The sequence below is a fragment of the Arthrobacter sp. MDT2-34-1 genome (assembly GCF_059091365.1).
This window is the reverse complement of record NZ_JBNHGO010000001.1, coordinates 171,754-283,001: the sequence shown is the minus strand read 5'-3', so window position 1 is coordinate 283,001 and position 111,248 is coordinate 171,754. Positions and strand designations below refer to the sequence as shown.

Below are 111,248 nucleotides of genomic sequence, written 5' to 3'. Positions count from 1 at the left end.
GACGGCGTCGGGGCGGCGCGCGACGTCATCCAGAACCACCTGCTGCAGTTGCTCGCCCTGACCGCCATGGAGGAACCCATTTCCTTCAACGCCGAGGACCTGCGGACGGAAAAGGAAAAGGTGCTGGCCGCCGTCAAGCTCCCCGAGGACCTGTCGGCCCATTCGGCCCGCGGCCAGTACACCGGCGGGTGGCAGGGCGGTGAGAGGGTGGCCGGCTACCTGGAGGAAGAAGGTTTCAACCCGGATTCGGTCACCGAGACCTATGCCGCGCTGCGGCTGGACATCCACACCCGGCGCTGGGCCGGTGTGCCGTTCTACCTGCGTGCCGGCAAGCGCCTTGGCCGCCGGGTCACGGAGATTGCGGTGGTGTTCAAACGCGCGCCGAATCTGCTGTTCCCCAACCACCACGAGGACGACTTCGGCCAGAACGCGGTGGTGATCCGTGTCCAGCCCGATGAAGGAGTCACCATGCGCTTCGGGTCCAAGGTGCCCGGCACGCAAATGGAGGTCCGGGACGTCACCATGGACTTCGGCTACGGGCACGCGTTCACCGAGTCCAGTCCCGAGGCCTACGAACGGCTGATCCTGGACGTACTGCTCGGCGAGCCGCCGCTGTTCCCCCGCCACCAGGAGGTCGAGCTGTCCTGGAAGATCCTGGACCCGTTCGAGGAGTACTGGGCCAACAGCCGTACCCGGCCGGAACCCTACTCCCCTGGCAGCTGGGGACCGGCGTCGGCCGATGAGCTGCTGGCCCGCGACGGACGCACTTGGAGAAGGCCGTGATCAAAGAGCTCAAGGACACCACCACATCGAAGGTCTCCAAGGAAATCGTGGCCATGCGGGAACAAGGCGGCGTTGTGGCCCTGGGGCGCGTGCTGACCCTGGTGGTCGTGACCTCGCTCGGGTACGAAGAAGAGGCCATCTTCGCCGCCAACGCCGCGAGCCGGGAACATCCCTGCCGGATCATCGCCCTGGTCGACGCCGGGTCGGAGGCGGAGACCAAGCTGGATGCCCAGATCCGGGTCGGCGGCGACGCCGGAGCGGCCGAGGTGGTGGTGCTGTACGGCTACGGCCAGCTGGCAGCCGAGAGCGAGTCCCTCGTGGCCGCGCTGCTGCTGCCCGACGCCCCGATCGTCGCCTGGTGGCCGCACGGCATGCCGAAGGATGCTTCGCGCACGTCGATTGGCCGGATTGCGCACCGCCGCATCACGGATTCAGACAAGGAGCCGGACCCGCAGCAGGCGCTGTTCAGCCTGCGCGAGACTTATACCGCCGGCGACACGGACCTGGCCTGGACGCGGCTGACCAGTTGGCGCGTGCAGCTGGCCGCCGTCTTTGACCAGCTGGAACCTGCCCCGGTCACCTCGGTTGCCGTGGAGGGCGCCTCGGACTCCCCCAGCACCGTCCTCTTGGCGGCGTGGCTGACGCTGGCACTGAACGCGCCGGTGACCATCGTGGAGGACACGGCGGGGACCGGCATCAGGGGCGTGCGCATTTCACGGACGACCGGCGACATCCGGATCCTGCGTCCCGGCCCGTCCGTGGCCGAACTGATCATGCCCGGCCTGCCGGTGCAGCGTATTACGCTGCCGCGCCGCCCGCTGGAGGAATGCCTGGCCGAGGAACTGCGCCGGCTGGACCCGGACGAAGTGTTCGGCGAGGTGCTGATACACGGATTGCCCCGAACCAATTTGAGGAGCGTGCGCCGCAGTGACCGCTGAACCACACGTCATCGTCCACCCCGACACCGCCGCCGTCGCCGGCTCGGTGGCCCGGAGGCTGGTGGAGCGCCTGGCGGCGGCCCAAGCCGCCCGCGGCGACGCCACGGTGGTGCTCACCGGCGGCAGCCTGGGCATCAACACCTTGAAGGCGGTAGCCGCCGTCGATACCCCCGCCGGCTTCGATTGGTCCAAGGTGAACATCTGGTGGGGCGACGAGCGGTTCGTCCCCAAGGACAGCCGCGACCGCAACGAACGGCAGGCACGCGAAGCGCTGCTGGACGCGCTCCCCCTGGACCCGGCCCGGGTGCACCCCTTCGGGGCCGCCGGAGAACACGCCGACCCCCACGCGGCCGCCGTGGCCTATTCCGCGGCGCTGCGCCAGGCCGCGGCCGAGGAGGGCACCAGCGGCCCGGTGCCGAGGTTCGACGTGCTGCTGCTGGGCGTCGGGCCGGATGCGCACATCGCCTCGTTGTTCCCCGAGATGGGCGGCATCCGCGAGGAAGAGCGGTCCGTGATCGGCGAGACCGATGCGCCGAAACCACCTCCGGAGCGCGTGTCCCTGACGCTCCCGACGATCAACTCCGCGGACGAGGTCTGGCTGGTGGTGGGCGGCCAGGACAAGGCCGGCGCCGTGGGACTCGCCCTCGCCGGCGCCAACCCGGTGCAGGTTCCCGCCGCCGGTGCCCGCGGGCGCAAACGCACCGCGTGGCTGCTGGACCGGGACGCCGCGTCCAAGCTGCCCGACGCACTGCTGTCCGCGGCCGAGAGAGGCGACGGCTGACAGCAGTTGCTCCGGGCGGCGGCCGGGCCGGCGGGTTCGACCGCTAGCGCGCCTCCCGACGCCGGCGCCGCAACTTCTCGAGCGCCTGTTCCACCACGGCCTCCGCCTCGTCAGGGCTGCGCCGTTCCTTCGCGTATTCCAGATGGCTCTTGTAGGGCTCGTCGCTGCTGCGGGCGTCGGTGACGTACGCGCCCGGTTCCCTGGCCGCCGTCTGGCCGCAGTGCGGGCAGTCCCAGGACGGCGGGATGTCGGCTTCGCTCAGATTGGCGAAGACCGGAGTGGTCTCGTGTCCCTTCGGACACCAATACGTGACGGGAACCTTGGTCACCGGAACTACCGTCCGCCCGGTCACGGCCTGCCAGCCTGCGAGCCCGGCACCCGATTCGGAGCCCACCCGGACCGCGCGGAAAGAATTCGACGGATCAACCATGTTTGCTCCCCCGCTGAGAAGAATCGATGCCCCCTGCATCGGGCACCAGTCTACGGGTCGAACAGCGAAGGGTTAAGGGGTTGGGCCAAGTCGTCGGCCCGCCGGTCCCGGACAGCGGAGCCGGGCCCCGGAAGCGTCGGTCAGGATTCCGCGCTGAAACGCATCATGAGGCCCAGGGCCACGATGACCGTGCCCCAGACCAGCCCCAGGACCACCGTGAACCGGTTGAGGTTGCGCTCCGCGACGCCGGACGATCCCAGGCTGGTGGTCATGCCGCCGCCGAACATGTCGGACATGCCGCCGCCGCGCCCCTTGTGGAGCAGGATGAGCAGGGTCAGCAGCAGGCTCGTGATGCCGAGCAGGATTTGCAGCGTGATCTTCAGAGCTTCCACAGTGGCCTTTCGTCAGCTGTCGGGATATCCCAGTGGCGGGCAGACATCACTTTGTCAGCAGGTGTTGTTCGAACCTGACAATATTAGCAAATTCGCCTGCATCCAGGCTGGCGCCACCGACCAACACGCCGTCCACGTCGCGCTCGTTCAGGATCGCGGCCGCGTTCGCCGCCTTCACGGAGCCGCCGTAGAGCAACCGCACCCCCGCCGCCACGCTGTCATCGAAGAGGACGGCCATCTCCGCGCGGATGGCGGCGCACATCTCCTGGGCGTCCTCCGGACCGGCCACTTCCCCGGTGCCGATCGCCCACACCGGTTCGTAGGCGATGACCAACCGGGCGGCCTGACCGGCGTCCAGGCCTGCCACATCCGCCCGCAACTGACCCAGCGTGTGCTCCACATGGTTCCCGGCCTGGCGCACCGCGAGGCCTTCCCCGACGCACAGCACCGGGGTCAGCTTGTGCCGGTAGGCCGCCTTCAGCTTCCCGTTCAGCAACGTGTCGTCCTCGCCGTGGATCTCGCGCCGCTCGGAATGCCCGACCAGCACGTACCGGCAGCCCAGCTTGGCCAGGAACTGCCCGGAGATGTCACCGGTGTAGGCGCCGGCATCGTGCGGCGAGAGGTCCTGGGCGCCGTAAACCAGCTTCAGGTCGTCGCCATTGACCAGCGTCTGCACGCCGCGCAGATCGGTGAACGGCGGGAACACGGCGACCTCGACCCGGGCATAGTCGTGCCGGGCATCGCTGAGCGTCCACGCCAGTTTCTGCAAGAGGGTGATGCCCTGGACATGGTCCATGTTCATCTTCCAGTTGCCGGCGATCAGCGGGGTGCGGTCGAACTTTCCGTTGGTCGAGCTGGTCACTGAGGTCTCCATCTGTCGGGGGCGCCGCGGTGGACGCCGTGCTGAGCGGTGTGGCGGGGCAATCCGGAGGCGCCGCGCGCGCCGCGGGCCTGGGCGATGCCGGCATCTCCTGCCGCCGGGGGCAGGAGATGCCGCTCGATCAGTTCTCCAGTGCCGCCAGGCCGGGCAGGGTCTTGCCCTCGAGGTATTCGAGGCTGGCGCCGCCGCCGGTGGAAATGTGTCCGAAGGCGCCGTCGTCGAAGCCGAGGGCACGCACAGCGGCGGCGGAATCGCCTCCGCCGACGACGGTGAAGCCGTCGCTGCCGGTGAGGGCCTTGGCGACCGTGCGGGTGCCGTTGGCGAAGGCGGCGAACTCGAACACGCCCATCGGTCCGTTCCAGAAAACGGTGTTCGCCGAGTGGATCTGGTGGGCGAAGGCCTCGGCCGACTCCGGGCCGATGTCCAGGCCGATGCCGGCGGAGCCAAAGGATGCCGACTCGATGCTGTCCGCTGGAACTACTTCCCAGGCCGCATCGGCGGCAAACTTCTCGGCGACCACGATGTCGGTCGGCAGGATGAACGTGCAACCCAGTTCCTTGGCGCGTGCCAGATAGCCGCGCACGGTGTCCAGTTGGTCCTGCTCCAGCAGGCTGGAGCCGACCTTGTAGCCCTGGGCCGCCAGGAAGGTGAAGACCATGCCGCCGCCGACCAGCAGGTAGTCGGCCTTGCCCAACAGATTCTCGATCACGGCCAGCTTGTCCGAGACCTTGGAACCGCCCAGGACCACCACATACGGCCGCTGCGGCGCCTCGGTGAGCTTGTTCAGGACCTGGAGCTCCGTCCGCACGAGGTCGCCCTGGTAGGCCGGAAGCCGGCGGGCAATGTCGAAGACCGAAGCATGCTTGCGGTGGACGGCACCGAAGGCGTCGTCCACGTAGGCTCCGTCGGCGCCGGTCAGGGCGGCGAGTTCGGCGGCGAAGGCCTCCCGGTCGGCGTCGTCCTTGCTGGTTTCCCGGGGGTCGAACCTCACGTTCTCCACCACCAGCACTTCCCCGTCCTGCAGCCCCGCGGCCGCCTCCCGGGCGGCCGGGCCCACCGTGTCCGCGGCGAACTTGACCGTGACCGGTGCCAGTTCCTTCAGCCGGGCGACGGCGGGGCGCAGCGAGAACTTCTCTTCGGGTGCGCCCTTGGGGCGGCCTAGATGGGCCGTCACGACCACCCGCGCCCCGGCTTCCGCGAGCTTGACAATGACCGGCAGGGACGCCCGGATCCGCCCGTCGTCGGAGACCGCCAGGTCCGGGAGTTCGCCCTCCAGGGGGACATTCAGGTCTGAGCGGACCAACACGTGGCGTCCGCGGACCCCGGCGGCCAGCAGGGCATCAAGAGAATGTGCAGTCATTTCTTCCTTCGTGCGGAGGACGGGACGGGCGGGACCTAGGCCAGCTTTGAAGCAATCAGAGCCGTCAGGTCCACCAGGCGGTTGGAGTAGCCCCACTCGTTGTCGTACCAGCCAACAACTTTCACCTGATTACCCATTACCTTAGTCAGTCCCGAGTCGAAGATCGAAGACGCCGGGTCTGTGACGATATCGGAGGACACGATGGGGTCCTCCGTATACGTGATGATCCCGGCCCAGTGCGGGTCGCCGGCGGCCTCCTTGAACGCAGCGTTGACCTCTTCCACGTCGGTTTCGCGGGACACGGTGACGGTCAGGTCGGTCATCGAGCCCGTCGGCACCGGCACACGGACCGCGAAACCGTCCAACTTGCCCTGCAGTTCCGGCAGGACCTGCCCGATGGCCTTCGCCGCGCCGGTCGATGTCGGCACCAGGTTGATGGCCGCCGCCCGGGCGCGCCGCAAGTCCCGGTGCGGCCCGTCCTGCAGGTTCTGGTCGGCGGTGTAGGCGTGGATGGTGGTCATGAGGCCGTGCTCGATGCCGAACTTCTCGTGCAGCACCTTCGCCATGGGCGCGAGGCAGTTCGTGGTGCAGGAGGCGTTCGAAATCAGGTGGTGGGAACCGGCGTCGTACTCGCCGTCGTTGACGCCCATCACGATGGTGATGTCCTCGTCCTTGGCCGGAGCCGAGATCAGGACTTTCTTCGCCCCGGCGTCGAGGTGCTTCCGGGCGCCGCCGCCCTTGTTGAACCGGCCGGTGGATTCGATCACGATGTCGACGCCTAGGTCGCTCCACGGCAGCGCGGCGGGTTCCTTTTCGGACAGGACGCTGACCTTCCGGCCGCCGACGATCAGGTTGCCGGCATCCACCTCGACCGTTTCTGCCAACACGCCGAGCACGCTGTCGTATTTGAGCAGGTGGGCCAGGGTATGCGCATCGGTCAGGTCGTTAACCGCCACGACCTCCAGATTTGTGTCTTGCGCCAGGACGGCGCGGAAGTAGCTGCGGCCGATCCGGCCAAATCCGTTGATTCCAACTCGAGTAGTCATGAGCCTCTACCTCGTGGATGGGCCGTGACCGGAAGGGCTCCCCCGGTCCGTGCCCTTGTTGTCGGCCTGCTGGCCGGGTGGTCAGCGCGGAAGCGCCGGTGCGGGCGGCGGCGAAGCGGGCGGCGACGTCGGCCCGGTGGACGGTACCGGCGCGGTGTCCGCCGCCCCGGCCCCGTGGCTGGCATGCATGAAGTCGTTCAGTTCCATGATCCTCGCCCGGACGCGCCGTTCCAAGGCCGCGCAACCGTGGCCGGGGTGCAGTTCGTGCGTGCCCATGGTTCCCTCCAAACTGACGTGCCGTGCCTAGTCGTCCAGCATCTCCGGCGTCACGTTGGCTTCGGTCCCCGGGATGCGCAGCTCCAGCGCCCGCTTGTCCGCCATGGCCAGCAGGCGGCGGATCCGGCCGGCGATGGCGTCCTTGGTCATCGGCGGGTCCGCCAAGCGCCCGAGCTCGTCCAGGGAGGCCTGCTTGTGCGCCACCCGGAGTTCACCGGCGTAACGCAGGTGCTCCGGCACCTCGTCGTCGAGGATCTCGAGGGCACGCTCCACGCGCGCGCCCGCCGCGACGGCGGCCTGGGCCGAGCGCCGCAGGTTGGCGTCGTCGAAATTGGCCAGCCGGTTCGCGGTAGCGCGTACTTCCTTGCGCATCCGGCGTTCTTCCCACACCATCAGCGCATCATGGGCACCCATCCGGGTCAAGAGCGCCGCGATGCTGTCGCCGTCGCGGATGACAACCCGATCCACGCCGCGCACCTCCCGGGCCTTGGCCGCGATCCCGAGCCGGCGGGCCGCGCCCACCAGCGCCAGCGCCGCTTCCGGGCCGGGACAGGTGACCTCCAGTGCGGAAGAGCGGCCGGGTTCGGTCAGCGAACCGTGCGCCAGGAAGGCTCCGCGCCAGACCGCCTCGGCATCGGCCGCCGAACCGTTGACGACCACGGAGGGCAGGCCGCGGACCGGCCGGCCGCGGCCGTCCAGCAGGCCGGTCTGCCGGGCGAGGGACTCCCCGTCCTTCACCACGCGCACGACGTAGCGGTTCCCGCGGCGCAGCGCACCGCCGGAGACCACGATGATGTCGCCGCTGTGGCCGTACACTTCCGAGATGGCGGTGCGCAGCCGCCGGGCGGTCGCAGCCAGATCAACTTCGGCCTCGATGACGATGCGGCCGGAAATGATGTGGAGTCCGCCGGCGAAACGGAGCGTCGACGAGACCTCCGCCTTCCGGACCTGGGACTTCTTGATGTCAAGGCGAGCGAGCTCATCCTTGACTGCTGCGGTCAGCGCCATGCACCTTGTCCTTACCTAATCCTTGTGGCCTTCGAAAATGTCGTGGTAGGCACTCGCCAGTCTCAACGGATCGTGTACGGGGCGTCCGCCTGAACTTCCTACTCTACCGAAGACCACGCGTGCTCCCAGCGCGGCCGCGGCATCCTCGAAACGCCCCTTGTCGTCAATCACGGCCGGATCGGCCAAGACCACGTCGAAACGCATCCCGGGGGCGCAGCGCCTCACCGCGGCCAGGTGGTCCGAGGCCGTCATCCCGGACGTTTCCTTGGTGTCCACCGACAGGTTCATGGTCAGGCAGCGGCGCGCCGGGGTGTCGCAGAGCGCCTCGCGCATCTCCTTCAGCATCAGGTGCGGCAACACCGAGGTGTACCAGGAGCCGGGCCCGAGGATCACCCAGTCGGCATATTCGACGGCGTTCAGTGCCTCGACGCAGGCCGGGGCGTCGTCGGGCAGCAGGCGCACGTCGTGGACGTGGCTGTTGCGTCCGGCCGCCGCCAGCCGGGACTGGCCGGAGATCAGCGCGGTGCGCAGCCGCCCGTCCTCGCCCTCCACCAGCACGTCGCCCTCGATGGTCAGCGGCACGGTGGCCATCGGCAGCACCTCCCCGCGGGCCCCCAACAGGGCGCCGGCCCACTTCAGGCCGGCAACGGGGTCGCCCAGCAGCTCCCACAGGGTCACAATCAGCAGGTTTCCGAGGGCATGGTTGTCCAGCGACGGCTCGGCGCCCGGGGATGACTTGAAGCGATGCTGCATCACATCGCGCCAGGTCCGCCCCCAGTCGGTGTCATCGCACAGCGCCGCGAGGGCCATCCGCAGATCTCCCGGCGGGAGGACGCCGAACTCCTTGCGCAGGCGGCCGGAGGATCCGCCGTCGTCGGCCACCGTGACGATGGCCGTCAGTTCCGTGGTGAGCAGCCGCAGCGCGCCCAGCGAGGCAGAGAGCCCGTGCCCGCCGCCCAAAGCCACCACGGAGGGAGGCGCACCGCTCTTCCCGGTCCGGCTGCGGGAGGTCCCCGGGGCGGGAACCAGCGGCATCGGTCCGGTCAGGATCGCCACTATTCGCGCCCCAGGTCCCGGTGCTGGACGGTGACTTTGACGCTCGGCAGCTGGGCCAGCCGCTTCCCGATTTCCTCGGCGACCGCCACGGAACGGTGCTTGCCGCCGGTACACCCGATGGCGATGGTGCCGTAGTGCTTGTTCTCGCGGCGGTAGCCCTCCAGCACCGGCTCCAGCGCGTCCACATAGCGGTTGACGAATTCATCGGCCCCGGAGTCCACCAGCACGTAGTCGCGGACCTTCTCGTCCAGCCCTGTGTGCGGGCGCAGCGCGGGGACCCAGTGCGGGTTGGGAATGAAGCGGGCGTCGGCGACGAAGTTGGCGTCCACCGGCAGCCCGTATTTGAAGCCGAAGCTGACCACGTTGATGCGCAGCACGATCGGACCGGATTCGGTGAAGAGTTCCGTGATGGCAGTGGCCAGGGCGTGGACGTTCATCTCGGTGGTATCCACCACCAGGTCGGCCGAGTCCTTGAGGCTGCTCAACAGTTCCCGTTCGGCGGTGATGCCGTCGGATATGCGGCCGTCACCCTGCAGCGGGTGCGGCCGGCGGCCCTGTTCGAAGCGGCGGACCAGGACGTCCCCGGAGGCGTCCAGGAACAGCACCCGGTAGTGGATGCCGCTGGCCGCCAGGGCATGCAGCGCCTCACGGATGTCGCGGAAGAGGCTCTGGCTGCGCACGTCCACGACCACGGCAAGCTTGGGCAGCGACTGCGGCATCCGCGAAACCAGTTCGGCCAGCGTGCCCAGCATCTGCGGCGGCAGGTTGTCCACCACGTACCAGCCGTGGTCTTCGAGGGCATGCGCCGCCGTGGTCCGGCCGGCCCCGGACATCCCCGTGACCACCAGGAGTTCGGATTCCACCGGCTTTTCCGGCGTCAAGTCCTCATCCACCGTCATCGTCATTCCATCCATCCCGACCCCCGCTCCTCGATTCAAGCTCTAGCCTAACTAAGATTCGATGATTTCGCCGGTCGCCATATTTACCGCCGGCGCGGGCTCCTCCGCGGCACCGGCAGCCAGCTGGCGCTTCAAGGAAGCCGCCAGCGCCGGGCCGATGCCCGGAACCTGCTGCAGCTCTTCGGCGCTGGCCGCCTTGAGTTTCTTGGCCGAGCCGAAATGTTTCAGCAGCGCCTTGCGTTTCGCCGGCCCGAGGCCCTGGATGCCGTCCAGCACCGAGACGGTCATGGCCTTGCCGCGCTTCTGCCGGTGGTAGGCAATCGCGAAACGGTGGGCCTCGTCGCGGATCCGCTGCAGCAGGAACAGGCCCTCGGACGAACGCGGCAGGATCACGGGGAAATCGTCGTCGGGCAGCCAAACTTCCTCCAGCCGCTTGGCCAGGCCGACCACGAACACGTCGGTAATACCCAGGTCCGACAGCGCGCGGGAAGCGGCGGCCACCTGGGGCGGCCCGCCGTCCACCACCACCAGGTTGGGCGGATAGGCGAACTTGGTTTTGGGCGCCGGCGTGAGCGTCTCTTCAAGCACGACGGCGGTGTCCGCGCCGTCCCCGGCAGGGGTTTCGCCTGCATCGGCGGCCGCCGGGATGCCCTGGTGGCCTTGTTCCGCCAGATAGTTCCGGAAGCGCCGGCTGATCACGTCATACATCGCCGAGGTGTCGTCCCGGGCGGCCTCGCCGGTGATCGCGAAGCGGCGGTAGTCGGACTTCTTGGGCAGCCCGTCTTCCACCACCACCATGGAGGCCACCACGTTGGTGCCCTGTACGTGGGAGATGTCGTAGCATTCGATCCGCAGCAGCGCCACGGGCAGATCCAGTGCCTCCTGCAACTGCTGGAGGCCGGCCGAGCGCGTGGTAATGTCGCCGGCGCGCCGGCTCTTGTGCAGGGCCAGGGCCTGCTCGGCGTTCTCCCTCACGGTGGCCAGCAGGGCAGCCTTGTCACCGCGTTTCGGCACGTGGATCTGCACCCTGCTGCCGCGGAGTGCGCTGAGCCAGGCCTGCAGTTCGGCGGCATTCTCCGGTTCCTGCGGCAGCATGACCTGGCGCGGGATCCGGTCCGGCCCGTCGGCGTCCCCGTAAACCTGCTGCAACAGGTGTTCGGCCAGGTCGGCGTCGCTCTGGTCCTCGACCTTTTCCACCACCCAGCCGCGCTGGCCGCGGATCCTGCCGCCGCGGACGTGGAACACCTGGACGGCCGCCTCCAGTTCGTCCTGGGCCAGGGCGAACACGTCGGCGTCGGTGTCTTCAGTGAGCACCACGGCATTGCGTTCGAAGACCCGGCGCAGCGCGGCGATGTCGTCCCGGTGACGCGCCGCCGTCTCGTAGTCGAGTTCGGCCACCGCCGCGGCCATCTTCTTTTCGAGGTCCCGGATAAACCGGTCGGCTTCCCCGCCCATGAACGCGCAAAACTCGGCGGCCAGGGCCTTGTGGTCCTCGGGCGAAATCCGTCCCACACAAGGCGCCGAGCACTTGTCGATGTAGCCCAGCAGGCACGGCCGGCCGGTGCGCTGGGCCCGGTTGAAGACGCCGGTGCTGCAGGTGCGGACCGGGAAAACCCGCAGCAGGGTGTCCACGGTCTCGCGGATCGCTTTGGCCGGGTAGTACGGACCGAAGTACTTCACGCCCTTGCGCCGCTCGCCGCGCATCACCTGCACGCGCGGGAACTTCTCCCCCATGGTCACGGCCAGGTAGGGATAGGACTTGTCGTCCCGGAACATGATGTTGAAGCGCGGTGTGAACTCTTTGATCCACGTGTACTCGAGCTGGATGGCCTCCAGTTCGCTGCCCACGATCGTCCACTCCACCGAAGCCGCCGTGTGCACCATCGCATGGGTCTTGGGCGGCAGGTTCTTGGGGCTGGCGAAGTAACTGTTGAGCCGGGACCGCAGGTTCTTCGCCTTGCCGACGTAGATCACCCGCCGGTGCTCGTCCCGGAAGCGGTAGACGCCGGGATTGGTCGGGATCTCCCCCGTCCGCGGACGGTAGGAAGCAGGATTAGCCATGGCCGGTCACTCCCTTCCTCGCCTGGGCCCTGGGTGCCGTCCGGCCGGTCAAGCCGACGGCGTCTTGTTGTAGCTGTTCGAGCGTTCCTGGCCGGTCAGGTCGGCGATCGCGTCCATGATCTGGTCGGTGGCCGACCGGCGCGCCGGCAACGAGTGCTCCGGCCCGGTCCGCTTGAAGTACAGCGGCTTGCCGATCCGGACCGTGAAATGGCTCGGCCGGATCATCATCCTCCCGGCGGGCTGCAGCTGTTCGGTGCCGATCAGCCCGACCGGCAGCACCGGCGCCCCGGTCGTGAGGGCCAGCCACCCCACGCCGGTGCGGCCCCGGTAGAGCTTGCCGTCACGGGACCGTGTTCCTTCAGGATAAATCCCGAAAGCCTCGTTGCGGTCCAGTACGTCCAGGGCGCTCTGCAGCGCGGCCACGCTGGCGGCCTGTTCGCCCCGCTCCACCGGTATCGAGCCGACGCTGTGAAAAAACCACCGCATCGCAGCACCCTTGGGACCGCGGGTGGTGAAGTATTCGGCTTTGGCGAAAAAGGCCACCTTCCGCGGCATCATCGCCTGGATGATGACGCTGTCGAGGAAGGACAGGTGGTTCGGTGCCACAATCACCGGGCCGGTCGCGGGAAAGTTCGCGATGCCTTCAATCGTCGGCCGGCAGCTGAGCCGCAACCCGGCCCGGAACGAGGCGCGGGTCGCTTCGAACGTCCTCATGCGGCCGGTCCGGGGCGTCCGGCCAGGGCGCCCTCGGGCTCGGCGGCGGTCAGCCGCCCAATAGCGGCCTCAAGTTCTTCGGCGGTATCCACGACGACGACGGCGCCGGCGGCTTCCAGCTCCCCGGGGGCTGCGAAGCCCCAGCCGACCCCGACGGCGGGGATGCCGAGCCGGAGCGCAGCGGCCGCGTCGTAGAGCCGGTCGCCCACCATGACCACCGGGCCGCACGCGTCGCTGAAAGCGTCCAGCGCGGCCTGCAGGATCGGCACCTTGCCCAGCCCGGGTTCCGCCGGGGCGGGATCGTCACCCTCGGCTCCGTAAATTCCCGCAAAGTACTGCTCCAGGCCCTGCAGCCGCAGCAGCTCCCGCGCCAACCCGGTCGGCTTCTGCGTGGCGACGGCGAGGATAGCGCCGGTGGAGAGGAGCCGCTCCAGCAGGCCGGTGATGCCCGGGTACACGCGGCTGGCCGCCATGCCGGACCGGCGGTAGCCCGCCCTGTACAAGGCGATCACCTCGCCGAGCCGGTGCTCCGGGACGCCGGCGCCGCGCAGAGATTCACCCAGCGGCGGCCCGACCAGGGATTCGAGTTCTTCCTGCGGCGGGACCGGCAGGCCGGCCGCCGCGAGGGCGCCGGCTATTCCGGTGGTGATGGCACCTGCGGGGTCAACCAGGGTTCCGTCGAGGTCGAAAAGTACCAGCGCAGGCAATTGAGTCACCCGGGCATTTTCCCACAGATCCGCGGATCCGCCGGAATCCATTCCTGCTCGGGAATACCTTCTTCCCTCCGGCAGGCTCACTGCTGGCCGAGCGCCTCCGCCAGGAAGCGCCCGGTGTGGCTGCCCTCGACTGCCGCCACCTGCTCGGGAGTGCCGCTGGCGATGATCTGGCCGCCGCCGGAACCGCCCTCGGGCCCCATGTCCACAACCCAGTCGGCGCTCTTGATCACGTCGAGGTTGTGCTCGATGGTGATCACCGTGTTGCCCTTGTCCACCAGCCCCTGCAGCACCTGCAGGAGCTTGCGGATGTCTTCAAAGTGCAGGCCGGTGGTCGGCTCATCCAGCACGTAGATGCTTCGCCCGTTCGAGCGGCGCTGCAGTTCGCTGGCGAGCTTGACGCGCTGGGCTTCCCCGCCCGACAGCGTGGTGGCGGGCTGTCCGAGCCGGACGTACCCCAGCCCGACGTCCACCAGGGTCCGCAAGTGGCGGGCGATCGGGGTGAACGCGGCAAAGAATTCCGCTGCTTCCTCGATCGGCATGTCCAGGACTTCGGCAATCGTCTTGCCCTTGTAGTGGACTTCCAGCGTCTCGCGGTTGTACCGCGCGCCGTGGCAGACCTCGCACGGAACGTAGACGTCCGGCAGGAAGTTCATCTCGATCTTCAGCGTGCCGTCGCCGGAGCAGGCCTCGCAGCGCCCGCCCTTGACGTTGAACGAGAACCGGCCGGGCAGGTAGCCCCGGAGCTTCGCCTCGTTGGTCTCGGCGAACAGTTTGCGGATGTTGTCGAAGACTCCGGTGTAGGTGGCGGGGTTGGAGCGTGGCGTGCGGCCGATCGGGCTCTGGTCGACGTGGATGACCTTGTCCAGCTGGTCCACGCCTTCCACCCTGGTGTGCCGGCCGGCGACATGCTTGGCTCCGTTGAGCTTGTTCGCCAGCACCTTGTAGAGAATGTCGTTGACCAGGGTCGATTTTCCGGAGCCGCTGACGCCGGTGACCGCGGTGAAGATTCCCAGCGGGAACGAGGCATCGATGCCGCGGAGATTGTTTTCCCGGGCACCCACCACCTTGATCTGGCGCTTCTTGTCCATCTTCCGGCGCTTGGCCGGCAGTTCGATGCGGCGCCGGCCGGACAGGTAGTCACCGGTGATGGAACGCGTGTTGTCCAGCAGTTCCTGCAGCGAGCCGGAGTGCACCACTTCGCCGCCGTGCTCGCCGGCGCCCGGTCCGATGTCCACTATCCAGTCGGCCTCGGCGATGGTGTCCTCGTCGTGTTCCACCACTATCAGGGTGTTGCCGAGGTCGCGCAGCCGTGTGAGGGTCTCGATCAAACGGCGGTTGTCCCGCTGGTGCAGGCCGATGGAGGGCTCGTCGAGCACGTAGAGCACGCCGACCAGGCCGGAGCCGATCTGCGTGGCCAGCCGGATGCGCTGGGCCTCCCCGCCGGACAACGTGCCGGCGGCGCGCTCCAGGTTCAGGTATTCCAGGCCCACGTCCAGGAGGAACCGCAGCCGCGCCTGGATCTCGATGAGTACCTGGTGGGCGATCTGGGTTTCGCGGGCCGAGAGCTCCAGGCCCGCGAGGAACGAACTCGCCTCGCGCAGCGGCAGGGCAGACACATCCGCGATGGACTTGCCGTTGATCAGCACGGACAGCGACGCGGGGTTCAGCCGCGCGCCGTTGCACTCCGGGCACGGGACCTCGCGCATGTACTCCTTGTAACGGTCCCTCGCCCACTCGGACTCGGTTTCCTCGTGCTTTCGGTGGATGTACTGGAACGCGCCCTCGAATCCGGTGCTGTATTTCCGTTCCCGGCCGAAGCGGTTGCGGTACTGCACCACGACCTTGAAGTCCTTGCCGTGCAGTACGGCCTCCCGGACCTTCTTCGGCAGGTTCTTCCATGGCTCGTCCATGGAGAACCCCAGCTCATGCGAGAGCCCTTCGAGCAACCGCGTCCAGTACTCCTGGGTGGCTTTGCCCAAGGACCACGGGGCAATGGCGCCCTCGGACAGGCTCCGGTCGGGATCCGGGACCACCAGGTCCACATCTACTTCGAGCTTGCTGCCGATACCGGTACAGGCCGGACAGGCGCCGAACGGATTGTTGAACGAGAACGAGCGCGGCTCGATCTCGTCGATGGCGAGCGGGTGTTCGTTCGGGCAGGCCAGGTGCTCGGAGAAGCTACGCGTACGGCCCGGGTCGTCCTCGTCAATGTCGACGAAATCGGCCAGCACGCGGCCCTCCGCGAGGGCCAGGGCGGTTTCCACCGAGTCGGTCAGGCGCTGGTGGATGCCTTCCTTGGCCACCAGCCGGTCCACCACCACCTCAATGGTGTGCTTGTACTGCTTCCCCAGCTTCGGCGGTTCGCTTAGCTGCACCTGCTTGCCGTCCACCTTTGCGCGGGAAAAGCCCTTGGTGCTCAGTTCCTTGAACAGGTCGACGAACTCGCCCTTGCGCCCGCGCACTACCGGGGCCAGGATCTGGAACCGGGTCCCTTCGGGAAGCTCTTGCAGCTGGTCCACGATTTGCTGCGGGGTCTGCTTTTCCACCGGTTCACCGCACTGCGGGCAAAAGGGGCGGCCGACGCGGGCCCACAGCAGGCGCAGGTAGTCGTAGATCTCGGTGATTGTTCCCACGGTGGAGCGCGGGTTGCGGCTGGTCGATTTCTGGTCGATCGAGACCGCCGGCGACAGGCCCTCGATGAAGTCCACATCCGGCTTGTCCACCTGCCCCAAGAACATCCGCGCATAGGAAGAGAGCGATTCCACGTACCGGCGCTGGCCCTCGGCGAAGATCGTATCGAAGGCCAACGACGACTTGCCCGAGCCGGACAGGCCCGTGAAGACGATCATGGCGTCGCGGGGCAGGTCCACGCTGACGTTCTGCAGATTATGCTCGCGGGCGCCCTTGACGACCAGCCGGGACATATCCGCGGAGCGGGAAACGGAGGTGGCAGACTCGGAATCGGTCGCCGGGACGGACGCTTCGCTTGCTTTTAGCACGGTATCTACTCTAATCGAAAATTCGTTCGAACTTGTATTACATCGGTCACGGCGGACGGCACCTGCGGACAGAGAGCGTCCGCAATCGTCGGCTCCCCGGCCGGCGCCAGACGACGCCTGATGCCGCCTACTTGATGCCGTGGCGCTCCAACGCGGCCTTGGCGGCGGCGAGTGCTTCCTTGCCGCCGATCCCTTGGCCGTGAACGGCGCGGGCGAATGCTTCGGCGGCATCGCCCAGTTGTTGCCGGGCCTTGCCGGCTCCGGCGCTGACCACGGTGCCGGCCCGGCCGTGGGTTTCCACCCGCCCGGCAGTTTCAAGCTCCCGGTAGGCGCGTGCCACGGTATTCGGGACCACACCCAGATGGTCGGCCAACCGCCTGACGGGCGGCAGCTTCGTGCCTACCGGGAGTTCGCCGGCATCGGCCGCTTCGATGATCCGCAGCCTCAACTGCTCGAAGAGCGGCACGGCGCTGTCGCGGTTCATCCGCCAGTCAAACTCGCTCGCTTCCATCGTCTGCGCCCGCTCCTCGTCGTGTCCCCAGCATCGCGCTGCCTGTCCGCTGCTACAACCAGAATGACATCCTGAGCCGTCCGGGTCGACTGTCGGTAGGCTGGGAAGCATGTTGCTTCACGAAGATCCTGCAGTCACCATCCGCGGTATTTCCGTTTCCGAGATGGACAACAACGTCTATCTGCTGACGGCCAAGGCTTCCGGCACCCAGGTGTTGATCGACGCCGCCGATGACTTTCCGGCCATCCAGCAACTGCTGCGCGAGGGCGCCGCGGATGCCGGGCGGCCGGCCGAGGTTGCCCTGATCGTGACCACGCACAGCCACTGGGACCATGTCCGGGCCCTGCCGGAGGCGGTGGCCGCTACCGGCGCCAAAACGGCGGCCGGGGTGGAGGATATTCCGCAGATCGAGGTGCGGACCGATGTTGCGCTCGAGCATCAGGACGTCGGCCGCTTCGACGGATTCTCGTTGGAAGCCATCAAGCTGCGCGGGCACACGCCGGGTTCCGTGGCGCTGCTCTACCGCGCACCCGAGGGTCCGCCGCACCTGTTCACCGGAGATTCCCTGTTTCCGGGCGGGCTGGGCAACACGCAGCAGGACCCGGAACGGTTTTCAACCCTCTTCAACGATGTGGCCGAACGGGTGTTCAACTACCTGCCCGACGACACGGTGGTCCATCCGGGCCATGGCGCCGGCACCACCCTCGGGGCAGAACGGCCTCATCTGGACGAGTGGAAATCGCGCGGCTGGTAGGGCGCATTCAACCCCGACAGACGTGGACGTTGGGGGGAATCCCGCCTGCCGGGGCTCTCTAATTCTAGCGCCGCGGGCTGCTTTCGCTCCCTTGCCACCCGAGGAAGGATGGCAGGCTGCCCCTGTCAGGCCAGGAAGGACGGCAGGCTGCGTTCCGCCGCGGAGTACGTGGCGGCGTCCGGGATCTGTCCCGCCATAAAGCGGTCCACGAGCCGCGGATCCACGTACGACTTGCGGGCGACGGCGGGCGTATTGCCCAGCCGCTCCGAGACGGCGTGCATGGCTGCGACCACGGCCTTGCGCCGTCCGGTGAGATTCGGCTTGCCGGTGTAGCCGGCCAGTGCCACGGCGGCCGTTACCGTTCCCTGCCACGTCCGGAAATCCTTGGCACTGAACTCCGGCCCGCAGAGTTCGTGGATAAACTCGTTCAACTCCGACGCGGCGAGCCCCGACCAGTCTCCGGTGCCGTTGCGGTAACCGATGGCCGGATCGTCGGCCTTCAGGGTCCGCACCGCCGCCAGCTGGACGGCGATATCCGGATCCTTCAGTTCCACGTCCCACTGCAGTCCGCTCTTCCCGGGAAAATGCAGCCGGACGGTATCTTCCCGCACCTGCACGTGGCGAACCAACAACGTCGTAACCCCGTAGGATCCGTTGTCTTCGGCGTAGACTTCCGAACCGATCCGCAACGACGCGCTGTCCAGCAGGCGGAAGGCAACGGCACAGGCCACCGGGCGGGTTCGTTCGCCGGACCTCAGCAGCCTCGTCACCTTGCGGCGCGCGGTGGTCAGGGTGGCTCCGAACGCCAGGGAGCGGTCAAACTTTTCGCGATCCCTCAGTTCCCGCCAACGGGCATGGTAGATGTATTGCCGCCGCCCGGCATCGTCGGTTCCCGCGGCCTGGATGTGCCCGTTGGGTGCCGGGCAGATCCACACATCCGACCACGCCGGCGGGACCGCCAACGCCTTGATCCTTCGGAGCTCGTCCCCGGCAGGCCTCGAACCGTCGGGGTTGCGGTAGGAGAACCCCGTCCCGTGGCGCCGGCGGGTGATGCCGGGTGCACGGACGTTGCTGCGCCTTAGCCTCAGACGGGCACCTCCATCTTAAATCCGCAGCTGCAGCGAAGGATTTCGACGTCGACCCGCACGGTAGGTAGCGGCCCGGTTTCCGGGGAGCCTGCATCCACGGGATCAACGATGGAGTGGTCGATGCGTTCCACCGGCTGCATGGGCTCCCCGCAGTGCATGTAGCCCTCGGCGCCGAAATCGATACCGACGCTCTCGGATTCCGTGGCCGGCACCTTGAAGGTTTCGTGCCCGTAGTAAGCGTCGCAGCGGCTGCACCAATAGCTGACGTCCCATCGCGGCAGTGCGGGCGCCCCGGCCTGCGGCGGCAGCAGCGTTACGGCATCGAAGACCAGGTACTCGTCGGTGCTGCAGGCAGAGCACGAGGGATCGGGCAACGCGCTTCCCGGTTCCCGGTCCTGGCCGGCATGGGCACTTGAACTGTCATTGGCAATCATGATCTTCTGCCCTTCCAATCTGCAATCCAACTAATGATAAGTATACTGTTTGTAACCCATCATACTGAGGTTGGAAAAGCAGCATAGGCGCCGCGGCGGCGCCCCCGAAAGGGTGTACGGCCGCCCGCGGCACGGGCCGCTTGGATCAGCCGCCACGAAAGCAGCCCCGGGCGGACCTAGCTGGTGCCGTCATACAGCGAGTCCGGCGGTTCGCCCCCTGGTTTGCCGTACAGGCCACGGACCCGCCGCTTGCTGGCCTGCAGCGCGTCCCTGCTGTCGCGCCGGTCCAGTTCAACGCGCAGTTCCTCCAAGCGAAACTCGGTCTCGGGGTCGGCCGCGCCGAACTGGATGCTTTCCCGCTCGAGCTGGCGCATGGCCCTGCCGTACAGTGCCAGCAGTTCGGGGTCCCCGAGGGGGGCCAGATCCATGGGAAATTCGTCGGCGGGTGACAGATGGCGGTGCCGCATCAGTCCCGCCCCAAACCGATGAAACCCCCTGCATACCGACCGGCATCGGACCTGTCCATGCGCAGCCTCCAGATAGCCCGGGAGCCGATTCGGCTCCAACTGCTGCGAGCTTACAAGCGCTTCCCCCCTCCGGCAACGAATGACTGTATTATCGCGCCGGCGCGGTTAATTTTACGCCTTGGTCTTGACAGGCGGCAGCCCGGGATGCCGTGGGCATCCCGGGCACCCGTCCGCCGGGGACGGCGGGATGATCATTCGTCGTAGCGTTCTTCCCGGATGGTTCCGAACGGGACCTCCTCGGCCGCCATGGCTTGCACTTCGTTGGGGAGGAAGCGGACCAGCACGCCGCGATCGCCTTCGGCGGCCGATTGCTTCAGCACCGGCAGGATCGCGTCGGCCTGGGTCGGCTCACATCCGGCCAGGTACCTGGCATACGCCTCCGGCAACTGCTCCGACATCATGGCCGCCGGGATCAGTAGGAGATGAACTCGACCAGTTCACCCACCCGGTCCTCCGGATAGTTGCGGGCGACGTCAGCCTGGCTGAGTATTCCGACCAGGTCGTGTCCATCGATGACCGGCAGCCGGCGCACCTGATGGTCCTGCATGGTTCTGATGGCCTCTTCGATGCTGTCGTCCGCGCCGATGGTCACCGGCTTGCCTTGGCCCAGTTCGCCCGCTTTCACCTCGCGCGGGTCCCGCCCGTCGGCCAGGCACTTGACCACAATGTCGCGGTCGGTGACCATGCCCTTGAGCCTGTTGTCCTCACCGCAAATGGGCAACGACCCCACGTCGAGGTCCCGCATTTTTTGCGCGGCCAGCTCCAGCGTCTCGTTCTCGCCAATGCATTCAACACCACCGGTCATGATTTCCCTTGCGGTTGTCACGGATATCAGTCCCTTCAGGTAGTTCGAGCCGCTTCGCGCACCGTCCGGCCAGCGGGGACGAGCACGCCAAGCTGATTTATAAGGTTACTTACAATTACCACAGGGCGCGGGGGAATTGAAGGGCGGCCCGCGCCTTAAGCCACGGAGCCCCCGTGAACCAGCGGCTCACGGGGGCTCAGTGACAAAGGAACCGGATCAGCGCCTGGCGCCGCCTTCGGTGTCGTCGGCAACACGGTCGGCGTCCTCGTTCAGGTGGGCCTTGGCGTCGGCGATCTTGTCCTTGGCCTCGCCCTCGACCTGCTGGCCCTTGCCCTTCAGCTGCTGGGACTTGTCATCCCTCGCCTCGCCGACGGCTTCGTTGACCTTGCCGGTCACCTTGTCCTTCGCAGCATCGAACTTGTCGCCCATACCCATATCAGCACCTCTTTCGGTTCAGGTTTTCCTACAGGTTTAGCCAGAGTATCGCGCCGCGGGCCAAGTAGAAAGCTTGCTGACCTTCGGGCCGGTTCGCCCGGGGCCGACCCTTCGCGCTTCCGGATCCTTACGGGAGGGCAGGCCGCTACCCGGCTGTACGACCCGATGCACGACAGCGTAGGGTGGCATCACGATCAGCATACTGACCATACCGGCCGCTCCCCGGCCACGCCTTCCACTCCAGTGGAGCACCAACGGTGCCGGCGGAGCCTTCGCAGCGGCCGTTAGAAGGGAGCCAGACATGACGGATCAGTACACCTTCCAGAATCCGGTAGACCGTTTTCCCAGCATCTCGCCGCCCAAACAGAGCCAGCCGGAGCCCGGGCTGGACAAAGAGCTGGAGCCCGAGACCGACCGCGGCGAAGAGTCGTACCGCGGCACCGGCCGGCTGACCGGCCGCAAGGCCCTGATCACGGGAGCTGACTCCGGCATCGGCGCCGCCGTCGCCATCGGGTTCGCCCGCGAGGGAGCCGACGTCGCCCTCTCCTACCTTCCGGCGGAGGAATCCGATGCCCGGCACGTCGCTTCGGTCATCGAGCAGGATGGCCGGAAGGCGGTGCTGCTTCCGGGCGATATTTCCGATGCCGAGGCGTCCCGCGAGCTGGTCGCCAAGGCGGTGGAACAGTTGGGCGGGCTGGACATCCTGGTCAACAACGCAGGGCGCCAAATCGCCGTCGAGAAAATCGAAGACATCAGCGACGAACAGTTCGAGGACACGTTCCGCACAAATGTTTTTGCCATGTTTTGGATCACCAAGGCCGCCGTGCCGCACATGCCGCCGGGCTCGACGATCATCAACACGACCTCGGTCCAGGCCTACAATCCCTCGCCGGTCCTGCTGGACTACGCCTCCACCAAGGCGGCCATCAACAACTTCACCAAGGGTCTTGCGCAGCAGCTGGCAAGCCGCGGGATCCGGGTCAACGCCGTGGCCCCCGGCCCCTTCTGGACCCCGTTGCAGGTCAGCGCGGGACAGCCGAAGGAAAAGCTGCCGGAGTTTGGCAAAAACGTTCCCCTCGGCCGTGCCGGGCAGCCCACCGAACTGGCGCCGGCCTACGTCTATCTGGCCTCGCCGGAGTCGAGCTACGTTTCCGGCGAGACGCTGAACGTCAACGGCGGAACGCCCACGCCGTAGAAGCGAAACGCCCGGCCTTCGAGGACCGCCCCTGCGCCGCACACCGGGTCGCGGGGCGGTCGTCCGGAGGAAAGCGGAGAACAGAAGACTCAGCCGAGCTTGCGCCCCACCGCGAAGATCCGGCGGAATCCGAACACGGTTCCGTGCTCGCCGGCCGGGTAGGCGTCGCGCAGCAGCGTGGCGTACTCTGATTCGAACTTGGCCGCTTCTGCCGCCGGCAGGGCGGCCAGGACGGGGCGCAAGCCGGTCCCCCTGACCCACTCCAGCACCGGATCCGGCCCCTGGAGCAACTGCTGGTAGGTCGTTTCCCAGACGTCGGCGTCACAGCCTTCGTCCCGTAGCAGCATGAGGTAGTCCTCGGGTTCGGAGACCGCGTCCTCGTGGCGAAGCACCCCGTCCAGCCGGCGATGCCACCGCGGCGAGCCGGCGAGCGCCCGCATGAGCGCGTGCGACGGCGCGGCGAAGTTGCCGGGTACCTGCACGGCGAGCCAACTGCCGGGCTTCATGGCGCGCAGCCAGGAACGCATGAGGTCCTGGTGCCCGGGCACCCACTGCAGCGCGGCGTTGGACACCAGCACGTCCAGCTCCGCCGGAGGGGTCCAGGTCCGGATATCCCCGGCCGCGAACGATAACCTGGCCGAGGTGTGCCGCTGCTGCGCCTGCCGGATCATCTCGGGCGAGGAATCCACTCCGGTGATGCTGGCGGCGGGCCAGCGGTCGGCGAGCGCCGCCGTCAGGCCGCCCGGGCCGCAGCCCAGATCCACCACCACTGCGGGGTCGTCGGCGGCGATCCTTCCGGTCAGGTCAAAAAACGGCCGGTCGCGGTGGCCGGCGAATTCCACATACTTCTGCGGGTCCCAGTGCATGGGCAGTACGTTACGCCACGCCCCCGCCGGGGCGGCGCACCGCCGGGTGCCCGCATGGCGCGGCGCGACCACCGCATAAGCTGGAAACAACATGAATCTTCTCCAGCTCCTGCCGGGTACCGGCACTGCCTCAGATCCCGACGACGTCTACACCTGGTTCACCGAGTGGGTCGAATCCCGTGGAATGTCGCTCTACCCTGCCCAGGACGAGGCCGTCATGGAGCTGGTCACCGGCAACAACGTCATCCTGGCTACCCCCACCGGGTCGGGGAAGTCGTTGGTCGCGATCGCGGCCCACTTCCACGCCATGTCCGCCGGGACCGTCAGCTATTACACGGCACCCATCAAGGCGCTCGTGTCGGAGAAGTTCTTCGCCCTGTGCGACATCTTCGGCCCGGAGAACGTCGGCATGGTCACCGGCGACTCGTCGGTCAACCAGGACGCCCCGATCATCTGCTGCACCGCCGAGATACTGGCCAACATCGCGTTGCGTGAGGGCTCCGCCGCGGACCTTGGCACGGTGGTCATGGACGAGTTCCACTACTACTCCGACCCGCAGCGCGGCTGGGCCTGGCAGGTGCCGCTGCTGGAACTGCCGCAGGCGCAGTTCCTGCTGATGTCCGCGACGCTGGGCGACGTGACCCGATTCGAGAAGGAACTCACCGACCTCACCGGCAGGGCGACGGTCACCGTCAGTTCGGCCGAACGCCCCATTCCGCTGCATTACTACTATGTGCAGACCAGCGTGCAGGAGTCGCTGGAGGAACTGCTCTCCACCAGGCAGGTACCCGTCTACGTGGTGCACTTCAGCCAGCTGGAAGCCATTGAGCGCGCACAGAACCTCATGAGCATCAACGTCTGCACCCGGGAGGAGAAGGACCGCATCGCGGAACTGATCTCCGGTTTCCGGTTCGCGGCCGGCTTCGGCAAGACCCTCAACCGCCTGGTCCGGCACGGCATTGGCGTCCATCACGCGGGCATGCTGCCCAAGTACCGCCGGCTCGTGGAGCAGTTGGCGCAGGCCGGGCTGCTGAAGGTCATCTGCGGCACCGACACCCTGGGGGTGGGCATCAACGTGCCCATCCGCACCGTGCTGCTGACCGCCTTGAGCAAGTACGACGGCGTGCGCACCCGCCTGCTCAACGCGCGCGAATTCCATCAGATCGCCGGGCGGGCGGGCCGGGCCGGCTATGACACGGCGGGCACCGTCGTCGTGCAGGCCCCGGAACACGTGGTGGAGAACACCAAGGCGATGGCCAAGGCGGTGGCCAAGTTCGGCGACGACCAGAAAAAACTTCGCCAGGTGGTGAAGAAGAAGCCGCCGACCGGCTTCGTGAGCTGGGGCGAACCGACCTTCCACAAGCTGGTGGAGAGCGACCCCGAACCGCTGACGTCCAGCTTTTCCATCAGCCACGCGATGCTGCTGAACATTCTCGAGCGCCCCGGGGACCCGTTCGCCGCCGCCAAACGGCTGCTGACACGCAACCACGAAACACGCGCGTCCCAGCTGAAGCTGATCAAGAAGGCACTGGGCATTTACCGGGAGCTGGTGGTTTCCGGCCTGGTGGAACGCCTCGACGCGCCGGACGAGCACGGGCACCTCGTCCGGCTGAAGGTGGAGCTGCAGCCGAATTTCGCGCTGAACCAACCGCTTTCCCCGTTCGCCGTGGCCAGCCTGGACCTGCTGGACCCCGAGGACGGCGGCTATGCACTGGACGTGGTCTCCATCATCGAGGCCACGCTGGAGAAGCCCCGCCAGATCCTGTCCGCGCAGGAGAAGAAGGCACGCGGCGAAGCCGTGGCTGCGATGAAGGCCGACGGCATCGAATACGACCAGCGGATGGCCCTGCTGGACGAGGTCACCTACCCGCAGCCGCTGGCCGAGCTGCTCGAGGCCGCCTTCGAGACCTACCGCCACGGTGCGCCCTGGCTGGGCGATTTTGAACTGGCGCCGAAGTCGGTGATCCGTGACATGTACGAACGGGCGATGAATTTCGGCGAGTTCGTGCAGTTCTACGGGCTGGCCCGCAGCGAGGGCATAGTGCTCCGCTACCTGACCGACGGCTACAAGGCACTGCGGCAGACCGTGCCGGCCGAGGCCCTGCGCGAGGACCTGGCCGACATCATCGCCTGGCTGGGCGAGCTGGTGCGGCAGGTCGACTCCAGCCTGCTGGACGAGTGGGAAGAACTCGCCGCGGGCAAGGGCGCCGCAGATCTGGCGGCCGAGCACGCCGCCGAGTCGGTGTTCACGCAGGAGCCGCCGAAGCTGACGGATAACATCCGGGCCTTCCGCGTGATGGTGCGCAACGAGTTGTTCCGCCGGGTGGAACTGTTCGCCAAGGAGCAGGAAGAGGAGCTCGGTGCCCTGGATGCCGATGCGGGCTGGGACGCCGACCGCTGGGCGGACGCGATGGACGCCTACTACGAGGAGTACGACGACCTCGGCATCGGGCCGGATGCGCGCGGACCGGCGCTGCTGATCATCGAGGAGCAGCCGGCCGTCTGGAAGGTGCGGCAGATCTTTGATGACCCGGCCGGCAACCGGGACTGGGGCATCAGCGCCGAGGTGGACCTTGCCGCCAGCAACGAGACGGGAGCGGCCGCGATCCGGATTCTCGACGTCGGACCGGCCGGCGGCTGAGGTCGGCGGGTCGGCCCGGGCCGGCCGGCGGCTTCCGCTTGCAGGCGGTTGGCGGCGACCCTAGGGTGGTAAGCACACTTACCTTCCGGGGGGCGCGGCCTGCGCTCCCCCGGGCGGCGCGACAGGGGGACAAGCGTGAAAGCACTGACCTGGCAAGGCAAACGGAAGCTGAGCGTCGAGCAGGTTCCGGACCCGGTGCTGCGGGAACCCACGGACGCCATCATCAGGGTGACCTCCACCGCCATCTGCGGATCCGATCTGCACCTCTACGAGCTGTTTGGCCCGTTCCTGTCGCCCGGCGACGTCCTGGGCCATGAACCCATGGGGATCGTCGAGGAGACCGGAAGCGCCGTGCCGGGGCTCAAGCCCGGCGACCGGGTGGTGGTTCCCTTCAACATCGCGTGCGGGCGCTGCCACATGTGCAGCCGGGGGTTGCAGTCGCAGTGCGAAACCACGCAGGTCAAGGACAAGGGTTCAGGTGCCGCACTGTTCGGCTACACCGAGCTCTACGGCTCGGTTCCGGGCGGGCAGGCCGAGTTCCTGCGCGTCCCGCACGCGGACTACGGCCCCATCAAGATCGAGGACAGCCAGGCGCCGGACGAGCAATACCTGTTCCTCTCCGACATCCTCCCGACCGCGTGGCAGGCGGTGGCCTACGCCCAGGTTCCCGACGGCGGCACGCTGGCGGTTTTCGGGCTCGGGCCGGTCGGCCAGTTCGCCGCCCGCATCGGCCGCCATCTGGGCCACCGCGTGATCGGGATCGACCTTGTTCCGGAGCGGCTGGAAATGGCCCGCAGGCACGGCATCGAGACCCTGATGTGGGGACCAAAGATCGCCGACGAACTGCGCGACGCGACCCGGGGCCGCGGTCCGGAGTCGGTGGTCGACGCCGTCGGCATGGAGGCGCACGGCGCGACCGCGGCGGCCACCGCGCAATTCGCCGTCGGACTCCTCCCCGACCCCGTGGCCAGGAAGCTGATGTCGACGGCAGGGCTGGACCGCCTCTCCGTCCTGCACGCCGCGATCGACGCCGTGGCCCGCGGCGGCACCATCTCGCTGTCCGGCGTCTACGCCGGCCAGGCCGACCCCATGCCGATGCTGACGCTCTTCGACAAGCAGGTCACGCTGCGGATGGGCCAGTGCAACGTCCGGCGCTGGATCGACGATGTGCTGCCGCTGGCGGCTGATCCGGCGGATCCGCTCGGCGTCGGCGACCTGGTCACGCACACGGCCCCGCTGGCTCAGGCCCCGGAAATGTACGAGAAATTCCAGAAGAAGGACGACGGCTGCATCAAGGTGGTGCTCAAGCCGTAGCGCCCGCTCCGGGACGCTAGGCTTTTGTCATGTCTGTGATCCGCCCGGCCGACGAAGCCGATGTCCCCGTTATCCTCGACCTGATCCGCGACCTGGCCGTGTACGAGAAGGAACCGGACGCGGTCAAAACCACGCCCGAACAGCTGCGGCACGCCCTGTTTTCGGCCCGGCCGTCGGTCTTCGCGCACGTGGCGGAAGACGACGGCGGTGTGCAGGGTTTCGCCCTCTGGTTCCGGAACTTTTCCACGTGGGAGGGTGTGCACGGCATCTATTTGGAGGACCTGTATGTACGGCCCGAGGCCCGCGGACGCGGCTACGGCAAGGCCCTGCTGCAGACGTTGGCCAGCCACGCGGTGGCGTCGGGGTACGCCCGGGTGGAGTGGGCGGTACTGAACTGGAACCGCCCGTCCATCGACTTCTACCGCAGCCTCGGCGCCCGGATGCAGGAGGAATGGTCGACGTTCCGGCTGGCCGGCGACGCCCTCGCCTCGTTCGGCTCGGGCGCCGGCCGGGTGCACCCGTGACCGGACACCGAGTGACCGGAACGCACCGCATCCGCGGCATGCGGACGGCCGGGTATTTCTTTGACGTGCCGCTCGACCATGCGGATCCGGACGGCGAAACCCTCGAGATCTTCGCCCGCGAGTATTCATCCCTGGAACACGACGACGGCGCCGCGGCGCGTCTGCCGTGGCTGCTGTTCCTGCAGGGCGGGCCCGGCGGCCGAGGCAACCGGGTGACGTCGTTGTCCGGCTGGATGAAGGAGGCGGCCAAGACCTTCCGCATCCTCATGCTGGACCAGCGCGGCACCGGCCTCTCCTCCCCCGTGAACCGGCAGACGCTGCCGTTGCGCGGCGACGCGGCGGCGCAGGCGGCCTTCCTGTGCCATTTCCGTGCGGACTCGATCGTGCGTGACGCCGAGCTGATCCGGCAGGAGCTCGGCAGCGGACCGTGGAGCATCTTCGGGCAGAGCTACGGCGGCTTCTGTGCGCTGACCTACCTCTCCCTCGCACCCGAGGGGCTGCGGGAAGTGCTGATCACCGGCGGCCTGGCCCCGCTGGCGGGAGGAGCCGAGCAGGTCTACCGGGCCACGTTTCCCCGGGTGGAAGCACGCAACCGGGAATACTTCGCCCGCTACCCGGAAGACCGGGCCCGGGTCACCGCCGTCGCACGACACCTGGAATCGGTGCCCGAGTACCTGCCGTCCGGCGAGCGACTGACCACCGGCCGGTTTCAGATGGCCGGGTCGTTTTTGGGCGGCAACACCCGGATCGACGCCCTGCACTACCTGCTGGAGGACGCCTTTGTCCCGACGCCGTCCGGCCGGCGGCTCTCGGATACCTTCCTTGAGCAGGTCTCCGCGCTGGCGGGCCGTGCTTCCAACCCCCTCTATGCCCTGATGCACGAATCCATCTATGCTCAGGGCGAAGCGACCGGGTGGGCGGCGTGGCGCGTGCTCCGGGAGTTCCCGCAGTTCGCCCCGGAGGCGGACGAGCCGCTGCTCACCGGCGAGATGGTCTATCCCTGGTACTTCGAGCAGGACCCGGCCCTGGTGCCGCTGCGGGAGGTGGCCGAGCTGCTGGCGGCGAAGTCGGACTGGCCGGCGCTCTACGACGCCGACCGGCTGGCCGGGAACGACGTCCCCGCCGCCGCGGCCGTCTATCGCGACGACATTTACGTGGAGCGCGGCCTGTCCCTGGAAACGGCCGCGCGGGTGAAGGGGCTGCAGGTCTGGGAAACCGGTGAGTTCCATCACGACGGCATTGCGGACGACGGCGAGGCCGTCTTCCGGCGCCTGCTCGGCATGGTCCGGGGCTGACTGCCGTCCCTCACGGCCCGGCAAACGTGCCCGAATGCGCTTTTACCCGATGGCTCACGATGGGCTCCTGTCGCCGACACCCACGCCTGCCGGGATGCCCCGGCTGCGGGCGGCGAAAGCCATCGCCAGCAAGACGCAGGCAACGACGGCGGCCGCCGCGTTCAGGCCGCCGAACCCCAGGGCGGCCAGCAGCGGGCCGGACAGGGCTGCCCCCATGGCCCCGGCGGCGCCCATCAGCGTGTCGGACAGGCCTTGGGCCGGCACGCGGCCGGACTCCGGCACCGACTCGGCCAACAGCGTGGAGCCGGCAATCACCGAGGCCGACCACCCCAGGCCCAGCAACACCAGACCGGCACCCACCAGCCACGTGTCCTGCTGTCCCAACCCGGCCAGCGCCGTCGCGGCCAGGAGGACCAGTTGCCCGGCCGCTATGGTGCGGGTTCGTCCCAGCCGGTCGGTCAGCCAGCCCATCAGCGGCGAGAGTGCGTACATGCCGGCCAGGTGCAGCGAGATCGTGAAGCCGATGATGGCGAACGTGTCTGTCTGGCTGTGCTGGTGCCCGCCGGCATGGTCCAGCGCCTGCAGGTGCACGGGCGTCATGGACATCACCGCTACCATCACCAGCTGGGCGCCCACCACGCACGCCAATCCGAGCGCGGCCATGGGATGGTGCCGGATCGCCGCCACGCCCGTCCGCAGGGTTCCGCGGCGGTTGACCGGTAGGGCTTCCCCGCCGCCGCGTGCGCGCGCATAGCCCAACGGGTCCGGCCGCAGGCCCACCAGCAGCAGCGCCGCGCCGATGGCCATGCCCGCCATCGAGAACAGGAATGGTCCGGAGGATTCGGGCAACCCGAGCGCAGCGCCCAATTCGGCGCCCGGGCGGATCAGGTTGGGGCCGGCCACGGCACCGACCGTGATGGACCAGACCACGAAGGCCAGGTCCCGGCCGCGATGCTGTGGCACGGCCAGGTCCACCGCCGCGAAACGGGCCTGCAGGTTGGCCGCGTTGCCGACCCCCAAGAGGGCGGAGCCGGCCAGCAGCACCGCAAAGGATCCGGTGACCGGTGCCAGCGCCATCAACGCCGAACCCAGCAGGGCGCCCGCCAGTGCTATCGCCATCGTGGACGTTCCCGCCAGGGCCTCGCTGCCGGTGAGCTCCACGGCCAGCAGCGAGCCGATGGCCAGCCCGGCGCCGTGGCCCAAGCCGCTGAACAGCTGGGCCAGGGACAGGGAAACAACGACGCGGCGCTGAACGGCCCTCGTGCGAGGGTCTGCGTTCAGCGCCGCGTCTGGTTGCTGGGTCACACGCCGATCCTAGTCGACCTGCAACCGGTTAAACCGCCGTTACTCGGTGTCGGACTTGGCGCGCTCAGCCTCCGACTGGACGCGCTCAGCGTTGGACCGGGCCGGCTCGGCGTCGGCCCGGGCGGCCTCGCTGTCGGCCCTTGCGGCCTCGCTGTCGGCCCTTGCGCGCTCGGCGTCCTTCGCCAGCCGCGCATCGATGGCTGCCTGACGGCCGGCCGGGCTGAGCAGGCTGGCCACCGTGGCGACCACCAGGGTGCCGATGATCACTCCGAGCGACAGCTGGGTGCTGATCTCCGGGACCCACTCGACGTGCTGGCCGCCGTTGATGAACGGCAACTCGTTCTCGTGCAGCGCGTGGAAGATCAGCTTCACGCCGATAAAGGCCAGGATGACCGACAGCCCGTGCTTGAGGTAGACCAGGCGGTCCATCAGGCCGCCCAATAGGAAGTAAAGCTGGCGCAGACCCATCAGCGCGAAGATGTTCGCCGTGAAGACGATGAACGCGCTCTGGGTGAGGCCGAAGATCGCCGGAATGGAGTCAACCGCGAACAACAGGTCGGTCATGCCGATGGTGATGAAGACCATGACCATGGGGGTGAACAGGCGCTTGCCGTCGACCGTGGTCCGCAGCTTGTTGCCGTCGTAGTGCTCGCTGACCGGCAACTTCTTGGTCAGCCGGGAAATCAGCCCGGACTCGGAGCCCTCTTCCTCGTCCTCGCCCGAGTCTGTTGCCTGCTTCCAGGCGGTCCAGAGCAGGAACGCCCCGAAGATGTAGAAGACCCAGCTGAACTGGGCGATCAGCGTCGCGCCCAGCAAGATGAAGATGCCCCGCAGGATCAGCGCGATGATGATGCCGAACATCAGCACTTCCTGCTGGTACTTCCTCGGCACGGAGAACCTGGCCATGATGATGATGAAGACAAACAGGTTGTCCACGCTGAGGCTGTATTCGGTGATCCAGCCCGCCACGAATTCCTGGCCATAGTCGGGGCCGGCCTGCCAGAACAGCATGCCCGCGAAGATCAGCGCCAGGGTGACGTAGAAACCGACCCAGAGGCCGGCTTCCTTCATGGACGGCTCGTGCGGCCGCTTGACCACGTACAGCAGGTCGAACAGCAGGATGGCGCCCAGGACCACGAAGGACGTGATCTCAAAGGACAGCGATAATTGGTCCGACACGGAACCTTGCCTTTCACAGAAGATGCCGCGCGGGTGCGGTGCGCGGGTGCGAGTGTTCGCCGCAAGTCTCTCCGCCTGCCGCTCTGCGGCCAGGCCACTGCGCCCGGCGGGGCGTCGATGCCCCGCGTGTTGACGTCCACAGTGTTCGGGATACTCCCCTACGCTCGGTCAAGTGTAGCGCAGGTGCGCGACACGACGGCGGGTGCGCACCGCCGTCGTCGTTTCACCGCCGGAAGTCCGAGCGGCAGCTGTTGAGGGCCTAGGCGTGGCCCGCGGCGCGCATCTGCCGGAGGTCCTTCTTCAGGTCGGAGACCTCGTCGCGCAGCCGGGCAGCCAGCTCAAACTGCAGCTCCGCCGCGGCGGCGTGCATCTGCTCAGTCATCTGGGCGATCAGCTCGCCCAAATCCTCGGCCGGTGCCGCAGCCAGGACGTCGCGGCGGATCTTGTCCTTGGGCACGGCGGCGGACAACCCCCGCTTGCCCTTGCCGTAGTCGAACTCCTTGAGAAGTTGCTGGGTGTCGGCGTCCTCGCGGGCCAACTGGTCGGTGATGTCGGCGATCCGCTTCCGCAGGGGCTGCGGGTCCACTCCGTGTTTCTTGTTGTGCGCGACCTGGATCTCCCGGCGGCGGTTCGTCTCCTCGATCGCCTTGGCCATCGAGTCGGTGATCTTGTCCGCGTACATGTGCACCTGCCCCGACACGTTGCGGGCGGCACGGCCGATGGTCTGGATCAGCGAGGTGCTGCTGCGCAGGAAGCCTTCCTTGTCCGCGTCCAGGATGGCGACCAGCGAGACCTCCGGCAGGTCCAGGCCCTCGCGCAGCAGGTTGATGCCCACCAGCACGTCGAACGTGCCCATCCGCAGCTCGCGGAGCAGTTCGACCCGGCGGAGGGTGTCCACGTCGGAGTGCAGGTACTGGACCTTCACGCCGTGCTCGTTCAGGTAGTCGGTGAGGTCCTCGGCCATCCGCTTGGTCAACGTGGTGACCAGGACGCGTTCGTTGCGCTCCACGCGCGCATTGATCTCGCCCAGCAGGTCGTCGATCTGGCCCTTGGTCGGCTTGACGATGACCTCGGGGTCCACCAGGCCCGTGGGCCGGATGATCTGCTGGACATAGCCGTCGGACTTGGACAGCTCGTACTTGCCCGGCGTGGCGGAGAGGTAGACGGTCTGGCCGATCCGTTCCAGGAACTCGTCCCACTTCAGCGGCCGGTTGTCCATCGCGGACGGCAGGCGGAAACCGTAGTCCACCAGATTGCGCTTGCGGGACATGTCGCCCTCGTACATCGCGCCGATCTGCGGCACAGTAACGTGCGATTCGTCGATTACCAGCAGGAAGTCGTCCGGGAAGTAATCCAGCAGGCAGTGCGGCGCGGTGCCCGAACCGCGGCCGTCGATATGCCGCGAGTAGTTCTCGATGCCGTTGCAGAACCCCATCTGCTGCATCATTTCGAGGTCATAGGTGGTGCGCATCCGCAGCCGCTGCGCCTCCACCAGCTTGTTCTGCGACTCGAGGACCTGCAGCCGGTCGCGCAGTTCGTCCTCGATGTCCCTGATCGCCCGGCTCATCCGGTCCTCACCGGCCACATAGTGCGACGCCGGGAAGACGTACATTTCAGTCTCCTCGCGGATGATCTCCCCGGTAACGGGATGCAGCGTCTGGATGTTCTCGATTTCGTCCCCGAAGAACTCGATCCGCACGGCCAGTTCCTCGTACATCGGAATAATCTCCACGGTGTCGCCCCGGACCCGGAACGTGCCCCGGTGGAAGTCGATGTCGTTGCGGGCATATTGCATGGCGACGAACCGGCGCAGCATGTCGTCCCGGTTCATTTCCGCGCCTTTACGGAGCGTGACCATGCCCGAGATGTATTCTTCCGGCGTGCCCAGACCGTAGATGCAGGACACGGTGGCCACCACGATGACGTCGCGCCGGGTCAGCAGCGCGTTCGTCGCCGAGTGGCGCAAACGTTCGACTTCCTCGTTGATGGAGGAGTCCTTCTCGATGAAGGTATCCGTCTGTGCCACGTAGGCTTCCGGCTGGTAGTAGTCGTAGTAGGAAACGAAGTACTCCACGGCGTTGTTCGGCAGCAGCTCGCGGAACTCGTTGGCGAGCTGGGCGGCGAGGGTCTTGTTCTGCACCAGCACCAGCGTGGGCCGCTGGACCTTTTCCACCAGCCAGGCGGTGGTGGCGGACTTGCCGGTGCCGGTGGCGCCGAGCAGCACGATGTCCTTCTCGCCCGCCTGGATCCGTTGGGTCAGTTCCGCGATGGCGGCCGGCTGGTCGCCGGCCGGCTGGAATTCGCTGACCACTTCGAAGGGCGCCACAACGCGTTTGATGTCCTGCGCAAGACTCATGAGGTTAACGGTAGACCCGATTGCGGTCAGGGTGGGTCCGGAATCGCTCTGGGCCTAACCCGGGCAGCGGATCGGCCCGCGCCTTGCCCCTGACCATTGCCCGGTACCCGCCGCGTGCGGTAAATCTGTGGGTGCAGCCGACGACGAACGGAAGGCACGCCATGGACCTCGTCCGGACCTATCCCGAGGGTGTGACGTCGTGGATCGACGTCGAACACCGCGATCTTGAGGCGGCCAAGGACTTCTATGGCGGGATCTTCGGCTGGACCTTCGCCGATGCCACTCCGCCGGGTGTATCTCCGCGCTATGTGATCGCCAGGCTCGACGGCCGGGACGTTGCCGGCCTCGGCGAGGGCACGGCGGGCGCCACCCCCGCGTGGAACACGTACGTCGCCGTCCTGGACTCGGAGGCGGCGGCGGAGAGGATCCGCTCCGCGGGCGGTCAGGTGCTCTCCGGCCCGGCCGACGCAGGTGACGGCGGCCGGGCGACGCTGTGTGCGGATCCGGCCGGCGTCCCGTTCCGGCTCTGGCAGGCGCGGAACCGGCCGGGTGCCCAGGCGGTCAATATGCCGGGCGCCTGGAACTTCAGCGACCTGCACGCCGCCGATCCCGCCGCAGCGTCGGCCTTCTACGGAGAGGTCTTCGGCTGGCGCTTCGACGACGTCGGTTTCGGCAGCATGATTCGCGTCCCCGGCTATGGCGACCACCTGCAGGCGACCAGTGATCCCGGCATCCGCGAGCGCCAGTCGGGCATCAACGTCCCGCCGGGATTCGCCGATGCCATCGGGTGGCTCACGGGCCTGCAGCCCGGCGAGACGGCACACTGGCACGTGGCGTTCACGGTCGCCGACCGCGACGAGACCGCCGCCGAGGCTGAACGCCGGGGCGGGACGGTGCTTGGCCAAACCACGTCCGACTGGACCCGGGATGCCCTGATCCGGGACCCGCAGGGCGCCGTGTTCACCGCCAGCCAGTTCGCCCCGTCCACGGGGTGAGGCCGGCGCCGCTAGCTGCCGACGGCGGGCGGTTTCCACCCGGTGTCCCGGGCCCATTCGTTCATCTGCGGATCGGCCGTCCGGCTGAACCAGTCGTCCTTCGCACGTGCGTAGGCGCCGGTGGAGGGGTCGGACGCATGCAGGCCGGCGAGCCGACGCTTCTCGGCCAGATAGGCCGCAGCCGCGCGGGGGTTGGCCCGCAGCCAGTCCCGGAACAGCAGGGCGTAGCGCCACCCCGGGGAACCTGCTGCCCGGATGTGGACGTTGACGGCGCGGCCCGGGTCGGCGTTGCCGTGCAGTCTTTTCTGCCAGTCCCCGGGCTCCGGGTGCTGTGGTCTCGGGGTGTCGCGCCAGGTGCCGGGCCAGCGCGGGAAGCCGGCGGCCGCGAGTGCGTCCGCGGCGGTGTCGGCGTCGTCCAGGCTGCCCACGGTCACCTGCAGGTCCAGCACGTCCTTGGCCGGCAGCCCCGGAACGGCGGTCGAACCAACATGGTCGACGGCAAGGATGCGCGGGTCGGTGCGGCTGATCCGCGCCGCGAGCAGGGCTGCCTGCGTGGGCCAGTGTGGCTGGGGGTCGAGCAAGACCGGCGGGCCTGTGCGCGGAGCCAGCCGCCCGGCCAAGAGGTTGCGGTTGAAGGGCATCAGGCGTTCCGCCCAGAGCGCGTCCAGCGCCGCTGACAATTCCTCCCGGCTGCCGTTGTTTTCCAGCACGACGTCGGCGGCGGCCCGGCGTTCGGCCGGGGAGGCCTGGGCGGCGATGCGGGAGCGGGCGTCGGTTTCGCTCATGCCGCGGTCCTCCACCATGCGCCGCAGCCGCTCGGCTTCGGGCGCATCGATCACCAGCACCAGGTGGAAGGAGGGGCTCTGTCCGGTTTCCACCAGCAGCGGGATGTCCTGCACCAGGATGGCGCCCTCGCCCGCCGCCGCCGCCCGCGCGGCAGCGGTGGCGCGGACCAGCGGGTGCACGATCCCGTTCAGGCGCTCGCGGTGTTCGGGATCGTTGAAGACCAGGGCACCGAGCGCCGGACGGTCAAGCCGGCCGTCGGCCGTGAGGATCCCGGGGCCGAACGCGTCGACGACGGCGCGCAGGCCGTCGGTGCCGGGCTCTACCACTTCCCGGGCGATGGCATCGGCGTCGATGAGGGTGGCGCCGAGCTCGGCCAGCCGCCGGGCAGCCAGCGATTTTCCGGCGGCGATGCCTCCGGTGAGTCCGATTCTGAGCACGGCCTTAGTCTAGCCAGCACGCGGACAGGCGCCGCGCCACCGCGGGCCCAACGTGCTGCGTCCTGCCCGGGCACCGGCCCGCCCGCGTCCTGCCCGGGCACCGGCCCGCCCGCGTCCTGCCCCGGGCACCGGCCCGCCCGCGTCCTGCCCCGGGCACCGGCCCGCCCGCGTCCTGCCTCCGCGGGCCTCGATGCCCTGCCTCCGGGGCCTCGGTGCCCTGCCTCCCCGGGCTTTGGTGCCCGGGCCCGCTACTCCTCGTGCCCTTGGTCTGCGCTCATCTGGTCTTCGGCGGGCGGCGTTTCTCCGGGCGGAACGCCACCGCCGGGTTCCAGTCCGGTGATGTTCTGGCTCTCGGGATCGGGGTTGGCCGAGTCGCCTTGGTCGGCCGAGACCCGGCCTTCGTTGACGCCCTCAGGCGCGGCCGGGCCGTGGCCCTTTCCGCCTGAAACACGGGGGTCGAATTCCGGTTGGTTTTTCGCCATGGTTCCGCCGTTCGTTGCGCTTTCCGGCCGCACCGCGGGCGCGGCCCTGTACACCCACACTAGGCACGCGTGAGCCCCCCGGACAAGGGACCGGGCGGGCGCACTAGGCTGGATCCTATGGTTCCCCCGTCCCCCGGCAGCAGCTACACCACGGTAGCCGGCGAGCACCGGCACGAGATCGAAATCAAACGCTCGAGGTTCATCACGGTGCTGCGGCGGGTGGAAACTGAGCAAGAGGCCCGCGGCCTGGTCGCGGAGCTGCGCCGCGAATTCCACGACGCCCGGCACCACTGCAGTGCCTTCCTGCTGGGCCCGGACCGGGGCGTCCAGCGCTCCAACGACGACGGCGAGCCCGCCGGCACGGCCGGGGCGCCCATGCTGGAGGCCCTGCTCAAACGCGAGACGGCGCCGGGGGTGACGGACCTCAGCGACGTCGCGGCCGTCGTCGTCCGCTATTTCGGGGGCATCCTGCTAGGAGCCGGAGGACTGGTGCGGGCCTATTCGGAGTCGGTGTCGCAGGCCGTGGCGGCCGCGCCGCTGGTCCGGCGGCGCCGGATGCGCCTGTTCGCGGTGCCGGCGGCGCATGCCCACGCCGGGCGTTTGGAAAATGACCTGCGCGCGGCGGGCACCGTGGTGCTTGGCAGCGAGTACGGTGCCGACGGGGTCCGGATCAGCCTGGCGATCGACGACGAGCCGGCGGTCATTTCCCGGTTCGAGGAGCAGCTTGCCGCGCTGACCTCGGGTGGTCCGGGCGCGGAGCCGCTGGGCACGAAATGGGTGGACCTTGACTGAGCGGCCCGCGTTCGATTTTTCCGACCTCCGGCGCTGGCCGGATGTGGAGGCTGACAACCTCTTCGCCTACGACGCGGCGGACAGGTTGCTCCTGGACACCGCCGCGCCCCTGTTGGACGGCGTGGACGGCAGCCGGATCACGGTCGTCAACGACCACTACGGGGCGCTGACGCTGGCCCTCGCGGCAGCCGGCAAGCAGGGCATGCGCGTGATTCAGGACCCGCTCAGCTCCGAGCGGGCCCTGGCCAACAACGCCGCGCGGATGGGACTGGCAGGCTACCGGAATGTCCTGCTGGAACCGGCGGCGTTCGACGACGCACTGCTCGTGCTGCTGCAGTTGCCCCGCGCGCTGGATGCGCTGGAGGAGATCGCCGGCTGTATCGCGGCGGCCGCCTCGCCGGGCGTCACCGTACTGGCGGGCGGGCGCGTCAAGCACATGACCACCGCGATGAATTCCGTGCTCGGCGCCTCCTTCTCTTCCGTGACCGCGGGGCTGGCGCGGCAGAAGGCACGCGTGCTCACGGCCACGGGTCCGCTGCCGGCGACGGGCGGGCGCTTTCCCCTCGCGGAAGAGCACGACGTCGGGCTGCCGGTTCCGCTGCGGCTGCTTGCCTTCGGCGGCACCTTCGGCGGGCCCAAGCTGGATCCCGGTACACGGTTCCTGCTGCCCTTGTTGGCGGGCGCCCGGCAGGCGGACCGCGCCGTCGATCTCGGTTGCGGCAACGGATCCATCGCCGCCTATCTGGCCCTCTCACGCCCGGGCATGCGGGTGCTTGCAACCGACCAGTCGGCCTCCGCCGTCGCGTCGGCACGTGCAACGGCGGAAGCAAACGCCGTGGCGGACCGCGTGCAGGTTTGCCGGGACGATGCGCTGTCCACCCTGCCGGCGGCCTCCGAGCAGCTGGTGGTGCTCAACCCGCCGTTCCACATTGGCAACGCCGTGCACGCGGGCATCGCGCTGAAGCTCTTCGCCGACGCCGGGCGGGTGCTGGGGCCGGCCGGGGAACTCTGGACTGTCTGGAACAGCCACCTGGCCTACAAGCCGGCGCTGAACCGGCTCGTGGGTCCCACCCGGCAGGTGGCGAGGAACTCCAAGTTCACGGTCACCGTCAGCACACGGCGCTGAGGAGCGGCTCCCGCGTGCCTGGGCGTCTGCTGCCGTTTCGCCGGCCGAGCAGCCCTAGGTCCCGTAGTACCTGCGTAACTCGGCCTCTTCCTCCGGGGTGAGGCTGTCGGACGCGTCCGGCGAGGGCGAGTCCTTGATGGTGTCATGGCTGTAGGCGACATACACGTCGCGCGACTCGATGCGGGCTCCGGCGACCGGCACGAACTTTTCGCGGGTGTCGGCCAGGCCCAGGCCAACCGTGAGCCAGGTGATGGTTCCGGTCGCCGGATCCTGGTGGACCTGCCCCACTACGCCCAGTTTTTGCTGCTCGCTGTCCCACACTGTGGATCGCTGCAAGGCGTGAATGTCGACTTTTTCTGCCATGTTTTCTCCATTCCGGCCAACGGCCTGCGTGGGTGTGCGTACTTTCCTCACCCTAAATCCCACGCCAGCACCGGGCAAGGACCGCAGCAACCCCGGGGCGGGCACCGGCCGCGCAGCGACGGTCTTCCGGCGCTTAGGGAAAGGCGCCGGAGACGGCGGAACCCCCGCACCCTGGGGTGCGGGGGTTCCTCAGTCAGCGATGCCCGGTTGCCCCGGCGTCGAGGGCCGTTGTTACTGGCCGGTCAGCTTCTCACGCAGTGCAGCCAGGGCTTCGTCGGAAGCCAGGGTGCCGCCGCTGGAGGCCGGAGCCGCCGGGGCGTCGGAGGAGTAGCTGGTCGGTGCGGCCTCGGACTCGCTCGGAGCCTCGGCTTCCTCTGCCATGGAGGCAGCAACCTGCTTCTTGTGGGCTTCCCAGCGCGCCTGGGCGTCGGCGTACTGCTGCTCCCACGCGGCGCGCTGCGCCTCGTAGCCTTCGAGCCACTCGTTGGTCTCCGGGTCGAAGCCCTCCGGGTACTTGTAGTTGCCCTGCTCGTCGTACTCGGCAGCCATGCCGTACAGGGCCGGGTCGAACTCGGAGCCCTCCGGATCGACGCCCTCGTTGGCCTGCTTCAGGGACAGCGAGATGCGGCGGCGTTCCAGGTCGATGTCGATGACCTTGACGAAGACCTCGTCGTTGACGGAGACGACCTGCTCGGCCAGCTCCACGTGGCGCACGGCCAGCTCGGAGATGTGGACCAGGCCCTCGATGCCGTCTTCGACGCGGACGAACGCACCGAACGGAACCAGCTTGGTGACCTTGCCCGGGACGATCTGGCCCAGGGCATGGGTGCGGGCGAAGGTCTGCCACGGGTCTTCCTGGGTGGCCTTCAGGGACAGGGACACGCGCTCGCGGTCCAGGTCCACCTCGAGCACCTCGACGGTGACTTCCTGGCCAACCTCGACGACCTCGGACGGGTGGTCGATGTGCTTCCAGGACAGCTCGGAGACGTGCACCAGGCCGTCGACGCCGCCCAGGTCCACGAAGGCACCGAAGTTGACGATCGAGGAGACGACGCCCGGACGGACCTGGCCCTTCTCGAGCTTGTTGAGGAAGGTGGAGCGGACCTCGGACTGGGTCTGCTCGAGCCATGCACGGCGGGACAGCACAACGTTGTTGCGGTTCTTGTCCAGCTCGATGATCTTCGCTTCGATCTGCTGGCCGATGTACGGAGCCAGGTCGCGCACGCGGCGCATCTCGACGAGGGACGCGGGCAGGAAGCCGCGCAGGCCGATGTCGAGGATCAGGCCACCCTTAACAACCTCGATGACGGTGCCGGTAACAACGCCGTCCTCTTCCTTGACCTTCTCGATGTCGCCCCAGGCGCGCTCGTACTGAGCACGCTTCTTGGACAGGATCAGGCGGCCTTCCTTGTCTTCCTTGGTCAGCACCAGGGCTTCGACCTCGTCGCCGACGGAGACAACTTCGCCCGGGTCGACGTCGTGCTTGATGGAAAGCTCGCGGGAGGGGATGACACCTTCGGTCTTGTAACCGATGTCGAGCAGGACTTCGTCGCGGTCAACCTTGACGACAGTGCCTTCGACCAGATCGCCATCATTGAAGTACTTGATGGTCGCGTCGACGGCTGCGAGGAAGTCTTCAGCGGTACCGATGTCGTTGATGGCGACCTGCGGGGTACCGGGCTTCTCGGTGGAGGTGATGGTCATGTAGTAGGGGCTCCGATGTGGATAGTTTTCTGAGTTCCGCTGCTGCCCTGCTTCCCGGCGCGCAGCAGCATTGAACCGCTGCAGCACAAGGGATGCATTGCCGTTTACGGAAACGGACTGATGTGTTTTGGTGAAGCTCATGGAGCCTGCCCTTCACCGAAGGGCTCTCCATACGCATTACGCGCCCAATAAGTCTAACTGGTCGCGCCAATCCCGGCAAAGCGACTCGCCCCGTCAAGGCGCAGGTGCACGCCGAAAATGTGCCCGCGGCCCCTCTCCCGGAAGGGTCAAAAATGCGTGATGCAATACGGAGCGGTGTCCGTTGCGAAGAGTCGGTCCATCCTGGACACTGCCTCCGCTGACGTACCGGAGAAGTGGCCGCCCGCCGCCAGGGTCCGCGCCCGGACTCCGCCCAGATAGAGCGACCCCAGGGAATCCACGGGCACTGTGGCGTCGACGTCCGCGTCCTCCGGCAGCACGTCGACCACTCCCCGGCCATCCTTGACGGTCAGCCGGTAGGCGCCGCCGCAGATGTCCAGCGGATCGGTGATCCGCAGTGTGCACGAGCCGTCGTGCAGGTACGGCCTGGCTTGGAGGGCCGCTACCGGGTCCAGCACGCGCAGCCACAACACATCTTCGACCGCCGCCACCTCGTAGCCGCGGCTGTCCGCCAGTCCCCACGCCAGCGGATCTTCCACCGGCCCGAGCGGGAACTTGATCCGTTCCACCAGGTCCAGCGACCCGAGGTAACGCCACAACTCAACGTACGCATCCTGTCCGGCGGCAACCAAATCAGCCACTTTCACGGTGTAGGGCTTGCTGTCCCAGCCGGCAAAGCGGTAGCTGACATAGCCGTCCGGCCGGCCCTCGCCGTCGTAATGGACGGCCGCTCGCAGCAACTTGTCTTCCGACGCCTTGTCCTCGCTCCAGCGGCCCGAGACGCGGAAGGGGTAACTGGCCTGGCGTCCGACCGAGCCAGGGGTCCGGGTATGGAACCCGTTAAATATTTCCGGCGCCAGGTCCTGGAGCGAAGCCGGGTCGGCCAACTCCATCGTCCCCGTCGCCGCGGCGCGCAGCCCGAACCGTTCGCGGGCATCGATTTCCACTTCGCGGATGAACGTCGCCGCGCCAAACCCGAAGCGTCCGTAGATGGTGGCCTCGGAAGCGGTGAGCGCCGCCATCGCGAGTCCCCGGCCGGCCGCCTGCTTCAGGTCGTCGGTGATCATCCGTCGCAGCAGGCCGCGGCGCCGATGCGTCGCCCGGACCGTCACCGCGGTGATCAGGTGGGTGTCCAGCAGCTGCCCGCCGCCCACGTTCAGGGTGTTGACCATGGTGGCGTAGGTAGCGACAGGTACTTGGGGGTCCCACACGCCAGGGCGCTGCGTGTCGTCGTAGGCACCCCACAGGATTCGCTGGTCCATCCCGTAGACCCGGGCGTAGGCGGCGATGTCGGAGGCATCGGGCTTGCCGTCGTGGAACCCGAACCTGACCGCTTCGAACCAGCCGAGGGTCCTGGCGTCGGGCCGGTCGCCGTCGAGCCCGGCGGCAAACCGGTCGATGCGGATGTCCTGGCGGGTTTCCTGGGTGCGCGTGGTCACGATCTACGAGCCTAGCGGCACCTCCCCCGGTCCACCAGAGGGAGCCGCAGCCATCGCACAGAACCGTCACCGTCTCCGCGTGCCGGGGACACTGGAGGCTGGACGTGTCTAGTGTCCGGCTTCCTGCCAGTTGGCGCCGACGCCGACGGACACGTCCAACGGCACGGTCAGTTCCGCGGCGCCGCCCATTTGGGCGCGCACCAACTTCTCCACCTGTTCCCGCTCCCCCGCCGCTACTTCGAGCACGAGTTCGTCGTGGACCTGCAGCAGCATCCGGGACTTCAGTCCCTGGTGGCGCAGCTCCTCCGAGACGCCAAGCATGGCCTTCTTGATGATGTCCGCCGCCGATCCCTGGATGGGCGCGTTCAGCGCGGCCCGCTCCGACATCTCGCGCAGCTGGCGGTTGTCGCTGGCCAGGTCCGGCAGGTAGCGGCGGCGGCCTTCGATCGTCGAGGTGAACCCGTCCACCCTGGCCTTGTCCACCACTCCCCGCAGATAATCGCGGACGGCGCCGAACCGCGAGAAGTATTCCTTCATCAGCGTCCGCGCCTCGTCCACGGAGATGTTCAGCTGCTTGGACAGCCCGAACGAACTCAGCCCGTACACCAGGCCGTAGGACATGGCCTTGACCTTGGCGCGCATCTCGCTGGTGACGTCCTCGGGCGCGACCCCGAAGATGTGCGCGCCGACAAACCGGTGCAGGTCCTCGCCCGAGCGGAATGCCTCGATCAGGCCTTCGTCTCCGGACAGGTGGGCCATGATGCGCATTTCGATCTGCGAATAGTCGGCGGTCAGAAGCAGCTCGTAGCCCTCGCCGACGACGAACGCTTCCCGGATGCGCCGGCCGGCCTCCGACCGGACCGGGATGTTCTGCAGGTTCGGGTTGATGGAGGAGAGCCTGCCGGTGGCGGCCACCGTCTGCGCGTAGGTGGTATGGATCCGCCCATCCTCCGCCACGGTCTTGCGGAGGCCTTCCACCGTCTGCCGCAGCTTTGAAGCATCGCGATAGGCCAGCAGCTGGACCAGGAATTCGTTGCCCGTCTTGGCGAACAGGTCGTTGAGCGCATCGGCGTCGGTCGAATAACCAGTCTTGATCTTCTTGGTCTTCGGCAGCCCCAGCTCCTCGAACAACACCGTCTGCAACTGCTTGGGCGAGCCCAGGTTGATTTCCTTGCCGATGATGCCGAAGGCCGCCGAGCTGGCAGCGTCGATGGTCACGGTGAAGTCGTCCACCAGCCGGTCCAGCGCGCCGGCATCCACGGCAATGCCGTCCAGTTCCATCCGCGCCAATACCAGCGACAGGGGCAGGTCAAGCCCGCCCAACAGCTGGTTGGCGCCGCGATCCACCAGTTGTCCGGCGAAGTGTTCGCTCAGCTGCAGCGCGGCGAAGGCCTGCACGACGGCCGGTCCGGCCTTGTCATCCTCGGACAGGCCGAGCTCCAACTGCCCGTTCGCCGCTGCTTCGGGGGCCGCCACGGACATCTTCAGGTGGTACTGGGCCAGGTCCGCCAGTTCGTAGCTGCGCCGGTCCGGCTGGATGAGATACGCCGAAATCGCGGTGTCGTCGACGACGCCCAACAGCTCGAACCCGCGCCGCGAGAGAACCTTGTAGGCGTACTTGAAGTCGTGGACGACCTTCGGTGCGTCAAGGTCGGACAGCCAGTGTGCCAGCAACTGCTCGGCGTCGGCGTCCAGCGAAGTCAGCGGCACGTAGGCGGCCTGGGCGTGGGCCACCAGGGCCAGCCCGACGGCGTCGTCCCCGCCTTCCGCGGTTTCGGCCACCAACTGCAGGGCAACGTTGTGCTGGTTGGTCTCCTCCAGCCATTCCTTCAGGGCGGCCGCATCGGTGACCACCGTGTGGGAGGGGGCATTGACCTCCGTCTCGCGGACGGCGTCCTCCTCGCCGAAAAGGTCGAAGAGCCGCTTGCGCAGGGTGTTGAACTGGAGCGCATCGAAGAGTTCCTCGATGGCGGTCCGGTCGGGGTGCTGCAGCACCATGTGCTCCAGCTTCACGGGCAGGTCCAGGTCCCGGAGCAGGTGGTTCAGCCGGCGGTTGCGCTTGACCGAATCGACATTGGCCCGGAGCGCCTCGCCGACCTTGCCGCCGATCGAATCCAGGTTCTCCAGGATGCCTTCGACGCCGCCGTAGAGGTTGATCCACTTGGCCGCGGTCTTTGGGCCCACGCCGGGGACGCCGGGAAGGTTGTCGGCGGTCTCACCGACGAGCGCGGCGAGATCGGCATACCGCTCCGGCCGGACGAAGTACTTGGCTTCGACCGCGTCGGCGTCCATCGGCGGGATGTCGCTGATGCCCTTCTTCGGGTACAGCACGGTGACTTTGTCCGTGATGAGCTGGAACGCGTCCCGGTCCCCGGACACCACCAGAACCTCCCAGCCGGACTTCTCCGCCCGCTCGCTCAGGGTGGCGATGACGTCGTCGGCCTCGTATCCGTCCAAGGTGACGGTGGGGATCTGCATCGCCTCCATCACCTTGACGATCAGGTCCACCTGGCCGTGGAATTCCTCGGGCGTTTTGTTACGGCCGCCCTTGTACTCGGAATACTCCTCGGTGCGGAAGGTGGGAGTGTCCAGGTCAAACGCCACGGCGATGTGGGTCGGTTCGCGCTGCTCGATCATCTTGATCAGCATGGAGGTGAAACCGTAGACGGCATTCGTGTGCTGGCCGGTATCCGTGGAGAAGTTTTCCACCGGCAGGGCGTAGAACGCGCGGAACGCCATCGAGTGGCCATCGATCAGCAGCAGGCGCTTTGGCCCCGATGCTTCGCTCTCCGGGCCGGAAACGGGGGCTCCCTCCGCCTCTACTGTCGCGGTCGCTGCTGCCGGTTTGTTAGTTTCACTCACACCTGCCAGCCTAGTTCCCATGAGCGACAAATTCACACCCGGCGACAGTGCTGCGGGACACTCGCAGGGCGCGCTTCCGGCCACGGCCGCGGCCACGATCGCCGAACTGGTCGACGCCGGTGTCCCGGAACACTTGCACCGGTGGCTGATACACACCGGGGTGGGATCGCTCGTGGTGAAGATGGGCATCGTTTTCAGCGAGATGACCCCGCAGCGCATGGTGGCAACGATGCCGGTGGAAGGAAATACCCAAGTGGCGGGCATCCTGCATGGCGGCGCGCATGTGGTGCTGGCCGAAACGCTGGGGTCCTTCGCGGCGTCTTTGCACGCGGGCGCCGGCCGACACGCGGTCGGCATCGAAGTCGGCGCCAGCCATCACCGCTCCGTCTCCTCGGGACTGGTCACCGGCACTGCGACGGCCATCCAGCTGGGGCGTTCGCTGACCGTGCACGAAGTCGTGATGACCGATGAGGACGGGCGGCGCCTCTCCACCGCGCGGATCACCAATTTGATCCGCGACAACGGGTAGGCACTCTTCGAAACCCTGGCCCGCAAGCCCGGAGGCCAGATCGGCGCACTGCTGGGATCGGCGTCAGCGCCACTCCCCCTTGCGCTGGTCAGCGCCACTCCCTCTTGTGCTGGCAATTTAGGCGGCCGACGGGGCGAGCTTGTCCCTCGGAATTTTCACTACTGCCCAACCGCCCGCAGTGCAGGCGCTCCGCCGGGCACCGTCGTCGGCGTCGTCATCGCTGTTCGCCGCGGCAGCGGCCAACGCGCCGTGAATGATTTCTGCGCTCGATGCCAAGGATGGCTGGGCGGTCCCTGCGGCCGACATCACTGTGCCCGGCGGCACCGTCTCGGTTCTGGCCTTATCGGTCTCTGACGCTCCGGTTGGCGGGGTGCCTGGTAGTGGTGGCGGGGTGGAGGTGTAGGTGTGTCCGGTGGGGGTGATGGTTTCCACCGTGTGGTGGGGTCCATCAACAGGGCGGCTGGACCAGCCTTCGGCTTCCTTTGACTGGTTGCATTGTTCGCACAGTCCCTGGCCGTTGGCCATCGTCGTTTTACCGCCCTGCGTCCAGGGCACGATGTGGTCGATGTGCCGGATCGGGGCGTCGCACCAGGGCCTTGCGCAGACCGCGTCGCGGGCGTGGATCATCCGGCGCATCCCGTCGGGGAATCTCCGTGCGGCCGAGTCCATCCCCAACAGCTGCCCGGTTCCCGGGGCGGTGTAGAGGCGGCGGACCCAGACGTCCTCCACGCTAACCTGTTGCAATACCTTGGTGCGTGGGGCCTGCTCGCGGGCGGTCTTCCACCCCGGCTCGGTCCCGGCCGGCGGCGCCTTCTGCCCGGGCGGGCTGTCCCCGCCGATGGTTGCCGGTGGTGCCTGCGGTTGCGGCGGGCGGGTGAGGTTGCGGGCGTAACCGGCCGGGACGATGCCGTGCCCGGTCAGCCAGGCCGGTTCGGCCTCACCCCGCAGCAGGGCGCGGTCGGTCATCACCAACTGGATTTCCAGCCGGGCCGGGTCAGCGGTGCTGCGGCCGGTGACCCGTTCGAACACGGTATCGGCCATCAGCTGGCCCCGCGACCGGGGGTCGCCCGTGCTGCGCAGCCGGTCCGCTTCCCGGTGCAGGGCAGCCATCACCGCCACCCCCTGGACCACCGGCAGCAGGGTCCGGACCGAGACCATCGTGTCCGGCTCGGGCCGGGAGGACACATGCCGGTCCGCTTCGGCCTTCGCCGCCCGGCCCACCACCGAGCGGGGATCGAGCCGGTAGGCCAGGCGCTTGGCTTCGGCCCGCACCGCCCGGTTCCCCAACCCGTGCAACCGCTCCCGGTTCCCGGCCAGTTCCCGGTCCACCCGGGCGCGGTGCTCCCGGGACAGGCAGCCGGTCTTCTGGGCCAGGATCTCGGCCCGGTATTCGTTCAGGTCCCCCGCGGCCAGGGCGGCCAGGGTGTGCGGCATCTGTGTGACCAGGGTCCGGGACAGGTTCAGCAGGACCGCGGCACGGTGCGGGGACTCGCGCCGGGCCAACCCGATCTGGGCGGCCACCCCGGCGCCCTGCCGGTCTTTCGGGATCCCGGCGCAGGCACGGCGGGCACGCACCGACTTCTCCAACGCGACCTGCACCCTGGCCTGCGCGGCCGCCGCGGCAGCCTTCAAACCCTCCAGCGCCGTAAGCTCCTCCACCAACTCCCGCTCCGGCCCGCCCACGTCGATGCCCTCGAGGGCAACGGCCGCAGCCCGAACACCGGCAGAATCCAGCGGAGCCGCCACCGGCCCGGCGCCCCGCAACAAACCGCTGCCGGCAGGTGACACCGGCGCAAGCACTGCTGCGGCGGGAGATGCTGCGGCGTCCCCGGTTGCGGCAGACGACGTTACGGCAGACCGGGCTGGGGCAGACGGGTCTCCGACAGGTCCTGCGGCAGGCGCTGCTGCGGCGGGAGGATCGGGTACGGCCGGATCAAACATCTCAGCGTCTCAATCTTCAGCATGCTTACTGCATGGCTTCGACTAAAAGCGGTCACGAACCCTGCACGGATCCGCAGACGCCGCCGGCAAACCCACTACCCGGCGGCCAACGATGGTGCTCAACTGCTACTGAAAACAGGCTATCCGCCGCCACTGACAGTTTCGGGCGATGCAGAAATTCCCCGCCGAAAGCCGCGGATGAGTGGTATCGGGCCGTGAATTTGGATCGTCGAGCAGGGACACAGGCGGTGCAGGGACGCCGGAGGACGACATGGGGGAAGGCGGAGGCCCGAGCGTCCGGGCGCAAGGCGCGCCGCTGGGCTGGAGGGCCGTAGTTATGGTTGCAGCAGGACCGCGCGGGGGCCCGCGCAGGCGCGAGGCTAGACCGCCACCGGATTGAGGTCGTAGTGCATCTCTACCAAGTCGCCCAAGGTGCGGCTGCCGCGAAGCCGGGCCGGCGCCGTCGTGCTGGTAACCGGTAGCAGCGGTTGTCCTCCGCCCAGCATTACCGGCACCAACGTCAGGATGAGTTCGTCCAGCAGGCCCGCCGACGCGTACTGGGCGGCAAGTTGTCCTCCGCCGACCAGCCACACGTCTTTCTCGCCGGCATCGGCGCAGATGTCATGGTGGAAGATACCCACGTCACCTCGCACAAACGTGATGTCTGCTCCGGGGATGCCTGGCAGTTCGTGATGCGTGAAAACCCAGGTGGGTGTTGAGCCGTAGGGCCATGCCTCCGGTGCCTGCTCCAGCACGAACTTGTACGTCTCGGAGCCCATGACGATGGACCCTATGCGCTGCATGAAGGTTTCGAAGCTGTCCTGGACGCCGGCGGCGTCGTTGAATTGCGTGAGCCAGTCGAGCTTGTTGCTGCGGTCGGCGATATACCCATCCACCGAGCTGCCGACGTAGTAGATAGTCCGGGCCATGGGCCCCATGCTAGCCAGCGGGTTCAACCAGCGGAAGCGTGGCATGCGGCCCGCGGGAAATGCTGGGTTGTCGGAGGCAGCGGCCCGCGGGTACTCCGGGGTTGTCGGCCTGCGGCCGCCACTGTACAACGGTGGGATGGAGGGGAAGACGGCGGCGTGGATCACCGCTTACCGGCAGGCGTGGGAGACCAATGACCCGGATCAGATCGGAGCCCTGTTTACCGACGACGCCGAGTACCGGCCGGAGCCGTGGACGGACCCGTGGCGCGGTCGGGACAGCATTGTCCAGCAGTGGCTGGCCCGCAAGGATGAGCCCGGCGCGGCGACCTTCGAGTGGCACGAAGTCGCCGTGACCGACGACGTCTCCGTGGTGGAGGGAACGACTGCCTACCGGGACGGACGCACCTACAGCAATCTGTGGGTGATCCGGTTGAACGGCGAAGGCCGGGCAACCCACTTCACCGAGTGGTGGATGGACCAGTCGGTCCCTTCCTGAGACCGAGGCCCGGACAGGATGCTCCGCTCATGCATCAACCGCGCCCGTGGCCGTAAGCTCGGGGAATGGCGAGATACTTCGACGTACACCCCCAGGATCCCCAGCCGCGGTCGATCGGCCAGATCGTTGACCTTGTCCGGTCGGACGCGCTGATCGTGTACCCGACCGACTCTTGTTATGCCTTCGGTGCGCAGCTGGGCAACAAGGACGCCCTGGAACGGATCCGGACCATTCGCCGGCTCGACAACAAGCACCACTTCACCTTGGTCTGCAAGGACTTTGCCCAGCTGGGCCAGTTCGTGCACGTCGACAACAAGGTTTTCCGCAGCATCAAGGCCGTGACGCCGGGAAGCTACACCTTCATTCTGCCGGCCACCGCGGAGGTTCCCCGCCGGCTAATGCATCCGAAGAAGAAGACCGTGGGCGTCCGCATTCCGGCGAACAACGTCGCGCAGGCAATCCTGGCGGAACTGGGCGAGCCGCTGCTCTCCAGCACACTGCTGCTGCCGGACGAGGAGGAACCGCTGACCCAGGGCTGGGAAATCAAGGACCGGCTCGACCATGTGGTGGACGCCGTGGTGGATGGCGGCGACTGCGGGTCCGAGCCCTCCACGGTCGTCGACTTTTCCGGCGGCACTGCCGAAGTGGTCCGTTACGGGGCCGGGGACCCGTCCCGGTTCGAATAGGGGCCAGGGGCGGCGGTCGCCCAGGGCGGTATCCGTCAGGTTGGCGGGCCGCTAGTCCTTCTTGCGCGCCCGGCTGGGCTGCACCCGCGGCGGCTCGCCCGGCATCTTCGGATAGTCGGGCGGGAAGGGCATCTCCCCCAGGCCGGCGGCGAGGTCGCGTTCCCACCACTGGAGCAGGACGTCGATCTTGCCCGGCTCATCATGCATGCGGGACCACGGGTCGCCGGTAGTCTTCAGCCTGTCCGGAACCGTGGCGATCGTGAAGTTCTTCGGGTCGGCCGTTTCGAGTTCGTCCCATGCGATGGGGCAGGACACCGCCGCGTTCGGCAGGGCCCGCGGGCTGTAGGCACCCGCCATGGTCCGGTCGCGGTTGGCCTGGTTGAAGTCCACGAAGATCCGCTCCCCGCGCTCCTCCTTCCACCACGACGTCGTCACTTGTTTCGGCATCCGCCGCTCGATCTCCCGCGCCGCGGCGATGACGGCGTGGCGCACGTCCAGGAATTCGTGCGTCGGCTCGATCGGCGCGAACATGTGCAGCCCGCGGTTTCCGGAGGTCTTGATGAACGCGTTGAGTCCGGCCGCCGCCAGCACCGACCGCAGTTCGATCGCCACCGGGATGGCGTCGTCGAACGAGGTCCCCGGCTGCGGGTCCAGGTCGATGCGAAGCTGGTCCGGGTTGTCGGAGTTCCCCGCGCGCGAGGGCCACGGGTGGAACACCACGGTGTTCATCTGCACCGCCCACACCGCCGCGGCGGGCTCGTCGAGGACCAGTTGCGGGTGCGACCGGGCGCTCGGATACACCACCATCACCGACCGCACGAAGTCAGGCGCACCCTTGGGCGGATTCTTCGAGAAGAACTGCTCGCCGTCGACCCCGTTCGAGAACCGTTGCAAGGACACCGGCCGGTCGCCGTTGGCGCGGACGAAGGCCTCGCCAACCTCCGCGATGTAGCGCGCCAGATCCAGTTTGGTGATCCCGAGTTCGGGCCACATCACCCGGCTCGGGCTGGAAATGCGCACCTCGCGCTCGCCGTGCGGTCCGTCGACCGTCAGCGTTGTCTGTTCGCTGGCCATGGGAACACCTAAACACACACACTCGCTTCTGGCGAGGGCATGATGGGAGCATGCCTATCACCGAGTCCCCCGTGACCATCGACGTCGGCGACACCACTGTCTCCGGTGTCTACGCCCGCCCCGAGTCCCCCTTCGCTTCGCTGGTGGTGGCCCACGGGGCCGGCGCGGGCATGGACCACCCGTTCCTGTCCGGTTTCACCCGCGCCTTGAACGACGACGGCGTAGCCACCTTGCGCTTCAACTTCCCCTACCGGGAGGCCGGCAGAAAGTTTCCGGACCGCCCGCCGGCTGCCATCGTGGCGTGGCGTTCGGCCATGCGGGAAGCGGCAGCGCGGTCCGAAGGTGAACCGCTGTGGGCGGCCGGCAAATCCTTCGGCGGCCGCATGGCGTCGATGGCCGTGGCGGAGGGAATGCCGGCCGCCGGCCTGGTGTACCTCGGCTATCCGTTGCACCCGCCGGGGAAACCGGACAGGCTGCGCGACGAGCACCTGTATGGCCTCACGCTGCCCATGCTGTTCCTGCAGGGCACCCGCGATACCTTCGCAACCCCGGAACTGCTCGAGTCCGTCGTCGCACGCATCGGCCCGAATGCCGTGCTCGCCTGGCAGGAAGGCGGCGACCATTCCTTCGACGTCAAGGGCGGGAGAAGAGGGGCGGCGGAGATTGGGGCATCGCTCGCCGGCCCTGCTGCCGAATTCCTCCGCTCGAGGGTCAGCGGCGCCTGACCGCCGGCCGGCTGCCGGCCAGTGCCCGACGATGGAGTCGAGGGCCCGCGGCGCCTGCCGCCGGCCGGCTGCCGGCTACTGCTCGACGATCGAGTCGATGGTCCGCGGGGAGGTGATGGGATCGGCGTGACGGTGGATGATCTTCCAGGTGCTGTCCTCCAGCCGGAATATCGTCGTGACCCGCAGCGAGATCGGGGACGCCGCATCGGACACGCTGACCTTCACCCGGGTCCGCTCGATTTCGACGATGTAGGCCAGATCGGTCGCGACGTAGGTCGAAATCCGTTCAAACCGGATCGGCTCGCCCTCCCTGAAATGCGATACCGCCCGGTCCATGGCCGCCTCGACCTCCGCCCAGCCACGGGCAGGCGGCCCCAACGGATTGGCGAGCGTGACCTCCTCCTGCCGTGAAAACAGGTCCTTCGCCAAAGCGGGGTTTCCCTGGACGAACGCGTCCAGCGCTCGGTGATACCGCTCGGCAACAAGTTCGAGATCGGGCCCTGGCATGATTCCTCCAGCCGCTGCCTCCCGCCGGGGCCGTGCGGCCGGGCGCGAATACAGCCATGCTCCCACCGGCATCCGGGGATGTCCATGACCGGTGTCGGCCCAGGGCCAGGCTCCTTCACGGGGCCGGCCGGCGGGACTACGATGGCCGGGCCGGCGACCGCACGCCGGGACTACGATGGTCGGACAAGGGGCCCCCACGCCTTCAGCTGCGGGGTCGGTGCCGGAAGGGGCCGCGTCCGATGAACGAGCAACCCGGCGGTTTCGTGCTGGAGCTGAAGGTGGTCTTGGCCGCGCCGTGCGACCAGGTTTTTCGCATGCTGACGGAGGCGGATGAGTTGGCCACATGGTGGGGTCCCGAAGGTTTCACAACACCCGACGCCGTGCTCGACGCCAGGCCGGGCGGCACCTACCGGCTGACGATGAAACCGCCCGACGGCCCGCCCTTCCACCTCGCCGGTGAGTTTCTCGAATTCTTCCCTCCGCGCCGCCTCGCCTACACCTTCCGGTGGGAGGAGCCCGCGCCCGATGACCGCGAAACCGTCGTCATGCTCTCCCTCAAACCCTCGGAGGACGGCACCCGCCTCGCCCTCCGGCAGGGCGGGTTCGCCACCGAGGAACGTCTCGGCCTGCACCGGGCCGGCTGGACGGACGCCCTGGGGAAACTCGCCCGCGTCCTCCGCTCCGGCGGGTGACCGGACCCGTCCCGGCCGATAGCCTTACCGCTGCCCGACCCCCGTCGCCGCTGTCGAAGGCACCGGGTCGTGCCTCAGGTAGGCCCGCCGGAAACGCCCGGTGCCGCCGGTCAGCGCACGAAGATCGACGGCGTAGCGCAGCAATTCGTGGTCCGGGACTTCGGCGCTGATTTCGGTGAGGTCCCCGCCGGCCGAATCCGACCCGGTCAGGCGTCCGCGTCGGGCGGACAAGTCGCTCATTACCGACCCTACGTAGTCGTCGGGCACCGTGATCGTCACGGAGGAGATTGGCTCCAGCAACTGGATCCGCGCCGCCGCAGCGGCTTCCCGCAAGGCCAGGGCACCCGCGGATTGGAAGGCCGCGTCGGAGGAGTCGACGCTGTGGGTCTTGCCGCCGACCAGTGTCACGCGGATGTCGACGACGGGGAATCCGGCGGAGACGCCTTTTTCCATCTGCGCCCGGACACCCTTTTCGACGGACGCGATGTACGGCCCCGGGATGATGCCGCCGACGATCTTGTCCACGAATTCAAACCCGGCGCCCCGCGCGAGCGGTTCCACCTCGATCTCGCAGATGGCGAATTGGCCGTGCCCGCCGGACTGCTTGACGTAGCGTCCGCGTCCGGTGGCCCCTGTCGCGAACGTTTCGCGCAGGGGCGTGACGACGTCGACGGTTTGCACATTCACGCCCTGCCCGCGCAGCCGGTCGAGCACCACCTCGGCGTGCGATTCGCCCATGCACCACAGGATGAGTTGGTGGGTCTCAGTGTGCCGCTCCACCCGCAGGGTCGGGTCGCCCGCGGCCACCTTGGCCAGGCTTTTCGCCAGGGCGGCCTCGTCGTTGCGCGTGGCCGCCTCCACCGCGACAGGCAACAGCGGTTCCGGCATCTCCCAGGGTTGGATGAGCATCGGCAGCTCCCGCGACGACACCGTGTCGCCGGTCTCGGCCGTGCCGATCTTCGTCAACGCGCAGATGTCGCCGGCGATGCACAGGGACACCGACCGCAGGGTCGAGGCGAGCGGGGCGTGCAGATGCGTGACCCGTTCGTCGCTGTCGTGGTCGGCGTGGCCCCGGTCGGCGAGCCCGTGCCCGGACACGTGGATGGCGGAGTCGTCCCGCAGGGTGCCCGAAAAGATCCGGACCAGGGAGACCCGGCCCAAAAACGGGTCCGTGGTCGTGCGGATCACTTCGCCGGCGAGCGGTCCGCCGGGGTCGCAGCGCAGCGGGGTGCTGCGCGAACCGTAGAGTCCCGTCGCCGCCGGCATCGGGCGCTCGAGCGGGGACGGGAATGCCCGCTGGAGCATGTCCAGCAGCTCCGGGATGCCCAGCCCGGTTTCCGAGGAGGTGGCCAGCACCGGGTAGAAGGATCCGCGCGCGACGGCGGTCTCCAGGTCGGAGAACAGCACATCGAGGCCGATTTCCTCGCCGCCGAGATAACGGTCCATCAGGGACTCGTCCTCGCTCTCGGCGATGATGCCTTCGATCAGGGCGCTGCGGGCCTCCTCGGCTCCCGCGAGCTCCCCGGCGCCCGCGGGACGGACATCGGGCTTTCGTTCCCCGGCACTGTAGTCCGATACGGTGCCGGACAGCAGTGCGTGCAGCCCCGTCAGGTCCGCCCCGCTCCGCACCGGCAGGTACAGCGGCTGCACGGACTCGCCGAAGGCGCGGCGGCAGCCGGCCAGCGCCGCTTCGAAGTCGGCCCGCGGGTGGTCCAGCCGGCTGATGGCCACCGCCCTCGGCATCCCGACGCTCTCGCATTCGCCCCACAGCGCGGTGGTCGCGGCATCGATCCCGTCCACGGCGGACACGACGAACAGGGCGGCGTCGGCGGCACGAAGACCGGCCCGCAGCTCGCCAGTGAAGTCCGAATAGCCCGGAGTGTCCAAGAGGTTGATTTTGACGTCGTCGAACATCACGGGGAGGACGGAGAGCACGACGGAACGCTGCTGGCGGATCTCGGAAGGATCCGAGTCGCTGACGGTGGTGCCGTCGACGATCGAACCCATCCGGTTCGTGGCCCCCGCCGCCAGCAACAGGGCCTCCGCGAGCATCGTCTTCCCGGCACCGGAGTGGCCCACCAGCACCACGTTGCGGATCTGCTCCGGCCGGGACACCGTTGCCGCGGCGGAGACCTCCGCCCGGCGCGGATCCGCGCTCCGTCCAGAACCCTTCGCCAACCCGTTGGCCGATTTCCCCGACATGAGCGCCTCCTGGCGTCGTAGGCATCGTCGTCCTGCGCACTCACCTGCTCTTAACAGATTCGACACCCGGAAGGGGCGCAGCGGCAAGGGCGTGGCCGTATCCCTGCGCAAACAAGACCAGGCCGGGCTGCCGCGCAGCTGGTCTGGTTGGGACATCCGATCGTTGCTAGCGTGGCGGAATGAACCCGTCGAAGGCCCCAGCCGAGATCCTTAACATTGCCGGCAGCGAGGTTCGCATCTCGAGTCCGGACAAGGTGGTGTTCCCACAACCCGGGCTGACGAAGCTCGACCTGGTTCGCTACTACCTTGCCGTCGCGGATGGTGCACTGCGCGGCGCCGGCGGCCGCCCAATGGTGCTCAAGCGCTTCCCGAAGGGCATCGATGCTGAGCCATTCTTTCAGAAGCGCGTGCCTGAAAACCACCCTGACTTCATCCACACGACAACGCTGCACTATGCGTCGGGGACATCAGCCGAAGAGGCCGTCCTTAGGGATGCTGCGGGCTTAGCGTGGGTCGTGAATCTTGGATGCCTGGACCTCAACCCGCACCCCGTGCGCGCCGAGGACCTCGAGCACCCCGACGAGCTGCGGGTCGACCTCGATCCGATGCCGGGAGTCGACTGGTCGCAGCTCGTCGACGTCGCCTGCGTCGCACGGGAAGTGCTCAACGACGTGGGACTGGTGGGTTGGCCGAAGACGAGTGGGTCGCGGGGACTCCACATCCTTGTGCGCATCGCGCCTCAATGGTCGTACCGCCACGTGCGGCTCGCCGCAGAGACCCTCGCTCGCGAGGTCGAGAACCGCGCTCCCGGCCTCGCCACCGCACGGTGGTGGAAGGAGGAGCGCGGCGAGAGTGTGTTCGTCGACTTCAACCAGAACGCCAAAGACCGCACCGTGGCTTCCGCGTACTCGATCCGGCCCCTGCCCGACGCCCGGGTTTCGACGCCGCTCACATGGGACGAGGTCACCTCCGCCCGACCGGAACAGTTCACTGTGCGCTCGGTGCTCGAGCGCTTCGCCGACGTGGGCGACCCTCACGCCGGCATCGATGACGCGGTCGGCACCCTCGACGGGCTCCTCGCCTTGGCGGCCGAGCTCGGCCCCGCCGAGAAACCGCCGGGCGGCGGCGACGGCTCCGGCCGCCGGAAGTCGATGATGCCGCTCATTGAAGTGGCCCGAACCAAGACCAAGCCCGAGGCGTACGCGGCGCTCGATGAGTGGAAGACTCGGCATGCGGACGTCGTCCCGGCCCTGCAACCGGCTGATGTGCTCGTCGACGGAATGCGCGGATCAAGCTCGCTCTGGTACAGGGTGCGAGTGAACTTGCAGCACGTCCCCGTAACGAAGCGGCCGCCGCAGGAGGAGCTCATCAGCGACTACGACCCATGGGCCGGCAAGGACTGGCCGGGGCGCCCGGGGTCCTAACCCACCGACCAAAAACCGGAAGCGCACAAAGCCAACGGAACAGCCGGTGTCTGCAAGGTGCAGCTTGTCCCCCAGCCAATGTCACGTCTTGCAGTTCCGACGCGGAACAGCTCCGCCATGACCAATCTGCAGCGCCACTGCGCCAAAACCAAGCGAGGAGCCGGCTGCCCCGGCAACGGCCGACAAATGAAAGACCCCCGAAGGGACCCACAAGTCAACATTTGTCCACTACCAGAGGCCTACACGCCTCCGCACAGTAAAAACGTGCCCGAGGTGGGATTCGAACCCACACGAGTTTCCCCGCCGCATTTTGAGTGCGGTGCGTCTGCCGTTCCGCCACTCGGGCCGGCACCGGTTGCAAAGCCGGCTTCCAAACTGTGAAAACCGTCATGCTGCCCGGTGCGCGAATCTACTCTACATGCCGATAGGCTATTTCACGGAACCGACGCCATGCCAATGGCAACGCAACACTCTAGGAGCGCCAGTGTCTGAACAAACCGAGTCTGTCCCCGCTCGCCGCGTCGTCGTCGCGGAGGACGAGACACTGATCCGCCTGGATATCGTCGAAATTTTGAGGGGCGAGGGCTATGACGTCGTTGGCGAAGCCGACAACGGCGAAAAGGCCGTGGAACTCGCCCAGGAACTAAAGCCGGACCTGGTCCTCATGGATGTGAAGATGCCCGTGATGGACGGCATCTCGGCCGCGGAGCAGATCGTCAAGGCACGCATCGCCCCGGTGGTGCTGCTGACCGCGTTCAGCCAGAAAGAGCTGGTGGAGCGCGCCCGCGACGCCGGTGCCATGGCGTACGTGGTGAAGCCCTTCACGCCGGCGGACCTGATCCCGGCCATCGAGATCGCGCTCTCCCGCCACGAAGAGATCGCCGCCCTGGAGTCCGAGGTGTCCGACCTGCAGGAGCAGTTCGAGACCCGGAAGCTGGTGGAGCGGGCCAAGAGCCTGCTCATCACCAAGATGGGCCTGACCGAGCCGGAAGCGTTCCGCTGGATCCAGAAGACGTCGATGGACCGCCGGCTGAGCATGCGCGAAGTCGCCGAGACCATCATCAACCAGGTGAACTAAGGCAACGCGAACGGCCAACCAAGGTTGGCGAACCCAGACTACGGGAACGGCCTCCGGAATGATCCGGAGGCCGTTCTGTTGTCCGCGGCCTGCGCCGGCCCTTCGCCTACGACGTCGGCCAGGGGCCGACCCGCTCGGGCCGGGGGTGCGGCTGGCCGTCCAGCAGTTCGCCGGCATCCGCCAGGTCGCCCACCCGGTGCACCTTCAGGGAGTTGGTGGAACCGGCCTTGCCCGGGGGCGAACCGGCGGCGATGACGACCAGGTCATCAATCTCCACCAGCCCGCGCTCGTAGAGGATCCGGTCCACCTGGGCGGTCATCTGATCCGTGTGCTCGACGAACTCCACGACCAGCGGCTGGATGCCCCAGGTCAGCGACAGCACGTTCAGGGTGGACTGGAGCGGGGTGAACGCGAAGACCGGCCGCCCCGGGCGCAGCCGGCTGAGCCGGCGGGCCGAGTCGCCCGACTGGGTGAACGTACAGATGTACTTGGCGTCGAGCTGGTCGGCGATCTGCACGGCCGCCCGCGTGATGGCGCCGCCGCGGGTCCTCGGCTGGCTGCCCAGCGGCTGGATGCGGTCCAGCCCGTGCTGCTCGGTGGACTCGATGATCCGGGCCATGGTCCGGACCGTCTCCAGCGGGTACTTGCCCACGCTGGTTTCGCCCGAGAGCATGACCGCGTCCGCACCGTCCAGCACGGCGTTGGCGCAGTCCGATGCCTCGGCCCGGGTGGGCCGGGGGTTGTCGATCATCGATTCGAGCACCTGGGTGGCCACGATCACCGGTTTCGCCCAGCGGCGGGCGAGTTCGACGGCGCGCTTCTGCACCAGCGGCACGTCCTCCAGCGGCAACTCCACGCCCAGGTCGCCGCGGGCGATCATGATGGCGTCGAACGCGTCGATGATCTCTTCGATGGCGTCCACGGCCTGCGGCTTCTCGATCTTGGCGATGACCGGGGCGCGGCGTCCCTCCTCGTCCATGATCTCGTGGACCCGCCGGACGTCGCCGGCGTTGCGCACGAAGGACAGGGCCACCATGTCGACGCCGGTCTTGAGCGCCCAGCGCAGGTCTTCCTCGTCCTTCTCGCTCAGGGCGGGGACGTTGACCGCGACGCCGGGCAGGTTGATGCCCTTGTTATTGGACACCGCACCCGCCACGGTGACTTCGGTGACCACCTTGACGTCGTCGACCTCGATGGCCTTCAGCGCCACCTTGCCGTCGTCGATCAGCAGGGAGTCGCCCACGTTGACGTCGCCCGGCAGGCCCTTGTGCGTGGTCGAGCATTGCTCGGCGGTTCCCTCCACGTCCTCGGTGGTGATCGTGAAGCGGTCCCCCACCGCGAGGTGGTGGGGGCCGTTCACGAAGCGCCCCAGGCGGATCTTGGGTCCCTGCAGGTCGGCGAAAATGCCCACCGGCTTGGACAGTTCGGCCGACGCCTTGCGGACGTTGTCGTAGGTCTGCTGATGCACGCGGTAGTCGCCGTGGCTCATGTTCATCCGGGCCACGTCCACGCCCGCCTGGAGGACGGCCAAGGTGCTCTCGTAACTGGCGATGGCTGGGCCGAAGGTTGCAACGATTTTTGCGCGTCTCATATACCTACCCTAATCAGAATGCGGCCATCGCGCAGGCGGGCCGCCGCTAGGGCAGCACCGCGATCGCACGGTCTTCCGGGGCCACCGGTGCCGGCAGCCGCGTGGTACCGGTCAACCACCGGTCGACGGCGGCGGCGCAGGCGCGCCCCTCGGCGATCGCCCACACGATCAAGGACTGTCCGCGCCCGGCGTCGCCGGCCGCGAAGATGCCCTCGGCGCCGGTCATGTAGCCGCCGTCGCGGGCGACGTTCCCGCGCTCGTCGAAGGACGCGTTGACCTGCGCGTCGATCCCGGCAGGCTCCGGACCGGTGAAGCCCAGGGACAGGAACACCAGGTCCGCCGGGATCTCCCGCTCCGTTCCCGGCTTGGGCACCCGCCTGCCGTCCACGAACTCGGTCTCGGCGACCTTCAGCGCGGTGAGCACGCCGTTCTCGCCCACGAACTCCACAGTGGAGGCGAGGTAGGTCCGCTCGCCGCCTTCCTCGTGGGCGCTGGCCACTTCGAACAGCGTGGGGAATGTCGGCCACGGCTGGTGCGAAGCACGCTGGGCCGGCGGCTGCTTGCCGATGGCCAGGGTGGTGACCGAGGCCGCCTGCTGCCGGTGCGCGGTGCCGAGGCAGTCCGCGCCGGTGTCGCCGCCGCCCAGGATCACCACGTGCTTGCCCCGGGCGTCGATCTGGTCCGGGACCGATTCGCCGGCCACCGCCCGGTTGGCCTGCACCAAGTAGTCCATGGCGAAGTGCACGCCGGACAGCCCGCGCCCGGGGATCGGCAGGTCCCGTGGCACGGTGGCACCGGTCGCGATCACCACGGCGTCGTAGCGGCGGCGCAGCTGGTCCCAGCTGATGTCCTTGCCCGCCTCGATGCCGGTGCGGAACCGCGTGCCCTCGGCCCGCATCTGCTCCAGCCGGCGGTCCAGGTAGTGCTTCTCCATCTTGAAGTCGGGAATGCCGTAACGCAGCAAACCGCCCACCTTGTCGTCGCGCTCGTACACCGCCACGGTGTGGCCGGCCCGCGTTAACTGCTGCGCCGTGGCCAGCCCCGCGGGGCCGGATCCGACGATGGCGATCGTGTGACCGGTCAGCCGCTCCGGCGCGTGCGGAGTCACCCAGCCCTGGTCGAAGGCTTCCTCGATGACGGAGACTTCCACCTGCTTGATGGTCACCGCCGGTTGGTTGATGCCCAGCACGCAGGCCGCCTCGCACGGCGCCGGGCACAGCCGGCCGGTGAATTCGGGGAAGTTGTTGGTGGCGTGCAGCCGCTCGATCGCTTCCTGGTCCTTGCCGCGCCAGGTCAGGTCGTTCCACTCCGGGATCAGGTTCGCCAGCGGGCAGCCCTGGTGGCAGAACGGGATGCCGCAGTCCATGCAGCGGCCGGCCTGGCTGCGGAGCACGCCCTTTTCCTGCGCCTCGTAGACTTCCTTCCAGTCCATGATCCGCACGGGAACAGGACGGCGGGGCTGGGTCTGGCGTTCTCGAACTTTCATAAATCCGCGTGGGTCAGCCACCGGTTACCTCCAGGATTCGGGTCCAGACAACGTCGCCGTCGGGGTCGAGCCCTTCGGCTTCGGCGTTCGCCCGGGCTTGCAGCACCGCCGCGTAGTCGCGCGGCAGCACCTTGGTGATGCGGGCCAGGGTCCCGTCGAGGTCCTCGAGCAGGCGCCCGGCGAGCCGGGAACCGGTCTCCTCCGCATGTTTCTTCAGCAGGGTGGCGATGGTCCCTTCGTCCGCCGGGTCCGGCCGCAGCAGCTGCAATTCGCCGGTGCCGGTGCTCTGCGTGTTCAGCATGCCGGGGTCCAGGTCCAGCACGTAGGCCACGCCGCCGGACATGCCGGCGCCGAAGTTGCGGCCGGTCCGGCCCAGGACCAGGGCCAGTCCCCCGGTCATGTACTCGCAGCCGTGGTCGCCGATTCCTTCGACGACGGCGGTGGCGCCCGAGTTCCGGACCAGGAACCGCTCGCCCACCTGGCCGCGCAGGAACATCTCGCCGCTGGTGGCGCCGTAACCGATGACGTTGCCCGCAATCACGTTGCGTTCGGACGCGAACGTGTTGGCCCGGTCCGGCCGGACGATAATCCGTCCGCCGGAGAGCCCCTTGCCGACGTAGTCGTTCGAGTCGCCGAGCAGCCGCAGGGTGATGCCGGCGGGCAGGAAGGCGCCCAGCGACTGCCCGGCCTGTCCGGTCAGCGTCACGTCGATGGTGTCGTCCGCCAGGGTCTCGATGCCGAAACGCTTGGTCACTTCGTGGCCGAGCATCGTGCCCACGGCCCGGTCGGTGTTGATCACGTCCAGGCTGATCCGCACCGGTTCGCGGTTGGTCAGCGCGTCGGAGCTCATGGCGATCAGCTGGTTGTCGAAGTGCTTGTCCACTTCGTGGTTCTGCGTGGTCGTGTTGCGCAGCGGAATGTCGGAGTCGGTGCCGTAGCCGCGCAGGATCGGTGACAGGTCCAGGCCGTCGGCCTTCCAGTGGTCGAGTGCTTCGCGGGTGTCCAGCAGCTCCGCGTGGCCGATGGCCTCGGCCAGGCTGCGGAAGCCCAGTCCGGCCAGCAGTTCGCGCACTTCCTCCGCAATGAACTCGAAGAAGTTCACCACGAACTCGGGCTTGCCGGTGAACCGCCGGCGGAGTTCCGGGTTCTGCGTGGCAACCCCCACGGGGCAGGTGTCCAGGTGGCAGACGCGCATCATGATGCAGCCGGAGACCACCAGCGGCGCCGTCGCGAATCCGAACTCCTCGCCGCCCAGCAGCGCCGCGATCACCACGTCGCGGCCGCTCTTCAGTTGCCCGTCCACCTGCACGACCACCCGGTCCCGCAGGCCGTTGAGCATCAGCGTCTGCTGCGTCTCGGCCAGCCCCAGTTCCCAGGGCGCTCCGGCATGTTTGAGCGAGTTCAGCGGGCTCGCCCCGGTGCCGCCGTCGTGCCCCGAGACGAGGACGACGTCGGCCTTCGCCTTGGTCACGCCGGCCGCCACCGTGCCGATCCCGACTTCGGACACCAGCTTCACATGCACGCGCGCCGAGGGGTTGGAACGCTTCAGGTCGTAGATCAGCTGCGCCAGGTCCTCGATCGAGTAGATGTCGTGGTGTGGCGGCGGGGAGATCAGGCCCACGCCCGGTGTCGAATGCCTGGTCCGGGCCACCCACGGGTAGACCTTCTGGCTCATCAGTTGGCCGCCCTCGCCGGGCTTGGCTCCCTGGGCCATTTTGATCTGGAGGTCCTCCGCGTTGGTCAGGTACAGGCTGGTGACGCCGAACCGGCCGGAGGCCACCTGCTTGATCGCCGAACGGCGCTCCGGGTCCAGCAGCCGGGCCACGTCCTCGCCGCCCTCGCCGGTGTTCGATTTCCCGCCCAGCCGGTTCATGGCGATGGCGAGCGTTTCGTGCGCCTCCTGTGAGATGGAGCCGTAGCTCATGGCCCCCGTGGAGAAACGCTTGACGATGCTGGAGACCGGTTCGACCTCCTCCAGCGGCACGGGCGGGCGGGCGCCGGCCTTGAACTTCAACAGGCCGCGGAGCGTCATCAGGTCCTTCGCCTGGTCGTCCACGCCGCGGGTATACGCCTTGAACACGTCGTAGCGCCGTTCACGCGTGGCATGCTGCAGCCGGAACACCGTTTCCGGGTTGAACAGGTGCGGCGGTCCTTCACGGCGCCACTGATACTCGCCGCCGTTCTCAAGCGACCGGTGAGGGTCTTCGATCCCATCGGCGGGGTAGGCCTGGGCGTGCCGCGCCGCCGCCTCGGCGGCGATGACGTCCAGGCCGACGCCGCCGAGCTGCGACTGGGTGCCGGCAAAGTACTGGTCGACCAGGGATTGGGCGAGCCCGATCGCTTCGAACGTCTGGGCACCGCAGTAGGAGGGGACGGTGGAAATGCCCATCTTGGACATAATCTTCAGGACGCCCTTGCCCAGGCCCTTGATCAGGTTCTGCACGGCCTGGGACGCGGTGACGCCCTGGAGGTCGCCGTTGCGCACCAGTTCCTCGCAGCTTTCCATCGCCAGATAAGGATTGACGGCGGAAGCGCCGTACCCGATGAGGGCGGCCACGTGGTGGACCTCACGCACGTCGCCGGCTTCCACCAGCAGCGAGATCTTGGTCCGGTTGGCGCTCTTGAGCAGGTGGTGGTGCACGGCGCTCGTCAGCAGCAGCGACGGGATGGGCGCCCATTGGGCATTCGAGTCCCGGTCCGAGAGCACGATGAACTTCACGCCGCGGTTGACGGCGCCGGAGACCTTTTCGCAGATCTCCTGCAGCCGGGCGGCCAACTCGGCGGCGCCGCCGTCGGGCCGGTAGAGGCCACTCACCTTCAGCGCGAGGCGGCTGCCCTCCTCGTCTTCCATCGCGGCGATCTTGGCCAGTTCGTCGTTGTTGATCACGGGGAAGTTCAGCGCCACCTGGGTGGTGCGCACCTGGCCGGTCGCCAGCAGGTTGCCGTCGGGGCCGATCGACGAACGCAGCGAGGTCACGAGTTCTTCGCGGATGGCGTCCAGCGGAGGGTTGGTCACCTGGGCGAAGGACTGCACGAAGTAGTCGAACAGCAGCCGAGGGCGCTTGGACAACACCGCGATCGGGGTGTCGGTGCCCATGGCCCCCAGCGGTTCGGCGCCGGTGCGGGCCATCGGGCCCAGCAGGATCCGCAGTTCTTCCTGCGTGTAGCCGAAGGTCCGCTGGCGGAGGTTGACCGACGCGGCGGTGTGCACCACGTGCTCGCGTTCCGGCAGGTCCTCCAGCCGGATCATGTTGTCCTTGAGCCATTCGCCCCACGGGTTGGCGGCCGCGACGTCGGCCTTGATCTCCTCGTCCTCGACCAGCCGGCCGGCCTCGGTATCCACCAGGAACATCTTCCCCGGTGAGACCCGGCCCTTCCTGACCACCGTGGCGGGATCGATGTTGACGACGCCGACCTCCGAGGCCAGCACGACCAACCCGTCCTCGGTAACCCAGTAGCGGGCCGGGCGCAGGCCGTTGCGGTCGAGCACGGCCCCAACGAGCCGGCCGTCGGTGAAGGAAACGGCCGCGGGGCCGTCCCACGGCTCCATGAGCATCGAGTGGTATTGGTAGAAGGCGCGGCGCTCAGGGTCCATCGTGGCGTGGTTCTCCCACGCCTCCGGAATCATCATCATGATCGCTTGCGTAATCGGGCGGCCCGCGAGCATCAGCAATTCGGCGACTTCGTCAAAGGAGGCGGAGTCGGAGGCGCCGGGCGTGCAGATGGGGAACAGCTCTTCCGGCGTGTCGCCCAGCAGGGGGCCCTTCAGCTGCGACTGGCGGGCCCGCATCCAATTGCGGTTGCCCTTGACCGTATTGATCTCGCCGTTGTGCGCGATGGTGCGGAACGGCTGGGCCAGCGGCCACGAGGGGAACGTGTTGGTGGAGAAGCGGGAGTGGACGATACCCAGTTTCGTCTTGAAGCGAGGGTCGGAGAGGTCCGGGTAGAAGGGTTCCAGCTGCGCGGTGGTCAGCATTCCCTTGTAGACGATGGTCTTGGACGACAGCGACGGGAAATACACGCCGAACTTGTTTTGGGCGCGCTTGCGGACGCGGAAAACGCGGGCATCCACATCGCTGCTGCCGGCAGCGGCCGGGTCGAGGCCCAGGAACACCTGAGCAAAGTGGGGCATGCAGGACCGCGCCATGGCGCCGACCAGTTCGGCCACCACCGGGACGTCGCGCCAGCCGAGGACTGTGAGGCCTTCGGAGGCGGCGATGGCCTCCACGCCGTCCCGCGCTACCGCCGCCTCGGACTCGTCGCTGGGCAGGAACGCGGTTCCGGCGGCATACCGGCCGGCCGCCGGCAGTTCGAAGCCCACCACCGCGCGGAAGAATTCATCGGGGATCTGGGTGAGCAACCCGGCGCCGTCGCCGGTTCCTTCGTCGGCGCCGACCGCGCCGCGGTGTTCCAGATTGCGCAGCGCCGTCAGCGCCGCGTCGACGATGTGGTGGCCCGGCCCGCCCCGCAGGGTGGCAATCACCGCCAAGCCGCAGGCGTCCTTTTCGTGGGCGGGGTCGTACAGCCCGGTTTTTGCCGGGTAGGCGGCGAAACGACTGAACGGCGAGGGCACCGTGGTGTGCCGGCGTTCGTGTCCGCCGCCGAGGCTGCGCGGGGTACTCGACCCCTTGAACGGAGGAGTCATCTGAACTTCCTTCTCCTGGATGTAGGTGAGAAGGGGACGGCGCTGGCCCCGCCCGGGCCCGCTCGAGCAAGCAGGCCGGTGATCCATGGATTCTGTGGCCAGCTCACCCCGCACAGCGCATTCGGTGTCCAGGGGTCGGATGGGGGCCGCCAGGATGAACTGTGCGGTCGATCGGCCACGGCCGCCGGGACCGCACTGGGTGGTGCGCCTGTCCGGCGGAGAATCCACGTCAGTGTGGTCGGTACGCCGCATGCCTGCGCCCGGTTGGTGGTCCGGGAGGTGCGTACTGATGGTTCGGACCGACGGTGAGGGCGGACCGGCCGCGGAGCGAGTCTGTTCTGCGGTAGAGCGACGATAGCACGGCGGGGACCCCGCAACACAGGCTTTTCCGGTTTTTTACCGACCGCTTTTCGGATTGCCGGCGGCAGTCCGGAGCGCACGAAGCCGCCGGAACGTCAGATTGGTGCGTTCCGGCGGCTGCGCGGGGAAGAAACTAGTTCTGGCTGCGGTTGTTGTCCGCCCTGAGCGGGTCGTTCCCGGCCGCGGCATCGGCGGCTTTGGGGGCATTGGCCGCATCGGCGGGCTTGGCAGCATCCGCGGGGTTGGCAGCATCCGCGGGCTTGGCGGCGGTCTCGGCTGCAGGCTTGGCCGCATCCGCGGGCTTGACGGCGGCCTCGGCTGAAGGAGCTTCGTCCGCGGCAGGCTCCCCGGCCTTCTCGTCGGGCCTCCCGGCAGCGGTTTCGGCCTTCTCCCCCGCGATCACGGAGGATCCTGCCCCGCCGGCGCGGGGTCCGCCGTCGTGCTTGGAGGCGTTCTCCTGCCGAGCCGCGGCCTGCCCGGATTCGGCCCCTTCCGCGACTGCCGAGGGCTCGCGGCCCGGCAGGTACAGGGAGTCGGTCTCCGCGGTCCGCGGACGGCGCGCCAGCACGATGAAGATCACGACGGCCGCGACCAGCAGCAGCAGTGACGTCCAGACGTTCAGCCGCTGGGTGATGCCGAAGATCGTGATCATTTCGGCATCGTCGATGCGCAGCATTTCGATCCAGACCCGACCGAGGGTATAGAACGCGACGTACAGCCAGAACAGCATTCCGCGGCGGAACTTGAAGCGCCGGTCCAGGAGCAGCAGCAGCGCCACGCCCGCCAGGTTCCACAGGGACTCATAGAGGAAGGTGGGGTGGAACAGCGTGCCCGGTTCCGCGTCGGCCGGGAAGTTGGGGTTGTCGGCGTCGATCTCCAGGCCCCAGGGCAGCGTGGTGGGGGCGCCGAAGAGTTCCTGGTTAAACCAGTTGCCCCAGCGGCCGATCGCCTGTGCCAGCAGCACGCCGGGTGCGGCGGCATCCATGAAGGCCGGCAGCTTGAAGCCGGCCCGGCGGCAGCCGATCCAGGCGCCGACCAGGCCCAGTGCCACCGCTCCCCAGATTCCGAGCCCGCCGCGCCAGATCTGCGGGATCAGGCCGAGGTCGCCGTTCGGCCCGAAGTAGGCGTCGGGCGAGGAGAACACGTGGTAGAGACGGCCGCCGACGATGCCGAACGGGATGGCCCAGATGGCCACGTCCCAGATGAATTCTTCCGGCCCGCCGCGGGCCTTCCAACGGCGGTGGGTGAGCCAGATGGCCGCGACGATGCCCAGCAGGATGCACAGCGCGTACGCGTGGATGGTGAGCGGGCCGATGCTGAATCCGGACCAGCCGGGGCTGGGGATGGAGGCCGGTACGGCCGTTGCAATAGTCGTGCTGTACACCAGGTGAGTCCTCTTGGCCGAAAGTTGCGGGTCGGGCGCGGCCCGCGGCAAACCGCTGGCCACCGGTTATTCTGTCAGGCCCGGGCTGTGCCTTCGCTTAGCCGCGCCGCGAGCTTGCCCAGTGCCGGCACGCCGGAGTTGCCGAGTTCGGCCACCAGCGCGGTGCCCACGATGGCGCCCTCGGCATACGCGCCGATCTCGCGCACGTGCTCGGGACTGGAGACGCCCAGGCCAACGCAGACCCGTTCGGCCCCGGCCTCGTGCGCCGACCGGACCACGCGCTCGGCGGCGCCTGAAACGCTCTCGCGGGCGCCGGTGACGCCCATGATCGACACCGCGTAGACAAAACCGCGGCTGGCCTTGACCGTCATCGCCATCCGCTCCGGGGAGGACGACGGGGCGACCAGGAACACGCGGTCCAGCCCGTACTTGTCCGAAGCCTCGAACCATTCGGCCGCCTCGTCCGGAATCAGGTCCGGGGTGATCAGCCCGGCGCCGCCGGCCTCGGCCAACCGGCGGGAGAACTCGTCTACGCCCATCCGCAGGACCGGATTCCAGTAGGTCATCACCAGCACGGCGGCGTCGCAGCGGGCGGTGATGCCGGCGACGATGTCGAACACCTGGCTGACCCGGAAGCCGTCCTTCAACGCCTGCACGGTGGCGGCCTGGATGACGGCGCCGTCCATCACCGGGTCGGAGTACGGGATGCCGATCTCAATGACGTCGACGCCGTTCTCCGCCAGCGCGACGGCGGCGTCGATGGTGGTCTGGACGTCGGGGTAGCCGGCGGGCAGATAGCCGATCAGGGCGGTCCGGCCGTCGGCCAGGGCCCGGTCGATGGCCGCGGCCGATTTGCTGGCGGTGGCGGTATTGTTCACAGCTGCTCTCCTTCGGAGCCGATTTCGGCCTCGGGCGATTCGTCCGGCAGCAGGCCGAACCACTCCGCCGCGGTGGCGACGTCCTTGTCGCCCCGGCCGGAAAGATTCACGACGATGATGACGTCCTGCGGATGATCCTTGCCCTCGGTCAGGCGCTTGCCCACCCGCAGCGCCCCGGCCAGGGCGTGCGACGACTCGATGGCCGGGATGATGCCCTCGGTGCGGCAGAGCAGCCGGAAAGCGTCCATCGCCTCGCTGTCGGTGACCGGCTCGTAGCTGGCCCGGCCGATGTCCGACAGGTAGGAGTGCTCGGGCCCGACACCGGGATAGTCCAGCCCGGCCGAGATCGAATGCGACTCGATGGTCTGGCCGTCTTCGTCCTGCATGAGGTAGGAGCGCGCGCCGTGCAGCACGCCGGGCCGGCCCAGCGTGATGGTTGCGGCATGGCGGCCGGTGTCGACGCCGTCGCCGCCGGCCTCAAAGCCGTACAGCGCGACGTTCCGGTCGTCGAGGAAGCCGTGGAAGATGCCGATGGCGTTCGAGCCGCCCCCGATGCAGGCGCAGACGGCGTCCGGCAGCCGGCCGGTCTGGTCCAGGATCTGCGCGCGGGCTTCCTCGCCGATGACTTCGTGGAAATAGCGGACGAGCGCCGGGAAGGGGTGGGCGCCGGCGGCGGTGCCCAGCAGGTAGTGGGTGTTGTGCACATTGGCCACCCAGTCGCGCAGGGCCTCGTTGATGGCGTCCTTGAGCGTCTGCGACCCGGCGGTGACGGGCACGACGGTGGCTCCGAGCAGCTCCATCCGGGCCACATTGAGGGCCTGCCGGCGGGTGTCTTCGGCGCCCATGTAGACCACGCACTCCATGCCGAGCAGCGCGGCGGCGGTGGCGCTGGCGACGCCGTGCTGGCCGGCACCGGTCTCCGCAATGATCCGGGTCTTGCCCATCCGCTGGGCCAGCAGGGCCTGGCCCAGCACGTTGTTGATCTTGTGCGAGCCGGTATGGTTCAGGTCCTCGCGCTTGAGGAAGATCCGGGCGCCGCCGGCATGCCGGGAAAAGCGCTTGGCTTCGGTCAGCAGCGAGGGCCGGCCCGAATAGTTCTTGTTCAGCTCGGCGACCTGGGCGATGAACTCCGGGTCTGCCTTGGCCTTTTCGAAGGTGTCTTCCAGCTCGTCCAGCGCAGCAATCAAGGATTCCGGCATCCAGCGCCCGCCGAAAACACCGAAATACGGGCCGGGGGCATGGCGGAGGCTGCCGCCGGCCAGGAAGGCATCGGCCGGTTCCTGGGTGTTTCCGGGCTCCGCCGGGGTATCGGGGCTCTGCGTCATGGCCGTCCTGTCTGTTACTGGAGGCAGGACGGCCAGCCGCAACCGGCCCTGCCTGCCCCTGGGGATTCTTAAGTTGTGTGGCGCTTGGGTTCAGCCGCGCGCTGCAATGGCCTCGGCGCCCGCCGCGCCGAATTCGGCCACGGCGGCTTCTGGATCGCCCGTGATGACCAACGCCTCGCCCACCAGGACGGCGTCGGCGCCCTGCGTGGCGTAGTCACGCACGTCGTCCACTCCGCGGACTCCGGATTCGGCCACCACCACGGCGCCGGAGGGGATGCGGCCCGCCAATCCGGTGAACACCGAGCGGTCCACGTCCAGGGTCTTCAGGTTGCGGACGTTCACGCCGATAATGCGTGAGTCCACGGCGACGGCGCGGTCGATTTCTTCGGCGGTATGCGTCTCCACCAGGGCCTCCATGCCCAGTTCGTGGGTCAGCGCCAGCAGGGCCTTCAGCCGCTCGTCGTCCAGTGCGGCGACGATCAGCAGCACCAGGTCGGCGCCGTGGGCGCGTGCCTCGAAGATCTGGTATTCGTCGACGTTGAAGTCCTTGCGCAGCAGCGGAACGTCCACCGCGGCGCGCACCGCGTCGAAGTCGGCCAGCGAGCCGTTGAACCGGCGCTGCTCCGTCAACACGCTGATTACGGCGGCACCGCCGCGTTCGTAACCGGCGGCCAGTTCGGCGGGATCGGCGATGGACGCCAGGTCGCCTTTGGAGGGGCTCTTGCGCTTGACCTCGGCGATCACCTTGAGAGCGGTTCGCGGCGAATCGTTGCCGCCCAGGGCCGCGTAAGCATCACGCGGGGCCGGCGCGGCCGCGGCCAGCCGCTGGATCTGCGCCAACGGAACCTGGGCGCGCCGGGACTCGAGGTCTTCGCGGACTCCAACGATGATGTCGTCGAGAACGGTCACGTTCAGTGTCCGCTGCCCTGGATCTTGCTGCCGTCCACGCCGTAGCCGACCTTCTTCATGATCCAGCCGACGATCAGGCCAATGAACATGATTGCCACGCCGGCCCAGAAGACCGGGGACGAGGCCATGGCGAAGCCGATGCCTCCCACGATGGAGCCCAAGATCATGATGAGCACGCAGGTCCAGGCGGCGGGGCTGTTGCCGTGGCCGATGACCTCGTCGTGGATGCTGCCTGCCGGATCCGTCTTCATCGCGGTTTCGGTGGCGGTGGCCTGGTTGCCCATGGTGTATCTCCCTCTAAAAACGGTTCTGCTACTTCATTCTGCCATTGTTTGCGGGCCCGACAGGCCAGTGTGACACGGCCGCTGGCGGCCCCGCTGCCCGGTGCCGGGCGGCCGGCGGTTCAGTCGGTCGGGTCGTTGCCCCGGCTGAGCTGGTCCCAGCTGTCGATTTCATCCACGCTGCCGGCCCGGTCAGACGGCATGCCGTCGGCCTGCCGCTCGGTTGCCGGCACGTACTTCTTCGACGCGGCCCAGGAACGCCCGGCCGCCAGCAGCCAGACGGCCGTCAGCAACAGCAGGACACCGGCGGCGGCGCCCAGGTAAGGGAAGACCGTGATGCCGACGGCGGCCTCTCCCCCGATCTGCCCGGTCGCCTCCCCGATGGCCGCCGAAGCGGCCCCGGCCGGGTTGGCGATCACCGTAAGACTTGCGGCACAGATGCCGATGCCGGCCGCGGCCAGCAGCACGGCGATCACGATGCGGGCGATCCGGCCGGCGATGGAAGCGGCCAAGGCGGCGGCCAGTGCCACCAGCGCCAGGGCCGTCACCGCGGTAGCGGCGTCGCTGCCGGGCACGCTCACGTCGGGGGTCTGCACCCGGGTCCCCGGGAACCGGGCCGTGAGCCAGGTTTGCGTCGTGGTGCCAAAGGCGGCCAGCGACATCACGACGGCGGCGAGCACCACCGTGCCCTTGCGCCGCCAGCGCGCGGCGGCAGGCCGTGGCGCCGGTGCCGCCTCCCGGGCCGGGGAGGTGTTCTCTTCGCTCATTGCTTCCCCTTGACCGGTACGTGTGCCGGGTTGGCCGGGTGGAGCCGCGATGCCAGGGTCACTGCCCGCAGCGGCGCCGCCGCCTTGTTCACGGTCTCCAGCGCCTCGGCCTCCGGCTGGGAGTCGGCCACGATCCCGCCGCCGGACTGGACGTAGGCGACGCCGCCGCGCAGCAGCGCCGAGCGGATGGCGATGGCCATGTCCATGTCCCCGGCAAAGTCCAGGTAGCCCACCACGCCGCCGTAGATGCCGCGGCGGTGCGGTTCCAGTTCGTCCAACAGCCTCAGGGCGCGGGGTTTGGGCGCACCGGAGAGCGTGCCCGCCGGGAACGTCGCGGCCAGCACGTCGTAGGCCGTCTTGTCCGGCGAGAGCCGGCCGACCACGGTGGAGACCAGATGCATGATGTGGCTGAATTTCTCCACCTCCATGAACTGCGTGACGTCGACGCTGCCGGGCGTGCAGACCTTGGAGATGTCGTTGCGGGCCAGGTCCACGAGCATCAGGTGCTCCGCGCGTTCCTTCTGGTCGGCCAGCAGCTCCTCCGCCAGTTCCTTGTCATGCTCTACGCTGTGCCCGCGGGGCCTGGATCCGGCGATCGGGTGGGTGATGACCTCGTCGCCGGTCAGCGTGACCAGTGCCTCCGGGGAGGACCCCACGATCGAGTAGCCCACGCCGTCGGCGTCTTCCAGGCTGAACAGGTACATGTAGGGGCTGGGGTTCAGGTTCCGCAGCACGCGGTAGACGTCGAGGGCCTCGGCCGAACATTCGGCCTCGAACCGGCGCGAGATCACCACCTGGAACACTTCGCCGTCGACGATTGCTTCCTTGCCGCGGTCCACGGCCGCCAAATACTTCTCCCGGGCCCAGCGGTGGGTCACGCTGTTCATCAGGTCGGCTGTTTCCAGGGCGGCGTCTTCCAGCACCGACACCTGCTGCGCGAGCGGTTCAGCGAGCTGCGCCAGCAGGTGTTTGGCGCGTTTCACGGCGTCCAGCCATGCCTCGTCCACGCGCTCGTCGCGGTTGTCGAAGTTGATGGCGTTGGCGATCAGCGTGACCGTACCTTCGGCGTTGTCGTGCACGGCGAGGTCGGTGACAAGGTTCATGGCCAGTTCCGGCAGGTTCAGGTCGTCTTCCGGCGGGGACGTCAGCTTCTCCCAGTGCCGCACGGCCTCCCAGCCGACGAATCCCACCAGCCCGGACGTCAGCGGCGGGAGCGAGTCGAACCGTTCGGTCCGCAGCGCCTCCACCGTGCCGCGCAGGGCCTCCACCGGGTTGCCGGTGCGCGGCACGCCCACCGGCGGCTCCCCCAGCCAGTGCGCCTGCCCGTCCCTGGTCGTGAGCGTGGCGCGCGAGTTGGCACCGATGAAGGAATAGCGGGACCAGACTCCGCCGACGGCGGCCGACTCCAACAGGAAGGTTCCCGGCCGGGAATCGGCCAGCCTGCGGTAGATGGAAATGGGAGTCTGGTCATCGGCGAGCACCTTGATGGAGACCGGGATGACCCTGCGGTCGCGGGCAAGCGCGCGGAATTCCTCCAGGCTGGGGCTGATGACGCCAAGGTCCTGCATGCGTTATCTGTCTTTCGCTTCAGTGGCTGATACTGCGGTGGTCAGGGGCCCGTTCAGGCGCCGGATGCTCCTTGGTTGCCGTCCGGTTCGGCGCTGTGGCCGGCGACGGCGTCGAGCCCCCGGCCATCAAAGCAGGTGCGGGTGCCGGTGTGGCAGGCGGCGCCGACCTGGTCTACCCGGACCAACAGGGCGTCGCCGTCGCAGTCCAGGGCCACCGACTTGACGAACTGCACGTGGCCGGAGGTGTCGCCCTTGCGCCAGTACTCCCGGCGCGAGCGCGAGTAGAAGGTCACGCGGCCGCTGGTCAAGGTGCGGTGCAGCGCCTCGTCATCCATCCAGCCCAGCATCAGCACCTCACCGGAATCGAACTGCTGGACGATCGCGGCGACCAGGCCGGCGGAGTCGCGCTTGAGCCGGCCGGCGACGGCTGGGTCGAGGGCCGTTGCGCCGGCCCCGGACGGCACTGTTGTGGGGTAATCAGACTCGGAAGGCATCCCTACAAGTCTAGTGCCAAGTACCGGAGGCTCCCGCCCGCGCCGGCGCGGGCGCACGTACACATTTATCGGCCCGCAAGCGCCTCCTTCGTGCTAGGTTCAGAGTGATGCATTACGTAAATCCGTCCCGTGAAGTCCTGGCCGAGACCTTGCTGGCTGCCGGGCCGGATTCACCCACCCTGTGCGAGGGGTGGAAGACCGCCGAACTGGCCGCGCACCTGTACATCCGTGAACACCGTGTGGGTGCCGCCCTCGGCCTGGCCTTTAAGCCGCTGGCCAGGGTTTCGGACGAGGCCACCCGCAAGGTGGCGGACACAGCCCGGGAACCGGCCGGCTACGCCAAGCTGGTGGAAGCCTTCCGCGCCGGCCCGCCGGCCTGGTCCCCGTTCAGGGTGCCGGCCGTGGACACGGTGGCCAACCTGGTGGAGTTCTTCGTCCACACCGAAGACATCCGCCGGGCCACCGACCGCTGGGCGCCGCGGGCGCTGGACGAGGACTATTCGGCGGCACTGTGGGACGAACTGGTTAAGCGGGCGGCCTTGCTGTACCGGGGAGTGGACCTGGGCATCGTGCTCGTGCGTCCGGACGGCCCGCGGCACGTGGCCAAGCGGGCACCCGTCTCGGTGGCCATCGGCGGAGAACCGGGCGAACTGCTGATGCATGCGTCCGGCCGGACCAGGCATGCGCTGGTCACCTTCGAGGGCCAGGCCGATGCCGTGGCCCTGCTGGACAGCGCCGAAATCGGCCTCTGACCCTTCCGCTTCCCCGGCTCCGGGACTCACCGGACCGGGTAGCCCGCGTCCCGGATCGCCTGCTTGACCTGCGCGATGGCGTCGTCGGGCCCGAAATGGAAGACCGAGGCGGCCAGCACCGCGTCCGCCCCCGCGGCGACGGCCGGCGGGAAATGCGCGGGCTTCCCGGCACCGCCGGAAGCAATCAGCGGGACCTTCACCGCCGCCCGTACGGCCCGGATCATCTCCAGGTCGAACCCGTCCTTCGTTCCGTCGGCATCGATGGAGTTGAGCAACAACTCCCCCACTCCCCGGTCGGCCGCCTCGCGGGCCCACTGCACCGCGTCGATCCCCGTGCCCTTGCGGCCGCCGTGCGTGGTGACTTCGAATCCGGAGGCCACCGAGGGGTCATCGGTCCGGCGGGCATCCAGCGAGAGCACCAGCACCTGGGAACCGAAATGGCGGGTGATTTCGTCGATCACATCGGGCCGGGCGACCGCGGCGGTGTTGATGGCGGCCTTGTCCGCCCCGAAGCGCAGCAGTTTGTCGACGTCGGCGACCTCGCGCACGCCGCCGCCCACGGTCAGCGGGATGAAGACTTCCTCCGCGGTGCGGGCCACGACGTCGAACGTCGTTTCGCGGTTGCCGGAGGAGGCGGTGACGTCCAGAAAGGTCAACTCGTCGGCTCCGGCACGGTCGTACCGGTGCGCCAGTTCCACCGGGTCACCGGCGTCGCGCAGGCCTTCGAAATTAATTCCCTTGACTACGCGTCCGGCGTCGACGTCCAGGCAGGGGATCACACGGATGGCAACAGTCATGGCTTACTCCGGGGCAGTCAGATGCGGCAGGCGTGGATGGTGCTGACCAGGATGGCCCGGGCACCGAGATCGTAGAGCTCGTCCATGATGCGGTTGGTCTGCGTGCGGCGGACCATCGAGCGCACGGCCACCCAGCCGGTATCGCGCAGCGGCGAGATGGTCGGTGACTCCAGCCCCGGGGTCAGCGCCGCGGCGGCGTCCACGAGGTCCTTGCGGATGTCGTAGTCCATCATGACGTACTCGCGGGCAACAATCACGCCGCGCAGCCGGCGCATCAGCACGTCCAGCCCATTGGCCGGGGTCTCCCCCGCGCGGCCGATCAGCACGGCCTCGGACTTCAGGATGGGGTCCCCGAAGATTTCCATCCCGGCGGCCCGGAGCGTGTTGCCGGTCTCCACGACGTCTGCAATCGCGTCGGCAACGCCGAGGCGCACGGAGGACTCCACCGCGCCGTCCAGCCGGACGACGGAGGCGTCGATCCCGTGCTCGGCCAGGTAGCTGCGCAGCAGCCCGTCATAGCTCGTGGCCAGGCGCTTGCCGTTCAGTTGCGCGGCACTGGTGAACTCGCCGAGCGGACCGGCGAACCGGAACGTGGACGCCGCGAAGCCGAGGTTCATCAGCTCGACGGCGTCCACCTGTGCGTCCAAAAACAGGTCACGTCCGGTGATGCCGACGTCAAGGGTGCCGGAGCCTACGTAGACGGCGATGTCGCGCGGGCGGAGGAAGAAAAACTCAATGTCGTTGTCGGCATCGGTCATGACCAGTTCGCGGCTGTCGCGGCGCTGGAGGTAGCCGGCCTCGCCCAGCATGGCGGAGGCGGCTTCGGACAGGGAACCTTTGTTGGGAACAGCTACACGCAGCATGTGGGGGTCTTTCTGGGATCGTCTCGGCCGCAGCAGGGCCTCGCAAGTGTGGAATAGGCCTGGGTCTGGGCGGGGCGCCGCGCAGGGGCGGCGTCCCGCTACAGATGCTTGTAGACGTCTTCCAGCCGCAGGCCCTTGGCGATCATCAGGACCTGCAGGTGGTAGAGGAGCTGGGAGATTTCCTCGGCGGCGGCTTCGTCGGATTCGTGTTCGGCTGCCATCCAGACTTCGGCGGCCTCTTCGACGACCTTCTTCCCGATTCCGTGGATGCCGGAATCCAGCTCGGCTACCGTACGGGAGCCCTCCGGGCGCTGCTGCGCCTTTTCGCTCAGTTCCGCAAACAGGGATTCGAAGGATTTCACGCCCTTTAGACTACGTCAGGAGCGCGTGGGGGCGGCAAACCGCCGTTCCCATTGTGACGAATGCCTCCGGCGCCGCGCGGTGGTCCGTTTCAGATGCGGCGCCGCGCGACGGTCCGCTTCGGACGCCGCGCCGCGCCGCGGCCCGCCTTAGACGCCGAGGCCTCGGAGCGTGGCCGCGGTCGCCAGGGCGGCGGTCACCGCTTCGTGGCCCTTGTCCTCGCTGGAGCCCGCCAGGCCGGCGCGGTCCAGGCCTTGCTGCTCGGTGTCGCAGGTAAGCACCCCGAATCCCACCGGCGTGCCGGTCTGCACGCTGACGCTGGTCAGGCCCTCGGTGGCGGCCTGGCAGACGTACTCAAAGTGCGGCGTCCCGCCGCGGATTACGACGCCGAGCGCCACCACGGCGTCATAGTGGGGTGCCAGCCGGGCTGCGGCGACGGGCAGCTCGAAAGCCCCGGGCACCCGGACCAGGGCCGGTTCCCCGATGCCCGCCTCGGTTGCCGCCCGCAGCGCGCCGTCGACCAGCCCGTCCATGATCTCGGTGTGCCAACTGGCGGCGACTATGGCGAGCTTTAGCGCGCCCGTCTCCGCCTGCAGGCCGGTGATGTCGATGGTGGGTGCTCCGTGTCCGCTCATGTTCTTCCTTCGTGAAACTCTCGTCGGTGGTTGACTGTGGTTGCCGTGCCCGGCGCCGGCGTCAGCTCTGCTGCACCGGTGTTGTCTGCAGGACGGCCAGCCGGTGGTCCATCCGGTCCCGCTTGGTCTCCAGGTAGCGGCGGTTCTGCTCCCGGAAGGGAACCTCCGCGGCCACCATCTCGACCACATCGATGCCCAGCGCCGCCAGCATGCTGCTCTTGGCAGGATTGTTGCTCAGCAGCCGGATGGCGCCGATGCCCATCGCCCGCAGGATGGCGGCGGCGGCGGAGTAGTCCCGCGCGTCCACGGGCAGGCCCAGCTGCTCGTTGGCCTCCACCGTATCGGCGCCGGCTTCCTGCAGGGCGTAGGCCCGCATCTTGTTGGCCAGCCCGATGCCGCGCCCCTCCTGCCCGCGCAGGTACAGGACCGTCCCGCCGTGCTCTCCGATCATGGCCAGCGCCTGCTCCAATTGCTCGCCGCAGTCGCAGCGGTAGGAGGCGAACACGTCGCCGGTCAGGCATTCGGAGTGCAGCCGGACCAGAGGTTCGGCCGCCGGGCTGACCTGCGAGGTGATGCTCAGGTGCTCCACGCCGGTGGCGGCATCGGTCCACGCCTGGGCGGTGAAGCTGCCGAAGGCCGTGGGCAGCTGGACCGCGGGCCCGCCCTCGACCGTGGCGGCCGGAGTCTTTTCGCGGATGTCCTTACCGTCCATGGTTCGCCGCCTTCGGCAGGCCGGCGGTGTCCGCGTTCCCGGCCAGGTGGTTCGCGAGGTCCTCGATCGAAACCAGCGGGCAGCCGTGCTCGTCGGCAAAGGCGCGCAGCGCCGGCAGGCGCATCATGTCCCCTTCATCGTGCACCAGTTCCGCGATGACGCCCACCGGCGCACGCCCGCCCAGCCGGCACAGGTCCACGGCGGCTTCGGTGTGTCCGCGCCGCGCGAGCACGCCGCCGTCGACCGCCCGCAGCGGGAAGACATGCCCGGGCCGGGTCAGGTCGGCGGCAGTGCTGTCCGCCGCCGCCAGCACCACGGCGGTGCGCGCACGGTCGGCGGAACTGATGCCGGTGGTCACGCCGTCGGCCGCGTCGCAGGAAACCGTGTAGGCCGTTCCCTTGGCATCCTGGTTGACTTCGACCATAGGCGGCAGCCCCAGTTCGTCGGCCCGCGCCGCCGGCAGTGGCACGCAGATGACGCCCGAGGTATAGCGGATGGTCCAGCCCATCAGTTCGGGGGTCGCGGCGTCGGCGGCGAAGATGATGTCGCCTTCGTTTTCCCGGTCCTCGTCATCAACGACGACGACGGGGCGGCCGGCGGCGACCGCCGCCACAGCGGCTTCGATCGTGTCGAGCGCGATCCGCGGCTCCACCGCGGCGCTCATGCCCTGGCTCCGGTGGTGAAGGCCAGGAGCCGTTCGGCGTACTTGGCGAGGACGTCCACTTCCAGGTTGACGCTGTCGCCGGGTTGTTTCGCGCCCAGGCCGGTGTCGGCCAGCGTGGTGGGAATCAGGCCGACTTCGAAGAACTGCGTCGCGGCACCGGCATCGCTGACGTTCGTGACCGTCAGCGAGACGCCGTCGACGGCGATGGAGCCCTTCTCCGCGATGTAACGGGCCAGCTCCACGGGAACGGTGAAGCGCAGCCGCTCCCAGTCGCCCAGGTCCTCGCGTTCGGCCAGCGTGCCGACACCGTCCACGTGCCCCTGAACCACATGTCCGTCCAGCCGTCCGCCGGCCGGGACGCAGCGTTCCAGGTTGACCGGCTGCCCCGGACGGAGCGAACCGGTGGTGGTGCGTGTGAGGGTCTCCCCCATCACGTCCACGCTGACCCGGCTGCCGTCCAGCGCGACTGCGGTCAGGCACACGCCGTTGACGGCGATCGATCCGCCGAGCCCGAGCCCGGCAGCCGTTTCGGGTGCGGTGAAGGTCAGCACTGCGCTGTCAGTGGCCGGACTCAGGTCCAGCGATTCAACGCGCCCTTGTTCCGCGATGATTCCGGTAAACATTCATTTGCCTTTCTGAGTGCCGTGGGACGGCAGGGGTTCCAGGTGCAGGCGCAGGTCCGCGCCCAGGATTCGGGTGCTGCCGCCGGCCGTGTCCCAACGCCAGCGGCCGGCCTCGGACAGCGTCCCGATGCCGAGGTCGGCCACGGCACGGGTGCCGGCGCCGAGCATCAGGGGTGCCAGGTAGAGCACGAGTTCGTCGACCAGGTCGGCGCGAAGGAAAGCCGAGGCGACGGTCGCTCCGCCCTCGATCATCGCGTGGCCGATGCCGCGCCGTGCCAGTTCGGCCAGGACTTCGGCCGGGTCGTGGGTCGCCAGTTGCAGGAAGCGGCCATCGGTGCCGCGGACCGCGGCGTCTGCCGCGACCTTTCGGCGCCCCATCACCACGCGCAGCGGCTGGCCCGGAGTTTCGTGTCCGGCGCGGTCGCGGGCGGTGAGCCTCGGGTTGTCGGCCGCGATGGTTCCGTTGCCGGCGATGATGGCGTCCGCGCGGGCGCGGATGCCGTGGCTGTCCGCCCGCGCCTCTTCCCCGGTGATCCATTGGCTGGTGCCGTCTGCCGCGGCAATCAGGCCGTCCACGGTCTGCGCGACGTGCAGGGTGGTGAACGGCCGCGCTTCCCGCCGGGCCTCGAACCAGCGATGGTTCAGGTCCAGCGCCTGCTCCCGCAGCAGTCCCGTGCGCACGGCGACGCCGGACTCGGCCAGCCGCTGCGCCCCGCCGGCGGCCGCCTCGGTGGGGTCGGCCGTGGCGTAGACCAGCGAGCCGATGCCCGCGTCCAGGATGGCGCCGGAACAGGGGCCGGTGCGGCCGCGGTGGTTGCACGGCTCCAGGGTCACCAGCATGGTGCAGTCCGCCAGGTCCGCGGCGCGCTCCGGGGACACGTTCGCCAGCGCATCGACTTCGGCGTGGGGTGTGCCGGCGCCCCGGTGGTAACCGATGCTGACCACCTCGCCCCGCGGGTCGATGATGGCGGCGCCCACGAGGGGGTTTGCTCCGCGCACGCCCTGCCGCGCGGCATCCAGCGCAAGCTCCATGGCGCACTGCTCGGCCGGCGCGAAATCCCTGGCCGTGCCGACTGCCGCCTGGCCCATCACGCCTGCACCTGCTCGCCGGCCGGGCGCCCGATGCGCGGATCGGGATGCAGGGTTTCGACGCCGGGCTTGGCCTGCGCGTTGGCCCGCCACCAGACGAAGAATCCAACCAGCGTGAAGCCTCCGTAGAAGAGGTACATAAAGGCGCTGGCGTAGTAGCCGGCGCTAAACAGCAGCGGCACGCCCACAATGTCGACCGCCACCCAGATCAGCCAGAACTCGACCCAGCCGCGTGCCATGCCGTAGGTGGCCAGCAATGAACCGACGAAGGTCCAGGCATCGGCCCAGACCGGCTCGTAGGAGCCGAGGGCCGCGAAGACCGGGGTCAGGGCGACGGTTCCCAGGAGCAAGGCGGCGACCAGGCCCAGGCGCGCCTTGCCGCCGGCCCACTGCGGGGTGATGGCATGGCCGTCGCCGCTGCGTGCGGAGCGCCAACGCCTCCAGCCGTAGACGGCCACGGCGATGAACATGACCTGCCGGCCGGCCTGGCCCAGGAGGTTGGCGGTATTGGCGGAGCCGAAGAGCGACCCGAGGAAAACGGTCAGCAGCAGCACGTTGCCGATGATGCCGACGGGCCAGGCCCACACCTTCCGGCGCATTCCGCCGAGCGCGCTGAGCAGGCCGAAGACGTTTCCCAGAACTTCGCGCAGCAGCAGGGCGCTGCCGGCTACGGGAATCTGGGCTTCAAAGAGCCACCGCAGAAAATCCATGCCGTTCCTTTCGAGCCGCGGCGGCTCCGGGGAACGACAGAGCGGAAGGTCCGGGGTCTCCGGGCCGCGGTCATCGACCGTACCCGGTGGCCCCATGGCTGCCACCTGTACGTGCTTCTCCCATCCAGACTTTAACTGTCGGTACCGGAATTCCACCGGTTCAACCGCTGCGTGAAGTTCCGGGCGGAACTCTCGGCAGCGGGTCGCGGACTATAACCGCCGGTTCGGACTTACACCGACCCCGGAGCACGTTTGTGTTTGCGTAACTATGCTCTCACAACTGCCTTGTGACACGTTCCATTCCCGTCACAACCTGTAACACCGGTCACAGGGGCCTCAGGAATCGGGCTGCCGGCCGGCCGCGGCCCGCAGCGAGGCGATGGCCTGCTCCGGATCGGCCTTGCCGTACACGGCGGATCCGGCCACGAAGACGGTGGCGCCGGCCTCGGCGGCCCGCACGATGGTGTCTTCGGTGACGCCCCCGTCCACCTGGATCGCCACGGGCAGCCCCGAACCCGCCACGGCGCGGGCGGCCTTGCGGATCTTGGGCAGCGTGACGTCCAGGAAAGACTGCCCGCCAAAGCCCGGCTCGACCGTCATGATCAGCAGGAGGTCCATCTCCGGGAGCAAATCCAGATAGGGCTCGACGGCGGTGGCCGGCTTCAGCGCCATGCCCGCCTTGGCCCCGCGGGACCTCAGCTCCCTGGCCAGCCGGACCGGGGCCGCCGCCGCTTCCACATGGAAAGTCACCGATTCGATCCCCGACTCGGCATATGCCGGCGCCCAGCGGTCCGGGTCGGCGATCATCAGGTGCGCGTCCAGGGGCAGGGTGCTGACCTCCCGGATCCGCTGCACCACCGGCAGCCCGATGGTCAGGTTCGGCACGAAATGGTTGTCCATCACGTCCACGTGCACGGCATCGGCAGTACTGATGCGCCGCAGTTCGGCTTCGAGGTTGACGAAATCGGCCGAGAGGATGCTGGGGTTGATGCAGCACTGTGCCATCGGATGCTTGCCTGCCTGTCTGTGTGTCGAGGGATGTCGGAACCGGTGTTGACCTAATTGGTTCGGCGGAGCAGCGCCATGAACATGGCATCGGTGCCGTGCCGGTGCGGCCACAGTTGCGCCGTCGTCCCACCGGCCCGGCCCACGGCGTCGCCGCCGGGTTGCCCTGCTTCCAAGTGCCCCGGGAGGCTGACCCCGTCGAGGACGGAGGAGGTGTCCAGCAGTTCCACCCCGGGGTTCCGGCGCAGCAAGTCGGCGACCACCGCCGTCGTCTCCGCGGGGTGCGGGGAGCACGTCACGTAGGCGATCAGGCCGCCCGGCTTTGCGGCGGCCACGGCCGCGCCGAGCAGTTCGCGCTGCAGCGGCCCCAACTGCGCCACGTCGGAGGGCTTCCGGCGCCACCGCGACTCCGGGCGTCGGCGCAGGGCCCCCAACCCGGTGCAGGGCGCGTCCACCATGATCCGGTCGAACTGTCCGGCATACAGCTCGCCCACGTCGCGGCCGTCGCCGGTGCGGATCTCCCACACCCCGGCCGGTACCGGCGCCAGGGCCTTCCGAACCAGCTCGGCACGGTGTTCGGCCACCTCGTTGGCCAGCAGCGTGGCCCCCCGCTCGGCGGCCAGCGCGCCCAGCAGGGCGGCCTTGCCGCCGGGACCGGCGCACAGATCCAGCCAGCGCTCGCCCGGCGTCACCGGCGCGGCGGCGGCCAAGGCCAGCGCCACGAGTTGGGAGCCGGCGTCCTGGACACGGGTGGTTCCGGCCCGCACGCTGGCCAGCCGGCCGAGGTCGCCGCCCGCATACAGGGCGGAGCCCGCGACCAGTTCCCCGGGCTCCGCGCCGGCGTCGATCGCCTCGTCCAGCGAACCCAGCCCGGGCAACGCCACCAGATTTACGACCGGCGCGGCGTTGTCGGCCGCCAGCAGGTCTTCCAATTCGTCCACGCGGCGTCCGTGCCCCGCCAGGGACTGCCGCAGGGCCCGCACCACCCATTCCGGATGGCTGTGTTCCAGAGCCGCCGCCTTGACCGGGTCGGTCTCACCGGCGGTCAGCTCGGCGGTCCAGCCGTGCAGGTCGCGGGCGGTGACCTTGCGCAGGACGGCATTGATCAGCGAGCCGGGGCCAGCGCCGATCACCGCGCGGGCCAGGCCGACGGTCTGGTCCAGGGCGGCGTGGGCCGGCACCCGCATGGCCAGCAGCTGGTGGGCGCCGAGGCGGAGCGCATCGAGGATCGCGGGGTCCAGCTGGTCCAGCGGCCGGTCCACGCAGCGGGCCAGGATGGCATCGTACGTGCCCAAACCGCGGAGGGCGCCGTAGGCCAGCTCGGTGGCGAAGCCGGCGTCGCGCTTGTCCAGCCGGTGTTTGCGGATGCTCGCCGGCAGCACCAGGTTCGCGTACGCGTCGTCCCGTTCCACGGCGCGGAGCACCTCGAAGGCCGCCAGCCGGGCCGGGTCGGCCGCCCGCGTCCGCTGCGACGGAGCCGACCGGGAGTACTGCCTGGCGCCGCCGCGGTTGCGCTCCCGCCCCGCAGCATCACGGCGGCCGGCCCCCTGGCCGCCGCCGCCTTGGCGTCCGCTGTTCCGGCTGCCTTCATTCCGGCCGCTCATTCGAAGTGCACGTCCTCACGCTGTCCGAGCCCGCGGGCCCAATCTGCTGCATCCATCATTTTCTTGCCCGCCGGCTGGACCCTGTCCAGCTCCACGGCATGGGAACCGGTGCCCACGAGCGCCGAGGCCGACGAGCCGCCGGACAGCCTCACGGCCCCGGGCGGCAGCCCGCGGTGCTCCGGCCGCAGGCGTACCGGGCCCAGCTTGAAGCGCTGCCCGTCGAGCATGGTCCAGGCACCGGGTTCGGGAGTGACGCCGTTGATGCGGCGGCGGATGGCCAGCGCCGGCTGCCGCCAATCAATGTGACCGTCCGCCAGGGACAGCTTGGGCGCGAGGCTGACGTCGCCGGACTGCGCCACCGCCACTGCTGTGCCCGCGCCAACGGCCGCCAGGGTTTGCGACAGCAGCACGGCGCCGCTGTGGGAGAGCCGCTCCAGCACCTCGCCGCTGGTGTCCGCGGGGCGCAACGCCTCGGTCAGGGTGCCGTACACCGGGCCCGTATCCAGCCCCTTCTCCAGTTGGAAGGTGGAGGCGCCGACGACGTCGTCGCCGTTGATGATGGCGTGCTGCACCGGCGCGGCGCCGCGCCACGCGGGCAGGAGTGAGAAGTGCAGGTTGATCCAGCCGTGTTCGGGGATGCCGAGCGCGGCTTCCGGGACGAGGCCGCCGTAGGCCACGATGGCCGCCACATCCGGGGCGGCTGCCCGGATGGCATCGGCCGCGGCCGATCCGATCCGGTTGGCCCGGATCACCGGCACGCCGAGCTCCGCGGCGCGGGCCGCCACCGGCGAGGCGGTCAGGACCCGTTTACGCCCTACCGGCGCGTCCTCCCGGGTGAGCACGGCCACAATCTCGAAGCCGTCCTCGACGAGCTGGTCGAGGGAGGGCACGGCCACGCCGGGAGTGCCGGCGAAGAGGACCCGCAAGCGCCTGCCGCCGTCCGTCATGCCAGCGGCTGCCCGAAGGAACCGGTGCCCGCCGCGGCCGGCCCGCGGCTGAAGCCGGAGCCGACGTGCGCCGCGCGCTGGGCCTGGGTTTCGCCGGCCACACCGTTGTATCCGGCGTTGCGGATGGAGCGCAGCGCGTTCTTCCGGTTCTCGCCGGTGAGGTGGTCGATGTAAAGGATTCCGTCCAGGTGGTCGGCCTCATGCTGGAAACAGCGGGCCAGCATCCCTTCGCCCTCATACTCGACCGGGTTGCCGTGCAGGTCCTGGCCGGTGACCCGTGTCCAGCGGCGCCGGCGCACCGGGTAGCCCAGCGCCGGGATCGACAGGCATCCTTCGGCGACGTCGTCCTGGAAGTCGTCGCTGAGCTCGAGCACCGGGTTGACCACGTGGCCGCGCCGGCCGTCCACGCGGAAGGTGAAGACGCGCAGGCTCACGCCAACCTGCGGGGCGGCCAGCCCGGCGCCGTCGACGTCCTCCATGGTTTCGTCCATGTCCGCCACCAGCTTGGCCAGCTCCGGCCCGAACGCGGTGACCGTTTCCGCCTTGGTCCGCAGCACGGGGTCGCCGATAATCCGGATGCTCAGGATCGCCATGTAGTTCTTGTCCTCACTGTTGCCGCTTCAGTACGCTGCCGTTGGGTTCCGGTCCAGTTTAGTGGGCCTGCTGGACCGCCTGCAGGGCCGCCGCAGGGGGCGGCGCGATCGGCAGCAGCGCCCGGCCCGCCTCGGCTACCTGCAGATGCGTTTCCCACGCCCGACGCAGCGAGCAGAAGCGGTACCAGTGCCATCGAAGCACCTCGGGGTTGGCGCGCATCGGCCGGACTTCCGTCTCACCGATCGCCACGCCCAGCAGCAGCGGATCGTCACCGTGCGCCCACGGTTCCCAGCTCCCCGTCGCGGCGTCGACCAGCGACTCCTGTGCCTTCATGCCGGCCACCAACTGCATGACCACCTTGTCGTTGAGCGCCTTGACCTGACCGTTGCGGTCCGTGCCCTTGGTCTTGAAGTCAATCAGGCAGGTGCGCCCCGCAATCCGGGCCACGAGATCCAGGGTGCCGGCGTATCCGACTTCCTGGTTCCAGACGGTGATCTCCGGGGCTATCGGCTCCACCCCGTAGAGCTGCCACCATTCGTCGAACCTGGCGGCGAAAGCCTCTTCGCCGTTGGCCTTGAGCGCCTCCCGGGCACCCGCAACGTCGTGCTCCCTGTCCAGCGCCCGGAGTGCCACTTGTTCGCAGTAAGCGTGGACGCGGTCCCCGCGCAGCGCGGCGGCGTCCCGGTAGCGGTCGGCAGCCAGGGTCGCTTCCTTCGCCAGCGACCGCAGCCGCCCCGGGTCTCCGGCGGCCTCGGCCAGCCTGGCATCGGAGGCCAGGGAGGTGGCTGCCATGTGGGCGAACCAACCGTCCAGCGTGGTCGGCTCCTGCGCGATCACGGTGGTGATGGAGGGAACCGACGGCGGCTCCGAGGTGGAGCGCGCGTACATGCGGCCGTTGGCGGTGGCATGCGCAAGAAGTGGTGCAGTCATAAGGAAATCTTCTCAGGTTCCACTGACCGTTCCGGTCCGCAAGGCACAGGGCCGGCGCGACGGCGGCCGGCCCCGCGCCCGTTAACGAAACATCCCCGGCCAGGCGATGCTGCCTGGCCGGGGATGTTTTCCGTGGTGGGCGATACTGGGTTCGAACCAGTGACCTCTTCGGTGTGAACGAAGCGCGCTACCACTGCGCCAATCGCCCGGGCTTGCTGCCGGATGCGCCGGGCGCTTCCTGCAACGTCTAGAAATGCTAGCCCACCGAGGCGCTGAAACAAAAATCGCCCGGCCACTGCGCCTGGGCAGTTGTTACGGGTGTGGTCTTTGGGGCGGGCGAGGAACGGGATGCGGGTGGGCCACGGAACGGGCCGGCGGGCCCGCCGCCGCGTCGATAGCCTCCGGGCCGACCGGCCCGCGTCGTTTCACCCGCCACAGCGTCGATTGGACGAAGCGGGAATCGTCCTATAGAGTTTTTACTCGTTGGAAATCACAGCGACGCCGCGAGCCGTTCGATGAAGGATCGCGGAAAAAGTGATGGAAAACTTTTGCGGACGTAGCTCAGCTGGCTAGAGCACCACCTTGCCAAGGTGGATGTCGCGGGTTCGAATCCCGTCGTCCGCTCGCAAGTCACTGTAACGTGCCAGCGTCGCTGGCCGGTCCTAGCGCAACTGCGAATAGGCACGGTGGGGTGGCCGAGAGGCGAGGCAGCGGCCTGCAAAGCCGTATACGCGGGTTCGAATCCCGTCCCCACCTCGTTTGCGGCGACACAGCAAACATCTCGTGAGAGATCACGGGCGATTGGCGCAGCGGTAGCGCGCTTCCCTGACACGGAAGAGGTCACTGGTTCGATCCCAGTATCGCCCACTGGAACGCAGTCCGGAGTGATCCGGAAACCGTTTCGCGCGGACGTAGCTCAGCTGGCTAGAGCACCACCTTGCCAAGGTGGATGTCGCGGGTTCGAATCCCGTCGTCCGCTCTCTTTTTCAGCGTTTTCTCCAGCGGCCCGCCTCGGGCACACCGGGGCGATTGGCGCAGCGGTAGCGCGCTTCCCTGACACGGAAGAGGTCACTGGTTCGATCCCAGTATCGCCCACCACTCCACGGCTCCCCCGGCGGGAGCCCTCCTTGTTTAAGCCGTCTACTCCGTTGAGCGCCCGCGGCGCGGTGCCTACGATGGATGTGCAGGGGCGAACGGCCCCCCGTCGGAAAGGAGGTGGCTGTGTCTGTATTTGACGAGCTCAAGGGCAAGGCCGGAGGACTCAAGGACAAGGCAGCCGGTCTCGTGGGAGAACACTCTGGCAAGATCAAGGGTGCCGTCGGCAGCACCGGTGACTACATCGACGCCAAGACCGGCGGTAAGTATTCCAAGCAGGTAGGCGGCCTGCAGGCCAAGGCATCCGGTTTCGTCGACACGTTCGGTGACAGGGATGGCCAGGCACCGTCCGAGGGGACCACTCCGTCCGCCTAGTCCTGGGCACGCCAAGGAGGGTGCCGGACCGCCGGGAGGCGAGCCGGCACCCTTTGTCGTGAGGCCGCTTATTCGCCCGCGCGTGCTTTGCGGTCCGGCGGACCCGCCAGACCGTCCCATTCCTGCGCCGCTGCTCGGCAACTGATAGCTAACCGGGTGGGAGCCTGGAGGCCAAGGCGCGAGTGTAGCTCTCGGGATCGTCATGAGTCTGCGCCGAGACGACGAGATGCCTTGGGCTGATGCGCTTGGCGTAGTCCCCCTGATAAGGCATGACCAGGACGGTGTCCAAGCCTGTTTTCCAAGCGGCAATCAGAGCCGGCAGACAGCGGCGTTCGGGGTGTAGTTCAAGAGGGAGCATGTGGTTGGGCTGCAGCTGGATTTGCCAATGGTTGAAGCCGTCGATGTCCACGCCATCCCAGCCGTATTCGGTAGTCCAGCCCGGCGGGAAGGCCACGTGCCTCTCCTGATCGGAGCGGATTTCCGGCGTTGGATGCTGGTTCTTCTGGTCCCCCGTGTCGTACCAGGCCCAAGCTCGTTCCCAAGCCTGCTGCCAACGGGCGCCCCACTCAGTCCTGTCTGCAGTGGCAGGCAGTCGCGAGGCACCGGGCTTCGGTGCCGGGTTCAACTCGTGAATGGCGACATCCGGGGCAATGTTCCAAACGCTACGGATGAAGAGCAGGAGCGATAGGTGGTTCGGCGCGACTTTCACAGAGATGACCATGTCCTGCGGCCAGGGGTTATCTGGCCGGGGCTGATTGGATCTCATGAATTCCCTTTCGAGATTTTGATTCCTCGTCCGCTCCAGCTCGGTCAGGCAAGTGTCCCACCATAGGACCGGCACAGAACCGCACAGTGCCTCCTGCACCTACTTCTCACCAAGCCCCAGATACTCCACATCCTCTGTCTCCAAGAAATCCACTGCCTCGGCTCAGGCCCTGGTCATCTGGCCGCATCAACAAGAAGTTATGCTTCGCAGCGTCCCACCCTTCCTCTCCATGCTGTTCCGCCGCTACCGTGACGCAGACCGTTGTACATCACAACAAGGGGCGGTCATGCATGCGATAGCCAAACTGACGGCTGGGGTTGTCGTACTGCTGGCGTTGTCCGGCTGTGGAAGTTCAACATCCGGAGGAACCGCCGTCCAAGAACCAACAGGCACGGCAGGGGTGAACGATCCAGACGCGCAGATGCATCCCGAACTGCTCAAAGTCTCGCCTTCGCCTGCCAAACCGGGGCAGACCATCAAGGTCCGATTCCCCGAGGAAACTTCCCGGGGAATCCCCTGGGTTTTGGAAGAACAGGACGGCAACAGCTGGCTTGTCCGCTACTACCTCATTGCCACGACCGATGACGACGGCGGCTCTGGTTCCCCAACATGGTGGCCTGCGAACGACCCCAAGGGCCAAACCTGGAAGGATATTGGCGTCGAGGGACTTGGCCCAGACACCCTCATCATTCCGGACAGCATTCGCCCCGGAACGTACCGGCTGTGCACGGCCAACAGCATGCCGAACATCTGCACCATGCTTGGCATCACGGAGTAGGGGCGCCCGGTCTCGGCCATTCGGCGGGGTCGCGTAGTTGAACACCGCGTCGGTCGCGTCGGTAGCCCGGTCGTATCGTCATCAGGCGCAGGGCATTACTCCTGCACAGTGGCGGCATGTGCGCGCCCGGCTGCGGGAGCTAGGCCGCTGGTTCGCCGGCCTGGCCCTCGCGGGCCAGCGCGGTCAGGCGGGATACCGCCCGGAAATACTTCTTCATGTAGCCGCCGGACATCATTTCCGGGGTGAAAAGCTCATCGAACGGCACGCCGCTGGCGATGATCGGCACGTCCTTGTCGTAGAGCCGGTCGGCCAGCACCACGAACCGCAGGGCCACGGCCTGCTCGGTGATCGTGTGCACGTTATGCCAGGCCACCGCGTCCACGCCGTCGAGAAACTGCTTGTACCGGCTGGGATGCACCCCGGCCAGGTGGTTGACGAGATCGGAGAATTCGTCGGCGGCCACCACCTTGCCATCGAAATCATGCAGCCGCCGCTTGAGTTCGTGGTCGCTGAGCGGCTCGGGGGCGGCCGGAAGCCCCCGGTGCCGGTAATCCTCGCCGTCCACCCGGATGACCTCGAACTGGTCGGACAGCACCTGGATTTCGCGTTGGAAATCGACGGCGGCAAAGCGTCCCTCCCCCAGCGAACCCGGCAGGGTGTTGGAGGTTGCCGCAAGCTTGACCCCGGCGTCGGCGAGCTCGCGCATCAGCCGCGACATCAGCACGGTGTCACCGGGATCATCCAGTTCAAACTCGTCGATGCACACGAGGCGGTAGCTGCTGAGCGCTTCCACGGTTTTGCGGAACGACAACGCGCCGACCAGGTTGGTGTACTCCACAAAGGTGCCGAAGGCCTTCGGGCCGTCGACGGCGTGCCACAGCGAGGCGAGCAGGTGGGTCTTGCCCACGCCGAACCCGCCGTCGAGGTAAATGCCGGAGTGGCCCTCCGGCTTGCCGCCGCCAAACAGCTTCTTCAAGCCCTTGGGCTTGGGCCGGTCGACCACAACCGCAAAACGCTGCAGCGCAGTCACGGCCTCGCTCTGGGACGGCTGGGCCGGGTCCGGGCGGTAGCTGGCGAAGGATACTTCGCCGAAGCGCGGCGACGGGTGCAGGCCCGCCAGCAGTTCGTCCACGGACACCTTCGGCGTCCGGCGTGAAAGCTGTTCAATCTGGGGCACGTAGGCTAACCGCTGCCTTCCTGACATGGGCTCGGAGAATGCACAGCGGCCGGAATGCCGCCAGCAAAACGATACGCTACCCCGCCCGCCGGCGGCAGCCGGTGTAAGCCAGGCCACAGCGGGTCCGGCGGGCCCCGGCGCTCCGGCCGGCGGGACCAAGAGCTCCGCCGGGGAAGCCCAGGCGCTCCGGCCCGACGGGCCCAGGGGCTCCGGCCGGCCGACCCAGGCGCTCCGCCCGGCCACGATGTGACGCGGGGTGCGGCCCCGGAAGCTTTTGCCTGCTCCGGTGGTTAGGCTAAACAGAAGTCCCCCGGCCGTTTTGCACGGCCGTCTGCACGCTATGGAAAGCTGCACGTCAAGGAAAGGTTTGCCATGCCCATTGCCGCCGAGCACAACGAGAAGTTTGCCGCCTATGCCAACCCCGACCGCCTGGTCTCCACGCAGTGGCTGGCTGAGAACCTGGGCGCGGACGGGCTGGTGGTCGTGGAGTCCGACGAAGACATCCTGCTATACGAGACCGGCCACATTCCGGGCGCGGTGAAGATCGACTGGCACACCGACCTGAATGATCCGGACACCCGCGACTACGTGGACGGCGAGGGCTTCGCCGCGCTGCTCGGTTCCAAGGGCATCAGCCGGGACACTACCGTGGTGCTCTACGGGGACAAGAGCAACTGGTGGGCGGCCTACGCGCTCTGGGTCTTTACCCTGTTTGGCCACGAAGACGTGCGGTTGTTGGACGGCGGCCGTGACAAGTGGATCGCGGAGGGCAGGGAACTGACCACCGAGGTGCCGCGGCCCGAGGCGGTTGACTACCCCGTCGTCGAGCGCAACGACGCGCCCATCCGAGCCTTCCTCACCGACGTGCTGGACCACTTCGGCAAGCCGCTGGTGGACGTCCGCTCTCCGGAGGAATACACCGGCGTGCGCACCACCATGCCCGCCTACCCCGAGGAAGGGGCCCTGCGCGGGGGCCACATTCCGACGGCGGCGTCCGTGCCGTGGGCGCGGGCGGCGGCCGAGGACGGGACGTTCCGATCGCGCGAAGAGCTTGAGGCCATCTACCTGGACGAGGCCGGGCTGAAGCCGGGCGACGACGTGGTGGCATACTGCCGCATCGGCGAACGGTCCAGCCACACGTGGTTCGTGCTCAAGTACCTGCTGGGCTTCGACACGGTCCGCAACTACGACGGCTCGTGGACGGAATGGGGCAATGCCGTGCGCGTGCCGATCGTCAGGGGCGCCGAGCCCGGCGGGATCCCCGCCTCGGCCCGCTAAGGAATAGCCGGCGGGCACGCAACGTTGACGTAACGAGCCCGAAACTGCAAGAGAGAGCGCAAGTATGACCGTGACCGAGCAGACCATTCCCGAACCGCTGGCAGAAATCATCGACGACTTCCAGGCGGTCAGCGAGGCCGAGCGGCTGCAGCTGCTGCTGGAGTTCTCCCGGGAGCTGCCCGAGCTGCCGGAACGCTTCGCCGGGCATCCGGAACTGCTGGAGCAAGTGGTGGAATGCCAGTCTCCTCTCTTCCTGACCCTGGAGCTGGGCGACGACCCGGACCAGGACGTGCAAATCTACTTTTCGGCTCCGCCGGAAGCCCCCACCACGCGCGGCTTCGCCTCCGTGCTGCACGAGGGGCTCAACGGGCTGCCGGCAGAGCAGATCCTGGCCGTTCCCGACGATATCGCCGAGCACCTGGGCCTGACCCGTGCCATCACCCCGCTGCGGATCCGCGGCATGTCCGCCATGCTGTACCGCATCAAGCGCCTGATCACCGAGGCACGGCAACTGCGCGCCGCCTCGGCCTGACGGTGGCCAGGCACAAACCATCCGCCGGAACCCCCGCCACCACGCTGCTGCAGCGGGCGGGGGTTCCGCACGTGCTGCACACCTATGCCCACGACCCCGCGGCGCCCAGCTTCGGCCTTGAGGCCGCGGAGGCGCTGGGGATGGATCCCGCCCGCGTATTCAAGACCCTGATGGCCATCGTGGACGAATCGCTGACGGTCGCCGTCGTGCCGGTCAGTTCCAGCCTGGACCTGAAGAAACTGGCCGCAGCGTTGGGCGGGAAGCGCGCAGCCATGGCAGACCCGCAGGTAGCCCGGCGGCGCACCGGGTATGTGCTGGGCGGGATATCGCCGCTGGGGCAGAAACACGCCAGCCCCACGGTGCTGGATTCCACCGCCCGGGACTTCGTCGCCATCCTGGTCTCGGGCGGTCGCCGCGGGCTGGATATCGAGATCGCCCCGGCGGACCTGGCCGCGCTGACGGGCGCGTCCTTCGCCCCGCTGAAGGCGGGTTAGCCCTGGCCGCGCTGACGGGCGCGTCCTTCGCCCCGCTGAAGGCGGGATAGGGCCCTAGCCCACCGGACGGAGCACCCGGGTCAACCAGGACGTGACGACGCGCTCCCAGCGTTCCGGGTCCACGTTCCATTCGCGGGTGTGACCGGCCCCGCTGAAGGGCTCGAACGTGACCAGCGGGTTCTTTTCGGCCAGCGCCGCGGACGGGCCGTGCGGCACGAAGTCGTCGTCCTCGCTGTGCACGATCAGCGTCGGCACCTGCAGCTCGTCGGCCCGGGCCACCCAGTTCATCATCTTCAGGTCCAGCGGGGCGGCGAGGCCGGTCAGCAGCCGTCCGGCCTTGTTCGAGATCAGCCACTGCGAGAACTGCCCCACGGCATCCGGTATCCGGTTCAGCTTCGCCTGGTGGGCCAGCACGTCGGTCCAGTCAATCACCGGGGCGTCCAGCACCAACGCACGGATCCGGCTCCGGTAGCGGGACTGGTCGGCTGCCTGCAGGCTGATTGCCCCGCCCATCGACCAGCCGAACAGCACTACATCCTCCGCCCCGTTCGCCAGGGCGAACCCGATCGCCGCCTCGACGTCGCGCCATTCGGTCATGCCCAGCCCGTAGCGGCGGTCCGGGGCGGAGGGGGCTTCGCCGTCGTTCCGGTAGGAGATCAGCAGCGACGCCATTCCCAGCCCGCGGACCGACCGGACGGCGCGGATGCCCTCGGCCCGGGACGCACCCCGGCCGTGCACCATGATGGCCCAGGTCTTCGCCTCCGCCTCGGCGCGGACCAGCCAGGCCGGCGCAATGCCGCCTTCCACCTCGATGTCGACTTCCTCATTGGCCAGCCCGACGGCGGCCGGGTCCGGGTAGGCCGCACCGCCCCACCAGCCGCGCGTGGCGGCGGCGAGGTCGCCGGCATACACCTGCTCGACCCTGCGCTGGACCGTGCCTTCCCGCGGCGAGTAGGACGTCACCTCGCCCACCCGCGCCACGGATCGTCCGCCGTCGTAATAGACGCTGTAGACGCCCGGCGCCGTGGTGTCCGGGGTGGCCGGCAGGATGATTTCCTGCTGCGGGCCGGTTCCGACGACGGCCAGGATTTCCAGGTTCTGGACGTGCTCGCGGACCGGAGTGAGAACCTGGCGGGCGAAATAGGAGGCCAGTCCCGACGTAGCTCCGGCCAGGACCGATCCGGCGCCCGCTCCCGCCAAGGCACCGAGCAGCAGCCAGCGGGCACGGGGCAGCTGGCCGTCGCCGGCGGAGGTGTTCCGGCCGGACCGGTCTGAGCGTTCGAACACAGCCATGGGTCCATTCTTGCCGGTGCAAGTGCCGACCGCTAACCGGCGCGGCCGTCGGCGCGCCGCGTTGTTGTCCCCCGCTTGTGCTGCTGATTAGGCTGGGCGCATGACCGAAACCATCGTCGTGCTGACCGAGGAACCGCTCAACGACGCCGACCTGCAGAATTTCGGCTGGCTGGCCGGCGAGCAGACCGCCGCCGGGCAGACCACCTTCCGGGTGCTGATTCCCGAGGACACCAAGCGGAACCTGCTGCTCGATTTCGTCGAGCGGCTGAGCCTGCTGGAGGTCGGCACCGCGTTCCGCGAGCTGGCGCACGGCCAGCCGACTCCGGAAGAGGCCCGGCACGAGGCCGACGAAGCCAGGCGCATCTCCGCCAGGCTGCTGGCGGAAGCGGGCTTTAACGCCACGGTGGACATCGTCGAGGACGACGGCGTGTCCGCCCTGGTCAAGTACGTCGGGGAACATCCCGCAGACCGGGCCGTTGTCATTACCCGGCCACATTCCATTTCCGATACCTTCCACACCGACTGGGCCAACCGGGCGCAGGACAAGCTGGGCATTCCGGTCCTGCACCTGTACTCGGGCTCGGGATACATTGGCGACTCGTGAACGTTGGAGAGACTATGAGCAACACAGAGGCCGGACAGTTCCCGGTGACCAAGACCGACGATGAATGGCGGCAGGAGCTGAGCCCGGAGGAATACCATGTGCTCCGCGAGGCCGGCACGGAGCGGCCCTACACCGGCGAATACTGGGATACCCATACCGAGGGGGTCTACAGCTGCCGCGCCTGCGGAGCCGAGTTGTTTACCAGCAAGGAGAAGTTCGATTCCCACTGCGGCTGGCCGTCCTTCTGGGCGCCGCTGGCCGAGGGCACCGTGCGCTACCTGCGGGATTCGACGCTGGGCATGGAGCGGATCGAAGTCCGCTGCGCCAGCTGCGACTCGCACCTCGGGCACGTGTTCGAGGGCGAGGGCTACGGGACCCCCACGGACCAGCGCTACTGCATCAACTCGGTGTCCCTGACGCTGAAGGACACGCAGTAGCTTTTCGTACCGCGCCTCCCCTGCCGCCTTCGGCGCTTCCACGTTTCATCTGATTCAAGCCCGGCCAGCACGAGCCGGGCTTAATCATTCCCGCCCACCGAGGGGCTGAGCATTACAGTTCCTAACCTCCGGCCGCTTTTGACATAAGTAGTGCTGTTGCCTTGCTACGCTCGCTGCATATTCGACGTGAGGCGCCGGGAGACCCGGCCCGACGGAAAGGCGAGGCGACGATGACCATCACCCCCACCCGCAGCAACTCCAGTGCCGCCGTGCACGGCAACCCGGCGCAGCACCCGGCATGGCGGCGCCTGAAAGAGGCGGCCACCGCACTGCGCGGACTCCAGGTCCACGACGGCTCAGTACCGGACCACGGCAACAAACCCGCTGCCGCCGGGCACACCGACGTGATCATCGACGCCATTGGCCAGCTGGCCCCGCTGTTCGAACACGACGCCGACTACCTGGAGAAACTGGTGGTGGATTTCCGCCGCTGGCGCGACGGCGGATTCGGCGTCCCGGACTTCCTGGACTCGCTCCTGGCGTTCCAGCCGCAGCAGCACCGGATCAATGGCCTGCGGCATTTGGTGGTTTTCCCGATGTACACGCAGAACGGCAGCAGCGACCGGTTGGTCGAAGCCGTGCTGATCGAAGTCATCTGGCCGGACTTCATCGGCGAACTGGAATCGGGCTCCTACTCCAACAAGCTGTTCGTGCCCATCCGCTTCCTGGACTTCACGGCCGGCTACGACACCAACTCGGCCGTACTCTTCCCGGAGACCGTGGCCGTGCGGGAAACCCCCGCCTTCACCTGGGGCGCCATCTTCGCCGACCGCGAGGCGGCCCGGTTCCGCAAAGTGGTCCGCGCCGCGGCCGACATCACCTCGCTGGACCTGCCGGAAGAAGCTGCGGCCCTGCTCGATGACCAGCAGTTGACGCAGGAAACTTTTGTCATGTGGGACCTGATCCACGACCGCACGCACATGCGCGGCGACCTGCCCTTCGACCCGTTCATGATCAAGCAGCGGATGCCGTACTTCCTGTACTCGCTGGAGGAACTGCGCTGTGACCTGACCGCCTTCCGCGAGTCGGTGCGCCTGGCCCACGACGCCACCGCGTCCGATGAGGTCCGCAGGCACGCCCGGCTGGTGCAGTACGCGGTGATCTTCGACCGGATCTTCCGCTTCGCCATCACCGGCAACCGGGTGCGCAACTACGACGGCCTGGGCGGCCAGCTCCTGTTCGCCTGGCTGCACCAGCACCGTGTGCTGCACTGGACGGACGGCAAGCTTTCCATCGACTGGGACAACGTCGCGGACGCCGTCGTCGCCCTGGGCGGGGAAATCGAGGAGCTGTACTGGCGCTCCATCGACCGGCCCAAGGTGGCCCACTGGCTGGCCGCCTACGAGATGCTGACCAAGACGCTGACCCCGCACCCGGCCTCGGTCTGGGCCAAGGGCCCCGATGCGCTGCCGCTGACGGGGCTGCCGCGCGAGGTCACCGACCAGGTCATGGACGACGAGTTCCCGCTGTCCATGTTCTACGAGGCCCTCGCGCGGAAGATGAAGCCGGTGATCGAATCCACCTCGGGGATCACCGGAGAGTCGGCCTGACATGGCCGCCGCCGAACACCAGCGCAACGGCGACGGGCCGCCCGATGCCGAACGGCTGCTGGCCGCCGCGCCCGGCCCCGGCCGCCTCGCCGGCCTCACAGTGGTCGTCGCCGGCGCATCCGGCGCCTCCGGCCAGGCCGTCACCGCTGCCCTGACCGGCGCGGGTGCCACCGTGCTGGCGGTCGGCAGCAGCAAGGACCGGCTCGACGCCGCCTATGCGGAGAACGATGCCGTGGCCTCCTACCAGTGCGACCTCGCCGACCGCCGGGCCGTGGAAGAGTTGGCCGGCGCCGTTGCCGCCGAGCACGGCGGGGCCGACGGACTGATCCACCTGGTGGGCGGCTGGCGCGGCGGCCAGGGCCTGACGGGGCAGTCGGACGAGGACTGGGACTTCCTGCACCGGCAGCTGATCAGCACGCTGCGGAACACCACCCGCGCGTTCTTTTCCCAGCTGGAGGCCTCGGCGTCCGGCCGGGTGGTCATCGTCTCGAGCACGGCAACGGATTCCCCCACCGCGTCCGGCGCCAACTACGCTGCCGCCAAAGCCGCCGCCGAGAGCTGGATGTTCTCGGTCGCCGACGCCTTCCGCCGGGCCCAGTCCGGACGCAAGGAGGATCCCGCCCCCCAGCGCTCCGCCGCCGTCGTCCTGGCCGTCAAGGCCCTGCTTGACGACGCCATGCGCCGGGCCGATCCGGAGAAGGCATTCGCCGGTTTTACCGATGTGGCAGACCTGAGCCGCGCCGCCGCCTCCCTGTTCACGCTGGACGCCGCCCGCCTCAACGGGGAACGCATCCGGCTGGCCTGACCCGGGTCCGGCTGTGACGGCACCCACTGATTAAGGAATACTGAAACACGTGACTGACTCCCCCCTGCTTTCCGGTTCCCTGCACGACACCGACCTGCGCGGCTTCGCCTCGGACAATTACTCCGGCGTCCATCCGGAGGTCCTGACCGCGCTGGCCCACGCCAATACCGGGCACCAGGTTGCCTACGGCGAGGACGCCTACACGGCGCGGCTGCAACAGGTGATCGCCGGACACTTCGGCGACGCCGCCCAGGCTTTCCCGGTGTTCAACGGGACCGGCGCCAACGTGCTGTCGCTGCAGTCGCTGTTGCCGCGGTGGGGCGCCGTCATCTGCACCTCCACCGCGCACATCAACGTGGATGAAAACGGTGCGCCCGAACGCGTGGGCGGGATCAAGCTCCTGGCGGTGCCGGCCGACGACGGCAAGCTCACTCCGGAGCTGATCGACCGGGAAGCCTGGGGCTGGGGGGACGAACACCGCGCGCAGCCGCTGGCCGTGTCCATCACGCAAAGCACGGAGCTGGGCACGCTGTACAGCATCGAGGAAGTCCGCGCCATCGCCGACCACGTGCACGAACGCGGCATGAAGCTGCACATGGACGGGGCCCGGCTGTCCAACGCGGCCGCCTCCCTGGGCACCGACCTGCGCAGCTTCACCACCGACGCCGGGGTGGACATCCTGTCGCTCGGCGGCACCAAGAACGGCCTGCTCTACGGCGAATGCGTGGTGGTGCTGAACCCGGATGCAGCCCACGGGCTGCAGTACCTGCGCAAGATGAACATGCAGCTGGCCTCGAAGATGCGGTTCATCTCCGCCCAGCTCATCGCCCTGTACGACGGCGACCTGTGGCTGCGCTCCGCTTCCCACGCCAACGCGATGGCCGCGCGGCTGCGCGCCGCCGTCGAGGGCGTCGAGGGGCTGTCCCTGACCCAGCCGACCCAGTCCAACGCCGTGTTCGCCGCGCTGCCGCCCGGGGTGGCGGACCGGCTGCGGCAAAAGTTCCGCTTCTACGACTGGGATTCGTCGCGCGGAGAGGTCCGCTGGATGTGCTCCTTCGACACCACCGAAGACGACATCGACGCCTTCGCCGCGGCCATCCGCAGCGAACTCTCCTAGTCCCGCGCCGGGATGCCCTCCGCTCCCCGGCGCGCCTGCCTGACGTCCTGCGGCATCAGGGCCTAATCTGGCTGTGTGAGTGCGATTGATCTCTCTGCAGTGCCGCCTGAGTTCATGCGCGCGCTGTCGGACCTGCGCCAAGCGCAGTGCCGGAATGAACTGCGGCTGGAGGAAATTCCCGCGCCCTCCCGGCTGGCCCCCTTCGCCGTGGCCCTCGGCGCGGAAGTCATCGCCGAACCGGGCCCCCGGCCGCTCCACGGCCCGGTGGTCACCGCCCTGCAGACCGCCGACGGCCCGGAACTGGCCACCGGCCGCTTCATCCTGCTGCACGACCCGGAAGGTTCGGCGGTCTGGGACGGAACCTTCCGGATCGTCACCTACATCCGCGCCGAGCTCGACGCCGACATGGGCAACGACACCATGCTCGGCTCCGTCGCGTGGGACTGGCTGGTGGAAGCCTTGGAGAACCACGGCGCCCCTTACCGCAACGCCGGGGGCACCGCGACCCGCATCCTGTCCGAAAGCTACGGCACGCTGAGCGGGCGGCAGGACTCGATCGACATCGAACTTCGCGCCTCCTGGACGCCTGCCTCCGCCGACATCCGCTCCCATCTGGAGGCGTGGAGCGACATGGTGTGCACCTATGCCGGGTTGCCGCCACTGCCGGAAGGTGTTGCCGCCCTGCCGCACCGCCGCCGCAACTGACCAGCCGACGCCCGCCTGCAGGGCAGCCCGTGTGCCGGCGCGTCCCGCCATTCGGCCGGGCACGAGCCACACGTTACGGACCGGCACCGGGCCGTGGCGAGTTCCCGGGTCAGCGCGGCAACGTGCGCGGCGTAGGGGTAGACCTGCCCAGGCGGCGGTCTCGTAGGAGTACACGATGAGGTAGCTGACAGTGGCCTGCTCAATCTTTTTACCGGACGGAAGCCGTTATGGCGGCATGGGCTCGCTTCCCGGGGTCTTGGCGCGTCTCGACGTCGAGCACATCGAAACCTGCTTCGCTGAGCAAGTGCCCCATCTGCTCGATGGAGCAGTAGTACGCCGTTGTAACAGCGTGTGGGAAAGGCTTGCCCGAAAAACCCTCGAAGAATCCGACGAGTAGTTGCCCGCCCTGGGCAAGGGCACGAGCGATCTCCTTGAGCACGAAGGACAACTCGTCTGGTGGCATGTGGATGAGGGAGTACCAGGCCAGCACACCATCCAGTGATCCATCTGGTACGTCTAGATTACGTAAGGAGGCAACGCGAAAAGGCACATCGGGAAAGCGTACGCGGGCACTTTCAATGAATTCGGGAACAAGGTCGATCCCTTGCACATTGGCACCGCATTGGTAGAGGAAGTCGGTCCAATGGCCGGGTCCACACCCGGCATCAATCACGCAGCCGTCAATACTTGTCGCCCAACGTCCGATGCGTTGCCGATCCAGCTCGTGCATGTCCTCAACGGAACCAAGAATGCGCGTGTACTCGGCGGCACGTGCCCTATATGCGGCTCGGATAGATTCACTCCCCATGCTGACGAGCGTAGCGGTCAGGGAACAGCACCGAACGATACATGGGCCTGCGCCTCTATGCCGCTCTTTAACCGGGCACTTGGCCAGCATGGCGGCTAGCGTCAAGGACGCCGTGCCGGGCCCCTTACTCTTTGCGTCCCGCCACATGACTCCCAGGTGCCTGCTAGCCGTTCGTTTATCGGGCGTCAGGCCTCATCACACGTCGAGATGAGACGCTCAACCTCATCCGCCAGTTCCGGAACCGGTCGACGACCATCCAGTTCGTGGGACGCCCCTTTCCGAAGCAACGGTTCGACGTCGAGAACGTATTGGCGGATCACGGACTGGTCTGCCTCTGAGCTGCCGTAGGGATTGTTCTTACGAACCGAGACTCGCTCGATGAGGACTTCTACGGGTGCGCTCAGGAGAACAACAGCGGCGAAACGGTCATAGAAGCGACCTTGATTCTCGACAGTCCCCGAGACAACCAGAGACGAATGAGATGCCAGAAGTGCCGTCATCCGCGGTTCATCCCACGTTCCGTCAGGAAGCACCCAGGCGTCGTAGTCGGTGTCGATCGTTCGGTAGCCCCGCCGGGACAACTCGTGCAGCACCGTTGTCTTTCCCACGCCTGGCATGCCGGTGATCAAAACTCGAGACATGACAGCCGGCGTAAACGGTGCGCGAGAGTGCCCGGTAACCGAGATGCACGCACCAAATCAGCGCCCGCAACAGTTATCGAGCAACTGTCGCCTGTTCAGGTGCCCAGTAGGCGGCGTTCGTGGGCGAAGGCGACCAACTGGAGGCGGGTGCGCAGTTCGAGCTTGTCCAGCACGCTGCGCAGGTGGGTTTTGATGGTGGCTTCAGAAACGAACAGACTCTCCGCCATTTCACCGTTGCTCAGGCCTTTTGCCGCGAGCAGGAAGACGTCCCGCTCCCGCACCGACAACACATTAAGTACGGACAAGTCCGGGCCGATAGCGGGAACGGTGCGGGCTGCATGCTCGAAGAGAGAGTGAATGGATCCCGGGGCGATGACGGAGTAGCCGGAATGAACGGTCCGGATCGCCGCCAGTAGAAATTCCGGTTCCGCGCTCTTGAGCAGATACCCGCTCGCCCCGGCCTGCACAACCTGAACCACTGCCTGATCCCTGTTGAACGTGGTCAACGCAATGATCTTCGGCTTATCGATGCCGGCCGCCGCGGCGTGCTGCACGATCCGCCGGGTGGCTTCGACGCCATCCATTACCGGCATACGCAGGTCCATCAGCATCACGTCCGGACGCCGTTCGATTGCAAGGGCCACCGATGCTTCCCCGTCACCGGCCTCTCCCAAGAATTCCAGATCCTCCTGGCTCTCTATCAGCATGCGGATACCCGCCCGGAACAAGGGCTGGTCGTCCACCAGGGCCACGGTGATACATGTCCCCTCCTCAACCACGGTGGTCCGCTTCCCGTGCGGCCCCTGCCTGCCCGGGAAGGCCCGCTGCGGCGAGAGCCGGCTGGACTTCCGCACTCGAAACGTCACCGAAGGTGTCCCTGGCTTCGGCGCCGACTGCATCGTCCCCCGTCGTCGCTTCCATGGTTCCGTAGGGGATAAAGGCCGTCACCCGGAAGTGTTCGCCGTCCGGCCCGGCCGTCAGCCAGCCACCGGCCAGATGGGCGCGTTCGCGCATACCGGGAAGTCCCCTCCCCACCCGGGACGTGGCCGGATTCGCGGCATCTTCTTGGCCGGTTGCGGCGCCGGACGAGGCCACGTGCAGAGTCAGGCCCGGCCCGCTCCAGTCAAAGTGGAGCTGCACATCGGTGCCGCGCCCGCCATGTTTGAGGGCGTTGGTCAGGCACTCCTGAACGATTCGGAAGACGGCCATCTCCTGCCCGGCAGACAGTTCCACCGGTGTCCCGGACTCGGTCGGGTGAATCTTCAAACTTCCGCGCTGCATGCCTTCGATGAGTTCCGGGATGTCACTCAGCAGCGGCTGGGGCGCCACCATACCGTTATCGTGGACGCCCTCGATCACGCGTTGCGCATCCACCAAGGCGCTCCGGGCGGATCGGGCGATCGTGTCCAGGGCGCTTAGGACGGCTTGGGGCTGGTCCTTGCTCAGGTAGCGGGTTCCATCGGCCTGCGCGGCGACGACTGCCAGCGAATGAGCGAGGACGTCGTGCAAATCCCTGGCGATGCGTGTCCGTTCCTGCTCCACGATCAGGTCGATCTCGGTCTCCTGCAGACTGTTTTGCGCCAGTTCGCGGGCCCGGAACAAACCTCCCCGTTCCTGATACAGCGCCGCCAGTCCGCCGACGGCGGCGCACGCCCCGGCTATCAACAGGAGGAGCGCGAACAACTGCCAGCCATAGTCCTGCAGCATCCACCGGTCGCCGGCCTGCGCCGGGGGGAACCAGCCGACACCGTCGCCGTATCGCCACGAAAGCATCAGGAACGCCATGACGGCAGCGGCGGCCACGTTCACGCCCACAGCCATGTACCGCTGCCGGGCCGGGGCAATCCACACGATAAAGCCCAGAGCGACAAACGAGCCAAGGTAAATGGCCCAGTGATTGGCTTCCATCGGCGGCAAAATATGACTTATCTGTCCGGTAAGAAGTGCAACCGTGAACCCAAGAGAGACCAAAGGCTTCCAAGCGGCAGTGGCAACCGCCAGTGTCATCAGCACCAGCGGCCAGTTCCCTGGCCATGACTGCCAGGATCCTCCCATCCTTCCTGCCTCCGCAATACACCACAGTGTAAAGAAAAGGACGGCCGCCACAGGGGCGCCCCAATTCCGCACAAATTTCAAAACCGGTTCCATGCCAGTCACCATATCCACGGCAATCACACAGAACCCGCCGAAATGCTGCAAATCAACCTATTAGCCAAATGAATCATTCTTTGAGCCAGATTTGGTCCGCACCGCACTTCTGGTCTGGTCAGACCCCCCCGATCGACCCGCACAGCCCGATGATGATCCTCGGTCTGCACAGAAAGCATGCAAACGCTTCCCGGAGCGTAGAGCCAGCATAAGGGAACCCTTTATGTACAGAAGTCTGGTGGCCGTAGTGTTTCGAGGAACAGATGGACGGAGCCATTGGCGTGCTCGCACAAAGTGGGTTCAGTCTCAGGTAAAGAAGTAGGTTTCCAAACCGTGCAATCATCCGCAGCAGATATTTCAAGGGGCAACTCTCCCTGGTGGTCATCCATCTGGGCGAGAACGCTAATCGGCTTGGCCCTGCCTCCCGCGTATGTGCACATCCTGCATCATTTTGTCTACCTCTCCTCGGACGCTGTCCAGACCCCCTCCCAAGAAATTGGGGCCGAGGTGGGTGACGCTGTTCTATGGGGCGCGGTTGCATTGGCAGGTTTCGGATTGCTCGGGATCCTCGTCACGATCTACTTCCCCAACAAACGTCTCGTCGTCCCTGCCTGGTCACTCGGAATCTTGGTGCTGATTATGCTGGCTGACATTTGGCTCGTGACGCTCCTGGGCATAGGAGTTTTCAACGTGCCTCACATGTACGCCCCGGTGACACTTATCGTCACTTGCACTGCACTGGCACAACGGATGACAGCCGAACCTGAACACGGACGATGGCCGTGGATCGGGTTTACACTCGGCGCGGCCCCCTTCTTTGCGGCCACCCTGCTACTAGTAACCGAAATCATTTCCGGTTCCAGATGAGGCAACGACAGGCTCGGAGTGGTCCACCCTCCGGCCCGCGCCAGCGGAGCCGGTAGGGCTTAGCCGCTTGTCTTGCGCACTCTTTGGAAGCTTTTCCTAGCCAAACTTCCCCGCCATTACTTTGATGCAAGGCTAATGGCTGGGGAACCTTACTACTGGGGCACACCGCTCCTAGGCCAAGTGTCCGGCAACACCGTCCGCACCGGGTAGGCTGGGCGAAAATCGATTCGTCCCCGCTCGCACAAACCGGGGTTGATGCGAGGGGGAACAAATGGCTAAGAAACCGTCCATCCTGTTGACTACAGTCTTCTTTCTGACTGCCGGCCTAATCCTTGGCATCAGCACCCTTCCCAGCCAGAGCCCTGCAATTGACACGCCGGATGCCCACCAGCCCTTCGTCGAATGCTCAGCTGACTACGCGGACGGTGCAGGCGCAGAACTGGACCGGAAGAATATGATCGGCGCGGAGAACAGTGTCATCATTTCCCCCGAAGAAATGAAGGTTCTGGGTTTCTCCGAAGCCCAGATCCAAGCCCAGACAGCGAAATGGAACGAGCTTTCCCCGGAAGAACGTGAAGAGCAGTTGTGCCGTGCAGCGCAACAGAACCCGGCCAGCACTCAATAACGCAGAGCGGGCCCTTTCAACCGAAAGTAACCGTTCCTGCGCCGGGCTGAACATAGCCTGACCGAAAGTCCATCGGGCCGGCAAGGATGCAACAAGTACCAAGATCCCTGCGACGACGCCGCTGGAGGCGCTGGCCGAGAAATGTGCGAACACATCCTGCCCGCCGTCGTCCTGGCGCAACCCAGATGAGGGCTCATCCGCAGGAACCCATCCGCTAGCGAAGTCAATTGCAAGTTTGTAATCACCCGGGAGCTGCGGATGCATCAGAAATGGCTGTGGGCTGCCAGGAAGTCGGCGTGCGGCGCTTCATCGCCTCCGATTACGGCATGGCGCGTCCCCCCATTCGGCCGGGCGCATGCTGCTGGCCTAAACTGAACGGATCATGAGCTCCTTGACTTCGGACACGTCCGGGCAGAACAGCCCTGACCAGAGCACTTCCAACGACGCCGCAGAACACCGGGAGCAGACCCCCCAGCTGATCCACCTCGACGCGCCTCGCGACGGCGTTCCGCCGGTCGTCGCCAGCGAGTCGGGGTTGCAGCGGGCCGCCGCTGCGCTGGCGGCCGGCACCGGTCCGGTCGCCATCGACGCCGAGCGGGCCTCGGGCTTCCGCTACGGGCAGCGCGCCTTCCTGGTCCAGTTGCGGCGCGAGGGTGCCGGCACCTGGCTGATCGACCCCGAGCCGTTTGAGGACCTGAAGCTGCTCAATGACTCCGTGCGCGGCGTCGAGTGGATCCTGCACGCCGCCAGCCAGGATTTGCCCTGCCTGTCCGAGCTGGGCATGTGGCCCGACAAATTGTTCGATACCGAACTCGCGGCCCGGCTGGCCGGCCTGCCCCGGGTGGGCCTGGCAGCCGTGATCGAGTCCCTGCTCGGCTTCACGCTGGCCAAGGAGCACTCCGCGGCGGACTGGTCCACGCGTCCCCTGCCCGAGCCGTGGCTGCGCTACGCCGCACTGGACGTCGAGGTGCTCATCGAGCTCCGCGAGGCCCTGATCGACAGGCTGCGCGACGCGGGCAAGCTCGAGTACGCGCTGGAGGAATTCGAGGCGGTGCGCGCCGCCCCGCCGTCGCCGCCGCGCGTCGACCCCTGGCGCCGCACCTCCGGACTGCACCAGATCCGCGACCGGCGGCAGCTGGCCGCCGTGCGCGAACTCTGGAACGAACGCGAAGCTTTGGCCGCCAAGCGCGATGTTGCACCGGGCCGGCTGATCCCGGACTCGGCCATCGTCGCCGCGGCCAAGGCAATGCCCGCCACCGTCCCGCAGTTGCTGGAGACGCACGGGTTCCACGGCCGGGCCGCGCAGCGTGAGGCACCGCGCTGGCTGCGTTGCGTCGCCACGGCCCGGGGCGAGACGGACCTGCCTCCCCTGCACCTGCCCACCAACGCTCCCCCGCCGCCGCGCTCCTGGGCGGACAAGGACCCGGCCGCCGCGGCTCGGCTGCAGACCGCACGTCCCCGGCTGGCATCGCTCGCCGAGCAGTTGGACATGCCGGTGGAGAACCTGCTCACCCCCGACTACCTGCGCCGCACCGCATGGCGTCCGCCGGAGCCCGCCACGGAACAGTCGGTAGACGCCGCCCTGGCCGAACTCGGCGCCCGCCCCTGGCAGCGGAAACTGACGGCCGGGCTGCTTGCCGAAGCGTACGCCAACCCGGAGCCGCTGGCACTCAAGGAGAACCCTGAGCCCCAGGCGGCCACCGGCGGCGGCGCCGTCGGCACCTCCGCGCGCCGGCGGACTTCCACGGCAACTGTTGCAGGGCCCGCCGATTCTTCAGCGGGGGCGGTGTCCGGCTCCATCCGGCGGCGCCGGCGTGAACGGCATTCCCCTGCCTGACCGCCCTTGCCGCGCCGGCGCGGGAGCCGGGCGGCGGCCGGGCACCGTCAGGACGGCGAGGCTCGCGATGACCAGGGCGACGCCGATCCAGCCCGCGGGCGGCAGCCGCTCGCCCACCACCAGCACGGCCAGCACGGCGGCCACGACAGGCTCCGCCAGCGAAAGCGTTGTGGCGGTGCTCGCGCGGACCCGCGCGAGGCCGAGGCCGAACAACACGTAGCCGGCGAACATCGGGATTAGTGCCATGTAGGCCCCCACGACCGCGTTGCCCCACGAGGCCAGCAGCGGAGCGCCGGTGGCCAGCAGCACCGGCATCAGCAACAGTCCGCCCAGGCCGAACATGGCGCCCATGGCGGCGCGGGCGGACACACCGCCGCCGATGATGCGATGCGCCGCCCAGGAGTAGAGGGCGTAGGTCAGTCCCGCCAGCAGGCCCAGGGCAATGCCCGCAATCGTGCCGCCCGCACCCCCGGCAGCGTCGCCGTCCGCGGCACCGTTGCCGCCGCCGCCCGCGGCCGCGAAACACAGCAGTGCGGTTCCGGAGAGCCCCAGCACGGCGGCGCCCGCCCAGCGAGCCCCCAGGATGTGCCGGTCGGCAGCCCGTTCGATGAGCGCGGAGGCCAAGGGAGCGGAGCCGATGCTCACCACCGTGCCGACGGCAACGCCGGCCAGGCGCATGGAACTGTAAAAGGCCAACGGGTACACGGCAACGGCCACCGCCCCCAGAAGTACCAGCTTCCACCGCACCCGCAGTTGCGGCCGGGCACGATTCATCGGCCGCAGCGCGGTCAGCGCCTGAAAAAGCCCGCCCACTCCCATGGCCACCGCGCCGATGGCAAGCGGTCCGACGCCGGGCGCGAAGGTGGCGGCCGTTCCGGTGGTTCCCCACAGCACCGACGCCGCCAGCACCAGGAAGGCGCCGGCAGAGGCCTCCGCCGGACGATACCGCTGTTCTTCCGCTTTCATGTCTCCTCGCCGCTTGCCTGCCGCCCAGCGTAGCCGCCGGACCGCACCCGCTGCATTGTTCCGGGGCACTACTACGGCGTGCTTGCTGCTTAAGTTACCGGCGGGTAACATCATGGTCAGCACTGTGTTCCGCATCTCATGGAGGTATCAGGTGAGCGCCACGTCCCCGCCCCGCGCCCTGCGCGATGTCGTCTTCGTCGACGGCGTGCGCACCCCGTTCGGGAAGGCGGGTGAGAAGGGAATCCACGCCGGCACCCGGGCCGACGACCTGGTGGTCAAGTGCATCCGGGAACTCCTGCGCCGCAATCCGACGCTGCCGCCCGGCCGCATCGACGACGTGGCCATTGCCGCCACCACGCAAACCGGCGACCAGGGCCTGACCATCGGCCGCACCGCCGCGCTTCTTGCCGGCTTGCCCCGTTCCGTCCCCGGCTTCGCCATTGACCGGATGTGCGCCGGCGCCATGACCGCCGTGACGACGACGGCCGGCGGCATCGCCTTCGGCGCGTACGACGTGGTGGTGGCCGGCGGCGTGGAACACATGGGCAACCATCCGATGGGCCAGGGGGCGGATCCGAATCCGCGGTTCGCCAGCGAGCGCCTGGTGGACCCTGCGGCGCTGAACATGGGCAACACCGCCGAAAACCTGCATGACCGCTTCCCCGCAATCACCAGGGAACGCGCGGACGCCTATGCCGCGGCCAGCCAGGCCAAGTTAGCCGCGGCCTACCGGATCGGCAGCATCCAGCCCGACCTGGTGCCGGTGACCGGCCGCAAACCGGGCGAAGGCTGGTCGTTGCACAGTGCGGACGAACCCCCGCGGCCGGACACCACCGTGGAAGACCTGGCCGGGCTGCGGACCCCGTTCCGCCCGCACGGCCGGGTCACCGCCGGCAATGCCGCCGGCCTCAACGACGGCGCCACCGTCTCGCTGCTGGCCTCTGCGGAGGCAGCCGGCGAGCTTGGCCTGCCGGTGAAGATGCGCCTGGTCTCCTACGCCTTCGCCGGAGTCGAGCCCGAGGTCATGGGCATCGGGCCCGTCCCTGCCACCGAAAAGGCCCTGAAGATGGCGGGCCTGGACATCGCGGACATCGGCTTGTTCGAGATCAACGAGGCCTTCGCCGTGCAGGTGCTGTCCTTCCTGGACTACTACGGGATCGCCGATGACGATCCCCGCGTCAACCGCTACGGCGGGGCCATCGCCGTCGGCCATCCCCTGGCCGCCTCCGGCGTGCGCCTCATGACTCAGCTGGCCCGCCAGTTCGCGGACGACCCGTCGGTGCGCTACGGACTGACCACGATGTGCATCGGACTGGGCATGGGGGGAACGGTGATCTGGGAAAACCCGCACCATGCAGATTATTCGGGCAGCACCGCCGATGCGGCCGCCGCAATTGTCGGAACCGCCGCCCCCGCGGCAGCACAGGCACGAGAGGACCACGCATGAACGCCGAGTACACGGCCCTGGCCGCGAAGTTCCCGGACGAGACCGTCACCCATTCCTACGTGCAGGATGTGGAACTGCCCGGTGCCGGCACCCTGGCGCTGCTGACCCTGGACAACGACCTGGACCACCGTAAGCCCACCACCCTGGGCCCCAACAGCCTGGTGGAACTCGGCACGGCACTCGAAGGGCTCAAGGCGCGGGCCGCGGCGGGCAGGATCTCCGCCGTCGCCATCACCGGCAAGCCGTACTACCTGGTGGCCGGGGCCGACTTGAGCGCCGTGGGCAGGCTCACCGGCCCCGAAGACGGACGGACCATGGCCAGGCTGGGCCACGATGCCTATGCCACGCTCGCCTCCCTGGGCGTCCCGACGTTCGCCTTCATCAACGGAGCAGCGATGGGCGGCGGGCTGGAGATCGCGCTCGCCGCCGACTACCGCACCATCTCCACCGGCGCCGGCGCCATCTCGCTGCCGGAAGCCTTCTTGGGCCTGATCCCCGGCTGGGGCGGGGTCTACCGGCTCCCGCGCCTGATCGGCCCGGCGAATGCCGTCAAGGTCATGGTCGAGAACCCGTTGAGCAACAACAAGGCGCTCGACGGCGCGGCCGCCTACCGGCTGGGCATCGCTGACGTCCTCTTCGAACCGGCCGATTTCCTGGAGCAGTCGCTGGCCTGGGCCACGCGAATCCTCACCGACGACGACGCCCGCCGGCTGGTCGCGGACCGCCGCGCCGAGACCTCCGCGGCCACCGACGCGGACTGGGACAAGGCCATCGCGGCCGGTCGGAAGTTCGTGGAGGCCAAGACGTCCAACGCCGCGCCGGCACCGGCCAAGGTGCTGGACGTCCTGGACGCCGGCCGGGGCAAGAGCCAGCAGGAATCAGCCGACCTTGAAGTCGAGGCGCTGGCGGAATTGATGCAGACCCCGCATTTCCGCGACACGGTATACGCCTTCCTGGAGCTGGTGCAGAAGCGTTCCAAGCGGCCGGCCGGCGCACCGGACCCCAAGCTCACCCGGCCTGTCACCAAGGTGGGCGTGGTCGGCGCCGGCCTGATGGCCAGCCAACTGGCCTTGCTGTTCGCCCGCCAGCTGAAGGTTCCGGTGGTCATGACGGACATCGACCAGGCCCGGGTGGACAAGGGCGTGGGGTACGTCCACGCCGAAGTGGACAAGCTGCTGGCCAAGCAGCGCATCTCGGCCGACGCTGCCAACCGCACCAAGGCCCTGGTCACCGGCTCGGCCTCCAAGGAAGCGTTCTCGGACGCCGACTTTGTGATTGAGGCCGTGTTCGAAGAACTGGCCGTCAAGAAGCAGGTCTTCGCCGAGGTCGAGGCGGTGGTCTCCGAGGACTGCATCCTCGCCACCAACACCTCATCGCTGTCGGTCACGGAGATGGCAGCGGACCTGCTGCATCCCGAACGCGTGGTCGGCTTTCACTTCTTCAACCCCGTGGCCGTCATGCCCCTGCTGGAAATCGTCCGGGCGCCGAAGACCAGCGACGAAGTGCTTTCCACCGCCTTTGTCCTGGGCAAGGCCCTCAAGAAGACCACCGTGCTGGTCCAGGACGCCGCCGCCTTCGTCGTGAACCGCGTGCTGCTGCGGCTGATGGGGGAAGTGTCCAACGCCTTCGACGAGGGCACGCCCGCCGACATCGCCGACAACGCGCTCAAACCCATGGGCCTGCCGATGACCCCGTTCACCCTGCTGGCCATGGTCGGCATCCCGGTAGCCCAACATGTCACCGAGTCGCTGAATGCGGCCTTCGGCGACCGCTTCCGGGTCTCCGCCAACCAGCAGCGTCTCATCGACAACGGCATCACCTCCCTCTGGATCACCGACGACGACGGCCGGCAGGTGATTCCCGAGTCGACCCTGGCGCTGCTGGAGTTCGGAGACTCCCCCAGCAGCTCCGAGCAGCTGCTGCGGCGCACCCAGGACGCACTGGCCGAGGAGATCGGACTCATGCTGGAAGAGGGCGTGGTGGCCGCGCCGGAAGACATCGACCTGTGCATGATCATGGGTGCGGGGTGGCCGCTGCAGTTGGGCGGCATCACCCCGTACCTGGACCGGGTCGGCGCCTCCGAACGGGTCAACGGCCGAAAGTTCCACCCGGAGCGGTAACCGCAGCCGCCGAAGCCGCGCACCGCCGTCGTACCGCGCCTTCAGGACGACGGCGGTGCCGGCTCACCGGAGGAAAAGACGTCGTTACCCGGGAGCGCAGGCCCGGGGCATTCCAGTCACGCGACAGCACGTTCGTGGACGTCGTTTCCCATTAGAAACCTCAGTGCCTTGGCTCTCACACTGAACGCAACGGGCACAAGGGCGAGAGAGACCAGCAGTCCGAACAACATCGGTGGTCCGCCGACGTTTGCGACGCTTCCAGCTGGACAAAAACGCCTGCAAAGATCAGCGACATGAAGCATAGCGAAGCCGCCATGACGGCGGCCCATCGCTTTGACCGACTGGTCGACACGTTGCCCGCCACCGCGGCCGCAAGCAGCTGCCAGGACGCCAGCAAGGCCACCTCGAAACCGCCGATGGCAATCACGATTGCCGTGACGTACGGGGGCGCCAGGTACGCAACCTCGGGGTAGGCGCCGGCGTACTCTGCGGCGACCTGCGGAACAATCAGCAGCTGAGCCAGCAGTGCCCCAACAGCACGGGCTCCGAGGATGATGCGGAAGGGTGTGGCTCGCTGGCTGATCATAGGGCAATCATCACCGACGTGGACTGAATGGCGGAAGCGCTAGGCGCAAGTGAACAGGCATAATGCCAGTAAATGAAAGGTGAGGCCATGGCGGCAGTCGTTACCCCAGAGCGGCGACCTACTGCCGGACCAATAGCGGCGACGGTTGTGCTTTTGGTTTCGCTGGTCCTCTTTTTCGTCACCGACAACGCGCGCTGGTGGTTGTCGCCGTAGCCGGTGCCGTGGTGTTCTCACTATTCGGACTACAGATGTCCAAGTGGTACTGGATCCCGTCTACCCTCGGCGCATTGCTGCTGCTCTTGCTGCTTGCGCTCATGATTCCCCTGTGGACTGGAGGCTAAATGGTCGAGGTTGGGAACCCCAAACAGGGTTTACAACCCTACGTCCCTGCCTCCGCGAACGCCGATAGCAGAACAATTGCCTAAATGCAGTTGTGCGCTCGTGAATGTTCCGGTTGAGAATTCTGTATCGATACACCTGCCTGGCATTTAGACGGTCATCGGCTTGGGAAGTTCTTCAGAAAACCCGGGGGATGCACCAGTGCTGCAGTGATCATGCGGCGCATGATGAAGTTGTGAAAAGGCCAAATCAAGTTGAAGTAGAGCCGCCCCGTCCAACGGCGGTAATGGACGACGGTAGTGATCTGGAAATTGTTCTTGGGTTCGGTTCCGGTCGGCTCGACCTCGACGATGAGGTGCGCGATTAGATGAGTGTCCTCGGCGGTGAGCACCAGGTAGGTGTCTTCCTTGCTTGCGGAAACCGTGAAGAAGGCGAGTCTGCCACCGGGGCGGAGGCTAATCTCTGCCGGGCGAGGTGCGCGGTTCGTACGGCCGGATGGGTGTTCGAGCCGCATGAGGCGGGCCAGCACACCACGAGCCACGAACAGCGCCTTTAGCCAGATCGGTTGCCACGACAGGATGTTGCTGATGCCCTCACGTAAAGACAGCGATGTTTCGGCGCTCACCCTGTCTAGGTGGTCTGCTGACCTCGAGTAGCGTTGAAGTTCCGGGTGCATGAGTTCGCCTTTCTTCGGGGCCGCCGCTGCGCGTACTGCCAGGCAAAGTACCAGATCTGCCTCGGGGAAGGCGGCAGGTAGAACGCCAACCGGATGTTATGACGTCGGATACTCATGACGAAGCTTCTGGATCTCGCGTCTGGCAAAGAAGCC

At 67.9% G+C, this 111,248-nt stretch carries 106 protein-coding genes, 7 tRNA genes and 1 riboswitch (1 of these 114 running past the window's edge); of the genes, 41 read left to right on the top strand and 72 right to left on the bottom strand.

Annotated elements, in window-relative coordinates:
* The 3 genes in view from zwf to pgl are tightly spaced (at most 53 nt apart) and all read left to right on the top strand, a layout consistent with a single transcriptional unit that may run on beyond the window.
* Window positions 1-783, top strand: partial view of a glucose-6-phosphate dehydrogenase gene (zwf, locus tag AC5RVV_RS01310; protein ID WP_493999643.1) — the 3' portion only. 777 nt of this gene lie to the left of the window's left edge; the window shows 783 of its 1,560 coding nt (coding positions 778-1,560); its start codon lies beyond the left edge, outside the window; it ends in the stop codon at window positions 781-783.
* A 53-nt stretch (window positions 784-836) separates the two neighbouring features.
* The gene (locus AC5RVV_RS01305; RefSeq protein WP_494001252.1) at window positions 837-1,721 is read left to right on the top strand and encodes a glucose-6-phosphate dehydrogenase assembly protein OpcA; all 885 of its coding nucleotides are present in this window, start codon (window positions 837-839) and stop codon (window positions 1,719-1,721) included.
* Window positions 1,711-2,502: a 6-phosphogluconolactonase gene (pgl, locus tag AC5RVV_RS01300; protein ID WP_493999642.1), complete on the top strand. Its 792-nt coding sequence runs from the start codon at window positions 1,711-1,713 to the stop codon at window positions 2,500-2,502. The genes AC5RVV_RS01305 and pgl overlap by 11 nt, the downstream gene beginning before the upstream one ends.
* A 43-nt stretch (window positions 2,503-2,545) precedes the next feature.
* On the opposite strand, the gene AC5RVV_RS01295 is transcribed toward pgl, so the two are convergent.
* From AC5RVV_RS01295 to AC5RVV_RS01230, 14 genes are all read right to left on the bottom strand, one after another.
* On the bottom strand, window positions 2,546-2,932 hold the full coding sequence (locus AC5RVV_RS01295) for an RNA polymerase-binding protein RbpA (RefSeq protein WP_493999641.1): 387 nt from the start codon (window positions 2,930-2,932) through the stop codon (window positions 2,546-2,548).
* A 140-nt stretch (window positions 2,933-3,072) separates the two neighbouring features.
* A complete protein-coding gene (gene secG / locus AC5RVV_RS01290; RefSeq protein ID WP_127515609.1) occupies window positions 3,073-3,324 on the bottom strand; it encodes a preprotein translocase subunit SecG in 252 nt (83 codons plus the stop codon).
* A 46-nt stretch (window positions 3,325-3,370) separates the two neighbouring features.
* On the bottom strand, window positions 3,371-4,186 hold the full coding sequence (gene tpiA, locus AC5RVV_RS01285; protein WP_493999640.1) for a triose-phosphate isomerase: 816 nt from the start codon (window positions 4,184-4,186) through the stop codon (window positions 3,371-3,373).
* Window positions 4,187-4,325: 139 nt separating this feature from the next.
* On the bottom strand, window positions 4,326-5,564 hold the full coding sequence (locus AC5RVV_RS01280) for a phosphoglycerate kinase (protein WP_493999639.1): 1,239 nt from the start codon (window positions 5,562-5,564) through the stop codon (window positions 4,326-4,328).
* A 35-nt stretch (window positions 5,565-5,599) separates the two neighbouring features.
* Complete coding sequence (gene gap / locus AC5RVV_RS01275; RefSeq protein WP_493999638.1) at window positions 5,600-6,610, bottom strand: type I glyceraldehyde-3-phosphate dehydrogenase; 1,011 nt, start codon at window positions 6,608-6,610, stop codon at window positions 5,600-5,602.
* Between the two features lie 81 nt (window positions 6,611-6,691).
* Window positions 6,692-6,886, bottom strand: a complete 195-nt coding sequence (locus AC5RVV_RS01270) for a hypothetical protein (protein WP_493999637.1) — start codon at window positions 6,884-6,886, stop codon at window positions 6,692-6,694.
* Window positions 6,887-6,913: 27 nt separating this feature from the next.
* On the bottom strand, window positions 6,914-7,894 hold the full coding sequence (whiA, locus tag AC5RVV_RS01265) for a DNA-binding protein WhiA (RefSeq protein ID WP_493987300.1): 981 nt from the start codon (window positions 7,892-7,894) through the stop codon (window positions 6,914-6,916).
* A 15-nt stretch (window positions 7,895-7,909) separates the two neighbouring features.
* Window positions 7,910-8,950 carry a gluconeogenesis factor YvcK family protein gene (locus AC5RVV_RS01260; RefSeq protein WP_493999636.1) on the bottom strand — a complete coding sequence of 347 codons (1,041 nt, stop codon included), beginning with the start codon at window positions 8,948-8,950 and terminating at the stop codon, window positions 7,910-7,912.
* The gene (gene rapZ, locus AC5RVV_RS01255) at window positions 8,950-9,864 is read right to left on the bottom strand and encodes an RNase adapter RapZ (RefSeq protein ID WP_493978538.1); all 915 of its coding nucleotides are present in this window, start codon (window positions 9,862-9,864) and stop codon (window positions 8,950-8,952) included. The genes AC5RVV_RS01260 and rapZ overlap by 1 nt, the downstream gene beginning before the upstream one ends.
* Window positions 9,865-9,900: 36 nt before the next feature.
* Complete coding sequence (gene uvrC / locus AC5RVV_RS01250; protein ID WP_493999635.1) at window positions 9,901-11,910, bottom strand: excinuclease ABC subunit UvrC; 2,010 nt, start codon at window positions 11,908-11,910, stop codon at window positions 9,901-9,903.
* Window positions 11,911-11,958: 48 nt separating this feature from the next.
* Window positions 11,959-12,624, bottom strand: a complete 666-nt coding sequence (locus AC5RVV_RS01245) for a lysophospholipid acyltransferase family protein (RefSeq protein WP_493999634.1) — start codon at window positions 12,622-12,624, stop codon at window positions 11,959-11,961.
* Window positions 12,621-13,340, bottom strand: a complete 720-nt coding sequence (locus AC5RVV_RS01240; protein WP_493999633.1) for an HAD hydrolase-like protein — start codon at window positions 13,338-13,340, stop codon at window positions 12,621-12,623. The genes AC5RVV_RS01245 and AC5RVV_RS01240 overlap by 4 nt, the downstream gene beginning before the upstream one ends.
* A gap of 77 nt (window positions 13,341-13,417) precedes the next feature.
* Entirely contained in the window at window positions 13,418-16,264 is a 2,847-nt protein-coding gene (gene uvrA / locus AC5RVV_RS01235) for an excinuclease ABC subunit UvrA (protein ID WP_494001251.1), read from the bottom strand.
* Between the two features lie 202 nt (window positions 16,265-16,466).
* The gene (locus tag AC5RVV_RS01230) at window positions 16,467-16,850 is read right to left on the bottom strand and encodes a GntR family transcriptional regulator (protein ID WP_493978542.1); all 384 of its coding nucleotides are present in this window, start codon (window positions 16,848-16,850) and stop codon (window positions 16,467-16,469) included.
* Between the two features lie 109 nt (window positions 16,851-16,959).
* Between AC5RVV_RS01230 and AC5RVV_RS01225 the strand changes: the two genes are divergently transcribed.
* Window positions 16,960-17,604 carry an MBL fold metallo-hydrolase gene (locus tag AC5RVV_RS01225; RefSeq protein WP_493999632.1) on the top strand — a complete coding sequence of 215 codons (645 nt, stop codon included), beginning with the start codon at window positions 16,960-16,962 and terminating at the stop codon, window positions 17,602-17,604.
* Between the two features lie 125 nt (window positions 17,605-17,729).
* On the opposite strand, the gene AC5RVV_RS01220 is transcribed toward AC5RVV_RS01225, so the two are convergent.
* The 6 genes from AC5RVV_RS01220 to AC5RVV_RS01195 all read right to left on the bottom strand — a co-directional run bounded on the left by AC5RVV_RS01220 (window position 17,730) and on the right by AC5RVV_RS01195 (window position 20,893).
* The gene (locus AC5RVV_RS01220; protein ID WP_494001250.1) at window positions 17,730-18,656 is read right to left on the bottom strand and encodes a DNA topoisomerase IB; all 927 of its coding nucleotides are present in this window, start codon (window positions 18,654-18,656) and stop codon (window positions 17,730-17,732) included.
* Between the two features lie 32 nt (window positions 18,657-18,688).
* Window positions 18,689-19,144, bottom strand: coding sequence for a hypothetical protein (locus tag AC5RVV_RS01215; RefSeq protein WP_493999631.1), 456 nt, complete (start codon window positions 19,142-19,144; stop codon window positions 18,689-18,691).
* Between the two features lie 158 nt (window positions 19,145-19,302).
* Entirely contained in the window at window positions 19,303-19,554 is a 252-nt protein-coding gene (locus AC5RVV_RS01210; protein WP_493999630.1) for a hypothetical protein, read from the bottom strand.
* 290 nt (window positions 19,555-19,844) lie between these two features.
* The gene (locus AC5RVV_RS01205; protein ID WP_493999629.1) at window positions 19,845-20,054 is read right to left on the bottom strand and encodes a hypothetical protein; all 210 of its coding nucleotides are present in this window, start codon (window positions 20,052-20,054) and stop codon (window positions 19,845-19,847) included.
* 11 nt (window positions 20,055-20,065) lie between these two features.
* Entirely contained in the window at window positions 20,066-20,479 is a 414-nt protein-coding gene (locus AC5RVV_RS01200; protein ID WP_493999628.1) for a CBS domain-containing protein, read from the bottom strand.
* A 195-nt stretch (window positions 20,480-20,674) separates the two neighbouring features.
* The gene (locus tag AC5RVV_RS01195; RefSeq protein ID WP_493999627.1) at window positions 20,675-20,893 is read right to left on the bottom strand and encodes a CsbD family protein; all 219 of its coding nucleotides are present in this window, start codon (window positions 20,891-20,893) and stop codon (window positions 20,675-20,677) included.
* 301 nt (window positions 20,894-21,194) lie between these two features.
* Between AC5RVV_RS01195 and AC5RVV_RS01190 the strand changes: the two genes are divergently transcribed.
* Window positions 21,195-22,088, top strand: a complete 894-nt coding sequence (locus AC5RVV_RS01190; protein WP_493999626.1) for a glucose 1-dehydrogenase — start codon at window positions 21,195-21,197, stop codon at window positions 22,086-22,088.
* Window positions 22,089-22,177: 89 nt separating this feature from the next.
* Here the strand turns inward: AC5RVV_RS01190 and AC5RVV_RS01185 are convergent, their stop codons facing one another.
* Entirely contained in the window at window positions 22,178-22,954 is a 777-nt protein-coding gene (locus tag AC5RVV_RS01185; RefSeq protein ID WP_493999625.1) for a trans-aconitate 2-methyltransferase, read from the bottom strand.
* 91 nt (window positions 22,955-23,045) lie between these two features.
* Between AC5RVV_RS01185 and AC5RVV_RS01180 the strand changes: the two genes are divergently transcribed.
* The 4 genes from AC5RVV_RS01180 to AC5RVV_RS01165 all read left to right on the top strand — a co-directional run bounded on the left by AC5RVV_RS01180 (window position 23,046) and on the right by AC5RVV_RS01165 (window position 28,728).
* On the top strand, window positions 23,046-25,595 hold the full coding sequence (locus tag AC5RVV_RS01180) for a DEAD/DEAH box helicase (protein ID WP_493999624.1): 2,550 nt from the start codon (window positions 23,046-23,048) through the stop codon (window positions 25,593-25,595).
* 135 nt (window positions 25,596-25,730) lie between these two features.
* A complete protein-coding gene (locus AC5RVV_RS01175; RefSeq protein ID WP_493999623.1) occupies window positions 25,731-26,909 on the top strand; it encodes a zinc-dependent alcohol dehydrogenase in 1,179 nt (392 codons plus the stop codon).
* A 29-nt stretch (window positions 26,910-26,938) separates the two neighbouring features.
* A complete protein-coding gene (locus tag AC5RVV_RS01170; protein ID WP_493999622.1) occupies window positions 26,939-27,433 on the top strand; it encodes a GNAT family N-acetyltransferase in 495 nt (164 codons plus the stop codon).
* 38 nt (window positions 27,434-27,471) lie between these two features.
* Window positions 27,472-28,728: an alpha/beta fold hydrolase gene (locus tag AC5RVV_RS01165; protein WP_494001249.1), complete on the top strand. Its 1,257-nt coding sequence runs from the start codon at window positions 27,472-27,474 to the stop codon at window positions 28,726-28,728.
* Between the two features lie 54 nt (window positions 28,729-28,782).
* Here AC5RVV_RS01165 and AC5RVV_RS01160 read toward each other — a convergent pair whose 3' ends face one another.
* From AC5RVV_RS01160 to uvrB, 3 genes are all read right to left on the bottom strand, one after another.
* Complete coding sequence (locus tag AC5RVV_RS01160; protein WP_493999621.1) at window positions 28,783-30,033, bottom strand: MFS transporter; 1,251 nt, start codon at window positions 30,031-30,033, stop codon at window positions 28,783-28,785.
* Between the two features lie 39 nt (window positions 30,034-30,072).
* Window positions 30,073-31,212, bottom strand: coding sequence for a TerC/Alx family metal homeostasis membrane protein (locus AC5RVV_RS01155; RefSeq protein ID WP_493999620.1), 1,140 nt, complete (start codon window positions 31,210-31,212; stop codon window positions 30,073-30,075).
* 259 nt (window positions 31,213-31,471) lie between these two features.
* Window positions 31,472-33,568 (bottom strand): excinuclease ABC subunit UvrB, encoded by a 2,097-nt coding sequence (gene uvrB / locus AC5RVV_RS01150; protein ID WP_493999619.1) that lies wholly within the window; start codon window positions 33,566-33,568, stop codon window positions 31,472-31,474.
* A 161-nt stretch (window positions 33,569-33,729) separates the two neighbouring features.
* Between uvrB and AC5RVV_RS01145 the strand changes: the two genes are divergently transcribed.
* On the top strand, window positions 33,730-34,563 hold the full coding sequence (locus AC5RVV_RS01145; RefSeq protein ID WP_493999618.1) for a VOC family protein: 834 nt from the start codon (window positions 33,730-33,732) through the stop codon (window positions 34,561-34,563).
* 11 nt (window positions 34,564-34,574) lie between these two features.
* Here the strand turns inward: AC5RVV_RS01145 and coaE are convergent, their stop codons facing one another.
* Both coaE and AC5RVV_RS01135 read right to left on the bottom strand, forming a co-directional pair.
* Window positions 34,575-35,786 carry a dephospho-CoA kinase gene (coaE, locus tag AC5RVV_RS01140; protein ID WP_493999617.1) on the bottom strand — a complete coding sequence of 404 codons (1,212 nt, stop codon included), beginning with the start codon at window positions 35,784-35,786 and terminating at the stop codon, window positions 34,575-34,577.
* A gap of 248 nt (window positions 35,787-36,034) precedes the next feature.
* On the bottom strand, window positions 36,035-36,268 hold the full coding sequence (locus tag AC5RVV_RS01135) for a DUF6480 family protein (RefSeq protein WP_493999616.1): 234 nt from the start codon (window positions 36,266-36,268) through the stop codon (window positions 36,035-36,037).
* Window positions 36,269-36,385: 117 nt separating this feature from the next.
* Between AC5RVV_RS01135 and AC5RVV_RS01130 the strand changes: the two genes are divergently transcribed.
* Both AC5RVV_RS01130 and AC5RVV_RS01125 read left to right on the top strand, forming a co-directional pair.
* A complete protein-coding gene (locus tag AC5RVV_RS01130; protein ID WP_493999615.1) occupies window positions 36,386-37,060 on the top strand; it encodes an IMPACT family protein in 675 nt (224 codons plus the stop codon).
* Complete coding sequence (locus tag AC5RVV_RS01125) at window positions 37,053-38,186, top strand: class I SAM-dependent methyltransferase (protein WP_493999614.1); 1,134 nt, start codon at window positions 37,053-37,055, stop codon at window positions 38,184-38,186. The genes AC5RVV_RS01130 and AC5RVV_RS01125 overlap by 8 nt, the downstream gene beginning before the upstream one ends.
* A 54-nt stretch (window positions 38,187-38,240) precedes the next feature.
* On the opposite strand, the gene AC5RVV_RS01120 is transcribed toward AC5RVV_RS01125, so the two are convergent.
* The 4 genes from AC5RVV_RS01120 to polA form a co-directional block, all read right to left on the bottom strand.
* Window positions 38,241-38,549, bottom strand: a complete 309-nt coding sequence (locus AC5RVV_RS01120; RefSeq protein WP_493999613.1) for a PRC-barrel domain-containing protein — start codon at window positions 38,547-38,549, stop codon at window positions 38,241-38,243.
* A gap of 231 nt (window positions 38,550-38,780) precedes the next feature.
* Window positions 38,781-40,253: a 30S ribosomal protein S1 gene (gene rpsA, locus AC5RVV_RS01115; protein ID WP_493980210.1), complete on the bottom strand. Its 1,473-nt coding sequence runs from the start codon at window positions 40,251-40,253 to the stop codon at window positions 38,781-38,783.
* Between the two features lie 287 nt (window positions 40,254-40,540).
* A complete protein-coding gene (locus AC5RVV_RS01110) occupies window positions 40,541-41,851 on the bottom strand; it encodes a GNAT family N-acetyltransferase (protein WP_493999612.1) in 1,311 nt (436 codons plus the stop codon).
* Window positions 41,852-41,959: 108 nt separating this feature from the next.
* Window positions 41,960-44,734 (bottom strand): DNA polymerase I, encoded by a 2,775-nt coding sequence (gene polA / locus AC5RVV_RS01105; RefSeq protein WP_493999611.1) that lies wholly within the window; start codon window positions 44,732-44,734, stop codon window positions 41,960-41,962.
* Between polA and AC5RVV_RS01100 the strand changes: the two genes are divergently transcribed.
* Window positions 44,733-45,242, top strand: coding sequence for a hotdog fold thioesterase (locus AC5RVV_RS01100; RefSeq protein ID WP_493999610.1), 510 nt, complete (start codon window positions 44,733-44,735; stop codon window positions 45,240-45,242). The genes polA and AC5RVV_RS01100 overlap by 2 nt on opposite strands.
* 117 nt (window positions 45,243-45,359) lie before the next feature.
* Here the strand turns inward: AC5RVV_RS01100 and AC5RVV_RS01095 are convergent, their stop codons facing one another.
* Window positions 45,360-47,030: an HNH endonuclease gene (locus AC5RVV_RS01095; RefSeq protein WP_493999609.1), complete on the bottom strand. Its 1,671-nt coding sequence runs from the start codon at window positions 47,028-47,030 to the stop codon at window positions 45,360-45,362.
* A gap of 533 nt (window positions 47,031-47,563) precedes the next feature.
* Entirely contained in the window at window positions 47,564-48,112 is a 549-nt protein-coding gene (locus AC5RVV_RS01090) for a dihydrofolate reductase family protein (protein WP_493999608.1), read from the bottom strand.
* Window positions 48,113-48,248: 136 nt separating this feature from the next.
* Between AC5RVV_RS01090 and AC5RVV_RS01085 the strand changes: the two genes are divergently transcribed.
* Both AC5RVV_RS01085 and AC5RVV_RS01080 read left to right on the top strand, forming a co-directional pair.
* Window positions 48,249-48,608 carry a nuclear transport factor 2 family protein gene (locus tag AC5RVV_RS01085; protein WP_493999607.1) on the top strand — a complete coding sequence of 120 codons (360 nt, stop codon included), beginning with the start codon at window positions 48,249-48,251 and terminating at the stop codon, window positions 48,606-48,608.
* A gap of 65 nt (window positions 48,609-48,673) precedes the next feature.
* Entirely contained in the window at window positions 48,674-49,294 is a 621-nt protein-coding gene (locus AC5RVV_RS01080; protein WP_493999606.1) for an L-threonylcarbamoyladenylate synthase, read from the top strand.
* 51 nt (window positions 49,295-49,345) lie between these two features.
* Here AC5RVV_RS01080 and ligD (AC5RVV_RS01075) read toward each other — a convergent pair whose 3' ends face one another.
* Window positions 49,346-50,368, bottom strand: coding sequence for a non-homologous end-joining DNA ligase (gene ligD, locus AC5RVV_RS01075; RefSeq protein ID WP_493999605.1), 1,023 nt, complete (start codon window positions 50,366-50,368; stop codon window positions 49,346-49,348).
* Between the two features lie 50 nt (window positions 50,369-50,418).
* Between ligD (AC5RVV_RS01075) and AC5RVV_RS01070 the strand changes: the two genes are divergently transcribed.
* Entirely contained in the window at window positions 50,419-51,093 is a 675-nt protein-coding gene (locus tag AC5RVV_RS01070) for an alpha/beta hydrolase family protein (protein WP_493999604.1), read from the top strand.
* 75 nt (window positions 51,094-51,168) lie between these two features.
* Here the strand turns inward: AC5RVV_RS01070 and AC5RVV_RS01065 are convergent, their stop codons facing one another.
* The gene (locus AC5RVV_RS01065; RefSeq protein ID WP_493999603.1) at window positions 51,169-51,600 is read right to left on the bottom strand and encodes a YybH family protein; all 432 of its coding nucleotides are present in this window, start codon (window positions 51,598-51,600) and stop codon (window positions 51,169-51,171) included.
* A gap of 239 nt (window positions 51,601-51,839) precedes the next feature.
* Here AC5RVV_RS01065 and AC5RVV_RS01060 point away from each other — a divergent pair, with 239 nt between their 5' ends.
* Window positions 51,840-52,292, top strand: a complete 453-nt coding sequence (locus tag AC5RVV_RS01060) for an SRPBCC family protein (RefSeq protein WP_493999602.1) — start codon at window positions 51,840-51,842, stop codon at window positions 52,290-52,292.
* Between the two features lie 24 nt (window positions 52,293-52,316).
* Here the strand turns inward: AC5RVV_RS01060 and AC5RVV_RS01055 are convergent, their stop codons facing one another.
* Window positions 52,317-54,494 carry an elongation factor G-like protein EF-G2 gene (locus tag AC5RVV_RS01055; RefSeq protein WP_493999601.1) on the bottom strand — a complete coding sequence of 726 codons (2,178 nt, stop codon included), beginning with the start codon at window positions 54,492-54,494 and terminating at the stop codon, window positions 52,317-52,319.
* Window positions 54,495-54,673: 179 nt separating this feature from the next.
* On the opposite strand from AC5RVV_RS01055, the gene ligD (AC5RVV_RS01050) reads away from it, so the two are divergent.
* Window positions 54,674-55,918: a non-homologous end-joining DNA ligase gene (ligD, locus tag AC5RVV_RS01050; RefSeq protein WP_493999600.1), complete on the top strand. Its 1,245-nt coding sequence runs from the start codon at window positions 54,674-54,676 to the stop codon at window positions 55,916-55,918.
* A gap of 265 nt (window positions 55,919-56,183) precedes the next feature.
* On the opposite strand, the gene AC5RVV_RS01045 is transcribed toward ligD (AC5RVV_RS01050), so the two are convergent.
* Window positions 56,184-56,264: transfer RNA gene (locus AC5RVV_RS01045), tRNA-Leu, on the bottom strand.
* Between the two features lie 138 nt (window positions 56,265-56,402).
* Between AC5RVV_RS01045 and AC5RVV_RS01040 the strand changes: the two genes are divergently transcribed.
* Complete coding sequence (locus tag AC5RVV_RS01040; RefSeq protein ID WP_493977830.1) at window positions 56,403-56,996, top strand: ANTAR domain-containing response regulator; 594 nt, start codon at window positions 56,403-56,405, stop codon at window positions 56,994-56,996.
* A gap of 106 nt (window positions 56,997-57,102) precedes the next feature.
* Here AC5RVV_RS01040 and pyk read toward each other — a convergent pair whose 3' ends face one another.
* The 11 genes from pyk to hisI form a co-directional block, all read right to left on the bottom strand.
* The gene (gene pyk, locus AC5RVV_RS01035) at window positions 57,103-58,587 is read right to left on the bottom strand and encodes a pyruvate kinase (protein ID WP_493999599.1); all 1,485 of its coding nucleotides are present in this window, start codon (window positions 58,585-58,587) and stop codon (window positions 57,103-57,105) included.
* 46 nt (window positions 58,588-58,633) lie between these two features.
* Window positions 58,634-60,094, bottom strand: coding sequence for a glutamate synthase subunit beta (locus AC5RVV_RS01030; RefSeq protein WP_493999598.1), 1,461 nt, complete (start codon window positions 60,092-60,094; stop codon window positions 58,634-58,636).
* Window positions 60,087-64,718, bottom strand: a complete 4,632-nt coding sequence (gene gltB / locus AC5RVV_RS01025) for a glutamate synthase large subunit (protein ID WP_493999597.1) — start codon at window positions 64,716-64,718, stop codon at window positions 60,087-60,089. The genes AC5RVV_RS01030 and gltB overlap by 8 nt, the downstream gene beginning before the upstream one ends.
* A gap of 493 nt (window positions 64,719-65,211) precedes the next feature.
* The gene (lgt, locus tag AC5RVV_RS01020; RefSeq protein ID WP_493999596.1) at window positions 65,212-66,462 is read right to left on the bottom strand and encodes a prolipoprotein diacylglyceryl transferase; all 1,251 of its coding nucleotides are present in this window, start codon (window positions 66,460-66,462) and stop codon (window positions 65,212-65,214) included.
* 74 nt (window positions 66,463-66,536) lie between these two features.
* Window positions 66,537-67,340: a tryptophan synthase subunit alpha gene (trpA, locus tag AC5RVV_RS01015; protein WP_493999595.1), complete on the bottom strand. Its 804-nt coding sequence runs from the start codon at window positions 67,338-67,340 to the stop codon at window positions 66,537-66,539.
* Window positions 67,337-68,665, bottom strand: a complete 1,329-nt coding sequence (gene trpB / locus AC5RVV_RS01010) for a tryptophan synthase subunit beta (RefSeq protein WP_493999594.1) — start codon at window positions 68,663-68,665, stop codon at window positions 67,337-67,339. The genes trpA and trpB overlap by 4 nt, the downstream gene beginning before the upstream one ends.
* A gap of 90 nt (window positions 68,666-68,755) precedes the next feature.
* Window positions 68,756-69,574, bottom strand: a complete 819-nt coding sequence (gene trpC / locus AC5RVV_RS01005) for an indole-3-glycerol phosphate synthase TrpC (protein ID WP_493999593.1) — start codon at window positions 69,572-69,574, stop codon at window positions 68,756-68,758.
* A 2-nt stretch (window positions 69,575-69,576) separates the two neighbouring features.
* Window positions 69,577-69,858: an HGxxPAAW family protein gene (locus tag AC5RVV_RS01000; protein ID WP_493999592.1), complete on the bottom strand. Its 282-nt coding sequence runs from the start codon at window positions 69,856-69,858 to the stop codon at window positions 69,577-69,579.
* A 119-nt stretch (window positions 69,859-69,977) separates the two neighbouring features.
* Window positions 69,978-70,622: a Trp biosynthesis-associated membrane protein gene (locus AC5RVV_RS00995; RefSeq protein WP_493999591.1), complete on the bottom strand. Its 645-nt coding sequence runs from the start codon at window positions 70,620-70,622 to the stop codon at window positions 69,978-69,980.
* Window positions 70,619-72,190, bottom strand: coding sequence for an anthranilate synthase component I (locus AC5RVV_RS00990; protein WP_493999590.1), 1,572 nt, complete (start codon window positions 72,188-72,190; stop codon window positions 70,619-70,621). Before AC5RVV_RS00990 ends, AC5RVV_RS00995 begins: the two co-directional genes overlap by 4 nt.
* Window positions 72,191-72,243: 53 nt before the next feature.
* Complete coding sequence (gene hisI / locus AC5RVV_RS00985) at window positions 72,244-72,684, bottom strand: phosphoribosyl-AMP cyclohydrolase (RefSeq protein WP_493999589.1); 441 nt, start codon at window positions 72,682-72,684, stop codon at window positions 72,244-72,246.
* A 107-nt stretch (window positions 72,685-72,791) separates the two neighbouring features.
* On the opposite strand from hisI, the gene AC5RVV_RS00980 reads away from it, so the two are divergent.
* On the top strand, window positions 72,792-73,436 hold the full coding sequence (locus AC5RVV_RS00980) for a TIGR03085 family metal-binding protein (RefSeq protein WP_493999588.1): 645 nt from the start codon (window positions 72,792-72,794) through the stop codon (window positions 73,434-73,436).
* Between the two features lie 26 nt (window positions 73,437-73,462).
* On the opposite strand, the gene hisF is transcribed toward AC5RVV_RS00980, so the two are convergent.
* The 15 genes from hisF to AC5RVV_RS00905 form a co-directional block, all read right to left on the bottom strand.
* Window positions 73,463-74,233: an imidazole glycerol phosphate synthase subunit HisF gene (gene hisF / locus AC5RVV_RS00975; protein ID WP_493999587.1), complete on the bottom strand. Its 771-nt coding sequence runs from the start codon at window positions 74,231-74,233 to the stop codon at window positions 73,463-73,465.
* Window positions 74,234-74,250: 17 nt separating this feature from the next.
* Window positions 74,251-75,096, bottom strand: a complete 846-nt coding sequence (hisG, locus tag AC5RVV_RS00970) for an ATP phosphoribosyltransferase (protein ID WP_493999586.1) — start codon at window positions 75,094-75,096, stop codon at window positions 74,251-74,253.
* A gap of 98 nt (window positions 75,097-75,194) precedes the next feature.
* On the bottom strand, window positions 75,195-75,458 hold the full coding sequence (locus tag AC5RVV_RS00965) for a phosphoribosyl-ATP diphosphatase (protein ID WP_493977843.1): 264 nt from the start codon (window positions 75,456-75,458) through the stop codon (window positions 75,195-75,197).
* 147 nt (window positions 75,459-75,605) lie between these two features.
* On the bottom strand, window positions 75,606-76,091 hold the full coding sequence (ribH, locus tag AC5RVV_RS00960; RefSeq protein ID WP_493999585.1) for a 6,7-dimethyl-8-ribityllumazine synthase: 486 nt from the start codon (window positions 76,089-76,091) through the stop codon (window positions 75,606-75,608).
* Window positions 76,092-76,152: 61 nt separating this feature from the next.
* Window positions 76,153-76,803 carry a GTP cyclohydrolase II gene (gene ribA, locus AC5RVV_RS00955; protein WP_493999584.1) on the bottom strand — a complete coding sequence of 217 codons (651 nt, stop codon included), beginning with the start codon at window positions 76,801-76,803 and terminating at the stop codon, window positions 76,153-76,155.
* Complete coding sequence (gene ribB / locus AC5RVV_RS00950) at window positions 76,793-77,467, bottom strand: 3,4-dihydroxy-2-butanone-4-phosphate synthase (protein WP_493999583.1); 675 nt, start codon at window positions 77,465-77,467, stop codon at window positions 76,793-76,795. The genes ribA and ribB overlap by 11 nt, the downstream gene beginning before the upstream one ends.
* Window positions 77,464-78,090, bottom strand: a complete 627-nt coding sequence (locus AC5RVV_RS00945; RefSeq protein WP_493999582.1) for a riboflavin synthase — start codon at window positions 78,088-78,090, stop codon at window positions 77,464-77,466. The genes ribB and AC5RVV_RS00945 overlap by 4 nt, the downstream gene beginning before the upstream one ends.
* Window positions 78,091-79,179 (bottom strand): bifunctional diaminohydroxyphosphoribosylaminopyrimidine deaminase/5-amino-6-(5-phosphoribosylamino)uracil reductase RibD, encoded by a 1,089-nt coding sequence (ribD, locus tag AC5RVV_RS00940; protein WP_493999581.1) that lies wholly within the window; start codon window positions 79,177-79,179, stop codon window positions 78,091-78,093.
* Window positions 79,179-79,889, bottom strand: a complete 711-nt coding sequence (pnuC, locus tag AC5RVV_RS00935; protein ID WP_493999580.1) for a nicotinamide riboside transporter PnuC — start codon at window positions 79,887-79,889, stop codon at window positions 79,179-79,181. Before pnuC ends, ribD begins: the two co-directional genes overlap by 1 nt.
* Before the next feature lie 107 nt (window positions 79,890-79,996).
* Window positions 79,997-80,143: riboswitch (FMN riboswitch) on the bottom strand.
* A gap of 82 nt (window positions 80,144-80,225) precedes the next feature.
* On the bottom strand, window positions 80,226-80,894 hold the full coding sequence (gene rpe, locus AC5RVV_RS00930) for a ribulose-phosphate 3-epimerase (protein WP_493999579.1): 669 nt from the start codon (window positions 80,892-80,894) through the stop codon (window positions 80,226-80,228).
* Window positions 80,895-80,947: 53 nt separating this feature from the next.
* Complete coding sequence (locus AC5RVV_RS00925) at window positions 80,948-82,498, bottom strand: RsmB/NOP family class I SAM-dependent RNA methyltransferase (RefSeq protein WP_493999578.1); 1,551 nt, start codon at window positions 82,496-82,498, stop codon at window positions 80,948-80,950.
* Window positions 82,495-83,424, bottom strand: coding sequence for a methionyl-tRNA formyltransferase (gene fmt / locus AC5RVV_RS00920; protein ID WP_494001248.1), 930 nt, complete (start codon window positions 83,422-83,424; stop codon window positions 82,495-82,497). The genes AC5RVV_RS00925 and fmt overlap by 4 nt, the downstream gene beginning before the upstream one ends.
* Before the next feature lie 17 nt (window positions 83,425-83,441).
* On the bottom strand, window positions 83,442-84,038 hold the full coding sequence (gene def / locus AC5RVV_RS00915; RefSeq protein ID WP_493999577.1) for a peptide deformylase: 597 nt from the start codon (window positions 84,036-84,038) through the stop codon (window positions 83,442-83,444).
* A 58-nt stretch (window positions 84,039-84,096) separates the two neighbouring features.
* Entirely contained in the window at window positions 84,097-84,969 is an 873-nt protein-coding gene (locus tag AC5RVV_RS00910) for a cytochrome (RefSeq protein WP_493999576.1), read from the bottom strand.
* Between the two features lie 133 nt (window positions 84,970-85,102).
* Window positions 85,103-85,177, bottom strand: a tRNA-Val gene (locus AC5RVV_RS00905).
* Between the two features lie 342 nt (window positions 85,178-85,519).
* Between AC5RVV_RS00905 and AC5RVV_RS00900 the strand changes: the two genes are divergently transcribed.
* The 6 genes from AC5RVV_RS00900 (at window position 85,520) to AC5RVV_RS00875 (ending at window position 86,439) form a co-directional block, all read left to right on the top strand.
* Window positions 85,520-85,593, top strand: a tRNA-Gly gene (locus AC5RVV_RS00900).
* Between the two features lie 61 nt (window positions 85,594-85,654).
* Window positions 85,655-85,725: transfer RNA gene (locus tag AC5RVV_RS00895), tRNA-Cys, on the top strand.
* Between the two features lie 39 nt (window positions 85,726-85,764).
* Window positions 85,765-85,836, top strand: a tRNA-Val gene (locus AC5RVV_RS00890).
* A 38-nt stretch (window positions 85,837-85,874) separates the two neighbouring features.
* A tRNA-Gly gene (locus tag AC5RVV_RS00885) sits at window positions 85,875-85,948 on the top strand.
* A gap of 44 nt (window positions 85,949-85,992) precedes the next feature.
* Window positions 85,993-86,067: transfer RNA gene (locus AC5RVV_RS00880), tRNA-Val, on the top strand.
* 123 nt (window positions 86,068-86,190) lie between these two features.
* Window positions 86,191-86,439, top strand: a complete 249-nt coding sequence (locus AC5RVV_RS00875) for an antitoxin (protein WP_493999575.1) — start codon at window positions 86,191-86,193, stop codon at window positions 86,437-86,439.
* 148 nt (window positions 86,440-86,587) lie between these two features.
* Here AC5RVV_RS00875 and AC5RVV_RS00870 read toward each other — a convergent pair whose 3' ends face one another.
* Complete coding sequence (locus AC5RVV_RS00870) at window positions 86,588-87,205, bottom strand: hypothetical protein (protein ID WP_493999574.1); 618 nt, start codon at window positions 87,203-87,205, stop codon at window positions 86,588-86,590.
* Window positions 87,206-87,491: 286 nt separating this feature from the next.
* On the opposite strand from AC5RVV_RS00870, the gene AC5RVV_RS00865 reads away from it, so the two are divergent.
* The gene (locus AC5RVV_RS00865; RefSeq protein ID WP_493999573.1) at window positions 87,492-87,983 is read left to right on the top strand and encodes a hypothetical protein; all 492 of its coding nucleotides are present in this window, start codon (window positions 87,492-87,494) and stop codon (window positions 87,981-87,983) included.
* A 139-nt stretch (window positions 87,984-88,122) separates the two neighbouring features.
* Here the strand turns inward: AC5RVV_RS00865 and zapE are convergent, their stop codons facing one another.
* A complete protein-coding gene (gene zapE / locus AC5RVV_RS00860) occupies window positions 88,123-89,160 on the bottom strand; it encodes a cell division protein ZapE (protein WP_493999572.1) in 1,038 nt (345 codons plus the stop codon).
* Window positions 89,161-89,532: 372 nt separating this feature from the next.
* Here zapE and AC5RVV_RS00855 point away from each other — a divergent pair, with 372 nt between their 5' ends.
* The 3 genes from AC5RVV_RS00855 to ybaK all read left to right on the top strand — a co-directional run bounded on the left by AC5RVV_RS00855 (window position 89,533) and on the right by ybaK (window position 91,464).
* Window positions 89,533-90,438 (top strand): sulfurtransferase, encoded by a 906-nt coding sequence (locus AC5RVV_RS00855; protein WP_493999571.1) that lies wholly within the window; start codon window positions 89,533-89,535, stop codon window positions 90,436-90,438.
* Between the two features lie 70 nt (window positions 90,439-90,508).
* Complete coding sequence (locus tag AC5RVV_RS00850; RefSeq protein ID WP_493999570.1) at window positions 90,509-90,970, top strand: SufE family protein; 462 nt, start codon at window positions 90,509-90,511, stop codon at window positions 90,968-90,970.
* 2 nt (window positions 90,971-90,972) lie between these two features.
* The gene (gene ybaK, locus AC5RVV_RS00845) at window positions 90,973-91,464 is read left to right on the top strand and encodes a Cys-tRNA(Pro) deacylase (RefSeq protein WP_493999569.1); all 492 of its coding nucleotides are present in this window, start codon (window positions 90,973-90,975) and stop codon (window positions 91,462-91,464) included.
* Between the two features lie 54 nt (window positions 91,465-91,518).
* Here ybaK and AC5RVV_RS00840 read toward each other — a convergent pair whose 3' ends face one another.
* Window positions 91,519-92,757: an alpha/beta hydrolase family protein gene (locus AC5RVV_RS00840; RefSeq protein WP_493999568.1), complete on the bottom strand. Its 1,239-nt coding sequence runs from the start codon at window positions 92,755-92,757 to the stop codon at window positions 91,519-91,521.
* Between the two features lie 100 nt (window positions 92,758-92,857).
* On the opposite strand from AC5RVV_RS00840, the gene AC5RVV_RS00835 reads away from it, so the two are divergent.
* From AC5RVV_RS00835 to AC5RVV_RS00810, 6 genes are all read left to right on the top strand, one after another.
* Complete coding sequence (locus tag AC5RVV_RS00835; RefSeq protein WP_493999567.1) at window positions 92,858-93,361, top strand: hypothetical protein; 504 nt, start codon at window positions 92,858-92,860, stop codon at window positions 93,359-93,361.
* A 14-nt stretch (window positions 93,362-93,375) separates the two neighbouring features.
* Window positions 93,376-93,798 (top strand): peptide-methionine (R)-S-oxide reductase MsrB, encoded by a 423-nt coding sequence (gene msrB / locus AC5RVV_RS00830; RefSeq protein WP_493999566.1) that lies wholly within the window; start codon window positions 93,376-93,378, stop codon window positions 93,796-93,798.
* A gap of 230 nt (window positions 93,799-94,028) precedes the next feature.
* The gene (locus AC5RVV_RS00825; RefSeq protein WP_493999565.1) at window positions 94,029-95,408 is read left to right on the top strand and encodes a DUF6421 family protein; all 1,380 of its coding nucleotides are present in this window, start codon (window positions 94,029-94,031) and stop codon (window positions 95,406-95,408) included.
* Between the two features lies 1 nt (window position 95,409).
* On the top strand, window positions 95,410-96,213 hold the full coding sequence (locus tag AC5RVV_RS00820) for an SDR family oxidoreductase (RefSeq protein ID WP_493999564.1): 804 nt from the start codon (window positions 95,410-95,412) through the stop codon (window positions 96,211-96,213).
* A gap of 49 nt (window positions 96,214-96,262) precedes the next feature.
* Window positions 96,263-97,330, top strand: coding sequence for a threonine aldolase family protein (locus tag AC5RVV_RS00815; RefSeq protein WP_493999563.1), 1,068 nt, complete (start codon window positions 96,263-96,265; stop codon window positions 97,328-97,330).
* Between the two features lie 114 nt (window positions 97,331-97,444).
* Window positions 97,445-98,035, top strand: a complete 591-nt coding sequence (locus tag AC5RVV_RS00810) for a DUF3000 domain-containing protein (protein ID WP_494001247.1) — start codon at window positions 97,445-97,447, stop codon at window positions 98,033-98,035.
* Window positions 98,036-98,243: 208 nt separating this feature from the next.
* On the opposite strand, the gene AC5RVV_RS00805 is transcribed toward AC5RVV_RS00810, so the two are convergent.
* From AC5RVV_RS00805 to AC5RVV_RS00790, 4 genes are all read right to left on the bottom strand, one after another.
* Complete coding sequence (locus tag AC5RVV_RS00805; protein ID WP_493999562.1) at window positions 98,244-98,765, bottom strand: class I SAM-dependent methyltransferase; 522 nt, start codon at window positions 98,763-98,765, stop codon at window positions 98,244-98,246.
* Between the two features lie 263 nt (window positions 98,766-99,028).
* Window positions 99,029-99,484 carry an AAA family ATPase gene (locus AC5RVV_RS00800; protein ID WP_493999561.1) on the bottom strand — a complete coding sequence of 152 codons (456 nt, stop codon included), beginning with the start codon at window positions 99,482-99,484 and terminating at the stop codon, window positions 99,029-99,031.
* Between the two features lie 95 nt (window positions 99,485-99,579).
* A complete protein-coding gene (locus AC5RVV_RS00795) occupies window positions 99,580-100,236 on the bottom strand; it encodes a response regulator (RefSeq protein ID WP_493999560.1) in 657 nt (218 codons plus the stop codon).
* Window positions 100,237-100,255: 19 nt separating this feature from the next.
* Window positions 100,256-101,683 (bottom strand): sensor histidine kinase, encoded by a 1,428-nt coding sequence (locus AC5RVV_RS00790; RefSeq protein WP_493999559.1) that lies wholly within the window; start codon window positions 101,681-101,683, stop codon window positions 100,256-100,258.
* A 360-nt stretch (window positions 101,684-102,043) separates the two neighbouring features.
* Here AC5RVV_RS00790 and AC5RVV_RS00785 point away from each other — a divergent pair, with 360 nt between their 5' ends.
* From AC5RVV_RS00785 to AC5RVV_RS00775, 3 genes are all read left to right on the top strand, one after another.
* Entirely contained in the window at window positions 102,044-102,499 is a 456-nt protein-coding gene (locus AC5RVV_RS00785; protein WP_493999558.1) for a hypothetical protein, read from the top strand.
* 271 nt (window positions 102,500-102,770) lie between these two features.
* Window positions 102,771-103,124 (top strand): hypothetical protein, encoded by a 354-nt coding sequence (locus AC5RVV_RS00780; protein ID WP_493999557.1) that lies wholly within the window; start codon window positions 102,771-102,773, stop codon window positions 103,122-103,124.
* A gap of 382 nt (window positions 103,125-103,506) precedes the next feature.
* Window positions 103,507-104,961, top strand: a complete 1,455-nt coding sequence (locus AC5RVV_RS00775; protein ID WP_493999556.1) for an HRDC domain-containing protein — start codon at window positions 103,507-103,509, stop codon at window positions 104,959-104,961.
* Here the strand turns inward: AC5RVV_RS00775 and AC5RVV_RS00770 are convergent.
* Complete coding sequence (locus AC5RVV_RS00770) at window positions 104,899-105,927, bottom strand: DMT family transporter (RefSeq protein ID WP_493999555.1); 1,029 nt, start codon at window positions 105,925-105,927, stop codon at window positions 104,899-104,901. The two genes, AC5RVV_RS00775 and AC5RVV_RS00770, sit on opposite strands and share 63 nt — an antisense overlap.
* A gap of 151 nt (window positions 105,928-106,078) precedes the next feature.
* On the opposite strand from AC5RVV_RS00770, the gene AC5RVV_RS00765 reads away from it, so the two are divergent.
* Together AC5RVV_RS00765 and AC5RVV_RS00760 are read left to right on the top strand one after the other, a co-directional pair.
* Window positions 106,079-107,374, top strand: a complete 1,296-nt coding sequence (locus AC5RVV_RS00765; RefSeq protein ID WP_493999554.1) for a thiolase family protein — start codon at window positions 106,079-106,081, stop codon at window positions 107,372-107,374.
* The gene (locus AC5RVV_RS00760; RefSeq protein ID WP_493999553.1) at window positions 107,371-109,494 is read left to right on the top strand and encodes a 3-hydroxyacyl-CoA dehydrogenase NAD-binding domain-containing protein; all 2,124 of its coding nucleotides are present in this window, start codon (window positions 107,371-107,373) and stop codon (window positions 109,492-109,494) included. Before AC5RVV_RS00765 ends, AC5RVV_RS00760 begins: the two co-directional genes overlap by 4 nt.
* 175 nt (window positions 109,495-109,669) lie before the next feature.
* Here the strand turns inward: AC5RVV_RS00760 and AC5RVV_RS00755 are convergent, their stop codons facing one another.
* Both AC5RVV_RS00755 and AC5RVV_RS00750 read right to left on the bottom strand, forming a co-directional pair.
* A complete protein-coding gene (locus tag AC5RVV_RS00755) occupies window positions 109,670-110,080 on the bottom strand; it encodes a DUF2975 domain-containing protein (protein WP_493999552.1) in 411 nt (136 codons plus the stop codon).
* 496 nt (window positions 110,081-110,576) lie between these two features.
* On the bottom strand, window positions 110,577-111,095 hold the full coding sequence (locus AC5RVV_RS00750; RefSeq protein ID WP_493999551.1) for a DUF2867 domain-containing protein: 519 nt from the start codon (window positions 111,093-111,095) through the stop codon (window positions 110,577-110,579).
* Window positions 111,096-111,248: the final 153 nt, after the last annotated feature.

Bases quoted from the DNA above. Each gene is read 5' to 3' on its own strand.
- AC5RVV_RS01305 (WP_494001252.1), top strand. From the start codon at position 837: ATGCGGGAACAAGGCGGCGTTGTGGCCCTGGGGCGCGTGCTGACCCTG.
- AC5RVV_RS01295 (WP_493999641.1), bottom strand. From the start codon at position 2,932: ATGGTTGATCCGTCGAATTCTTTCCGCGCGGTCCGGGTGGGCTCCGAA.
- AC5RVV_RS01280 (WP_493999639.1), bottom strand. From the start codon at position 5,564: ATGACTGCACATTCTCTTGATGCCCTGCTGGCCGCCGGGGTCCGCGGA.
- gap (WP_493999638.1), bottom strand. From the start codon at position 6,610: ATGACTACTCGAGTTGGAATCAACGGATTTGGCCGGATCGGCCGCAGC.
- AC5RVV_RS01270 (WP_493999637.1), bottom strand. From the start codon at position 6,886: ATGGGCACGCACGAACTGCACCCCGGCCACGGTTGCGCGGCCTTGGAA.
- whiA (WP_493987300.1), bottom strand. From the start codon at position 7,894: ATGGCGCTGACCGCAGCAGTCAAGGATGAGCTCGCTCGCCTTGACATC.
- rapZ (WP_493978538.1), bottom strand. From the start codon at position 9,864: ATGGATGGAATGACGATGACGGTGGATGAGGACTTGACGCCGGAAAAG.
- uvrC (WP_493999635.1), bottom strand. From the start codon at position 11,910: ATGGCTAATCCTGCTTCCTACCGTCCGCGGACGGGGGAGATCCCGACC.
- AC5RVV_RS01245 (WP_493999634.1), bottom strand. From the start codon at position 12,624: ATGAGGACGTTCGAAGCGACCCGCGCCTCGTTCCGGGCCGGGTTGCGG.
- uvrA (WP_494001251.1), bottom strand. From the start codon at position 16,264: ATGTCCCGGCTGGTCGTCAAGGGCGCCCGCGAGCATAATCTGCAGAAC.
- AC5RVV_RS01230 (WP_493978542.1), bottom strand. From the start codon at position 16,850: ATGGAAGCGAGCGAGTTTGACTGGCGGATGAACCGCGACAGCGCCGTG.
- AC5RVV_RS01225 (WP_493999632.1), top strand. From the start codon at position 16,960: ATGTTGCTTCACGAAGATCCTGCAGTCACCATCCGCGGTATTTCCGTT.
- AC5RVV_RS01210 (WP_493999630.1), bottom strand. From the start codon at position 19,554: ATGGATCTGGCCCCCCTCGGGGACCCCGAACTGCTGGCACTGTACGGC.
- AC5RVV_RS01205 (WP_493999629.1), bottom strand. From the start codon at position 20,054: ATGATGTCGGAGCAGTTGCCGGAGGCGTATGCCAGGTACCTGGCCGGA.
- AC5RVV_RS01195 (WP_493999627.1), bottom strand. From the start codon at position 20,893: ATGGGTATGGGCGACAAGTTCGATGCTGCGAAGGACAAGGTGACCGGC.
- AC5RVV_RS01190 (WP_493999626.1), top strand. From the start codon at position 21,195: ATGACGGATCAGTACACCTTCCAGAATCCGGTAGACCGTTTTCCCAGC.
- AC5RVV_RS01185 (WP_493999625.1), bottom strand. From the start codon at position 22,954: ATGCACTGGGACCCGCAGAAGTATGTGGAATTCGCCGGCCACCGCGAC.
- AC5RVV_RS01180 (WP_493999624.1), top strand. From the start codon at position 23,046: ATGAATCTTCTCCAGCTCCTGCCGGGTACCGGCACTGCCTCAGATCCC.
- AC5RVV_RS01170 (WP_493999622.1), top strand. From the start codon at position 26,939: ATGTCTGTGATCCGCCCGGCCGACGAAGCCGATGTCCCCGTTATCCTC.
- AC5RVV_RS01165 (WP_494001249.1), top strand. From the start codon at position 27,472: ATGCGGACGGCCGGGTATTTCTTTGACGTGCCGCTCGACCATGCGGAT.
- uvrB (WP_493999619.1), bottom strand. From the start codon at position 33,568: ATGAGTCTTGCGCAGGACATCAAACGCGTTGTGGCGCCCTTCGAAGTG.
- AC5RVV_RS01145 (WP_493999618.1), top strand. From the start codon at position 33,730: ATGGACCTCGTCCGGACCTATCCCGAGGGTGTGACGTCGTGGATCGAC.
- AC5RVV_RS01135 (WP_493999616.1), bottom strand. From the start codon at position 36,268: ATGGCGAAAAACCAACCGGAATTCGACCCCCGTGTTTCAGGCGGAAAG.
- AC5RVV_RS01130 (WP_493999615.1), top strand. From the start codon at position 36,386: ATGGTTCCCCCGTCCCCCGGCAGCAGCTACACCACGGTAGCCGGCGAG.
- AC5RVV_RS01120 (WP_493999613.1), bottom strand. From the start codon at position 38,549: ATGGCAGAAAAAGTCGACATTCACGCCTTGCAGCGATCCACAGTGTGG.
- rpsA (WP_493980210.1), bottom strand. From the start codon at position 40,253: ATGACCATCACCTCCACCGAGAAGCCCGGTACCCCGCAGGTCGCCATC.
- AC5RVV_RS01100 (WP_493999610.1), top strand. From the start codon at position 44,733: ATGAGCGACAAATTCACACCCGGCGACAGTGCTGCGGGACACTCGCAG.
- polA (WP_493999611.1), bottom strand. From the start codon at position 44,734: ATGGGAACTAGGCTGGCAGGTGTGAGTGAAACTAACAAACCGGCAGCA.
- AC5RVV_RS01090 (WP_493999608.1), bottom strand. From the start codon at position 48,112: ATGGCCCGGACTATCTACTACGTCGGCAGCTCGGTGGATGGGTATATC.
- AC5RVV_RS01085 (WP_493999607.1), top strand. From the start codon at position 48,249: ATGGAGGGGAAGACGGCGGCGTGGATCACCGCTTACCGGCAGGCGTGG.
- AC5RVV_RS01080 (WP_493999606.1), top strand. From the start codon at position 48,674: ATGGCGAGATACTTCGACGTACACCCCCAGGATCCCCAGCCGCGGTCG.
- ligD (WP_493999605.1), bottom strand. From the start codon at position 50,368: ATGGCCAGCGAACAGACAACGCTGACGGTCGACGGACCGCACGGCGAG.
- AC5RVV_RS01070 (WP_493999604.1), top strand. From the start codon at position 50,419: ATGCCTATCACCGAGTCCCCCGTGACCATCGACGTCGGCGACACCACT.
- AC5RVV_RS01065 (WP_493999603.1), bottom strand. From the start codon at position 51,600: ATGCCAGGGCCCGATCTCGAACTTGTTGCCGAGCGGTATCACCGAGCG.
- AC5RVV_RS01060 (WP_493999602.1), top strand. From the start codon at position 51,840: ATGAACGAGCAACCCGGCGGTTTCGTGCTGGAGCTGAAGGTGGTCTTG.
- AC5RVV_RS01055 (WP_493999601.1), bottom strand. From the start codon at position 54,494: ATGTCGGGGAAATCGGCCAACGGGTTGGCGAAGGGTTCTGGACGGAGC.
- ligD (WP_493999600.1), top strand. From the start codon at position 54,674: ATGAACCCGTCGAAGGCCCCAGCCGAGATCCTTAACATTGCCGGCAGC.
- pyk (WP_493999599.1), bottom strand. From the start codon at position 58,587: ATGAGACGCGCAAAAATCGTTGCAACCTTCGGCCCAGCCATCGCCAGT.
- gltB (WP_493999597.1), bottom strand. From the start codon at position 64,718: ATGACTCCTCCGTTCAAGGGGTCGAGTACCCCGCGCAGCCTCGGCGGC.
- trpB (WP_493999594.1), bottom strand. From the start codon at position 68,665: ATGACGCAGAGCCCCGATACCCCGGCGGAGCCCGGAAACACCCAGGAA.
- AC5RVV_RS01000 (WP_493999592.1), bottom strand. From the start codon at position 69,858: ATGGGCAACCAGGCCACCGCCACCGAAACCGCGATGAAGACGGATCCG.
- AC5RVV_RS00995 (WP_493999591.1), bottom strand. From the start codon at position 70,622: ATGAGCGAAGAGAACACCTCCCCGGCCCGGGAGGCGGCACCGGCGCCA.
- AC5RVV_RS00990 (WP_493999590.1), bottom strand. From the start codon at position 72,190: ATGCAGGACCTTGGCGTCATCAGCCCCAGCCTGGAGGAATTCCGCGCG.
- hisI (WP_493999589.1), bottom strand. From the start codon at position 72,684: ATGCCTTCCGAGTCTGATTACCCCACAACAGTGCCGTCCGGGGCCGGC.
- AC5RVV_RS00980 (WP_493999588.1), top strand. From the start codon at position 72,792: ATGCATTACGTAAATCCGTCCCGTGAAGTCCTGGCCGAGACCTTGCTG.
- hisF (WP_493999587.1), bottom strand. From the start codon at position 74,233: ATGACTGTTGCCATCCGTGTGATCCCCTGCCTGGACGTCGACGCCGGA.
- hisG (WP_493999586.1), bottom strand. From the start codon at position 75,096: ATGCTGCGTGTAGCTGTTCCCAACAAAGGTTCCCTGTCCGAAGCCGCC.
- ribH (WP_493999585.1), bottom strand. From the start codon at position 76,091: ATGAGCGGACACGGAGCACCCACCATCGACATCACCGGCCTGCAGGCG.
- ribA (WP_493999584.1), bottom strand. From the start codon at position 76,803: ATGGACGGTAAGGACATCCGCGAAAAGACTCCGGCCGCCACGGTCGAG.
- ribB (WP_493999583.1), bottom strand. From the start codon at position 77,467: ATGAGCGCCGCGGTGGAGCCGCGGATCGCGCTCGACACGATCGAAGCC.
- AC5RVV_RS00945 (WP_493999582.1), bottom strand. From the start codon at position 78,090: ATGTTTACCGGAATCATCGCGGAACAAGGGCGCGTTGAATCGCTGGAC.
- ribD (WP_493999581.1), bottom strand. From the start codon at position 79,179: ATGGGCCAGGCGGCAGTCGGCACGGCCAGGGATTTCGCGCCGGCCGAG.
- pnuC (WP_493999580.1), bottom strand. From the start codon at position 79,889: ATGGATTTTCTGCGGTGGCTCTTTGAAGCCCAGATTCCCGTAGCCGGC.
- rpe (WP_493999579.1), bottom strand. From the start codon at position 80,894: ATGGCACAGTGCTGCATCAACCCCAGCATCCTCTCGGCCGATTTCGTC.
- AC5RVV_RS00925 (WP_493999578.1), bottom strand. From the start codon at position 82,498: ATGAGCGGCCGGAATGAAGGCAGCCGGAACAGCGGACGCCAAGGCGGC.
- def (WP_493999577.1), bottom strand. From the start codon at position 84,038: ATGGCGATCCTGAGCATCCGGATTATCGGCGACCCCGTGCTGCGGACC.
- AC5RVV_RS00910 (WP_493999576.1), bottom strand. From the start codon at position 84,969: ATGACTGCACCACTTCTTGCGCATGCCACCGCCAACGGCCGCATGTAC.
- AC5RVV_RS00870 (WP_493999574.1), bottom strand. From the start codon at position 87,205: ATGAGATCCAATCAGCCCCGGCCAGATAACCCCTGGCCGCAGGACATG.
- AC5RVV_RS00865 (WP_493999573.1), top strand. From the start codon at position 87,492: ATGCATGCGATAGCCAAACTGACGGCTGGGGTTGTCGTACTGCTGGCG.
- AC5RVV_RS00855 (WP_493999571.1), top strand. From the start codon at position 89,533: ATGCCCATTGCCGCCGAGCACAACGAGAAGTTTGCCGCCTATGCCAAC.
- AC5RVV_RS00840 (WP_493999568.1), bottom strand. From the start codon at position 92,757: ATGGCTGTGTTCGAACGCTCAGACCGGTCCGGCCGGAACACCTCCGCC.
- AC5RVV_RS00835 (WP_493999567.1), top strand. From the start codon at position 92,858: ATGACCGAAACCATCGTCGTGCTGACCGAGGAACCGCTCAACGACGCC.
- msrB (WP_493999566.1), top strand. From the start codon at position 93,376: ATGAGCAACACAGAGGCCGGACAGTTCCCGGTGACCAAGACCGACGAT.
- AC5RVV_RS00825 (WP_493999565.1), top strand. From the start codon at position 94,029: ATGACCATCACCCCCACCCGCAGCAACTCCAGTGCCGCCGTGCACGGC.
- AC5RVV_RS00820 (WP_493999564.1), top strand. From the start codon at position 95,410: ATGGCCGCCGCCGAACACCAGCGCAACGGCGACGGGCCGCCCGATGCC.
- AC5RVV_RS00810 (WP_494001247.1), top strand. From the start codon at position 97,445: ATGCGCGCGCTGTCGGACCTGCGCCAAGCGCAGTGCCGGAATGAACTG.
- AC5RVV_RS00805 (WP_493999562.1), bottom strand. From the start codon at position 98,765: ATGCACGAGCTGGATCGGCAACGCATCGGACGTTGGGCGACAAGTATT.
- AC5RVV_RS00800 (WP_493999561.1), bottom strand. From the start codon at position 99,484: ATGTCTCGAGTTTTGATCACCGGCATGCCAGGCGTGGGAAAGACAACG.
- AC5RVV_RS00780 (WP_493999557.1), top strand. From the start codon at position 102,771: ATGGCTAAGAAACCGTCCATCCTGTTGACTACAGTCTTCTTTCTGACT.
- AC5RVV_RS00775 (WP_493999556.1), top strand. From the start codon at position 103,507: ATGAGCTCCTTGACTTCGGACACGTCCGGGCAGAACAGCCCTGACCAG.
- AC5RVV_RS00770 (WP_493999555.1), bottom strand. From the start codon at position 105,927: ATGAAAGCGGAAGAACAGCGGTATCGTCCGGCGGAGGCCTCTGCCGGC.
- AC5RVV_RS00760 (WP_493999553.1), top strand. From the start codon at position 107,371: ATGAACGCCGAGTACACGGCCCTGGCCGCGAAGTTCCCGGACGAGACC.
- AC5RVV_RS00755 (WP_493999552.1), bottom strand. From the start codon at position 110,080: ATGATCAGCCAGCGAGCCACACCCTTCCGCATCATCCTCGGAGCCCGT.
- AC5RVV_RS00750 (WP_493999551.1), bottom strand. From the start codon at position 111,095: ATGCACCCGGAACTTCAACGCTACTCGAGGTCAGCAGACCACCTAGAC.